General features: G+C 63.7%; 134 protein-coding genes, 2 tRNA genes and 3 pseudogenes (1 of these 139 only partly in view). 102 read left to right on the forward strand and 37 right to left on the reverse strand.

Features of this window, described 5'->3' with window-relative positions:
- Positions 1-38: 38 nt before the first annotated feature.
- A complete protein-coding gene (locus tag B7R22_RS20340) occupies positions 39-383 on the reverse strand; it encodes a helix-turn-helix domain-containing protein (protein ID WP_367379205.1) in 345 nt (114 codons plus the stop codon).
- Between B7R22_RS20340 and B7R22_RS20470 the strand changes: the two are divergent.
- Together B7R22_RS20470 and B7R22_RS20475 are read left to right on the forward strand one after the other, a co-directional pair.
- Positions 367-480, forward strand: a pseudogene (locus B7R22_RS20470) (hypothetical protein); the annotation flags it as partial. The gene B7R22_RS20340 and the pseudogene B7R22_RS20470 sit on opposite strands and share 17 nt — an antisense overlap.
- 13 nt (positions 481-493) lie before the next feature.
- On the forward strand, positions 494-616 hold the full coding sequence (locus B7R22_RS20475) for a hypothetical protein (RefSeq protein ID WP_437184156.1): 123 nt from the start codon (positions 494-496) through the stop codon (positions 614-616).
- Positions 617-755: 139 nt separating this feature from the next.
- On the opposite strand, the gene B7R22_RS16820 is transcribed toward B7R22_RS20475, so the two are convergent.
- The 3 genes and pseudogenes from B7R22_RS16820 to B7R22_RS20480 all read right to left on the reverse strand — a co-directional run bounded on the left by B7R22_RS16820 (position 756) and on the right by B7R22_RS20480 (position 3,117).
- On the reverse strand, positions 756-2,021 hold the full coding sequence (locus B7R22_RS16820; RefSeq protein WP_116412853.1) for a phosphatidylserine decarboxylase family protein: 1,266 nt from the start codon (positions 2,019-2,021) through the stop codon (positions 756-758).
- 99 nt (positions 2,022-2,120) lie between these two features.
- A pseudogene (locus B7R22_RS20345) lies at positions 2,121-2,981 on the reverse strand (bacteriorhodopsin).
- Positions 2,962-3,117, reverse strand: a complete 156-nt coding sequence (locus tag B7R22_RS20480) for a DUF7882 family protein (RefSeq protein WP_437184155.1) — start codon at positions 3,115-3,117, stop codon at positions 2,962-2,964. Before B7R22_RS20480 ends, B7R22_RS20345 begins: the two are co-directional and overlap by 20 nt.
- Before the next feature lie 135 nt (positions 3,118-3,252).
- Between B7R22_RS20480 and B7R22_RS16835 the strand changes: the two genes are divergently transcribed.
- The 4 genes from B7R22_RS16835 (at position 3,253) to B7R22_RS16850 (ending at position 8,744) form a co-directional block, all read left to right on the forward strand.
- Entirely contained in the window at positions 3,253-4,449 is a 1,197-nt protein-coding gene (locus B7R22_RS16835; RefSeq protein ID WP_116412856.1) for an ROK family transcriptional regulator, read from the forward strand.
- A gap of 131 nt (positions 4,450-4,580) precedes the next feature.
- Positions 4,581-6,158 (forward strand): multiple monosaccharide ABC transporter ATP-binding protein, encoded by a 1,578-nt coding sequence (gene mmsA / locus B7R22_RS16840; protein WP_116412857.1) that lies wholly within the window; start codon positions 4,581-4,583, stop codon positions 6,156-6,158.
- Entirely contained in the window at positions 6,158-7,543 is a 1,386-nt protein-coding gene (mmsB, locus tag B7R22_RS16845) for a multiple monosaccharide ABC transporter permease (RefSeq protein ID WP_172582518.1), read from the forward strand. The genes mmsA and mmsB overlap by 1 nt, the downstream gene beginning before the upstream one ends.
- Before the next feature lie 103 nt (positions 7,544-7,646).
- On the forward strand, positions 7,647-8,744 hold the full coding sequence (locus B7R22_RS16850; RefSeq protein WP_116413001.1) for a substrate-binding domain-containing protein: 1,098 nt from the start codon (positions 7,647-7,649) through the stop codon (positions 8,742-8,744).
- A 134-nt stretch (positions 8,745-8,878) separates the two neighbouring features.
- Here B7R22_RS16850 and B7R22_RS20350 read toward each other — a convergent pair whose 3' ends face one another.
- The 5 genes from B7R22_RS20350 to B7R22_RS16875 form a co-directional block, all read right to left on the reverse strand.
- Entirely contained in the window at positions 8,879-9,217 is a 339-nt protein-coding gene (locus B7R22_RS20350) for a TetR family transcriptional regulator (protein WP_116412858.1), read from the reverse strand.
- A 168-nt stretch (positions 9,218-9,385) separates the two neighbouring features.
- Complete coding sequence (locus B7R22_RS16860) at positions 9,386-10,393, reverse strand: LacI family DNA-binding transcriptional regulator (protein ID WP_116412859.1); 1,008 nt, start codon at positions 10,391-10,393, stop codon at positions 9,386-9,388.
- Between the two features lie 154 nt (positions 10,394-10,547).
- Positions 10,548-11,942, reverse strand: coding sequence for an extracellular solute-binding protein (locus B7R22_RS16865; protein ID WP_116412860.1), 1,395 nt, complete (start codon positions 11,940-11,942; stop codon positions 10,548-10,550).
- A 115-nt stretch (positions 11,943-12,057) separates the two neighbouring features.
- A complete protein-coding gene (locus B7R22_RS16870) occupies positions 12,058-12,963 on the reverse strand; it encodes a carbohydrate ABC transporter permease (RefSeq protein WP_116412861.1) in 906 nt (301 codons plus the stop codon).
- On the reverse strand, positions 12,963-13,952 hold the full coding sequence (locus B7R22_RS16875) for a carbohydrate ABC transporter permease (RefSeq protein ID WP_216363505.1): 990 nt from the start codon (positions 13,950-13,952) through the stop codon (positions 12,963-12,965). Before B7R22_RS16875 ends, B7R22_RS16870 begins: the two co-directional genes overlap by 1 nt.
- Before the next feature lie 362 nt (positions 13,953-14,314).
- On the opposite strand from B7R22_RS16875, the gene B7R22_RS16880 reads away from it, so the two are divergent.
- Together B7R22_RS16880 and B7R22_RS16885 are read left to right on the forward strand one after the other, a co-directional pair.
- Entirely contained in the window at positions 14,315-16,207 is a 1,893-nt protein-coding gene (locus B7R22_RS16880; RefSeq protein ID WP_367379206.1) for a glycoside hydrolase family 2 protein, read from the forward strand.
- A 26-nt stretch (positions 16,208-16,233) separates the two neighbouring features.
- A complete protein-coding gene (locus B7R22_RS16885; protein WP_116412863.1) occupies positions 16,234-17,703 on the forward strand; it encodes a mannitol dehydrogenase family protein in 1,470 nt (489 codons plus the stop codon).
- A gap of 352 nt (positions 17,704-18,055) precedes the next feature.
- Here the strand turns inward: B7R22_RS16885 and B7R22_RS16895 are convergent, their stop codons facing one another.
- From B7R22_RS16895 to B7R22_RS16915, 5 genes are all read right to left on the reverse strand, one after another.
- Entirely contained in the window at positions 18,056-18,640 is a 585-nt protein-coding gene (locus B7R22_RS16895) for a TetR/AcrR family transcriptional regulator (protein WP_116412865.1), read from the reverse strand.
- Positions 18,637-19,050, reverse strand: coding sequence for a VOC family protein (locus B7R22_RS16900; RefSeq protein ID WP_116412866.1), 414 nt, complete (start codon positions 19,048-19,050; stop codon positions 18,637-18,639). The genes B7R22_RS16895 and B7R22_RS16900 overlap by 4 nt, the downstream gene beginning before the upstream one ends.
- 139 nt (positions 19,051-19,189) lie before the next feature.
- The gene (locus B7R22_RS16905) at positions 19,190-20,323 is read right to left on the reverse strand and encodes an amidohydrolase family protein (RefSeq protein ID WP_116412867.1); all 1,134 of its coding nucleotides are present in this window, start codon (positions 20,321-20,323) and stop codon (positions 19,190-19,192) included.
- Positions 20,324-20,361: 38 nt separating this feature from the next.
- Complete coding sequence (locus B7R22_RS16910; RefSeq protein WP_216363506.1) at positions 20,362-21,372, reverse strand: amidohydrolase family protein; 1,011 nt, start codon at positions 21,370-21,372, stop codon at positions 20,362-20,364.
- A 34-nt stretch (positions 21,373-21,406) separates the two neighbouring features.
- Entirely contained in the window at positions 21,407-22,249 is an 843-nt protein-coding gene (locus B7R22_RS16915; RefSeq protein ID WP_116412869.1) for a fumarylacetoacetate hydrolase family protein, read from the reverse strand.
- A gap of 174 nt (positions 22,250-22,423) precedes the next feature.
- On the opposite strand from B7R22_RS16915, the gene B7R22_RS16920 reads away from it, so the two are divergent.
- The 9 genes from B7R22_RS16920 to B7R22_RS16960 all read left to right on the forward strand — a co-directional run bounded on the left by B7R22_RS16920 (position 22,424) and on the right by B7R22_RS16960 (position 31,529).
- Positions 22,424-23,053 (forward strand): GntR family transcriptional regulator, encoded by a 630-nt coding sequence (locus B7R22_RS16920; protein ID WP_216363507.1) that lies wholly within the window; start codon positions 22,424-22,426, stop codon positions 23,051-23,053.
- 189 nt (positions 23,054-23,242) lie between these two features.
- Positions 23,243-24,847, forward strand: coding sequence for a bifunctional 3-(3-hydroxy-phenyl)propionate/3-hydroxycinnamic acid hydroxylase MhpA (locus B7R22_RS16925; RefSeq protein WP_116412871.1), 1,605 nt, complete (start codon positions 23,243-23,245; stop codon positions 24,845-24,847).
- Positions 24,848-24,860: 13 nt separating this feature from the next.
- On the forward strand, positions 24,861-26,402 hold the full coding sequence (locus tag B7R22_RS16930; RefSeq protein WP_116412872.1) for an ATP-binding cassette domain-containing protein: 1,542 nt from the start codon (positions 24,861-24,863) through the stop codon (positions 26,400-26,402).
- Positions 26,403-26,444: 42 nt separating this feature from the next.
- On the forward strand, positions 26,445-27,614 hold the full coding sequence (locus B7R22_RS16935; protein ID WP_172582520.1) for an amino acid ABC transporter substrate-binding protein: 1,170 nt from the start codon (positions 26,445-26,447) through the stop codon (positions 27,612-27,614).
- Positions 27,615-27,649: 35 nt separating this feature from the next.
- On the forward strand, positions 27,650-28,582 hold the full coding sequence (locus tag B7R22_RS16940) for a branched-chain amino acid ABC transporter permease (protein ID WP_116412874.1): 933 nt from the start codon (positions 27,650-27,652) through the stop codon (positions 28,580-28,582).
- Between the two features lie 71 nt (positions 28,583-28,653).
- A complete protein-coding gene (locus tag B7R22_RS16945; protein WP_172582521.1) occupies positions 28,654-29,616 on the forward strand; it encodes a branched-chain amino acid ABC transporter permease in 963 nt (320 codons plus the stop codon).
- Positions 29,613-29,912 (forward strand): Dabb family protein, encoded by a 300-nt coding sequence (locus B7R22_RS16950; protein ID WP_116412876.1) that lies wholly within the window; start codon positions 29,613-29,615, stop codon positions 29,910-29,912. The genes B7R22_RS16945 and B7R22_RS16950 overlap by 4 nt, the downstream gene beginning before the upstream one ends.
- Positions 29,913-30,085: 173 nt before the next feature.
- The gene (locus B7R22_RS16955; RefSeq protein WP_116412877.1) at positions 30,086-30,967 is read left to right on the forward strand and encodes a VOC family protein; all 882 of its coding nucleotides are present in this window, start codon (positions 30,086-30,088) and stop codon (positions 30,965-30,967) included.
- Positions 30,968-31,130: 163 nt separating this feature from the next.
- Entirely contained in the window at positions 31,131-31,529 is a 399-nt protein-coding gene (locus B7R22_RS16960) for a YciI family protein (protein ID WP_116412878.1), read from the forward strand.
- A 280-nt stretch (positions 31,530-31,809) separates the two neighbouring features.
- On the opposite strand, the gene B7R22_RS16965 is transcribed toward B7R22_RS16960, so the two are convergent.
- Positions 31,810-32,607 (reverse strand): SDR family NAD(P)-dependent oxidoreductase, encoded by a 798-nt coding sequence (locus B7R22_RS16965; RefSeq protein ID WP_116412879.1) that lies wholly within the window; start codon positions 32,605-32,607, stop codon positions 31,810-31,812.
- A 54-nt stretch (positions 32,608-32,661) separates the two neighbouring features.
- Here B7R22_RS16965 and B7R22_RS16970 point away from each other — a divergent pair, with 54 nt between their 5' ends.
- The 5 genes from B7R22_RS16970 to B7R22_RS16990 all read left to right on the forward strand — a co-directional run bounded on the left by B7R22_RS16970 (position 32,662) and on the right by B7R22_RS16990 (position 37,343).
- A complete protein-coding gene (locus B7R22_RS16970; RefSeq protein ID WP_116413003.1) occupies positions 32,662-33,294 on the forward strand; it encodes a TetR/AcrR family transcriptional regulator in 633 nt (210 codons plus the stop codon).
- Between the two features lie 171 nt (positions 33,295-33,465).
- Positions 33,466-33,789, forward strand: coding sequence for a hypothetical protein (locus tag B7R22_RS16975; protein ID WP_116412880.1), 324 nt, complete (start codon positions 33,466-33,468; stop codon positions 33,787-33,789).
- Positions 33,790-34,226: 437 nt separating this feature from the next.
- A complete protein-coding gene (locus B7R22_RS16980) occupies positions 34,227-34,415 on the forward strand; it encodes a fumarylacetoacetate hydrolase family protein (RefSeq protein WP_301182626.1) in 189 nt (62 codons plus the stop codon).
- Between the two features lie 250 nt (positions 34,416-34,665).
- Positions 34,666-36,567 (forward strand): glycoside hydrolase family 15 protein, encoded by a 1,902-nt coding sequence (locus tag B7R22_RS16985; RefSeq protein WP_216363509.1) that lies wholly within the window; start codon positions 34,666-34,668, stop codon positions 36,565-36,567.
- Positions 36,564-37,343 (forward strand): DUF427 domain-containing protein, encoded by a 780-nt coding sequence (locus B7R22_RS16990; RefSeq protein ID WP_116412882.1) that lies wholly within the window; start codon positions 36,564-36,566, stop codon positions 37,341-37,343. Before B7R22_RS16985 ends, B7R22_RS16990 begins: the two co-directional genes overlap by 4 nt.
- A 22-nt stretch (positions 37,344-37,365) precedes the next feature.
- Here the strand turns inward: B7R22_RS16990 and B7R22_RS16995 are convergent.
- A pseudogene (locus B7R22_RS16995) lies at positions 37,366-38,412 on the reverse strand (transposase).
- Between the two features lie 114 nt (positions 38,413-38,526).
- Here B7R22_RS16995 and B7R22_RS17000 point away from each other — a divergent pair.
- Complete coding sequence (locus tag B7R22_RS17000; RefSeq protein WP_116412883.1) at positions 38,527-38,874, forward strand: hypothetical protein; 348 nt, start codon at positions 38,527-38,529, stop codon at positions 38,872-38,874.
- 439 nt (positions 38,875-39,313) lie between these two features.
- Here the strand turns inward: B7R22_RS17000 and B7R22_RS17005 are convergent, their stop codons facing one another.
- The 3 genes from B7R22_RS17005 to B7R22_RS17015 form a co-directional block, all read right to left on the reverse strand.
- The gene (locus B7R22_RS17005; RefSeq protein ID WP_116412884.1) at positions 39,314-40,573 is read right to left on the reverse strand and encodes an amidohydrolase family protein; all 1,260 of its coding nucleotides are present in this window, start codon (positions 40,571-40,573) and stop codon (positions 39,314-39,316) included.
- An 86-nt stretch (positions 40,574-40,659) separates the two neighbouring features.
- Entirely contained in the window at positions 40,660-42,081 is a 1,422-nt protein-coding gene (locus B7R22_RS17010; protein WP_116412885.1) for an MFS transporter, read from the reverse strand.
- A gap of 2 nt (positions 42,082-42,083) precedes the next feature.
- On the reverse strand, positions 42,084-42,782 hold the full coding sequence (locus B7R22_RS17015; RefSeq protein WP_116412886.1) for a TetR/AcrR family transcriptional regulator: 699 nt from the start codon (positions 42,780-42,782) through the stop codon (positions 42,084-42,086).
- Between the two features lie 45 nt (positions 42,783-42,827).
- On the opposite strand from B7R22_RS17015, the gene B7R22_RS19570 reads away from it, so the two are divergent.
- A complete protein-coding gene (locus B7R22_RS19570) occupies positions 42,828-43,337 on the forward strand; it encodes an FAD-dependent monooxygenase (RefSeq protein ID WP_216363510.1) in 510 nt (169 codons plus the stop codon).
- Positions 43,338-43,409: 72 nt separating this feature from the next.
- A tRNA-Gly gene (locus tag B7R22_RS17025) sits at positions 43,410-43,483 on the forward strand.
- Positions 43,484-43,546: 63 nt separating this feature from the next.
- On the opposite strand, the gene B7R22_RS17030 is transcribed toward B7R22_RS17025, so the two are convergent.
- From B7R22_RS17030 to B7R22_RS17040, 3 genes are read right to left on the reverse strand one after another with little or no spacing between them, the layout of a single operon-like run.
- Positions 43,547-44,695, reverse strand: a complete 1,149-nt coding sequence (locus B7R22_RS17030) for a tyrosine-type recombinase/integrase (protein ID WP_116412887.1) — start codon at positions 44,693-44,695, stop codon at positions 43,547-43,549.
- A gap of 6 nt (positions 44,696-44,701) precedes the next feature.
- Positions 44,702-45,076, reverse strand: a complete 375-nt coding sequence (locus B7R22_RS17035; protein WP_116412888.1) for an ImmA/IrrE family metallo-endopeptidase — start codon at positions 45,074-45,076, stop codon at positions 44,702-44,704.
- Positions 45,073-45,747 (reverse strand): helix-turn-helix domain-containing protein, encoded by a 675-nt coding sequence (locus B7R22_RS17040; protein ID WP_147305439.1) that lies wholly within the window; start codon positions 45,745-45,747, stop codon positions 45,073-45,075. The genes B7R22_RS17035 and B7R22_RS17040 overlap by 4 nt, the downstream gene beginning before the upstream one ends.
- A gap of 144 nt (positions 45,748-45,891) precedes the next feature.
- On the opposite strand from B7R22_RS17040, the gene B7R22_RS17045 reads away from it, so the two are divergent.
- From B7R22_RS17045 to B7R22_RS17125, 16 genes are all read left to right on the forward strand, one after another.
- On the forward strand, positions 45,892-46,149 hold the full coding sequence (locus B7R22_RS17045; protein ID WP_116412890.1) for a helix-turn-helix transcriptional regulator: 258 nt from the start codon (positions 45,892-45,894) through the stop codon (positions 46,147-46,149).
- A 172-nt stretch (positions 46,150-46,321) separates the two neighbouring features.
- Positions 46,322-47,068, forward strand: coding sequence for a helix-turn-helix domain-containing protein (locus tag B7R22_RS17055; RefSeq protein WP_116412892.1), 747 nt, complete (start codon positions 46,322-46,324; stop codon positions 47,066-47,068).
- Entirely contained in the window at positions 47,065-47,304 is a 240-nt protein-coding gene (locus B7R22_RS17060) for a hypothetical protein (protein ID WP_116412893.1), read from the forward strand. The genes B7R22_RS17055 and B7R22_RS17060 overlap by 4 nt, the downstream gene beginning before the upstream one ends.
- A 33-nt stretch (positions 47,305-47,337) precedes the next feature.
- Positions 47,338-47,547, forward strand: coding sequence for a hypothetical protein (locus B7R22_RS17065; protein WP_116412894.1), 210 nt, complete (start codon positions 47,338-47,340; stop codon positions 47,545-47,547).
- Positions 47,547-47,834, forward strand: coding sequence for a hypothetical protein (locus tag B7R22_RS17070; protein WP_116412895.1), 288 nt, complete (start codon positions 47,547-47,549; stop codon positions 47,832-47,834). Before B7R22_RS17065 ends, B7R22_RS17070 begins: the two co-directional genes overlap by 1 nt.
- Positions 47,831-47,974 (forward strand): hypothetical protein, encoded by a 144-nt coding sequence (locus B7R22_RS19340; protein ID WP_172582524.1) that lies wholly within the window; start codon positions 47,831-47,833, stop codon positions 47,972-47,974. The genes B7R22_RS17070 and B7R22_RS19340 overlap by 4 nt, the downstream gene beginning before the upstream one ends.
- Before the next feature lie 2 nt (positions 47,975-47,976).
- Positions 47,977-49,200 (forward strand): hypothetical protein, encoded by a 1,224-nt coding sequence (locus B7R22_RS17075; protein ID WP_116412896.1) that lies wholly within the window; start codon positions 47,977-47,979, stop codon positions 49,198-49,200.
- Positions 49,197-49,901 (forward strand): hypothetical protein, encoded by a 705-nt coding sequence (locus B7R22_RS17080; protein WP_116412897.1) that lies wholly within the window; start codon positions 49,197-49,199, stop codon positions 49,899-49,901. Before B7R22_RS17075 ends, B7R22_RS17080 begins: the two co-directional genes overlap by 4 nt.
- A 331-nt stretch (positions 49,902-50,232) precedes the next feature.
- Entirely contained in the window at positions 50,233-50,832 is a 600-nt protein-coding gene (locus tag B7R22_RS17090; protein ID WP_116412899.1) for a hypothetical protein, read from the forward strand.
- Positions 50,829-51,770 (forward strand): hypothetical protein, encoded by a 942-nt coding sequence (locus tag B7R22_RS17095; protein WP_116412900.1) that lies wholly within the window; start codon positions 50,829-50,831, stop codon positions 51,768-51,770. The genes B7R22_RS17090 and B7R22_RS17095 overlap by 4 nt, the downstream gene beginning before the upstream one ends.
- Before the next feature lie 2 nt (positions 51,771-51,772).
- Positions 51,773-52,243 (forward strand): hypothetical protein, encoded by a 471-nt coding sequence (locus tag B7R22_RS17100; RefSeq protein WP_116412901.1) that lies wholly within the window; start codon positions 51,773-51,775, stop codon positions 52,241-52,243.
- 65 nt (positions 52,244-52,308) lie between these two features.
- The gene (locus B7R22_RS17105) at positions 52,309-52,692 is read left to right on the forward strand and encodes a hypothetical protein (protein ID WP_116412902.1); all 384 of its coding nucleotides are present in this window, start codon (positions 52,309-52,311) and stop codon (positions 52,690-52,692) included.
- Complete coding sequence (locus B7R22_RS17110; RefSeq protein ID WP_116412903.1) at positions 52,692-53,594, forward strand: DUF2303 family protein; 903 nt, start codon at positions 52,692-52,694, stop codon at positions 53,592-53,594. Before B7R22_RS17105 ends, B7R22_RS17110 begins: the two co-directional genes overlap by 1 nt.
- A gap of 80 nt (positions 53,595-53,674) precedes the next feature.
- Complete coding sequence (locus B7R22_RS17115; RefSeq protein WP_116412904.1) at positions 53,675-54,121, forward strand: hypothetical protein; 447 nt, start codon at positions 53,675-53,677, stop codon at positions 54,119-54,121.
- Positions 54,118-56,691, forward strand: coding sequence for a DNA methyltransferase (locus B7R22_RS17120; protein WP_216363511.1), 2,574 nt, complete (start codon positions 54,118-54,120; stop codon positions 56,689-56,691). Before B7R22_RS17115 ends, B7R22_RS17120 begins: the two co-directional genes overlap by 4 nt.
- Positions 56,688-58,547 carry a DNA cytosine methyltransferase gene (locus B7R22_RS17125; protein ID WP_116412905.1) on the forward strand — a complete coding sequence of 620 codons (1,860 nt, stop codon included), beginning with the start codon at positions 56,688-56,690 and terminating at the stop codon, positions 58,545-58,547. The genes B7R22_RS17120 and B7R22_RS17125 overlap by 4 nt, the downstream gene beginning before the upstream one ends.
- A 5-nt stretch (positions 58,548-58,552) precedes the next feature.
- On the opposite strand, the gene B7R22_RS17130 is transcribed toward B7R22_RS17125, so the two are convergent.
- The gene (locus tag B7R22_RS17130; RefSeq protein ID WP_116412906.1) at positions 58,553-58,759 is read right to left on the reverse strand and encodes a hypothetical protein; all 207 of its coding nucleotides are present in this window, start codon (positions 58,757-58,759) and stop codon (positions 58,553-58,555) included.
- A 26-nt stretch (positions 58,760-58,785) separates the two neighbouring features.
- Here B7R22_RS17130 and B7R22_RS17135 point away from each other — a divergent pair, with 26 nt between their 5' ends.
- From B7R22_RS17135 to B7R22_RS17215, 17 genes are all read left to right on the forward strand, one after another.
- Entirely contained in the window at positions 58,786-59,172 is a 387-nt protein-coding gene (locus B7R22_RS17135) for an HNH endonuclease (protein ID WP_116412907.1), read from the forward strand.
- Positions 59,172-60,038, forward strand: a complete 867-nt coding sequence (locus tag B7R22_RS17140; RefSeq protein WP_116412908.1) for a hypothetical protein — start codon at positions 59,172-59,174, stop codon at positions 60,036-60,038. The genes B7R22_RS17135 and B7R22_RS17140 overlap by 1 nt, the downstream gene beginning before the upstream one ends.
- Entirely contained in the window at positions 60,035-60,454 is a 420-nt protein-coding gene (locus tag B7R22_RS17145) for a hypothetical protein (RefSeq protein ID WP_116412909.1), read from the forward strand. The genes B7R22_RS17140 and B7R22_RS17145 overlap by 4 nt, the downstream gene beginning before the upstream one ends.
- The gene (locus tag B7R22_RS17150; RefSeq protein WP_116412910.1) at positions 60,454-60,834 is read left to right on the forward strand and encodes a hypothetical protein; all 381 of its coding nucleotides are present in this window, start codon (positions 60,454-60,456) and stop codon (positions 60,832-60,834) included. The genes B7R22_RS17145 and B7R22_RS17150 overlap by 1 nt, the downstream gene beginning before the upstream one ends.
- 164 nt (positions 60,835-60,998) lie before the next feature.
- The gene (locus B7R22_RS17155; RefSeq protein WP_116412911.1) at positions 60,999-61,511 is read left to right on the forward strand and encodes a single-stranded DNA-binding protein; all 513 of its coding nucleotides are present in this window, start codon (positions 60,999-61,001) and stop codon (positions 61,509-61,511) included.
- A 154-nt stretch (positions 61,512-61,665) separates the two neighbouring features.
- Positions 61,666-62,586 (forward strand): hypothetical protein, encoded by a 921-nt coding sequence (locus tag B7R22_RS17160; protein ID WP_147305440.1) that lies wholly within the window; start codon positions 61,666-61,668, stop codon positions 62,584-62,586.
- 46 nt (positions 62,587-62,632) lie between these two features.
- The gene (locus tag B7R22_RS17165) at positions 62,633-63,799 is read left to right on the forward strand and encodes an RtcB family protein (protein WP_116412913.1); all 1,167 of its coding nucleotides are present in this window, start codon (positions 62,633-62,635) and stop codon (positions 63,797-63,799) included.
- Between the two features lie 2 nt (positions 63,800-63,801).
- Positions 63,802-64,470, forward strand: a complete 669-nt coding sequence (locus B7R22_RS17170; RefSeq protein ID WP_116412914.1) for a molecular chaperone DnaJ — start codon at positions 63,802-63,804, stop codon at positions 64,468-64,470.
- A complete protein-coding gene (locus B7R22_RS17175) occupies positions 64,470-65,306 on the forward strand; it encodes a hypothetical protein (RefSeq protein ID WP_116412915.1) in 837 nt (278 codons plus the stop codon). Before B7R22_RS17170 ends, B7R22_RS17175 begins: the two co-directional genes overlap by 1 nt.
- Positions 65,303-65,812, forward strand: a complete 510-nt coding sequence (locus B7R22_RS17180) for a hypothetical protein (RefSeq protein ID WP_116412916.1) — start codon at positions 65,303-65,305, stop codon at positions 65,810-65,812. Before B7R22_RS17175 ends, B7R22_RS17180 begins: the two co-directional genes overlap by 4 nt.
- Complete coding sequence (locus B7R22_RS17185; RefSeq protein ID WP_116412917.1) at positions 65,812-66,177, forward strand: DUF4031 domain-containing protein; 366 nt, start codon at positions 65,812-65,814, stop codon at positions 66,175-66,177. The genes B7R22_RS17180 and B7R22_RS17185 overlap by 1 nt, the downstream gene beginning before the upstream one ends.
- An 11-nt stretch (positions 66,178-66,188) precedes the next feature.
- Entirely contained in the window at positions 66,189-66,605 is a 417-nt protein-coding gene (locus tag B7R22_RS17190; RefSeq protein WP_116412918.1) for a hypothetical protein, read from the forward strand.
- Positions 66,602-67,117, forward strand: a complete 516-nt coding sequence (locus B7R22_RS19575) for a hypothetical protein (protein WP_216363512.1) — start codon at positions 66,602-66,604, stop codon at positions 67,115-67,117. The genes B7R22_RS17190 and B7R22_RS19575 overlap by 4 nt, the downstream gene beginning before the upstream one ends.
- Complete coding sequence (locus B7R22_RS17200; protein ID WP_147305441.1) at positions 67,117-67,515, forward strand: hypothetical protein; 399 nt, start codon at positions 67,117-67,119, stop codon at positions 67,513-67,515. The genes B7R22_RS19575 and B7R22_RS17200 overlap by 1 nt, the downstream gene beginning before the upstream one ends.
- Before the next feature lie 147 nt (positions 67,516-67,662).
- A complete protein-coding gene (locus B7R22_RS17205) occupies positions 67,663-67,983 on the forward strand; it encodes a hypothetical protein (RefSeq protein WP_116412920.1) in 321 nt (106 codons plus the stop codon).
- A 412-nt stretch (positions 67,984-68,395) separates the two neighbouring features.
- Positions 68,396-69,034 (forward strand): 3'-5' exoribonuclease domain-containing protein, encoded by a 639-nt coding sequence (locus B7R22_RS17210; RefSeq protein WP_116412921.1) that lies wholly within the window; start codon positions 68,396-68,398, stop codon positions 69,032-69,034.
- A gap of 99 nt (positions 69,035-69,133) precedes the next feature.
- The gene (locus B7R22_RS17215) at positions 69,134-69,358 is read left to right on the forward strand and encodes a hypothetical protein (protein ID WP_116412922.1); all 225 of its coding nucleotides are present in this window, start codon (positions 69,134-69,136) and stop codon (positions 69,356-69,358) included.
- 6 nt (positions 69,359-69,364) lie between these two features.
- On the opposite strand, the gene B7R22_RS17220 is transcribed toward B7R22_RS17215, so the two are convergent.
- From B7R22_RS17220 to B7R22_RS17240, 5 genes are all read right to left on the reverse strand, one after another.
- Positions 69,365-70,171: a hypothetical protein gene (locus B7R22_RS17220; RefSeq protein WP_147305442.1), complete on the reverse strand. Its 807-nt coding sequence runs from the start codon at positions 70,169-70,171 to the stop codon at positions 69,365-69,367.
- 305 nt (positions 70,172-70,476) lie between these two features.
- Complete coding sequence (locus B7R22_RS17225; protein WP_147305443.1) at positions 70,477-70,674, reverse strand: hypothetical protein; 198 nt, start codon at positions 70,672-70,674, stop codon at positions 70,477-70,479.
- Between the two features lie 50 nt (positions 70,675-70,724).
- The gene (locus B7R22_RS17230; RefSeq protein WP_116412925.1) at positions 70,725-71,012 is read right to left on the reverse strand and encodes a hypothetical protein; all 288 of its coding nucleotides are present in this window, start codon (positions 71,010-71,012) and stop codon (positions 70,725-70,727) included.
- A complete protein-coding gene (locus tag B7R22_RS17235; RefSeq protein WP_116412926.1) occupies positions 71,009-71,380 on the reverse strand; it encodes an LPD29 domain-containing protein in 372 nt (123 codons plus the stop codon). The genes B7R22_RS17230 and B7R22_RS17235 overlap by 4 nt, the downstream gene beginning before the upstream one ends.
- Positions 71,381-71,382: 2 nt before the next feature.
- Complete coding sequence (locus B7R22_RS17240; protein WP_116412927.1) at positions 71,383-71,637, reverse strand: hypothetical protein; 255 nt, start codon at positions 71,635-71,637, stop codon at positions 71,383-71,385.
- A gap of 142 nt (positions 71,638-71,779) precedes the next feature.
- Between B7R22_RS17240 and B7R22_RS17245 the strand changes: the two genes are divergently transcribed.
- From B7R22_RS17245 to B7R22_RS19580, 6 genes are all read left to right on the forward strand, one after another.
- The gene (locus B7R22_RS17245; protein ID WP_116412928.1) at positions 71,780-72,295 is read left to right on the forward strand and encodes a terminase gpP N-terminus-related DNA-binding protein; all 516 of its coding nucleotides are present in this window, start codon (positions 71,780-71,782) and stop codon (positions 72,293-72,295) included.
- The gene (locus B7R22_RS17250) at positions 72,279-73,598 is read left to right on the forward strand and encodes a PBSX family phage terminase large subunit (RefSeq protein WP_116412929.1); all 1,320 of its coding nucleotides are present in this window, start codon (positions 72,279-72,281) and stop codon (positions 73,596-73,598) included. The genes B7R22_RS17245 and B7R22_RS17250 overlap by 17 nt, the downstream gene beginning before the upstream one ends.
- 20 nt (positions 73,599-73,618) lie before the next feature.
- Positions 73,619-75,217 carry a phage portal protein gene (locus B7R22_RS17255; RefSeq protein WP_116412930.1) on the forward strand — a complete coding sequence of 533 codons (1,599 nt, stop codon included), beginning with the start codon at positions 73,619-73,621 and terminating at the stop codon, positions 75,215-75,217.
- A gap of 240 nt (positions 75,218-75,457) precedes the next feature.
- Positions 75,458-75,530: transfer RNA gene (locus tag B7R22_RS17260), tRNA-Trp, on the forward strand.
- Between the two features lie 387 nt (positions 75,531-75,917).
- The gene (locus B7R22_RS19345) at positions 75,918-76,064 is read left to right on the forward strand and encodes a hypothetical protein (RefSeq protein ID WP_172582526.1); all 147 of its coding nucleotides are present in this window, start codon (positions 75,918-75,920) and stop codon (positions 76,062-76,064) included.
- An 11-nt stretch (positions 76,065-76,075) separates the two neighbouring features.
- A complete protein-coding gene (locus B7R22_RS19580; protein WP_216363513.1) occupies positions 76,076-76,387 on the forward strand; it encodes a hypothetical protein in 312 nt (103 codons plus the stop codon).
- On the opposite strand, the gene B7R22_RS17275 is transcribed toward B7R22_RS19580, so the two are convergent.
- Positions 76,384-77,121: a hypothetical protein gene (locus B7R22_RS17275; protein WP_116412932.1), complete on the reverse strand. Its 738-nt coding sequence runs from the start codon at positions 77,119-77,121 to the stop codon at positions 76,384-76,386. The two genes, B7R22_RS19580 and B7R22_RS17275, sit on opposite strands and share 4 nt — an antisense overlap.
- Before the next feature lie 44 nt (positions 77,122-77,165).
- Here B7R22_RS17275 and B7R22_RS17280 point away from each other — a divergent pair, with 44 nt between their 5' ends.
- From B7R22_RS17280 to B7R22_RS17350, 17 genes are all read left to right on the forward strand, one after another.
- Complete coding sequence (locus tag B7R22_RS17280) at positions 77,166-79,070, forward strand: phage minor capsid protein (RefSeq protein ID WP_172582527.1); 1,905 nt, start codon at positions 77,166-77,168, stop codon at positions 79,068-79,070.
- The gene (locus tag B7R22_RS19350; RefSeq protein ID WP_172582528.1) at positions 79,067-79,210 is read left to right on the forward strand and encodes a hypothetical protein; all 144 of its coding nucleotides are present in this window, start codon (positions 79,067-79,069) and stop codon (positions 79,208-79,210) included. Before B7R22_RS17280 ends, B7R22_RS19350 begins: the two co-directional genes overlap by 4 nt.
- A 175-nt stretch (positions 79,211-79,385) precedes the next feature.
- On the forward strand, positions 79,386-80,126 hold the full coding sequence (locus tag B7R22_RS18905) for a hypothetical protein (protein ID WP_147305444.1): 741 nt from the start codon (positions 79,386-79,388) through the stop codon (positions 80,124-80,126).
- 21 nt (positions 80,127-80,147) lie between these two features.
- Positions 80,148-81,086 (forward strand): P22 phage major capsid protein family protein, encoded by a 939-nt coding sequence (locus tag B7R22_RS17290; RefSeq protein ID WP_116412935.1) that lies wholly within the window; start codon positions 80,148-80,150, stop codon positions 81,084-81,086.
- 41 nt (positions 81,087-81,127) lie between these two features.
- A complete protein-coding gene (locus B7R22_RS17295) occupies positions 81,128-81,721 on the forward strand; it encodes a hypothetical protein (RefSeq protein ID WP_216363514.1) in 594 nt (197 codons plus the stop codon).
- Between the two features lie 89 nt (positions 81,722-81,810).
- The gene (locus B7R22_RS17300) at positions 81,811-82,317 is read left to right on the forward strand and encodes a hypothetical protein (RefSeq protein ID WP_116412937.1); all 507 of its coding nucleotides are present in this window, start codon (positions 81,811-81,813) and stop codon (positions 82,315-82,317) included.
- A gap of 2 nt (positions 82,318-82,319) precedes the next feature.
- Positions 82,320-82,724 (forward strand): hypothetical protein, encoded by a 405-nt coding sequence (locus tag B7R22_RS17305; protein ID WP_116412938.1) that lies wholly within the window; start codon positions 82,320-82,322, stop codon positions 82,722-82,724.
- Positions 82,724-83,068 (forward strand): hypothetical protein, encoded by a 345-nt coding sequence (locus tag B7R22_RS17310; protein ID WP_147305445.1) that lies wholly within the window; start codon positions 82,724-82,726, stop codon positions 83,066-83,068. Before B7R22_RS17305 ends, B7R22_RS17310 begins: the two co-directional genes overlap by 1 nt.
- 20 nt (positions 83,069-83,088) lie before the next feature.
- On the forward strand, positions 83,089-83,469 hold the full coding sequence (locus B7R22_RS17315) for a hypothetical protein (RefSeq protein WP_147305446.1): 381 nt from the start codon (positions 83,089-83,091) through the stop codon (positions 83,467-83,469).
- On the forward strand, positions 83,462-83,902 hold the full coding sequence (locus B7R22_RS17320; RefSeq protein ID WP_116412941.1) for a hypothetical protein: 441 nt from the start codon (positions 83,462-83,464) through the stop codon (positions 83,900-83,902). The genes B7R22_RS17315 and B7R22_RS17320 overlap by 8 nt, the downstream gene beginning before the upstream one ends.
- A 56-nt stretch (positions 83,903-83,958) precedes the next feature.
- Positions 83,959-84,708, forward strand: coding sequence for an IPT/TIG domain-containing protein (locus B7R22_RS17325; protein ID WP_116412942.1), 750 nt, complete (start codon positions 83,959-83,961; stop codon positions 84,706-84,708).
- Between the two features lie 6 nt (positions 84,709-84,714).
- Complete coding sequence (locus tag B7R22_RS17330; protein WP_116412943.1) at positions 84,715-85,287, forward strand: hypothetical protein; 573 nt, start codon at positions 84,715-84,717, stop codon at positions 85,285-85,287.
- Positions 85,284-85,550, forward strand: coding sequence for a hypothetical protein (locus tag B7R22_RS18910; RefSeq protein ID WP_147305447.1), 267 nt, complete (start codon positions 85,284-85,286; stop codon positions 85,548-85,550). Before B7R22_RS17330 ends, B7R22_RS18910 begins: the two co-directional genes overlap by 4 nt.
- Positions 85,474-88,674 carry a phage tail tape measure protein gene (locus B7R22_RS17335; protein ID WP_116412944.1) on the forward strand — a complete coding sequence of 1,067 codons (3,201 nt, stop codon included), beginning with the start codon at positions 85,474-85,476 and terminating at the stop codon, positions 88,672-88,674. Before B7R22_RS18910 ends, B7R22_RS17335 begins: the two co-directional genes overlap by 77 nt.
- Positions 88,671-89,450 carry a hypothetical protein gene (locus B7R22_RS17340; RefSeq protein ID WP_116412945.1) on the forward strand — a complete coding sequence of 260 codons (780 nt, stop codon included), beginning with the start codon at positions 88,671-88,673 and terminating at the stop codon, positions 89,448-89,450. Before B7R22_RS17335 ends, B7R22_RS17340 begins: the two co-directional genes overlap by 4 nt.
- The gene (locus B7R22_RS17345; RefSeq protein WP_116412946.1) at positions 89,450-90,595 is read left to right on the forward strand and encodes a hypothetical protein; all 1,146 of its coding nucleotides are present in this window, start codon (positions 89,450-89,452) and stop codon (positions 90,593-90,595) included. Before B7R22_RS17340 ends, B7R22_RS17345 begins: the two co-directional genes overlap by 1 nt.
- On the forward strand, positions 90,567-91,376 hold the full coding sequence (locus B7R22_RS17350) for a hypothetical protein (RefSeq protein WP_147305448.1): 810 nt from the start codon (positions 90,567-90,569) through the stop codon (positions 91,374-91,376). The genes B7R22_RS17345 and B7R22_RS17350 overlap by 29 nt, the downstream gene beginning before the upstream one ends.
- Here B7R22_RS17350 and B7R22_RS17355 read toward each other — a convergent pair whose 3' ends face one another.
- Positions 91,377-91,745, reverse strand: a complete 369-nt coding sequence (locus B7R22_RS17355) for a DUF732 domain-containing protein (protein WP_172582529.1) — start codon at positions 91,743-91,745, stop codon at positions 91,377-91,379.
- A 145-nt stretch (positions 91,746-91,890) separates the two neighbouring features.
- On the opposite strand from B7R22_RS17355, the gene B7R22_RS17360 reads away from it, so the two are divergent.
- From B7R22_RS17360 to B7R22_RS17395, 8 genes are all read left to right on the forward strand, one after another.
- The gene (locus B7R22_RS17360; RefSeq protein WP_116412949.1) at positions 91,891-92,820 is read left to right on the forward strand and encodes a hypothetical protein; all 930 of its coding nucleotides are present in this window, start codon (positions 91,891-91,893) and stop codon (positions 92,818-92,820) included.
- 32 nt (positions 92,821-92,852) lie between these two features.
- A complete protein-coding gene (locus tag B7R22_RS17365; RefSeq protein WP_116412950.1) occupies positions 92,853-93,272 on the forward strand; it encodes a hypothetical protein in 420 nt (139 codons plus the stop codon).
- On the forward strand, positions 93,272-93,535 hold the full coding sequence (locus B7R22_RS17370; RefSeq protein ID WP_116412951.1) for a hypothetical protein: 264 nt from the start codon (positions 93,272-93,274) through the stop codon (positions 93,533-93,535). Before B7R22_RS17365 ends, B7R22_RS17370 begins: the two co-directional genes overlap by 1 nt.
- A complete protein-coding gene (locus B7R22_RS19585) occupies positions 93,532-93,960 on the forward strand; it encodes a hypothetical protein (RefSeq protein WP_216363515.1) in 429 nt (142 codons plus the stop codon). Before B7R22_RS17370 ends, B7R22_RS19585 begins: the two co-directional genes overlap by 4 nt.
- A 66-nt stretch (positions 93,961-94,026) precedes the next feature.
- Positions 94,027-94,461: a hypothetical protein gene (locus tag B7R22_RS17380; RefSeq protein WP_116412952.1), complete on the forward strand. Its 435-nt coding sequence runs from the start codon at positions 94,027-94,029 to the stop codon at positions 94,459-94,461.
- Positions 94,462-94,464: 3 nt separating this feature from the next.
- On the forward strand, positions 94,465-95,901 hold the full coding sequence (locus B7R22_RS17385) for a hypothetical protein (RefSeq protein ID WP_116412953.1): 1,437 nt from the start codon (positions 94,465-94,467) through the stop codon (positions 95,899-95,901).
- Positions 95,902-95,910: 9 nt separating this feature from the next.
- Positions 95,911-96,618, forward strand: a complete 708-nt coding sequence (locus tag B7R22_RS17390) for a hypothetical protein (RefSeq protein ID WP_116412954.1) — start codon at positions 95,911-95,913, stop codon at positions 96,616-96,618.
- A gap of 10 nt (positions 96,619-96,628) precedes the next feature.
- The gene (locus B7R22_RS17395; RefSeq protein WP_116412955.1) at positions 96,629-96,814 is read left to right on the forward strand and encodes a hypothetical protein; all 186 of its coding nucleotides are present in this window, start codon (positions 96,629-96,631) and stop codon (positions 96,812-96,814) included.
- A 165-nt stretch (positions 96,815-96,979) separates the two neighbouring features.
- On the opposite strand, the gene B7R22_RS17400 is transcribed toward B7R22_RS17395, so the two are convergent.
- On the reverse strand, positions 96,980-97,345 hold the full coding sequence (locus B7R22_RS17400) for a hypothetical protein (RefSeq protein ID WP_116412956.1): 366 nt from the start codon (positions 97,343-97,345) through the stop codon (positions 96,980-96,982).
- Between the two features lie 128 nt (positions 97,346-97,473).
- Here B7R22_RS17400 and B7R22_RS17405 point away from each other — a divergent pair, with 128 nt between their 5' ends.
- The 4 genes from B7R22_RS17405 to B7R22_RS19590 all read left to right on the forward strand — a co-directional run bounded on the left by B7R22_RS17405 (position 97,474) and on the right by B7R22_RS19590 (position 100,657).
- Positions 97,474-98,274, forward strand: coding sequence for a hypothetical protein (locus B7R22_RS17405; protein WP_147305449.1), 801 nt, complete (start codon positions 97,474-97,476; stop codon positions 98,272-98,274).
- Positions 98,271-98,843 (forward strand): hypothetical protein, encoded by a 573-nt coding sequence (locus B7R22_RS17410; RefSeq protein WP_116412958.1) that lies wholly within the window; start codon positions 98,271-98,273, stop codon positions 98,841-98,843. The genes B7R22_RS17405 and B7R22_RS17410 overlap by 4 nt, the downstream gene beginning before the upstream one ends.
- Positions 98,844-100,187: 1,344 nt before the next feature.
- On the forward strand, positions 100,188-100,457 hold the full coding sequence (locus B7R22_RS17425) for a hypothetical protein (protein WP_116412961.1): 270 nt from the start codon (positions 100,188-100,190) through the stop codon (positions 100,455-100,457).
- Positions 100,451-100,657: a hypothetical protein gene (locus B7R22_RS19590; protein ID WP_216363516.1), complete on the forward strand. Its 207-nt coding sequence runs from the start codon at positions 100,451-100,453 to the stop codon at positions 100,655-100,657. Before B7R22_RS17425 ends, B7R22_RS19590 begins: the two co-directional genes overlap by 7 nt.
- 106 nt (positions 100,658-100,763) lie before the next feature.
- On the opposite strand, the gene B7R22_RS17435 is transcribed toward B7R22_RS19590, so the two are convergent.
- Positions 100,764-101,402: a DinB family protein gene (locus tag B7R22_RS17435; RefSeq protein ID WP_116412962.1), complete on the reverse strand. Its 639-nt coding sequence runs from the start codon at positions 101,400-101,402 to the stop codon at positions 100,764-100,766.
- A 103-nt stretch (positions 101,403-101,505) separates the two neighbouring features.
- On the opposite strand from B7R22_RS17435, the gene B7R22_RS17440 reads away from it, so the two are divergent.
- On the forward strand, positions 101,506-102,285 hold the full coding sequence (locus tag B7R22_RS17440; protein WP_253259146.1) for an HAD-IIB family hydrolase: 780 nt from the start codon (positions 101,506-101,508) through the stop codon (positions 102,283-102,285).
- Between the two features lie 16 nt (positions 102,286-102,301).
- Positions 102,302-102,703 carry a TraR/DksA family transcriptional regulator gene (locus B7R22_RS17445; RefSeq protein ID WP_253259147.1) on the forward strand — a complete coding sequence of 134 codons (402 nt, stop codon included), beginning with the start codon at positions 102,302-102,304 and terminating at the stop codon, positions 102,701-102,703.
- Between the two features lie 26 nt (positions 102,704-102,729).
- Here B7R22_RS17445 and B7R22_RS17450 read toward each other — a convergent pair whose 3' ends face one another.
- Both B7R22_RS17450 and B7R22_RS17455 read right to left on the reverse strand, forming a co-directional pair.
- A complete protein-coding gene (locus B7R22_RS17450; protein ID WP_116412964.1) occupies positions 102,730-104,640 on the reverse strand; it encodes a hypothetical protein in 1,911 nt (636 codons plus the stop codon).
- Between the two features lie 9 nt (positions 104,641-104,649).
- Complete coding sequence (locus tag B7R22_RS17455; RefSeq protein ID WP_116412965.1) at positions 104,650-105,144, reverse strand: MarR family winged helix-turn-helix transcriptional regulator; 495 nt, start codon at positions 105,142-105,144, stop codon at positions 104,650-104,652.
- A gap of 31 nt (positions 105,145-105,175) precedes the next feature.
- On the opposite strand from B7R22_RS17455, the gene B7R22_RS17460 reads away from it, so the two are divergent.
- A complete protein-coding gene (locus B7R22_RS17460) occupies positions 105,176-105,421 on the forward strand; it encodes a hypothetical protein (RefSeq protein ID WP_116284577.1) in 246 nt (81 codons plus the stop codon).
- Positions 105,422-105,482: 61 nt separating this feature from the next.
- Here B7R22_RS17460 and B7R22_RS17465 read toward each other — a convergent pair whose 3' ends face one another.
- From B7R22_RS17465 to B7R22_RS17475, 3 genes are read right to left on the reverse strand one after another with little or no spacing between them, the layout of a single operon-like run.
- Complete coding sequence (locus B7R22_RS17465) at positions 105,483-105,818, reverse strand: hypothetical protein (RefSeq protein WP_116412966.1); 336 nt, start codon at positions 105,816-105,818, stop codon at positions 105,483-105,485.
- Positions 105,811-106,449 (reverse strand): Asp23/Gls24 family envelope stress response protein, encoded by a 639-nt coding sequence (locus tag B7R22_RS17470; protein WP_216363517.1) that lies wholly within the window; start codon positions 106,447-106,449, stop codon positions 105,811-105,813. The genes B7R22_RS17465 and B7R22_RS17470 overlap by 8 nt, the downstream gene beginning before the upstream one ends.
- Positions 106,446-107,009, reverse strand: coding sequence for an RNA polymerase sigma factor (locus tag B7R22_RS17475; protein WP_116412967.1), 564 nt, complete (start codon positions 107,007-107,009; stop codon positions 106,446-106,448). Before B7R22_RS17475 ends, B7R22_RS17470 begins: the two co-directional genes overlap by 4 nt.
- Before the next feature lie 167 nt (positions 107,010-107,176).
- On the opposite strand from B7R22_RS17475, the gene B7R22_RS17480 reads away from it, so the two are divergent.
- The 6 genes in view from B7R22_RS17480 to B7R22_RS17505 are tightly spaced (at most 52 nt apart) and all read left to right on the forward strand, a layout consistent with a single transcriptional unit that may run on beyond the window.
- Positions 107,177-107,665, forward strand: a complete 489-nt coding sequence (locus B7R22_RS17480; RefSeq protein ID WP_116412968.1) for an Asp23/Gls24 family envelope stress response protein — start codon at positions 107,177-107,179, stop codon at positions 107,663-107,665.
- Between the two features lie 2 nt (positions 107,666-107,667).
- Positions 107,668-107,865, forward strand: a complete 198-nt coding sequence (locus tag B7R22_RS17485) for a DUF2273 domain-containing protein (protein WP_116412969.1) — start codon at positions 107,668-107,670, stop codon at positions 107,863-107,865.
- On the forward strand, positions 107,862-108,302 hold the full coding sequence (locus tag B7R22_RS17490) for a hypothetical protein (protein ID WP_116412970.1): 441 nt from the start codon (positions 107,862-107,864) through the stop codon (positions 108,300-108,302). The genes B7R22_RS17485 and B7R22_RS17490 overlap by 4 nt, the downstream gene beginning before the upstream one ends.
- On the forward strand, positions 108,299-108,877 hold the full coding sequence (locus B7R22_RS17495; RefSeq protein ID WP_116412971.1) for a DUF6286 domain-containing protein: 579 nt from the start codon (positions 108,299-108,301) through the stop codon (positions 108,875-108,877). The genes B7R22_RS17490 and B7R22_RS17495 overlap by 4 nt, the downstream gene beginning before the upstream one ends.
- The gene (locus B7R22_RS17500) at positions 108,874-109,479 is read left to right on the forward strand and encodes a hypothetical protein (RefSeq protein WP_116412972.1); all 606 of its coding nucleotides are present in this window, start codon (positions 108,874-108,876) and stop codon (positions 109,477-109,479) included. The genes B7R22_RS17495 and B7R22_RS17500 overlap by 4 nt, the downstream gene beginning before the upstream one ends.
- A gap of 52 nt (positions 109,480-109,531) precedes the next feature.
- Positions 109,532-109,665, forward strand: partial view of a CsbD family protein gene (locus B7R22_RS17505; protein ID WP_116412973.1) — the 5' portion only. 40 nt of this gene lie beyond the right edge of the window; the window shows 134 of its 174 coding nt (coding positions 1-134); its start codon is at positions 109,532-109,534; its stop codon lies off the right edge, out of view.

Genomic DNA, 109,665 nt, shown 5'->3' on the forward strand with positions numbered 1-109,665 from the left:
GATCCCCGCCTGATGCGCCCACTTGTAGCACGTGATCCTCACCAACCCGAGCTCTTTCGCGACCTTCGACACGTTGCCAGCTTCAGCTGGCGGAAGAACTCGGCCTTTTCCTCCGCTGTGTACGACCGGCTCTTCGCCCGCGGAGTGGAGATATTCGCCTCGCGCCGCCACCGATAGCACGCGTCCACGCTCACACCGAGTTCGGCAGCAACAGCACGAATCGTACCCCCACGATCCAACCGCCGAAAAAACTCTTCCCGCGCCTTCGCCTTGTACTGCACATTCTCTAAACCCCTCGGTCGACCGACCCTCGCCCAATACACCTCCGCTGACGTCGAGCGGTGGGCAACCCGAAACGGCGCCACGTTGTCGTGTGGTGCCACCGGGGTCTGCTGGGACAACGCAGCCGCTGAATCGTTTTTCGCAACGTTGAAGAACGAGATGTACTGCCGAACAGTGTTCCCGACCAGAGCCGAAGCGCGAACCCGCTGTCGTGGAGCACATCGAGGTGTACTACAACCGGAAACGGCTGCACTCAACCCTCGGCTGCCTCACGCCCCTAGAGGCCCACCGGGCAGCCAAACAGAACTACACCGACGAGACCCACGCGGCGTAACAACCACAAAACCCAGGTCCAAGAAACTTGACACTGCCCAGTATTGAGAAACTCCACCACTCAGCGGGACGTGACCAAAGCGTTGCTGAAAACGGACTGTTTCGGAGGATGCCGGAAAGCATGGTGGAGGGGAGGGCGTTTAGCTTGTTGCCGTGGCCAGGTGCGATCGAACCTGAACGGCGGTGGCCTTCGGGTTCTGGGGTTGCGGAAGTGCCTGCAACGCGAATGAATTGATGGCGCCCGGCCGGAAGATGAGGCACTCTGTGGATCCGCCGAACTGGAAGTAACCCAGCTCGGCGCCCTTCGCCAGATGGGCCCCCGGCGTTACCGCGCCGTCGAGGATGCAGGAGGACACCTCGATCATTCCGACGGCGACAACGGCCACGAGTCCGATGGCGGGGTTGTCCGCCTGGATGAGGATGATCGCGCGCGCTGAGACGTGTGCCAGGTAGCTTTCCGAGTTCTGCGGCTCGACTGCGTCCGCGCCTTCAGAGTCCGCTTCCGAAAAGTACGTTCCGGGTTCGACGAACGCCCGCACAACAGTGCCAGCGACAGGGCTATGCCACCGGTGGTAGTTCAACGCGCTAAGGAACGCCTGGTATACGGTGCCGCCGACGAAGTCATCGACGGCGGGATCGTTTGCGAGAATGTCCGCCAATGAGTACGGCTGGCTTTTTATCCAAAAACGATCTCGCCGTTGCACCCCCGTACTGATCCGGTACGGGGTCGATTCGCACGAGCTGACGATGACAGAGTCGTCGTCAGCTTCGGCGACAGGGCGGGAGACATCGGTGAGGCGACGGGTGAAGAAGTCGTTCCACGACGCGAACCCCCAATACTCGTCGGCCGGGTCGTGCTGGTAGTCGCCGATCCCGACGGCACGGACCGCCGCATCGCTCTTCCAGCCCTGCGGAGAATTGGTGATGACGTACCGGGAGGCCGGACTGCTGAGGAACTCGCCCCAGGCCTGAAGGACCTTCCGGAACATGTCGTTGATCCGGGGGTCACGGTACGCCGCAAATCCTGCCGGGGTGCCCATGGTCCAGTCCAGGATCGCGGTCAGCGGGGTCGTGACCATGCCCCCGTCACTGAACTCCGGAGCCGTCGTCAACACTTCATCGATCAGCAGAAGCAGCTGGTCGACGCTTTTCAGGTGACGTGTCCGGTATTTGCTGTTCCGCGGAACTTGGTCGATCATCTCCGTGAGATACAGGCGCACCACCGGATCGGAGTCGATCAGCGCCTGAAACTCGGTGATGACCGGGTGCAGCGGCGCCCCGTCCCGGCGGGCATCCACTCGCGCCTGATGGCCTTCCAGCCAGGTCTCGAGGTCATCCTGGTTCGAGGGAAGCCACCCGTTCCGGCGCTTGTGATCAGACGGGAACGAAGCAGCAGAAGAGGTCATGGTTCGACACTACTCACGTTACGAACACCCAACCCAGCGGCGGCCCAGTCGTCCCAGCCGGATCCAGACTGCCGCAGCCCAGTTCCTGAAAGGCGTGCCTCATCGGGGCCTCAGCTGGCTCCCGGCGGACGAGATCCAGATCGATTCAGGGTGGTCGTTGTAGCCGGCGCGCACATCTTCAGCGGTCCATGGCTTCGCGACCCGGTGGATCTGGGTCGAGAATCCGAGTTTCACGACGACATCGGCGACCGTGAACGTGAACGTGATCAGGATCATGGCCGTGATCGTTCCGCTAGCACCGATCAACGGTATGAAATAGGCCACCGGGTAGATGAACCACCCGCCAAGGAGTGTGATCGCCGCTCGTTTCAGCAGAGCGTGTGATTCCGGGGTGAGCGTCGACAGTGAAAGCCTGACCGCGCGGACCAGCACGACACTTGCGACAACCCAGGAGACAGCGCTGATTTACGCCCAGATGATGAACTCGGCGGCGTTGGTTCCATCGTCTATAACCATGGAACCAAGGAATCCGCAGAAGACCATCGCGAACGATGCAAAGACGGCGACTGCTTGATCGCGTCGGGCCTGCCGCCCACCGACAGCGCAGACGGCGAGGAGCTCGATGCAGAGCAGCGGAACGCTAACGCTCCACTCCATGTATCGTGCGGCGAAGATGTTGACGGCGTTGTCGTTCGGTGTCCAGACGACGCCGTCATGGTCGTAACTGGTCAGGAACGTGACAAGGATCAGGAGGTGGGAACCGAACGCGACCGCAAGCATCGCGAGCCGCGCGGTGACCGCAGAACGATACCGTGACCCGATTTCGTTGCGGGTGACAGCTGTGCGGATCAGCCCGGCCAGGAACGCGAGAGCTGCGACGACCAGGACGTAGAAGACTAGCTGGCGTTCGGCTTGGGTGAGTGTTGCGCCCCAGGCGACACTAACGCAGTTGTTGCGCAATGCGATCCTTCGTTCCGGGCTCAGCGGTGAAGTACATACCGCCGCCGCTGTTGGCTGATTCCATCAGAACATCGATCCATGCCCGGTTCAGTGCGGGCGCACGGCTACCGAAGAACCGGTAGTAAGCCCGAAGCACGATCGAGCATGGCGGTGTTCGCGTCGGATGTTGTCCGCTGTGAGTAACTCGTCCACTTTTTTGAAAGCGCGTCGATCTTCGACCAAGTAGCTCCGAAGTTTTCAAGGTGCGAATTCAACGTCGTAAACTCCCTTCATGTATTCCGAAGGCGCTGAACCGCAAAAACGCCGGATCAAGCCCGGGTCACAAAGTGCGTTGAAGGCTTTCAATCAGCGGAGCGTCACTCAACGGCTCCTCGGCAGCGCCTCACTTACTCAGGCCGAACTGTCGCGGGCGACCGGCCTGTCTACGGCCAGCATTTCGAACATCGTGCGGGCATTGGTGCAGGATGGCATCGCTGAAACGTCGCCGACAATCAGCTCCGGCCGTCGAGCTCTTCTCGTGCGTCTCTCAAACAACGGAGCGGTTTCCGTCGGCATCGACTTCGGCCGAAGTCACGTTCGGATTGTCATCGTCACTCTCGACTATCGGATCGTGGCCGAACAGACCCTTTCCCTCGAAATCCGTTATAGCGCCCTGCATGCCCTCTCGTTGGCAGCCGAGCGACTCGATGCCATGCTCTGCGAGTTTCACATCCCACGCACGGCGGTGCTCGGCGTGGGTGTCGGGATCCCGGGCCCGATCAACCTGCGGTCGCAGACCGTCATTCACGGTAACGTGCTTCCCGAATGGATCGGTGTGTCGGTCTCCGATATTGAAAACCATATGAGATTTCCCGTGGTCATCGACAACGATGCGAATCTCGGTGCACTGTGCGAAGTAACGTGGGGACCGCACAGTTCGACCGAGAATCTCATTTTTATCAAGGTTGGTACAGGTATTGGCGCCGGCTTGATTATCAATGGCAGGCAGTTCAAGGGTGCTCTGGGCCTCAGCGGTGAGGTCGGTCATATTCCGACAAGCGAACACGGGCTACTCTGTCGTTGCGGTAATCGTGGATGCCTGGAGACTGTCGCGTCGACCAGAATCATGATCGAGCGCCTCAGCCTAAGCGAGCACCCGAGCAGCACGACAGCCGACATTGTGAGGCTTGCTCTGGACGGAGACAGCGAGACCCGCCGAGTCGTCGAAGACGCTGGCTTCGCAATCGGGCGGATGGCCGCGATTCTTTCGGATGTTCTCAATCCACACGCGGTCGTTATCGGTGGACCCCTGAGCGCCATGGGCGAGGTGTTCCTCGAGCCCATTCGCCGCGGTTTGAACCAGTATGCGATGCCGCTCATCTCCGAAACCACCACGGTGACCGCTTCGAGCTTCGGCGATCGAGCGGAGGCGCTGGGTGCGGCCGCTCTTGTACTGAGCCAGCAGGACATCCATCCGTTCGTCGTCTGAACCGGCAATTCGGTGTCCTGAGGTTCGTTACCGATTCGATGCGTTCATAACTTGACCGCAACATCTTCTACGCGTAATTTGATCCTGTCGGCCACCAGGTCAACACACTGTTGTGAGGTCAAGGAGTGCATATGGTGCGGCAAGACGATCCGCGGCCGGCGTTCTCGTCCGATCCCATCATTCTTGAAATGCGCTCGATCACGAAAGAGTTCCCTGGTGTCAAGGCACTCTCGGATGTGTCTCTGACTGTGCGGCCGAACGAGATCCATGCGATCTGCGGAGAGAACGGTGCGGGCAAGTCAACTCTCATGAAGGTTCTTTCCGGCGTGTACCCGTACGGCACGTACACCGGCACGATCACTTTCCAGAACGAGGAGTGTCGGTTCAAGGACATCAAGTCCAGCGAGAATGCCGGCATCGTGATCATTCACCAGGAGCTCGCGCTCATCCCGGAGCTGTCCATCACCGAGAACATCTTCCTCGGCAATGAGCCGACCAGGTTCGGCTCCATCGACTGGCCGCAGGCGAAGCGACGCGCGATCGAACTGCTCGCTCGAGTGGGTCTCGAAGACGATCCCGACACTCAGATCAAGAACATCGGGGTGGGCAAGCAGCAGCTCGTCGAGATAGCGAAGGCACTCAACAAGTCGGTGAAGCTGCTCATCCTCGACGAGCCGACGGCCGCGCTGAACGAAACGGACTCACAGCACCTGCTCGACCTGATCCGTGGACTCAAATCCAAAGGTGTCAGCTCAATCATGATCTCGCACAAACTGAACGAGATCGAACAGGTGGCTGACTCGATCACAATCATCCGTGACGGCAAGACCATCGAGACCCTCAACGTGAAGGCCGACGGAGTCAACGAAGACCGGATCATCCGCGGCATGGTGGGGCGCACACTCGAAAACCGCTTCCCAGACCGCCACCCCACGATCGGCGAGGTCTTCTTCGAGGTCAAGAACTGGGTGGTGCAGCATCCGCAAGTCACCGAGCGACTGGTAGTCAAAGACTCCAGCTTCACCGTCCGACGGGGCGAAGTCGTCGGATTCGCCGGGCTGATGGGTGCCGGGCGAACGGAGCTCGCAATGAGCCTCTTCGGGCGCTCATACGGCACCTTCATCTCTGGCCAGGTCTTCAAAGACGGCAAACAGATCCAATTGCGGAACGTGACCGAGGCCATCGACCACGGTCTCGCTTACGTGAGTGAAGACCGCAAAGCGCTCGGGCTGAACCTGCTCGACGACATCAAGCGCTCCATTGTTTCAGCGAAGCTGTCAAAGATCTCCCGCGCCGATGTCGTCAACGACGTCGATGAATACCAGGTCTCTGAGAGCTACCGTCGGAGCCTGCGCATCAAGACACCGACCGTCAACGAAGGAGTCAGCACGTTGTCGGGCGGCAACCAGCAGAAAGTCGTTCTCGCCAAATGGATGTTCACCGACCCCGACCTCCTTATTCTCGACGAGCCCACCCGGGGTATCGACGTGGGTGCAAAGGCCGAGATCTATGGCATCATCCGCGACCTCGCCGCGCAGGGAAAGGGGATCATCATGATCTCCTCTGAACTGCCGGAACTGCTTGGCGTCTCCGATCGTATCTACACGATCTTCGAAGGCACCATTACGAACGACATCCTGGCCTCGCAGGCGGACCCTGAAACCCTGATGCGGAGCATGACATCGACCAAAAGGAAGGTACTGAGCTGATGACCGTCGGGCCGCAAACCACCGAAACGTCTCGTTTCAAGATCACCGATATCAAGAAGGTCTTCGGATCGGGGCAGTCGAATCTGCGTCAATTCGGAATCCTCTTCAGCCTGATCGCGATCATCGCCCTGTTCCAGGTTCTGACGAACGGTCTCACCCTGTCGCCCGGTAACCTGATCAACCTCGTGAGCCAGTACGCCTACATCCTGATTCTCGCGATCGGCATGGTGATGGTCATCATCGCCGGCCACATCGACCTCTCCGTCGGATCGGTCGCCGCGTTCGTGGGCATCGTGGTGGCATCGGCGATGGCGGACTGGGGCCTGCCTTGGCCACTCGGCATCGTTCTCGGCCTCGTCGTCGGCGCGGCCATCGGCGCCTGGCAGGGACTGTGGGTTGCCTACGTCGGGGTGCCCGCCTTCATTGTCACCTTGGCTGGCATGCTCATCTTCCGCGGCGGCAACCAGCTGATCGGCAACGCCAACACTATTGCCGTTCCGGAGGGCTTCACCTCCATCGGTGCCGGTTACCTGCCAGAGGTCGGCCCGAACACGGGGTACAACAACCTGACCCTTTTGGTCGGCCTAGCGCTCTCCCTCGCCGTAATCATCTCGGAATGGCGTTCGCGTCGCACCCAACGCAGCATGGGATCCGTGCCTGCCCCGGTCTGGGTCAGTCTCGTCAAGGTCATCGTCCTCGTTTTCGTCATCGGTTACGCCGCAGTGCTCTTCGCCAGCGGCCGAGTCGGAACCAGCCTGCCGATCTCGGGCATCATCCTCGGTGTGCTTGTGCTGATCTACGCTTTCATCACCCGAAACACCATCTTCGGTCGCCACATCTACGCGGTCGGTGGCAACAAACACGCCGCCGAGCTCTCCGGCGTGAATTCCCGGCGGGTGAACTTCCTGGTGATGATGAACATGTCGATCCTTGCAGCTCTCGCGGGAATGATCTTCGTCGCCCGCTCGCAGGCCTCCGGCCCGCAAGACGGTCTCGGTTGGGAACTCGATGCCATTGCAGCCGTGTTCATCGGTGGCGCAGCGGTCTCGGGCGGTATCGGCACGGTCGCTGGATCCATCATCGGTGGACTTGTTATGGCAGTGCTGAACAATGGCCTTCAGTTGCTCGGCGTCGGATCCGACCGCGTGCAAATCATCAAGGGCCTCGTTCTTCTTATTGCCGTCGGCCTCGATGTCTGGAACAAGACACAGGGTCGTCCGTCCATTTCGGGCCTCCTGACAAGGCGGTTCGGTAGTACCAAGCCGGCTGCGCCGGTGCAGTTCGAAGCCCCCCAGATCGAGACCATCTCCGAAGCGCCCGAGAAAGTCTTGCCGAATGGCGGGACACCTGATTCCGCCCGTCCGGGGGCCGTCACCCGCAACTGACGGGGCCGTGGCCTCGATGCCGCAGCCCGATCCGGCCAAAGCTGTTCTACCCCGCAATCACGTATTCGCAATTGCACCTCACAGAGAAAGAAAGAGATCAATGATGAAAAAAGTCCTTCTCGTGACCACAGCACTCGCTGCGGCCACCATGCTCGCCCTGTCGGGCTGTGCCTCCAGTGCGCGCACCGACGCCGGCTCGAGTTCCTCGGCCGCGGGTTTCCCTGCTGATGCGACCATCGGAGTCGCTCTGCCTTCGAAGACCAGTGAGAACTGGGTTCTTGCAGGTGGCCTCTTCACCGACGGCCTCAAATCGGCTGGTTTCACCGGAGACGTCCAATATGCTGGTGCCTCCACCACGGTGAAAGATCAGCAGGACCAGATCTCATCTATGATCACCAAGGGTGCCAAGGTCGTCATCATCGGTGCTGCCGATGGTGGACAGTTGGCGACCCAGGCGAAAGCTGCGCACGACGCCGGAGCTGTCGTCATCGCCTACGACCGCCTCATCCTGAACACCCCTGACGTGGACTACTACGTTGCCTATGACAACTTCAAGGTGGGCGTGCTGCAGGGCCAGGCCCTGCTCGACGGCATGAAGGCGAAGAACCCGACTGGGCCCTACCACATCGAGCTCTTCTCGGGATCGTCCGATGACGCGAATGCACCTGTGTTCTTCAACGGCGCCATGAGTGTTCTCCAGCCCGAGATCGACAAGGGAACCGTCATTGTGACCTCGGGTCAGACTGACATCAAGCAGACCGCGACCGCAGGCTGGAAGGCTGAGAACGCACAGAGCCGCATGGACTCGCTGCTGACCAGCACGTACGGAGCAACCCCCCTCGACGGCGTTCTCTCGCCCAACGACACTCTTGCCCGGGCGATTATCACCTCAGTGAAGGCAGCCGGCAAGCCGCTTCCGATCGTCACCGGCCAAGACTCCGAAGTCGAGTCCGTCAAGTCGATCATGGCCGGGGAGCAGTACTCGACCATCAACAAGGACACCCGCGCGCTCGTCGCCCAGGCGATCAAAATGGCCCAAGAACTACAGAAGGGCGGCACACCCGAAACGAACGACACCAAGTCGTACAACAACGGAGTGAAGATCGTTCCCGCCTACCTCTTGGCGCCGATCATCGTGACGAAGGCGACCGCGGCGGAGGCCTACGCCAACGACCCGACACTCGAGCCACTCACCAAGTAACACCGCAAAAGGAGATGGCCTGCCCCAGTGGGCAGGCCATCTCCTTTTCGCGTCCGGGCGCCCCATCAATAGTTGACGAACTACCTCTCGGGGGATCGTGTCCGTGTCCTTAGCGCCGGCGGCAGACCCCTCAATCACGCGATGGACATCCCTGAGCATGTGCTCTCCGTCAGGCTGGTCACCCTCGTTTGAGGGCAGGGTGTCTGTGTCAGCGTTAGTTGGCCCCGGAACGACGGCCGAAGTTGGCCCCACGCGCAACTCGCCGGGGTTCTTGTGAATGTTCCCTTGCCCAGACCCGCATGCGCCGCGATATGGGCGACTGTGGCATCGAGGTTGTTCTCGGCGAACTCCTCTTCCGCAGCCGCCAGTAGGACGTGCTGATTTCGATGAGTCGGCGGAGAACTTTCTCTCTTGCCACGATGGCCGTTGGGAGCGTTCCTCCCAGATGAAACCGAATCGCCGCTGCGGAACAATCCCTAGGAAACCTGTCGTATCGTTTCGAACTGACATAGGCACTCCGGGTATGGCGCTTGGTGTAAGGGATCATCTCCAAGACGACGCGATCAACGGGCATTGACGGGCAGTCCGGGTGAGAGGACCGGCTCACTCTGAACGTCTCGCACCGGCGATGTCTCGTCGAGTTAGTTTGATTGGGTGGTTTGCCTGTGGATGAGCTGGAACTCTGGGATGATTTCATCCTCTTCGGGCCCGTTGCCTGCGATTCGCGCGATGAGGCGTTCGACGGCGGTTCGTGCGATGAATGCTTTGTCCGGACAGATCGTGCTGAGTGTTGGGACGGTGAAGCGGGACTCTTCGATGTCATCCCAACCGATCAGTGCGACGCGGGCGGGGATGGAGATGCCTCGATCGGTGAGCGCTCTGATCGCTCCAATGGCGAGCAGATCGTTGAAGCAAAAGACAGCATCAATTTCCGTGCCACGGTCGAGGGCGTCTCTGATGGCGGCGTAGCCGGCCCGGCGTCCCCATTCCGCTGTGGGCAGCTGGAGTTGAGAGGTGGTGAGCCCTGCGCCCTGCATAGCTTCGGTGTAACCCTGCAGCCGGCGGGAGGCGGGGCCGAGACCGTTCGATTCGGGCAGCACTCCGAGAGCGGCAATATTTGTGCGGCCTGATGAGATAAGAAACTCGACTGCTGTTCGAGCCGCAGCGACGTTGTCGACGGAGAGATGCAGGAAGGGCCCGGGATCGATTCTCTCCCCGAGCAGAAGGGTCGGGATCGTCTGGTCATGGGTTTCGAGATCAGCGGCAGTGAGGGCCACTGGGCTCAGGATGAGGCCGTCGATCACGGCCGAACTGTATCCGTGGAGGACGGCCAGTTCACGCTCGCGGGTGCCCCCGGTCTGATCGATGAGCAGGGTCATCCCGTGCAACTCGGCGTGTTGCTGGATCTGGTCGGCGAGTTCGGCGAAGTACGGGGCCGCGATCTCGGGAACGGCAAGCGCGATCAGTCCGCTGCGGCCGCTTCTGAGGTTCCGGGCTGCGACATTGGGCCGGTACTTCAGCTGTTTGATGGCTTTCTGCACGCGTGCCCGCGTCTCGGGTTTGACGTGCACGTACTCGTTCACCACGTTGGATACAGTTCTTTGGGATACGCCGGCGAGTTGAGCGACATCGTGCATGCTGGCGGGCATCGTATTCCTTGTAACTGGTGCGTGATCCGCGATGGTCAGGCAGGCGTGCGCTGGGCTGACACGTGGTTTAGTCAGCGTAGCTGAAGAGCGGTAGTCGACGTGAGTGATCCCGGCCGTCGTTCCAACGGCCGGGATCACCAGTTCATTCGAGGGATTACTGGTTGAGAGCCGAGGTGATGTTCGCCTGTCCGGATTTCAACGCGTCGGAAGGAGAAGATCCCTGGAACCAGTTCGACTCGATCGCGTTTACGAGCGCTTTCGAGACGGCGGGCCAGTTCGCGATGTGGGGAATCGGTCGCGCAATTGTCAGTCCTGTGTCGGCGTAGTTCGCGCGCTGGGGTGCGGCCTTATAGGTGTCGCTATTGAGTACTGATGTGCGGGCTGAGATGTGTCCGGTGCCGAGCGCCCAGTCTTGGTCGTGAGCGTAGAGGAAGGTGATGAATTCCAGCGCCGCGCGGTACTTCACCGGGTCGGCCTGGGGCTGTACGGGAATAGTCCACGTATGAGAGTCGGCCCAGACCGCGGGGGTTCCGAAGAGGGTCGGGAAGTTGGCCGCCTTGTACGTGAATGGTGCGGTGGTGCGGTACTGGTCGACGACCCATGTGCCGTTGACGAGCATCGCGGTGTCGCCGCCGAGGAACGACTGCTGGGCGGCATCGTACGTCTGGTTACCGTCTGCGTACCCCTCGGCGAAGACCTTGTTCATGAAGTCGAGCGCGGTGGTTCCCTGCGGTGAGTCGATGGCTCCGGCGGTAGCGTCAGCGTTCAGGATGTCGCCGCCGCCCTGCTGGAGGAGACTCTCAAAGACGTGCACGCCGAGCTGGTCGCCTGAGCGCGCCACACCCATGAAGTTCTTGCCCGTCTTCTCCTTCATGGTCTTCGCGTCTGCGAGGAATTCGTCAGCGGTCGTGGGCATGACGGGGTTGCCTGCGGCGTCGATGAGCCCTGCTTGCTTCCACAGGTCGACGTTCAGGTGCGCCAGCGCGGCGTGCACATCGAAGGGCACGGCATAGTCGGTGCCGTCGTAACCGATGGCGGTCTTCGCGGCGGGTACGGCGTCGCTGAGGTCGATGTCGGTGATCTTGGCAAGGCCGTCGGTTGGCAATAGCAGCCCGCGGCTTGCGTAATCTACGAGGCTCGAGCCGTGCATGATTGCGACGTCCGGGGGTGTGCCGCCGGCGAATGCCGAATTCAGGGTGTCGTAGTAGGAGTCCCAGGATGCTCCGCCGAGTCTTGTCACCTTGATGCCCCACTTGTTCTCGGCGTTGAACTTGTTGGTGAGCGCCGTGATCGTGGCGCACTCACCGACGGTCGTGCTTACGTTCGTGCTGTCCCCGACCGTGTCGGAGCAGTCGCCGAAGAACCGGGCGAGGCTGATCGAGGCGCCTTGGAGCTGGGCGTCGGTGACCGCAGAGATCGCGGCATCTGTCGAATCCGCGCCCGCTGCTGATCCGTCGCTGCTTGCTGATGAGCTGCAGCCACTGAACGCGAGAGCTGTAATGACCGGTATGGCCGCGGTGAGAGCGATTCTTCGGTGAATCTTTCGCATGGGATATCTCCTTTGGTGTGGGTGGTGTCTGTGTTACTTGGTGCGGATGAAAAGAGGTGCGGACGGTGGGGAAGCGCGTGGGCTGCAGCGAGGGATAGGCGAGACGGTCCGGCGCCTATTTCTCGCCGCTACCAAGGGTGATTCCGCGGATGAGTTGGCGTTGGAAGAGCAGGAAGACGACAAGGAGGGGGAGGCTGCCGACGAGCCCTCTGGCCATGAGGTCGCCGAGATTGGTGGTGGCAGCGAAGTTCGACTGAAGCGAGGCGAGTCCAGTCGTGACGGTGAACCATTCCGTCTTGGTCGAGATGACGAGAGGCCAGAGGTAATCATTCCAGGTCAGCACGAAGGTGAATATGGCCAGGGACGCCATCGCGGGGCGAGCCAGCGGCAGCATGATCGAAACGAAGATGCGCCACCGGGTGGCTCCGTCGATACGCGCGGCTTCTTCCATCTCGGCCGGTACCTTGCTAAAGAACTGGGTCATGATAAACACGCCGAGCGGTGCAGCCAATCGCGGAAGGATTAGCGCGTCGTAGGTGTTTTGCTGCCCGGTGCCCGAGAAGAGAAGGAAGAGTGGGATGAACATCCCTTCGCGAGGCACCATCAGGCCGGCGATCACGACGACGAACAGAGCGCGCCTGCCGGGGAAGTCGATGCGGGCGAAGGCGTAACCGGCCATGGCGCAGAAGACCACCGTAAGGGCGGTGGTGACAGTGGTCACCACGAAACTGTTCAGGAACCAGCGAAGCAGATCGCCCGCGTTGAAGACGTTGAAGAGGTTATCGAGGGTGAGCGCGGTCGGGAGCAGACTGGTTGATGACGTCTGCAGGACGTCGTTAGGGGTGAGAGCGAGGGAAATCATCCAGAGTAGAGGCAGGAACCAGGTTCCGGCAGCGATGATCAAGAATGCGTGATAACGCACCGATCGCGCTCGCTTCGGCGGCTGGCCGTCTTTAGACGGAATCGGGCGCGAAGGAACGGCAGTGTCCGGGGCGACGGCTGACGGGGCGACGGTGACCATTAGGCGTCCTTTGCGATGAGGCGGAACTGGATTGCCGAAACGGCAGCCATAACGACGAACAAAAAGACTGACAGAGCCGAGGCGTAACCGAGCTGGTAGTTCTTGAAGCCCGCTTCGTAGATGTGCTGGATCAACACTTCCGTCGACGTTCCTGGCCCGCCCTTGGTCATGATGTACACCTGCCCGAAGACTTGGAACGACGCGATGACCTGGGTGATGATGACCAGAACAAAAACGTGTGACAGCCCCGGAATCGTGACGTGCTGGAATTTTTTCCAGTACCCCGCCCCGTCGAGCGAGGCGGCTTCATACAGGCTCGGTTCGACATCCTGTAGACCCGCCAGGAAGAGCACAAGGTTGAACCCGACCGACCACCAGACCGTCGTGACAATGATCGAGGGCATCGCCAAGTTGGGGTCCGAGAGGAACGGGATGCCGCTCAGGCCGAACCAGTTGAGAAATCCCGCGATCAGTCCTCGATCGGGGTTCAACATGTAACTCCAGATCAGCGTCACTGCCGACACCGGCAGCACGTACGGAAGAAAGAAGATCGCGCGGTAGAACCCCCCAGCCTTTCGCTTGTTGTTCAGCAGCAGGGCCAGGCCCAGGCCAAGACCGACGAGTAGGGGTGTGGAGACAAGAGTGAAGACGAGGGTGTTCTGAAGTGATGTCCAGAAGTTGGCGTCATTCCAGGCACCGTCGGGTCCCGGGTGGAAACCGAGAACGAATGCGATGCCGAGACCTACAACCGCGACAGCGACAGCGCCGGCCCGTCGACGTCCGGCACGAAGAAAGAGCGAGCGGGCTATCAGCAAGGTGATGGTGATGATGATCAGTTGCGCGACCCAGGCGTGGCCCGGGCTCCATTGGATGTCGGTGCCCCAGAGCATGTGGGTGTAATTGTCTAGGCCGATGAACTTCGGCTTCGCACCCAAGAGGTCCCATTTGAATCCACTGATGATGACCGACTGCACGACCGGGTAAAGCAAGAAGAGCGCATAGACCAGCAAGAATGGTGCGAGAAAAAGCAAGCCGTCCCGGACATCCGTGCGCCGCGAGAGTGTCTGCTTCCGGCGCGGAGAGGCCGTGACGGGCCTCCGGAGTACAGTGTCACTGCTGGTCATCATTGATTCATTTCTACGTAGCAATTTGGTGAGCTAGTTGTAAGTTATCCATCTGGGCGCATGGTGTCAAGAGCCGTATCTGCTACGACGCAAAGCGTTGTGGCATGGGGTCGCCTGGTTTTGAGATTGACTTTACTACGCAGCAAATCTCGTGCATCATGACACACATGTCAGCACACACGCACTCACCGTTGAGCCACTCCGCCGGGACACATCCTCGGCCACAGTTGACCAGAAATGATTGGTATTCCCTGTCGGGAGAGTGGGAGTTCGCATATGACGCCGAGCGGTCGGAGAGTCTTGCCGCTGCGGTGCAGAGCGTGGTGTTCGACCAGGTCATCACCGTGCCATTCGCACCAGAGACCGAGGCATCGGGCATCAACGAAAAAGGTTTCCATCCGGTCGTCTGGTACCGCAGGGAGCTCACAGCGGCTGACGTGCAGAAGGCCGGCTATCCCGGGCAGGGCGAAAAGGTGCTCATTCACTTCGGCGCCGTCGACTATCGCGCCGACGTCTGGCTGAACGGTGCATACCTCGGCCACCACGAGGGCGGATCCACCCCGTTCACGTTCGACATCACTGATGTCCTCCGTCCCGGCACGCCAACGATCCTCATCGTGCGCGCCGAAGACGACCCCCGCGACGTAGAGCAGCCGCGCGGCAAACAGGACTGGCGCGAGGAGCCGCACGGCATCTGGTACCACCGCACCACCGGTATTTGGCAACCGGTGTGGCTGGAGGCGGTTCCCGCGACGTACATCACCGACGCGACGTGGAGCACCGACCTGTCCGAATCGACCGTTAGCCTCGCTCTCGAGTTGGATGCACGGCCCACAGATCCGGTCATAGTCACTGTCGAACTGTCCCACGACGGGAAGGTTCTTGCTCAAAGTCGCTTCCGTCAGGATGCAGCACGCGGCAGGACGATCCTGGTGTTGCCGGGCCAAGAGAACGGCCAGGAGTACGGCTCGCTGCTATGGACGCCCGAGACGCCGCGGCTGATCGACGCTCGCATCACCGTGGAAACCGCACACTCAATCACAGCTGCATCTACCATCGACGCCGTAGACTCCTACCTCGGCCTTCGGGATGTTGGCTGGCGCGAAGGTCACTTCCTCCTCAACGACCGTCCGTACTATCTGCGATCGGTGCTCGACCAGGGCTACTGGCCCGAAAGTCACCTCACCGCTCCCGACGATGATGCCTTCCGGCGTGAAGTGCAACTCATCAAAGATTTGGGGTTCAATGCCGTTCGCGTGCACCAGAAGATCGAGGATCCACGATTTTTCTTCTGGGCCGACCGACTCGGGCTCCTGGCCTGGGCAGAGAACGGGAGCTCCTACCAGTTCTCGACCACCGCCATTGAACGCATGACCGCCGAGTGGGCGGCGGCTATCCGCAGAGACCGTTCACACCCCAGCATCGTCACCTGGGTGCCACTGAACGAAAGTTGGGGAGTACAGCACATCTCCCGCGACCCGGCCCAGCTCGCCTACGCACGAACCCTTTATTTCCTCACAAAGGCGCTCGACCCGTCAAGGCTCGTCGTGGGCAATGACGGCTGGGAGCTCGCAGACACCGACATCTGGGCAATCCACGACTACAGCACGACCCGGGAGGAACTCACCGCGAACTTCTCCGACCGTGCTGTCGTCGAGAAGATGATCGGCGGAATCGGGCCGTTGGGCCGGACAATCGATCTCCTCCGTCAGGGTGCTCAAGACAAACCCGTCATGGTGACGGAGTTCGGTGGAATCGGATTCGCCCCCGGCCAGAGCACCGAGGCCTGGGGCTACGAGACAGCTACCACTTCCGCCGAATTCTCGGCCCTACTCAAGGAACTCTTCGAGGGAATCCAGTCGAGTCCCGTACTCGCCGGGTACTGCTACACCCAGCTCACCGACACCCTCCAAGAAGCCAACGGACTGCTCGACGCGCACCGCCGCCCGAAACTGCCCCTAGCCGAAATCAGGTCGATCGTGCTGGGAGAACATATCTCCACCGCCTCCCATCGCCGCCCGAAGGGACCGATCGAGAAGCCAATGGCAGTGCCACGGATCGTCCCCGAACCTCACGGTGAAGCGCACACTCCCTCACACTCCGCCCCGCTCACCGCCTGATCACCGCCGACAGACAAGAAGACCCCATGACGACTCTCAATTCCGCGACGATCTCCTCGCTGACCAGCATCCCGCATCCCACCTACGACCGGACAAAGATCCGAACAGGAATCGTTCATTTCGGTCTCGGCAACTTCCACCGGGCGCACCAGGCGATGTACATCGACCGTCTCATGAATGACGGCCTCGCGCTCGACTGGGCGATCTGCGGCGTCGGCGTCATGCCGTCCGACGCAGCCATGCGAGACGCCCTAAACTCCCAGTCTGGGCTGTACTCGCTCACCCTGAAGCACCCAGACGGCACACTCGAACCGCGCATCATCGGGGCGATCAAGGAGTACCTCTTCGCACCCGACGACCCCCGCGCCGTGATCGCAAAGCTCGCAGATCCGGCCGTACGGATCGTGTCCCTCACCATCACCGAGGGCGGTTACAACGTCAACCAGGTGACGGGCGACTTCGACCTCGAGAACCCCGCCATCGCCGCCGACCTGAAGCCGAACACCCTTCCGCGAACGGTGTTCGGACTGATTACGGCCGGGCTACATGAACGCCACATGAACGGTATCCCGCCATTCACCGTCATGTCATGCGACAACATCCAGGGCAACGGCGAGGTCGCGCGCAAGAGCATCCTGAGCTACTCGCGCGCCAAAGACGAAGACCTCGCAGCCTGGATCGAAAGTGAAGTGCGCTTCCCGAATTCGATGGTCGACAGGATCACGCCCGTCACCACTGACGGCGATCGCACACTGATCCGGGACACCTTCGAGATCGATGACCTCTGGCCGGTAGTCAGCGAGCCATTCACCCAATGGGTTCTCGAGGACGACTTCGCACTCGGCAGGCCGCCCTTCGAGGAAGTCGGCGTGCAACTGGTCGACGACGTCGAACCCTACGAACTGATGAAGCTCCGCCTGCTGAACGCAAGCCACCAGGCAATGGCCTACTTCGGCTACCTCAGCGGCCACCGCTACGTACACGAAGCCGCCGCAGACCCGCTCGTGCACGAACTGCTGCGCCGCTACATGGACGACGAAGCGACCCCGACGCTCCAACCTGTTCCGGGAATCAACCTCGACGTCTACAAGCGCACCCTACTCGAACGATTCGCGAACCCCGCAGTTCGAGACACGCTCGCCAGACTCTGCGCTGAGTCATCAGACCGCATCCCTAAATGGTTGCTACCCGTCGTACGCGCCAACCTCACAGCGGGCTCTCCCGTCAGACTGTCGGCCGCGATCGTCGCCAGCTGGGCCCGATACGACGAAGGCATAGACGAACAGGGCGAAACAATCAGCATCGTCGACCGGCTCGCAAATCAGCTCACCGCTGCCGCGAAAGCCCAGTCCGAACAACCCCTGGCCTTCCTACAGAACCCCGATCTCTTCGGCGACCTCGCAGCCAACGAGCAATTCACCGACCCATATCTCTCCTTGCTGACCACACTCAAAACGAAAGGAGCGCAACACGCCCTTGCTGACCTCCTGAGCTGAACCGTCCCGAGGCGCGGTCGGTGAGGTTGGCGACGGCTTCGCTTGATTCGACATCGGCCGCTAGCGATGCCTCATGAACGGCACACTTTCCGCCCTTCGCGCCGTCGATCCATGAGAGCGAGCCTGATGCGGCATCAGCCGTCCCACCCTTCCAGAGAGATCCTGGGCGTCTGGGCCGGTGACGGCGCGGAAGGCGCTCGGTTCTGGTTGCAGGAGGTCAGCGAGCTGACGAACCGAGGACTCGAGGATGGCGGCTGGGGAACGAAAGCTGGGCACTGTCGTCGCTCCTGTTGTTTCGCCGGATTCCCTATTCTCTCCGAGCTTCTGCGGGCTGGAATGAGCCGGAGGCTTATCAAGCGCTTGGTGCCACCATCACGGTGCACACGGCGACGGCGACTTGTTCGATGAATGCTGGGTCGGTAGGTTCGCGGGAGAACCATCGGCGGTAGTAGAGCGGGCCAAGGACCAGTGCTGCGGCGTTCTTTACGTCCGCGCGAGCGTCGATCTCACCCCGGTCGGTTGCTGCTTCAACGATCTGTGCAACTTGTCCTGCCCAGATCTGCTGCAACGCTTTCTGGACTGCCGCCACATCAGGTTCTCGCTCTCCCGCATCCAGGATCGAGGGCAACACTTTCGCCCAGCCCGAAGTCGTCAACCGCTCTGAGACGTTCAGGAGGTGTGATCGGATATCGGTTTCGAACGAGCCTGAACTCGTGAACTCGGCGGCGACACCCAGCTGTGAACAGGCATCGAGCAGGAGTCGGGTTCGGGTTGGCCAATGCCGGTAAATGGTTGTTTTGGCAACTCCTGACCGGCGTGAGACCTCGTCAACGCTCACCCCGCCGAACCCCTCCTTCACGAGGAGATCGTAGGTGTGCGAAAGCACCACCGTTCGTGTGCGCTGAATACGAGGATCGATCTGCGGAGAAATCGTCATGCCATTCTTTTCAACGTCCAACCCTGGAACGACCACGCGCGGTCCTCCCCGGGGACGGGGGTGAAGAAATTCACCAATGTTCCCTCGTCCGTACGAATGATCATGGACCGGTTTCCCCAAGGCTGAACCGTGGGGCGCTGAAGCAGCTGCACAGACCCGTCGAGCTGCCGTTCGAGGTCGTCAAGATCATCGACCTCGAACTCAAGAATTTGTGTGCCTGGTTCGCACTCTGAAAGTTCAGGAGTCGCTGCGGCCAAAGCGGCCGGTGTGCAAAACGCCAACACTGTCCCCGGCGCTCGCACTTCCATGTAATCCGGGTACCCGGTCGCTTCCACGTGGAAGAGGCGGGCGAAAAAACCGGCGGACGCTTCGACATCACCGGCAACGATGCGGACTGAGCAAAATCTCATAGGTACTTCCCATTAGGCTACAGTACGGTACTGTAGCGTTTATCGGGCGGCCGGACAAGGACCCGTCCATAAGCACTGTTCTGTAGATGAACGTCCAGATCCGGAACGGGCACCTTGCGTATATGCACTGACCCTGGATTCATGCAGGTTGGACCAGTGTTCCCCCGATCCACACGCCGCGGATGGATCGGGTCGCCGATATATCCTTCGTTGGGTCGCCGTCGATGAGGAGTAGGTCTGCGCGCAGGCCAGGTCTGATCTGGCCTCGATCGTGAAGACGGAATACGTCAGCAGCGTCACTTGTCGCCGCGGCCAACGCTTGCGCTGGTGTCAGGCCCGCGTCCACGAGGAGGCGAAGTTCGTCGTGCATCGATTCTCCGTAGGGGACTGCTTTCGGAGCGTTCGGTACGGGGGCACCGGGGTTTGAGTCGGTGCCGGCGACTATCCGGATCCCGGCATGGTGGAGATGGGCAACGGTGTCTCTCGCGTGAACGAAGTTTCGTTGAATCCCATCGCCTCGGTCCACGGCCATGCCCTGCATCATGATCAGTGTTGGCGAGACGACGATCCTGCGTTCTGCAGCTGTGGAGATAGTGTTCGCATCTAAAACCTCATCGATGGGAACGTGGGTGACAACGTCGGCGCCGGCTTGGATCGCGACCCGTGCCGCGCCGGCGACAGGGGCGTGAACGATGACAAGCAGCCCGGCTTCGTGGGCTTTGTTGACGATCGCGGCGATGGACTCTTGACTGAGGGCGGAGGGCGAGTGGTCGGGGTCTTCCGCGATGATTTTGATGTAGTCCGCGCCATCGGCTACCCGACCGGCCAAGAACCTGGCCGCGTCATCAGGCCCGGTCACGGTGCTATCCGTGTCGAAGCCCGGCAGCCGACTCAAGAAGGCGCCGGGGCCGCTGGCAGCGTATCCGGAGTTACGAAGATCAGGCAGACCCGCTCTGTTGCGAAGTTCAGCGAATGCGCGCAGCGCTGCCTTGTTCGGGGTTCCCATGTTCAGCATCGTTGTCACCCCCCAACGGGCGGCAGCTTCGAGTTGACCTACGTCGCTGACGTGAACGTGCGTGTCGATCAGTCCTGGTAACACGGTGCACCCTGCCGCGTCGACGACGTTCCTGTATTCTTCATGTGCTTCAGGGCCGAAACCGGTTGGGGTGACCGCCGTAATGAGACCGGCGTTTATGACGACTGTCTGCGGGTCGGTCAGGGTGATGCCATCGAAGACTCGCGCATTGGTGAGGATTGTTGTGGGTTGCATCATGGGCTCCAGAGGTTAGGCTGCTGCGGGTGTGCGTTGAATCAGTGTGCGCGGTACTGTTCGCGTAGGGCGTCGGTGCGAGACAGTAGCCGACCTGCGTTTCTGGTGGTTAAGGCTCGCCAGCTGTCGCCGGGTGGTTGTTTCGCGGCATCGACGGAAGCCACCTGTGCGGCGGCCCCCGCGGCGGGGGTCCAGCAGTAGTCGCTGCCGTAGAGGAGTCTTTCAGAGCCGAAAGCTGCGATCAGTGCAGGGACACTGTGCGGGAACGGTGTGCCGGCCATGTCGAACCAAAGTCGACCGATTTGCTGCAGAGCATTCTGCGAACTGTTCGACTCGGTCATGAAGAGGGTTTGGAATAGCTCGAGCCGGTCGGCGAGAAGAGGAAGCGTCCCCCCGGTGTGAGTGAAGATCCACTCAATGTCGGGATACCGGTTCAGAGTGCCAGCGAAGAGGAGATCGCTAGCGGCGCGGGTGGAATCGAAAATGAATTCGAGCATGGGCCTGGGCCGGCCAAGCGACGTCTTTTCGTAGCCCGGAGGCGAGGTGGGGTGAACGAATACGACACATTTGCGCCGGTTCAGTTCCTGCCATAACGGGTCGAAACGCTCGTCGCCAAGGTAGAGGCCGCGCGAGTTGGTCTCGACCGCGACCCCGTCGGCACCAAGCTCGTCGAGGGCGTAGGCCGCCTCGATGAGTGAGCCGGAGACGTCTGGAAGCGGAAGCGCCGCGAACAGCCCGAAACGTTCTGGGCGAACTTGGGTGACTGCCGAACCGAAGTCATTGACGGTGCGGGCGAGAGTCCGAGCCGCAATATCATTGCCGAAGTGCACGCCCGGTGAGGAAATCGACAGCATCGATGTGCGGATCCCGCAGCTGTCCATCAGTCGAAGATGTTCGTCCACGTTCCATGTCGGCCACGCTGTCATGCCGTCCGGGTGGATGTACCCGGCGGCTTGAGCTGCCGCGCGGTAATCGTCGGTTACGAAGTGTGCGTGGACATCGACGAGTTTCTCCGCCGGTCCACGGGGACATTCGTTATGCATTGGTGGCATTTCCTTCTCGCCTTTCAGCCCGATTGTCGTGAGATCAGTCTGTGGTGAAGGTTTGTCGCATATGGCCGAGGCCTTCGGCCCAACTGGTGAGTTCGTCGCCTGGCGCGATGAAGACCTGTGGCTCCCGGCCGAGTCCAACGCCGGAGGGGGTTCCGGTAAAGATCACGTCGCCGGGGTACAGGGTGAGGGTCGCCGAAAGTCGGGAGATAATTTCAGGCACCGAGAAAATGAGGTCGTTGGTATGGCCGTTTTGCATCGCGATACCGTTCACTTCGCAGCCGAGCTCGACGTTATCGCGATCGGCGAACTCGTCGGGGGTGGCCAGCCAGGGCCCCATCGGCGTGTAGCCGGGTAAAGACTTCCCGAGACTAAATTGTGGTGCAGGGCCGGAGGATTGGAGTATCCGTTCGGAGAGGTCTTGCCCGAGTGTCAGCCCGGCGACATAGTCCCACGCCGTTTCAGGGCGGACCTTCCGAGCGGTCTGACCGATGATGACGACCAGTTCAGTTTCCCAGTCCGTGTGACCGGCGGCCGGAATGCTGACAGTGGTGTTCGGCCCAGTGACGGAACTCTGAAACTTGGTGAAAACGACAAGTGAGTCTGGGAGCGCGAATCCTGACTCCGCAGCGTGTTCGCGATAGTTCAGGCCAATCGCGAATATCTGCTTCGGCGTCGGAGAAGGCGCATCGATCTCCGTATCCGTTATTTCGGACGAGTCGCCCGAAGCGGTTTCAGCCCAGGCCGTAAATTCGGTCCACGCGGCGTACAAGTCGGCGATGTTCGACGAAAACAATCCACCGCTGGCCTTCTCGACGTCAAATCCATGGGAATCGTCGGTAAGAATGGTGGCTCGACTACCGACATTGGCAATACGCATAGTGTTCTCTCATCCTCGAAAGCTGGTCGGCTGAAATATTGGTCATCCGCAGACAACCTACACAATTTCGAAACTTCTCGCATTATCGAAAATGGTCAGCCAGTTGATTCGAGTTGGTGTTAGGGTGCTAGGGTGCCTGGCCCCACGAGAACACGTAACGAGGAAGCCCTCGTCTTGCTCCGCGGCGATATTCTTTCCGGGCGACTCGTTCCCGGCCAAAAGCTCGCGTTCGCAGAGCTGTGCACCCGGTATTCCGTGAGTGTGGGCGTCATCAGAGAAGCGCTTTCTCGCCTGGTGGAACAAGATCTGGTGCGAGCGGCGCCGCAACAAGGTTTCTTCGTCACGGCGATCTCTCGGACGGACCTCCTCCATCTCACCGAGGCGCGCTGCGAAATCGAGCCGATCGCACTACGGCACGCGATCACCGACGGTGACATCCTCTGGGAATCCGAGGTCCTTGCAGCCCATCACCGGCTGGCAAACGCACCTTTGGTCACCTCTGACGCGCCCGATCGGCTGAGCGAGGAATGGGCCGAACGGCATTCCGTCTTCCATGAGACATTGCTGCTGGGCTGCGAGAACCCGCGATTGCGGGCGATCGCGGGCCAACTTCGCGCGTCCGCTGAACTATACCGGCGGTGGTCCTTCCCAATGGATCACGAACAGCATCGGGATATTGCGGGCGAACATGCCTCGATCGTCGACGCGATACTCGCCCGCGACGCCGACCTTGCGGTGAAACGCCTCGTAGAGCACATCTCGACGACCACGGCCCTGCTGCTCGAATCCGGAGCAGTCGAGTAGTCCGATTCCAGTGTCTCCTGGACGGTCAACGTCGTTGACCGTCCGACGTCGGGGCGCCTTTTTCAGGGTCATTTCATCGAAGCGAGCCCAATATTTCGAATATATTGACAATGTCGAAGAACTCTTTCTAGACTGACGGCACACGAACGGTCGCTGAGACGGTTCCGTTATCTCGATGAGGAGACGCACATGCAGCCGCCGAAGCAGCCGACTGACTCGCACAACAACCGGCTAACTGATTTCGACGTTGTTATCGTCGGGTACGGCCCGGTCGGGCGTCTGCTGGCATTGAAGTTGGGCGGTCGCGGTCACCGGGTGCTGGTCGTGGAGCGACAGTCCACGAACTATTACCTGCCGCGTGCGGTGCATTTCGACGACGAGGCCTCACGCATCTTCCAGTCGGTCGGAGTAAGTCCTTCAGCCTTTCCCGAAGCCGTGGAACCATATGACAACTTCTACGAGTGGCGGGCCGCGGATTTGTCCACGTTGACTCGGTTGGATTGGAGCGGTCGGGGACCCTCGGGGTGGAATGTCAGCAACTTCTTCTACCAGCCCGCTTTGGAGCGGGTGTTGAGCAGCAAGGTCGAAGAACAGGCGACGGTCACGGTGCTGAACGGGTTCCGCGCCGTTGATCATCGCGAGCTGGCTGATCGCGTCGAGGTGACGCTACAAGAGTCGACCGGGAGCGAACGTACCGTTACTGCACGGTATGTGGTGGGCGCTGATGGGGCGAACAGCGTGGTGCGGGAGTGGATCGGCACGGACACAGTGGACCTCGGATATTTCCATGACTGGCTCGTCGTTGACCTGAAAATGAAGCGGACTGTCGTTTTCGATCCGCCCGCGTGGCAGCTCTGCGACCCGGCACGCCCGACGACGCTGGTTCCGGGGGGGCCTGGGCATCGCCGGTTTGAATTCATGCGGCTGCCAGCGGAAAGCGCCGACGAGCTGAAGACCGAAGCGATCGCGTGGCAGCTGATCGAGCCGTGGGGCGTGACGCCCGCCGAGGCTGATCTTGTGCGGCACACGGTGTATACCTTCCAGGCCCGGTACGCCGACACGTGGCGGCGCGGCCGGCTGCTCATCGCAGGAGACTCCGCGCATCTTATGCCCCCGTTCGCCGGGCAGGGTATGTGTTCCGGGCTCCGCGATGTCGCGAACCTTGAATGGAAACTCGACCTCGTTCTCTCCGGAAAAGCGTCCGAGGAGCTGCTTGACAGTTACGGCCCAGAGCGAAGCGAACACGTTCAGCACTTCATTCAGGAATCGATCGCCCTGGGCGAAGTCATCTGCATCACCGACCCGCACGAAGCTCGGGAGCGCGATGCGGTGATGCGGCAGCAGCTCGCTGACGGCATCGAAATGCCGCCTCGACCGTTGCCGCAGCTCGGTACCGGGTTCTACCTCAACCAGCCATTCGGTGGCACGTTGTCAATCCAGGACGTCGTGGCATCAGAGCAGGGCGAGGGCCTGTTCGACGACGTCACCGCGGGCGGCGGCACGTTACTCCTCGCCAACGCTGACGTTCGAGCCGCACTTGACGAAAAGACAGAGGAAGCTTTGCTTGCCGTCGGAATTCAAACGGTCACGTTAGCTGAAAAGGTCGCCATCGGTGCCGTCGTTGACGGTACGGGAACCTACGCCACCTGGCTGGATAGCCTCGGCGCGGTCGCAGTGCTCGTCCGACCGGATTTCTACATCTACGGCGGTGCGACAACAACGGCCGAAGTGCCGGCCCTGGCGGAGGCGTTCCTACACGGGCTCACAGCGCCCGTCGCTACGCACATCCACTGAGGCGGGACATTTCATGCAAGAGATTCTTCGCGTCGACGGACTCACCCGACGTTTCGGCGGCGTCACCGCCCTGGACAACCTGAGTTTCACGATGACCGATGGTGAAAAACTGGCGATCATCGGTCCGAACGGAGCTGGTAAAAGCACCCTCCTGAAATTGATCGCCGGTCAAGACCGAGCCTCCGCCGGGTCGATCTGGCTGGACGGTCAAGGTCAGGTAGAGAAAAACTCCGCCCACGAAATGACCCGATCCGGCATCGCCCTTGCCCGACAGGTACCCCGGCCGCTCGGCAGCCTCACGGTTTCAGAGAACATCCGCATCGGCGTCGCAGCCGGGCGGTCCCGCTCAGAGGTCTCTGGCGCCCAACGACTCGAACAGGTCCTCGAGCTCTCGGGGCTCGCTCGGGTACGAAACCGGGTCGCGGGCACCTTGCCACTTCTGGACCTGAAACGCCTCGAGGTAGCAAAAGCACTGTCGTCGAGCCCGAGGATTATCCTGCTCGACGAGGTCAGCGCGGGACTGAACGAAGTCGAACTCGACGCGGCCATCGACCTGATCTCGAGCATCCACGCCGCCGGAACCTCGATCATGCTCGTCGAGCACGTGCAACGGGTCATTCACCGGCTCGCAGACCGGGTGCTCGTCCTGAACTGGGGAGCCCTCTTGGCCGAGGGAACCCCAGCCGAGGTCACCGCCAACGACGAGGTTCGACGCGTGTACCTCGGCGCGGGACGCCCAGCTGAATCTGATCGGGTCGCCACTGTCACTACGTCGCCCCAGGTTGACCGTCGTGCGACCGATGGTGGTCTGGCCATCAGCGGCCTCAAAGTACGCCGCGGCCGGCTCGTGGTCCTCGAAGACGTGAGCTTCACCGTCACTCCGGGCGAAGTCGTCGCCGTACTCGGCTCAAACGGTGCCGGGAAAACGACCCTCGCGCAGAGCATCAGCGGGATCCTGAGATCCGACACCGGCCTCATCCTGTGGGATGGCACCGATATCGCGGCGCTCTCCTCAGCGCAACGTGCCCGGCTCGGTATCGCGCACTGTCAAGAGGGCCGCAAACTCTTCCCCGGGATGACTGTCCGCCAGAATCTCGAGCTCGGCGGGTTCGGGCAGTCCGCGCGCGAGCTGAGAACGAGGGCGGCAGACGTCTTCGACCTGTTCCCAATGCTGGCTGAGCGGTCCAACCAAATAGCAACCACGATGTCCGGCGGCCAGCAACAACTCCTCGCCATCGGGCGGGCGCTGATGGGGAGACCGAAGCTCATTCTCTGCGATGAGGTCACCCTCGGCCTGTCCCCCAAAGTCGCCGACGAGATCTACATCGCACTCCGTTCCGCGGCGGCCCAAGGCACCAGCTTGGTGCTCGTTGAGCAAGACGCGGCACGCTGCCTCTCCGTCGCGACACACGCATACGTGCTCGCGCGCGGTCGAGTCGTATACGACGGTCCCTCCCGCGACCTGACCGACGACATTCTCGTGAAGGCATATCTCAGCGACGACGACGAATCGTCGGCGCCAACCGGCGGACCGTCCGTCACGAAAGTTAGGTGAAACATGAAACGAACGTCCATAGCCGTACTAGTAGTTACTGCCATGTGTCTGACCGGATGCGCGGCAGGGGGATCAAGCGATGGAAGCACCAGCGGAGACGTCGTCAAGCTCGGCGCGAGCCTGCCCCTGACAGGCAGCCTCGCGAGCTTCGGACCCGTCTTCCAGGACGGCTATCAAGCCGCCGTCGATGAGGTGAACAAGGCAGGCGGTGTGACCGTCGACGGCAAGAAAGAACAAGTCCAGCTGGTCGTGCTCGACAGCACCAGCGACGCCAACACCGTCGCCGATCAAACTCGCACCCTTGTCCTACAAGACGGTGTCGCGGGTCTGCTCGGCTCCGTGAGCCCTGCGCTCACCATCCCCGCTTCGAACACCGCGGATCTCGAAAAAGTTCCCTTGGTGTCCACCCTCACCCCCGTGGGGGCGTGGAAAGCCGGCAACGCGAACGGCTGGCAGTACGCGTGGGACCTCTTCTTCGACGAGGCCGCGCAGATCCAAGATCTCTTCCCCACGGCCGACCTAACACCAACCAATAAGAAGGTCGCACTATTCACTGACACAGAAGAAGACGGAATCGCTCAGGGTGCCCTCATGGAGAAGGAAGCTCCCGCCGCCGGCTATGACGTCGTCTATCGCGCCCAGTTCCCGGTTGGCACGACTGATTTCTCTGAGTACGTCAACGCCGCGAAAGCAGCAGGCGCCGACGTGGTGATCGCTCAGATGATCCCGCCGGACTCGTTCGCGCTGTGGAAGCAGATGAAAGCGCTGGCCTTCGCACCGAAGGTCGCTTTCTGTGAGAAATGCGCCAGCCAGGCCGCCTTCCAAAAGCAGCTCGGCCCGTTGGCTGAAGGCACCAGCACCAGCCTCATCGCTAGTGACCCGTCTTCTCCAGAGCAACAGGCCCTCACGACCCGGTTCTCCCCGAAATACGGCCAGACCACGGACCTCAACTCGGTGATGGCGGCGTACAGTGCTGCGAAGATTCTGCTCGACGCCATCAACACAGCCGGCAGTACCGACGGCGCGAAGATCAACGACGCTATTTCCAAAACCGATAGTCAGTACCCGATCGGGACCGTGAAGTTCGACAGCACACACGCCTATGCCGTGCCACCGGCCACATTTCAGTGGCAAGGGGACAAACAGATCCAGATCTCACCGAAAAGCCCCACATCGGGAACTCTGCAAGCACCTGTCTCCGGTCTGCAGTAGCACAGCATGAACGTTGCAGAGAGGAAGGTGTTCGGATGAGCGTCATCATCAGCGGTCTACTCAGCGGTGGACTCTATGCCACCATCGGGTTAGGGCTCGCCCTGGTCTTCGGGGTAATGCGTCTGGTCAACCTGGCACACGGGGAGTTCATCGTGCTGGGCGCATACGCGGCCTCGTTGTTCATCACCTGGTTAGGCGTCGACCCGTTTGTTTCATTGATCATCGTCGTCCCGTTGATGGCGCTCGTGACCTACCCTCTGCAACGTTTCCTCCTCACCGGGCTGCTGCGCAAAGGCCTCGAATCGCCCCTGGTGGCTACCTTTGGACTGTCCCTGGTCATCACCGCCGTCCTCACCGCCCTCTTCGGTGGGGACGCCCGGTCCCTGAACGCTCCCTACGCCTCAGCGGGAATTGACCTGCTCGGTACAAGGGTTCGCGTCATCGACGTGGTGGGACTACTCATCGGCGTCGTGCTCGTTGTCGGCACCCACCTACTGATGTCCCGATCTCGTTGGGGGGCGGCGCTTCGGGCCGCATCCGCGGACCCGATTACCGCTGGCACCATGGGAATAAACGTGAACGTTGTCTACGCTCTGACCTTCGCCGCGTCGGCCGCTATCGCCGCCGTAGGAGGGGTCCTCGTCGGCGTCGCCTACTCCTTCAGTCCCACCGCCGGATCCAACTACATGCTGATCGGGTTCACTGTCGTCGTGCTCGGCGGCACCGGCAGCGTCCTTGGCGTGCTCTGGGGCGGTCTCGCCCTCGGCGTCGTGCAAAGCGTCGGCAGCGCAGTCTTCGGCGGCCAATACCGCGACTTCGTCATCTACGCCGCGTTCATCATCATTCTCGCCCTGAAGCCCGCGATCGACACCGCACGCGACCGCGGTCTCTTCGCCCGCAAAAGATACACCCCAGGCGCATCAGCGGCAACACCGCAAACGACCTCGACGGCGGTACCCACATCATGAAAACCGCGCTCCTCAGCAGCGGCCGACGCGCCTCCGCCGTTCGCTCGCTGATCCTCCTCGCCGTTCTCCTCGTGTTCCTCGCCGCCTTCGGTCCCGCGATCGGCCGATACCAGATGAGTCTGGTGACAACGCTGCTGGCTTACGTCGCTGCGGCCACCGCGTGGAATATCATCGGCGGTATCGGCGGCCAGTTCTCGCTCGCCAGCTCAGCATTCATCGGTGTGGGCTCATACGTCACCATCATGATGCTCCGCGGCACCGGCCTACCGCTCTGGTCGTGCCTGGCGACAGCTGCTGTTGGTGGCGCTCTGTTCGCCGCGCTGACCGGCGTGGTTCTGTTCCGGCTACGCGGCTTCTACTTCACCATCGGTACCCTCGCTGTGGCGCTTGCCGCACTGACGTGGATGACAACCTTTGCATTCACTGGGGCAACCACCGGTATCAGCGCCCCTCTGGCGCTTATCCCCAGCGGCGCCGCTCTCTACCAGATGGCTCTTGTCGTCGCCGGCGTCGCCACAGCCGTTGGGATCGTCGTGTTCTACAGCCCATTCGGCCTACGGCTGATGGCTGTCCGCGACGATGAAGACGTCGCCGACAGCCTAGGCATCTCCCCGTTCCGATCCAAAATGGTCGCGATGACCCTTTCTGGCGCGTTCATCGGCCTCGCAGGAGGCGTATTTGCATTGCAGAAAGCGAGCATCGAACCGTTCTCCGCGTTCAGCCTCGACTGGTCAATCACCATCGTCGTGATGGTTGTCGTCGGCGGTATCGGCACCGTCTGGGGGCCAACCATCGGAGCCATCGTCATCTACTACGGAATCACCGTGCAACTCCAATCCGTTCCCGCGGTCAGCTCCGTCATCTCCGGCATCCTCATGATCCTCGTCATCAAGTTCCTGCCCCACGGTATCGTCGGCGGCGCGCACAACGCCTTCGCCAGCCTCACCCGGCGCCGCAACACCCCACCAAAACCCCCGCTAACACCTCGCGAGAACGAACTCGTCCACCCACAAACGTCTGGGCTGGAAGCATGATCGCGCACCTGGTGACCTTCCGCTTTAGAGACGGCGTCACCGACCAGTCCGTCAGCGGGCTCACCAAAGACCTGGAAGCAATGGCCGCGAACATGCCGTTTCTCAACGAGTACTCCTGCGGGCCCAACCTACGGCTCCGCGCCAATGGCGTCGACTTTGGTGTCCTCGCCATCGTTCAAGACGCCGCCGCGCTTGACCGGTACCTAGACTCCCCAGACCATCACTCCGTTCTGGACCGATGGGCCGACGAACTCTTCGAGACACGACAATCAGTGCAACTCTTCGTCGGTGCTTAGCCGAACGAGAACGTTCTCTACCAGAAACCGCCACGATGCCAGCTCACCGCCCTCCACTTACGCACCACAGGAAGTGCCGACGGTCAGCGGACTAACAGCAACAACATCCGTCTCACTCCCCCGCCGATCGACCTCAACAGCGAAAATCACCAGCACGTCACGAAAGGACAATCATGACCGGCACCGGTTCAATCTCGGAAATCGGCTACGTCTCCCTACAAGCACGCGACCTCGGCGCCGTCGCCCGCAACGCGACCGAACTCCTCGGCCTCACCGAGGTCGAAATCGGTGGAGGCAAAGCGACCTTCGCCGCCCAGCCCGGGCGGCGGGAGATCGTCTACACGCAAAGCAACGAAGACGCCCTCGACCATGTCGGCCTTGTGGCGTCAAACCGCGACGAGCTCGCCGCCATCAGAGACAAAGTGCAACGGGCCGGCTACGCCATCATCTCGGAACACCCGCTCGAAAGTCATATCGAAGAAGGTTTCGCCTTCGTTGGACCGGAGGGATTCAGCTGGCAGGTGTACACCGAACCCGCCTCGTACAGCATGGTAAAAAATGGCGGCTATGGACCCGACCGTTTCGGCCACGTCAACATCCAAGCCATCGACACCCTCGCTCAACGCGACTTCCTTGCCGACGTGTTCGGCTTCCGGGTTTCCGATCGCATCGGTCACGACGCCGCCTTCTTCATGCGCTGCAACAACGACCATCACGGCGTCGCCGTGTTCAAATCCACCAGACCCGCCCTGCATCATCACGCCTGGCAAACCCAGAGCATCGTTGACCTCGGCCGTCTCGGCGACCGACTTGCCCGTCGAGGGGCACGCCTGGCATGGGGCCCCGTACGCCACGGGGCCGGAGACAACATTGCCGCCTACTATGTCGAACCCACGGGAGCAGTCATCGAGCTTTACACCGACCTTGAGATGATTTTCGATCCTGAGCGGCAGATCCGACAGTGGTCAGAAGACGACTCCTACTGGATCAACCAATGGGACGGCCAGGTGCCCGCAGGAATCCTTGACCACGGTGTGCCCCCTATTGGCCGCTGAACTACGGGGTGCTGCTTGAGGGCGCCCAGATCGTGGGTACTAGGCGGGCTGGTCATGGTACTGGGCGGGCCGCTAAAGCTGGGGCGGTGCGGCCACCTGCTCGAACTGCTCGACATTCCAGCCTATCCAACGCCCCACGATCACCTAACGAAAGGCAACAAGAATGACTGATCAACGCATGACCTGGAAAGAGATGGTGGACTTCTCGGAGTCACACGATCTGCTGGCGAAAAAGCTGTACGTGGTGTCGTCGAAGCCGACCAACGGACTCGGCCCGATTTCTGCAGTCCTCGACGAACACGTGAAATTCCAGACCAAGCTTGAGGTTGACGGCATCATGTTCGCCGCCGGACCCCTCGCGAGCGAAGACCTTCAGGAATGGCTCGGCGAGGGGCTCTTCATGTATCGCGCCGGCTCGATGGATGAGGCGGTGAAAATCGCCGAATCAGACCCGATGCACTCAAGCGGAGCGCGCACCTTCACCGTACGCGAATGGCTGCTCAACGAAGGCACGTACACCGTGCAAGTGTTCTACTCGGCTGGTCGGCCCAAGATCACCTGAAAGACTGCAACTTCACCTTCTAATCCCCGCTTACGACGCTTGGTCACTTGGGTCGCGACTGCAGAGTAACCCAGACCGCGTACTTCTTTCCGGATTGGAGTACGCCAGTGGGCCGCTCGGCAGAGGGCTGTCGCCGGGGGCCGGATAGGCAGAAGCCTTGTTGACCTGGAGTTTCATCTTTTCGACTTCGTCACATGAGCGACCGCGAGCTGGCAACGTCGCAGTGCGGGGCTGTCATAGATGAACTCTTCGAGTGCGGTTCCTAAGCGCCATCGTGGGTTTAGCTGACGCGGGTGTTGGCGATGCCCCCGTCGATGTCAAGTACGGTACCGTGCGCGTAGCGGGCCTCGTCCGAGACGAGGAACCGCACGGCGAAGGCGATGTCGACGGGCCGCACCGGTGTACCGGCGACGGTTCCCGCGGCCATAACGGCCAGTTGCTCGGCGTCCGCGGCGTTGCCGGGAGTGGCGGTCGCGCCGGGTGCCACGGTGTTGACGTTCACCCCACGCGGCCCGAACTCTGCGGCCCAGGTGCGGGTCATCTGCTCGATGGCAGCCTTCGACGCGGTGTAGGCGGCGCCGGCGGGGATTCCGACCCGCGACATCCACGACCCGATGTTCACGATCGCTCCGGAGCCGCGTTCGGCCATAGCCGGTGCGAGCTCGGCCACGAGAACGTGAGGTGCGCGGATGTTCGTCGCAAGAACGGCATCGAGGTCTGCGTCGCCGAGCATCGACGTCGGAAGCACGGGATAGATCCCAGCGTTGTTGATCAAGATGTCGACTCTGCCCCCGAGTGCCTCGGTCGCGGTGCGGGCGAACTCGCGGAGATCGTCGTACGAGCCGGATAGGTCGGCGGGTACCGCGTGGGCGGTTCCGCCGGCGGCGGTGATCGTGTCGACGACGCTCTGGGCTCGTGCGGTATTGCGGCCGCTGACCACGACTGCGGCGCCGGAGGCGGCGAGCACGCGGGCGATCGCTTCGCCGATGCCGCTGGACGATCCGGTGACGATCGCGGTGCGACCGGCCAGGCGGCGGTCTGAGATGAGGGACTGGAGGACTTGTTCGTTGGACTTCATGGTCCAGTTGTAGCAGGGGTGGACTCAATAGTCCAGTGACGTATGATCAGTGCCATGGACGAGTCGAAGATCACCGAGCGGGGTCGACGCACCCGCCAGCGGATCGTCGAGGCCACCGGCGAGCAGATCCTCGCCTCCGGCATCGGCGGGACGACGCTTGACCAGGTACGCGCGGCGACCCTGACCAGCAAGAGCCAGTTGTTCCACTACTTCCCAGGAGGCAAGGCAGAACTCGTTCGCGAGGTCGCCCAATGGGAGGGCCGACAGCTCTTCGAGGCGCAGGAGCCGTACATCCGCGACCTCCGCTCATGGGAATCGTGGGAGCAGTGGCGTGCCGCGCTCATCAATTACTACATCAGCCGGGGCCGCTGGGCGTGCCCCATCGGCTCCCTCGCCACGCAGGCCGCAATGTCCGACCCCGAACTGGAGCAGATCATCGCTGATGGCCTGCGCACCTGGCGCGAAACGCTCGCTGACGGCGTGCGCAGAATGCGCGACGCTGGCCTGATAGCCCCGGCTGCCGATCCACTCAAGGTTGCGACGGTCATCCTCGCCGCGATTCAGGGCGGCCTGGTGCTCAGCCAGCCGGAGAGATCCGCCTGGCCGCTCGAAGCGGCACTAGACAGCGCTCTCGGCCCCCTGCACGGGGCATCTCTGACGAACGCGGTTGTAAACAGCATGCCGTAAAGCACCCACCGGCCTGTCTATATATACAAACGCGGTGGTGAGTAATTTTCGTGGAGTTGATCGTTGCATCGCGACGATCATTGATCGATTATGGCGACCCGATTATTTCCCCTCCGACAGCCTCGAGGCGCGGTCGGTGTGGGGCACTTCTTTCGCGACTGACATCTCCATGTGGAGCCCGGCGGAGTCAAGACGGAGATGTCCGGGCACGGCATCGAACGCGCCAAGGAATCCGCAGACCAAATGGCCCCGGCTCAGCGCGACGTCTACGGCGATCTGATGCAGGCCATCATCAACGAGGCCACTTCTTTCACGAAATCCGGCGTCATCGCTGGAGCGCACGCCGCCGCCCTCGTCTCGGTTATTCAGAGCGTCACCGACGCCACGGGTCGGGCCATCCTCGACGGCAGCCCCCGCAAGGAAGCAGCCGCGCTAATGAGGGACGACTCGACCGTTTCCCTCGACCACCTGGCACAGATTTTCTGTAGCACCTGACATCTTGGATCTCTCTGCCCGGCACACCCCACCTCACTCGATGGAGAACAATCATGATCGATCCCACCCAGCCCGGCTGGGTACTCCGCTTCTCCGCGAAACCGGGCGAGGGCGGAGAACTCTTTGCCCTCTAGTTCGGAGGTTGCCGTCGAACATGACTAGCGACTCGGTAGGGCTAGCCGTTTGGCGTTTCTTACGACCCGGGCGCACACGTAATTTATGCCCAGTACGAGAGAGAGCACGCCGGACTCCGTGATTAGCGAATAGCGATTAGCTGCGTTCGTGTTCTGTGCGCCGGGCCAGGGCAGCAATGATCGGAGGCTGGCCCGTGATGAATGACGCGGCATCGCTGGTGAGGAAAGCGACGGGCGCTGCGACCTCGCCCGGGCGACTGAGCCGGCTGTACAGTCACACACGACGATGGAACACGGGAAACCCTGCAGGACGGGCAATCCTGCGACATGATCTTCACCGTGCCTGCGTTGGACGCTCGACTGTCAAGCGTCGTCGAGCTCCTTCCAGGAGATGTGATCTTCACCGGGACTCCCGAGGGAGTCAGTCATGGCCGCACCCACGCGTGTACGTGCGGCCTGGAGATACCCTCGTCATCGAAATCGAGGCTCTAGGAACCATGACCCAACGATTCGTCTCGCGGTGAGGGCGATGCGAGACGTCTTCGGGCCTGCCTTAGTCTCTCGCGGGTGCGGGTCGCTTCGGAGTTCGGCATCGTCAGGACTATTTTTTCGACAACGCAGCTTTCGCCTGGCCGCGTAAGGCACCTGATACGTTGTCAGAACTCGTTCCTCGTGAGAACTGTTCACACGGCAGCCGTTCATCGAGTCCGACGGGAGCATCAGTGCAATCGGAGGCTCACAAGTGCCCGTCAGGATTTCTGCATCGCGCGTCGCGTCCTCAAAGACGGCTATTGCTGACCATGCCCTGTTATCGGATCGGCATTCCGCTGCTCTTGTCGACGGGCATGGACGAGTTGTATGGATGTGTCTACCTCGCTTCGACAGCGATTCCGTCTTTGGCGCTCTCCTCGACGACGACGCCGGCCACTGGTCGATCAACCCGGCGGAACCGTGGACGTCGTCGCGGCGCTATCTTGAAGGCACGATGGTACTGGAGACCACCTTCACTACCACCCGGGGAGCCGTCACCCTGACCGATGCCTTGGACCTCGGAGAACGCACAGGCCCCCACGACTTGGGGCATCACGCCCCCCACACGCTCTTGCGATCCGTTACCTGTGTTCGCGGCACGGTCACCGTCATCTCAACCTGCAAACCTCGACCGGAATACGGCCTCGTGGTGCCTGTGTTCCTGGCCGACCGGCACGGCGCCAACGCATCGGGTGGGGCTGGCGGACTCTCTGTGTCCACCCCCGCAGCAGGTTCGCACCACAACGGAATCATGCAGGTCACAGTCACGCTCAATGAGGGCCAGAGCTGCCAGTTCGCCGCTCAACTGTCCCGCTTCGGCGACAGGCTCAGCCCCACCCTCCGCCAACAAGACATCATCGCGCAGCTGCGCCGGACGATGGAAGGCTGGCTGGAATGGTCGGCTGTGCACGGGACCTATACCGGCCCATGGAAAGAGCTAGTACACCATTCAGGTCGCGTGCTGCATGCCCTCACTTATCAACCCACCGGGGCGGTCATCGCCGCGCCAACGACGTCACTTCCCGAGGAGGTGGGTGGCCAACGCAACTGGGACTACCGCTATTCGTGGGTCCGAGACGCAAGCTTCACTATGCAGGCTCTGTGGATCGCTGCATGCCCGGACGAAGCGCAAGATTTCTTTACCTTCATGGAAACGGCAGCCGCGTACTCCCGCACCGATACCCCAATGCAAATTATGTTCGGTATTGGCGGTGAACACGACCTCTCAGAACGCACCCTCCCTCATCTTTCCGGATGGCGCGATAGCAGCCCCGTCCGAGTTGGCAATGACGCCTGGGGGCAACCACAGCTGGACGTCTATGGGGAGCTCTTGGATGCCGCATTTCTGCTCCGAGAGCAGATAACGCCCCTCAGACCGGCTACCCGTAACTTCTTGGTCGCCTTAGCAAACGCGGCTTCGGAGCAGTGGCGCAAACCCGACAACGGCATCTGGGAGATTCGTGGGCAACCGCGACACTTCCTTTATTCAAAACTGATGTGCTGGGTTGCCCTTGACCGTGCACTGCGTATGAGCGACGAGCTTCTCGCAGAGGACAGAAAACCTGTTTGGGCCCAGAACGCGAAGGACATCCGCGACGCGATTCTGCGTGACGGCTGGAATGCAGAGGTCGGCGCTTTCACCCAATCTTTTGGCTCCGCACAGCTCGACGCGGCCGCGTTGATGATTCCTCTGGTCGGATTCCTACCCTCTACCGACTCGCGAGTCCTCTCAACCCTTGAGGTCATCAGCCGCGACCTCACCGATGCCAGTGGCTTAGTCCTCCGCTATAGGACCAACGCGGAGATCGAGGGTGTTCCCGGAGACGAAGGAACATTCTTGTTGTGCAGTTTCTGGCTCGTACAAGCTTTCGCCGAGACCGATCAACTCGACCGCGCGCGCGACCTGTTCGTCACCGCCACCTCTTATGCCAACGATGTTGGTCTACTCGCCGAAGAGGTTGATTCGCGCACTGGCGAACAGATCGGCAACTTTCCTCAAGCGTTCAGTCATATCGGCCTCGTCAATGCCGCCTGGGCGATAGACCAGGCCGAGAAGCGTAGAACGGGTACCCACCCGTCGGCCACTCGCGGCACCACAGGAGGAGCCTCATGATGACCTCGTCTCCACACGAGCCTTACCCGAGCTTCAAATGGGTGCGTGGCACCGTTGACAACACCACGGTCGTCAACAGCCACGCCCAGCTCCTCGTGTGGGAGCAAGAAATTCCCATTCCCCGCTATCTCTTCAACCGCTCCGATGTCGCCCATCACCTCCTCCGGCAAACCCGGCCTCCAAAAACGCTCGGCTACCATCACCCCAACGGTCCAGTAGACGCGTGGTTCGACGTCGTGCTGAACGGGCGCACCATTCGGCACGGGGCCTGGCGACGTACCGAATTTCCAGATCACCTTGGGGTCACGTGGGAGGAAGGCGCGTTTGATCTTTGGCAAGAAGAAGACGAAGTAGTTGTCGAACATCCACACGATCCGTTTGTGCACATCGATGCTTTGCCCTCTTCCCGGGTGGTTACCGTAAGCCACCGCGGCATCACGGTTGCCTCATCAGACGCGCCCATCCTGCTCTGGGAGACAGGGCTCCCAGTCCGCTATTACATCCCCCGCGAAGACGTCGATTTCACCCACCTCTATTCCAGCGCCACACGCAGTACATGCCCCTACAAGGGGTTCGCCACCGAGTACTGGTGCGATTCTTCCGGCACAGACATCGCCTGGTCCTATCCGCAGCCGTTCTTCCCTTATCGAAACATTGCAAATCGCGTCGCGTTCCTGAACGAGTCAGTCGACATCACAGCCGACGGCCTTCGACAGCCGCGCCCCGAAACCAAGACTTGGCCCGGACGCGCTCGGCTTCTCAACACGAAGCAGTAGATCGTAGCCGGGTGTGATGCTCCTATGGCTTATCAAGCGGCGAGTTGAGTGCGGCTTTCCAGCGTTGGGTCCAGCGGGCTCTGCCTTGGCCGGTAGGGTCCAAACTCGTGACCGCGAGGTACACGCATTTCAGGGCGGCTTGCTCGTTGGGGAAGTGACCGCGCGCCCGGACGGCTTTCCGGATCCTCGCGTTCACGGACTCGATCGGGTTCGTCGTGCAGACGACCCGGCGGATTTCCTCATCGAACTGAAGGAACGGCACGAATTCTGCCCAGCTGGATTCCCAGAGTCTGATGATTGCGGGGTATTTCTTGCCCCACGTTTCACCGAACTCTGAGAACCTCTCTTCGGCCTGGCTTACGGTCGACGCCGTGTACACCGGTTTCAGGGCTTTCGCGATCCTGTCCCAGTCCTGCCGGGCGGCGTACCGGAAACTAGCGCGAAGCAGATGCACCACACAGCCATGCAGACATCGTTCACACCACGGTTCTTCAGCTCGGTGAGCACGTGCGCCCAGTACTTCGCGCCCTCCCCGCCGTCACCAGCCTAGAGGCCGAGGATGTCGCGGTTCCCATCGACTGTCACGGCCAGGGCGACGTAGATGGGCCGGTTCGCGACCTGCCCGTCACGGATCTTCACGTGGATGCAGTCGATGAAGATCACCGGGTACACCGGATCCAGGGGCCTGTTTTGCCATTCCTGCATACCATCAATCACCCGATCGGTGACCGCCCCGATCGTGGTCTTCGATACGTCAGCGCCGTACACCTCGGCCAGGTGCGCACTGATATCACCGTGCGTCAAACCGCGCGCTGACACCGACAACACCATCTCATCCACCCCGGACAGGCTCCGCTGATGCTTCCGCACGATCTGCGGACTTCGTCCGAGACCCATTCCGCGCGTTCGTGACCTCGCCGGCGCGTTCGTGCTTGTCGTAACCGAGATGATCCGTGAGCTCGCCCTCCAACGCCGACTCGAGTACCAGCTTCGTCGGCTGACCCAACAGACCGCCCTCACCGGCCAGCGCGACACCCTGCTCGCGGGCCTTACCGATCAGCTGCTCCACGAGCCGCGGTCATCATGTACCTCCCTGTCAGGAGTTACACCGAAAATCGTACAGACCCGGGCCAGGAGACCGCGCTCTGAGCCATCTCGAAAAAGTAGAGGCGGTTTTAATGCCATGTCGAAGGCCGCTCTCAACATGCTCGCGATCCAGTATGCCCGTGCGCATCCCCTGTGGCGAGTGAATTCTGCGACACCTGGGCTGACCGCCACCGAATTCACCGGCCCACGGCTCCGGGACGCTCCGACCATCGATGAGCTCCGGGCCACCGGAACGCAGATCGACTCTGTCGAGCAGGGCGCCGAAATCATCGTGCAACTGGCCAAGGCGGGCCGCAACGGGCCGACCGGCACCTTTGTCGGCAACGATGGCCCGCTCCTCGGGTGGCTGGTCGTCTCGGACATCGGATACCCGCGTCGCCCCAGGCGTGTAAACAGTTCACGTGAGCTGCTCCGGCCACGGTGAAGCGGTTGAAGCGAGCTGTCCCGTCTATGGTGTCTACCTGATACGGGAGAGCCAATCCGAACGCCACATCAAAGTCCTTCGGGTCCGCATGCTCGCATGCCCGGTCTTGCCGATTCGATTATCACCACCCCAGAGGAAGCTCGCCGGGCGGTCGGCCAGCGTGCCCGGCGAGGGTGTCGATTTCATCAAGCTGGTGCTGGAGGCCGACGGGCGCGGGGGCTCCGGCAACTGTCCCTCATGGCGTTGGATTGCATGACGAGCTCGGGCTTCTGGTAGGCGGTTACGAGCAACCTGGGTCGGAGGCCGGTCGGCCGAGCGCTGAGGGACGGGTTCCCGGCGCTTTTCTGACCGACGAAGGCACCCGACCGGTTGAGTGAAACAACTGATCGGGTGCCCGGTCAACCTGATTCACGATCTCGTACGTGGAGCGTGTGCGTGGTCAGGCCGCGGTGTGGGCGCCGCGGCGCCAGATGTGGCGGAGGTCAAGGGTTGTGGTGATATCGGTGGTGGGATCACCTGCGACGAGGATCAGGTCCGCGCGGGCGCCGACGCGGATCCGGCCACGGTCACCCAGTCCGAAACGGCGGGCCGTTGCGGACGTTGCCGCGTGAAGCGCCTGGATGGGGGTGAGGCCTGCCTCGACGACTAGCTGCAGTTCGTGGTGGAGGCTGACCCCGTGGGCAAGGCCCCCGAGGGATGGGACGGGCATAGACACGTCCGTGCCGGCGAGGATGTCGACTCCCGCTGCGTGCAGTGCCGCGACGGTGCCCAGGACGTCCTCGAGGCGTCCCTCGGGGAATGTGTTGAAGCTGCTGCGGAGGGTCTCATCCCATTGCGGGGACAATTTTGACGCGATACGGGGGTCATCGGCGAACCTCTGGCCGGTACCGCCCATGATCGACGCGTTCAGAGACAGGCACGGAGTGACGAATGCACCCGATTCCGCGATCGCGTTGATGATGTCGGCGGTATGAGGCTGGTCGATGAACAGGTGAGCCAACCCGTCAACACCGGCATCGATGGCCTGACGGGTGGCTTTGAGGGTCAGGGCATGGGCGACGACCGTTTTGCCGTGCTTGTGACCGGCCTGAACGGCCGCGACCACCGTGTCGTTGGTCATCATCGGCAAACCCGGGCTGGCAAGAACGCTACCCTCTTCGATCATTACCTTGATGTAGTCGGACCCCGTGGCGACGAGCTGCTCCACGAACTCGACGGCTTCCTCCGGTGTCGTCGCCGACGGCATCACAAACCCATGTGGACCGTGTTGCGGTCCAGCGGCCGGATCCTCGCCGAGCCGCTCCTGATCGACGGAATGTTGGTCGGCTTGGGGTCCGCCCAGGAGTTCGCTGGGGTGCCCGTCGGGAGCGGATATCCCGAATCCGGCGGACCGGACGTCGGCGACACTGTCGTCATCGGCGATTCCCGCCCGGTCTTCGGCGGACCAGTGGCCCATCATTTCCAGTTCTGTGGTGACCCCGAATCGAAGCGCATCACGAAGAGAATCGACTGAGGTGTGCGTGTGGGCGTCTATCAGCCCTGGCAGAAGCGTCCCCCCGTTCCCGTCGATGATGGTGGCGCCCTCCGGTGCTGGTCCGCCGATGCTGTGAATGGTGGGCCCCTCCAGGGTGATGGTCCGGGCCGGGAGGACGGTGTCGCCATCGAAGATGCGCACGTTGGTGATGCTGGTGAGAGTCATGAGATTCCTTAGCGATGTAGTAGGAGTCCGGCGAGACAAATGGTCCCGCAGGGGATGCAATGGCTGATCCGGGTGCTGGTTGTGGTCTAGTGGTGGTCGTCCGGGGCAGTTTTGGGCAGCAGCCAGACGAGGCCGAGACAGAGACAGATGATCCCGCCGACGACGGCGACGCTGATGGTCAGGGCGTGGATGCCGCCGTGGCTGGCCGCTTGGCTGAAGTACACGGTGGTGACGATCGCGGATCCGATGGCTGCGGCGAGTTGCTGGACGGCGCTGAGGGAGCCGCTTGCACTGCCGGCCTCGGCGGGGGCGACGTCACCGATGGCGACGTCGTAGATGCTGCTGAAGCATGCGCCCATGCCTGCGCCGAGGATCAGGATCGACGGGGCCGTCCAGAGCGCGTTGACGTGGTCGCCCGTCAGGATAACCGTCACGAACAGGGCCGCTGCGCCGAGCAGACTGACGGCGAGGCCGCCGATGACTAGTCGTCGCCCCAGGGTGGGTATCAAGGGCCGGGCGATGAGTGAGGATCCGATGATGCCGACCATGAGAGGGGCAAGACCGAGAGCGGCGCCGGTGGAACTGAGCCCGAGCTGGAGTTGGAAGAACAGAGACACGACGTACGCGAACCCGTTGACCGCTGCGAAGTAAGCGAGCCCGAGGATCAGCCCGGAGGTGAAGCCGCGGTTGCGGAGAAGGGAAGGCAGGATGAGCGGGTTGGCAGCGGTTTTCTGGCGGAGGCAGAAGAACACGAATCCGACGACGCCAACGACGAGGCTGAGGATCGGAACGAGGTCCCATCCGTCGGTCGAGCCTTGGATCAACCCGTAGATGAGGCCGAGCATGGTGAGTCCGAGCAGGCCCGCGCCGAGGCCGTCGATTGACTGCTTCGCGTCCGGGGCCTCGTGAGGAAGGACGCGGTAGGCGACGATGAACCCGATGGTGCCGAGCACGATGTTGATCAAGAACATGGGGCGCCAGGTCAGCCCGCCAATGTCAGCACCGATGATGAGTCCAGCAGCGATGGGTCCGAGGACAGCGGATGCACCCATAACGGGCCCGAAGAGGCTGAACACAAAAGGCAGCTGCTCGCGGCGGAGTGCCCCGATCAGGATGCTGATGCCCTGCGGGATGAGCAGGGCGCCGAATCCGCCCTGCAGCAGGCGCGCGCCGATGAGCATTGTCGGGTCGATGGATGATCCGCAGATGAGCGATGCAATGGTGAACCCGGCGATTCCGATAAGGAAAATACGGCGCTTGCCGTACCGGTCGCCGAGTCGGCCTCCGACCACGAGTAAGACTCCGATTGCCAGGGCGTAGCTGGCGCCCAACCATTTCACGAGTGTTTCGCCGCCGCCGATTTCTCGGACGATGGTGGGGGCGGCGACGTTGGTGATGGTGGAGTCCATCAGGTCGAGGACGTCGGCGAGGAGCACGACGACCAGGATCGCGGCTTGGCGCCTGGATAATCCGATCCCGCTGGGGGACGTCGTGGTTGTGGTGGTCATGGTCAGATCCCGTCTGAAGGAGTGCGGTTGGTGTGAAGGATTCCGGTGATGAGGACGTCAAGTCCCCACCGGAAGCGGGTATCCCCGGTGCCGGAGAGGAGTTCTCCTCCGACGCGGGCGATATGGGGGAACACGGAAGCATCGACGACGGCGATCTGCTCCGCGAGGGCTGAGAAATCATCGCCGTCCTTCCCCGGGTCTTCGTGTCCGTGCTCGACGGCGGTGCCGGTCGCGAACGACAAGAGAAGATCGACACCCCAGGCCGCATCGGCGTCGGGGATTCCACCTTCGCGAAGCAGCGCCAGCAGCCTGTCGAGCAGGCCGAGATAGTTCGGCCCGCTCGGGTGTGTGGACATGCTCATCCGGGCCAGGTCTGGGTGCGTGAACAGCACCTCTGTGTAGCTCGCAAGGACTGCGGCAAGACGCTCACGCCAAGACCCAGACCCGCCCGTGACGTTCACCGCTCCCAGGAGGGAGTCAAGCACCTGTGCATGCAGGTCTTCGGTGTTGCGAACGTAGACGTAAAGCGACGCTGCTCCCGTGTCCAACGCTGCCGCGATGCGGCGCATAGTCACCTTCCCCAGCCCCTCTTGGGCGAGGATCGCTAAGGCAGCATCCACGATTCCGGAACGAGTCAAAGCCGGCTTCGCCGGACGCTCACGACGACTGATCGGTTCTGCGCGGTGAGGTTCGAATGTCATGATGGAAGCGTATGACGAACATGTTCGTTCCGTATGCGTTCGTGAATGACGTTGATGTTGTTCCCGCCCCCTGATCTGAAGAAGTGGCGCCTGCTCACCAGCGGCGAGGGAGACGCTCAGGACCCCGAACAAATCGCCCGGCAGTTCGGTGCCAAGTTGTCGCAGGCACTGGGGCGCGACACCATCGTCGAGAGCCCCAGCTGGACGTCGAAGTTCGCCATCCAACAGCGAGCGGTACCCGCGATGCATGTCGGGCGGTGCTTCGTTTCCGGCGATGCCGCCCAGGTGCACTCACCGGCGTCCGGGCAGGGACTGCACCCAGATCAGCACCGCCGACGCCCAATCACCTGGCTGGACGATACTGCGCGAGGTGCTCCGAATCCCCGGCTGGCATCTGCTCCCGTCCGCCCCGACGGTTACCTCCCTCCAAGGGACGCGCTCGGCCACTCGTCTGTTTCGGTGACGAACGCGCACTACATCAAGCCGTCACACGCGGCTCCTGACCTCACTGCTATTCTTGAGTCGTTCAACGTCTCCAGCCAAAATCTTGACTAAACAGTGACTTTCGGCAAAGACTTTGAATGGCTAGACACCTCGATCCCCAGAATCATGCGGATCGAGGCGCATGCGGATGTAGTTCAGTGGCAGAACTTCAGCTTCCCAAGCTGATAGCGCGGGTTCGATTCCCGTCATCCGCTCCAGTACTGGGATTCAGCCCCTCTTGACCTTCGAGTCGGGAGGGGCTTTTTCTGCTTTGTCGCTGTTTACTCGCTACTTTGAGCGAAGGCGTCGAGCACTGCGGCACGGTTTGGGCGCTCAAGTACTTGCTCAACGTAGTGGCGAGAGGTGACCCCCACGTCAGAATGTCCAAGCTGCTCCTTGGCGGCATCGAGGCCGTCGGTCGCTTTCAGCAGAGTGGCCACCGCCTTTCGGCATGACTTCGTCGTGATCCAAGCCACCGTCGATCCCTTGAGAGCAGATGCCCACTGAGTCCGGACATTCTCTGGCCACCTCAACGTTCCGTTTGCGGACGGAAATACCCATTCGGAGTAGGCGGCGACGCGCCTCCGAACCAACACGTCCCGAGCAAAAGAAGGCAATGCCAGAGTCCGATTCGAAGACTCGGTCTTGGGGTGCTCTTGCCGCTCAAGACCCCGGCCTGGAATGCGGGTGACTGTTGCGGATATCGTGACCCTTCCGTCGTCTATGGAGACGTCATCCCATCGAAGCGCCAATGCCTCTCCGATCCGGCATCCCGTGGCGACGAGTACGTCGGCGAGATCGGCCAGGTCGTGAACGGAATCTCCTCGAATTCCCGGAATTCGGTCGTAAGCCTGTAACGCGGTGCGCAGGGTCCGAATGTCGTCAATGCTGGGCGCGCGAACTTCGCTTCGCTCGACCGCGGGAGGTCGCAACTCGGCAGCAGCGTTCGACTCTGCTGCGCCGTGACGAACCGCAAGCTGCAACATCCCCGCGAGCACCACGGCGAGCATGCGCGCTTGCGCGGGTCCGGACGTGGTGGCGACGCGCGTCACGAGCCGGTCTAGCCGCGGAACGGTAGCTTCCCGAATCCTTAGCGATCCGACACTTTGGTTCACATGTTTGCTGATCGTGCTCTGGTAACGAGCTACAGTAGCCGGCGCTTTTCCCGCGTCCACCACTTGCTGCATCCACTGACGCGCAAGCTCCGAAAGTGTCGATTCTCGCGTGAGATATTCAGCGCTCGGCGTCAGCCGATCCCGCAGCGCAACTCGCAATTTCTGCTCGGCGAGAGCTTCCGTCTTGGCTGAGCGCTGCGCCTTCCGAGTTACCCCATCCGAATCGCGATAGTAAGCAATTGCGGTCGGTACACCATTGAGTCGGACCCGCCTGATCTTCCCCCATGTCTCCAGAGGGAGCGGTGGCCTAGCCATCGTGCTTCACGCAATTCGTCGGTCGTGGAACCACAATGCGAGCATGTCGTCGGTCACCCCGAGCTCGAGCGCCCACACACCAGGGTCCGGTGACATCTTGACCACCTCGGCGAGGTTGCCCGGAGTGATGAGCTTTCGCGCTGCCCAGCGATTCGCCTGCCTCTCGAATCGATGCTCGGTCGTCGTGTGACCCAGCACCACGTGTCCCAGTTCGTGAGTCAGGACCTGCCGCTCGTGCCACGTCTTCAGCCCTCTCTTGAGAATGATGGTGCGCTCTGCGGCAACCCAGAGTCCGTTCGCCGTTCGGATCCGCCCGAACAATACGTTGACGCCCAACCGGTCCGCATGCTCGAACGGATCGTAGGTTGGGCCATTGCTCACGGTGTTCTGTCCCCCAGATCATCACGGTTGTCGACGCTTGTGTCGCTTGCGAGGTCGTAGCGGCTTTGCAATTCCCCCTCCGACATACTTTCGAGGTCACCACCGACATTCCTGTCAATCCGTTCATTCAATAGCTGTTCTGAGTAGGACTGATCGTCCAGCGTGCCGGCCTTCGCATCAATAAATTCTTCGAGGACCCATCCACTTTCCGCCACTTCTGGCGGTACGGCGACCCAAGCACCGGGTTGCTGCAAATAGGTTTTCGCTGCGTCAGGGGAGATACCGGGATTGAACAACGCAGCGAACCGGTGTCCGTCGGGCTTGTCGCTCCCTGGCCAGCTGACTAGACCGGAGTACGACATCGCCTCCAGCAGTCGCGTCTGGACCTCGCTCAATAACTCGTAGGTGCTATAGGAGTCGAGTCGTGGGGATGTCACTGGGATGTCCAGATCCGTCTCGCTGACGTAGTCCGCAGCGATGAGAGCGCCGATCGGACTCACGTTGTATGCGCGTGCGAATGCAACGACCTGTCTGGGCTTGGGATCGACGGCGCCCGTTCTCCACCGGCCGATTGTCGAGCTGTTTACGCCTACCTTGTCAGCAACTTTTGAGTCCGAGTCGCCGGCCACCACAAATTGGACATAGTGCATCCACGAGTTCGATTGGTTCACCTACGAAGGTTAACAGGTGTATTGCATGCATGCAATGACTTTGCGACGCTGCCCCGCATAAGTTCTGCATACCTGCGCGACACGCCCTATGCAAGCATGCAGAAATGTTGCAGGCCGTAGAAATAGTGACCTAGTGTTGCTGCCATGCACAGATCAAGCACCCCAGCAAGACCGCGACGCGAGCTGGTCCTCAACCGCCCGAAGCTCGACGAGCTGCGGCGAGCGCACGGGATTCAGAGCGAGGCGGATCTGGCCCGGCGAATCGGGGTGGATCCGACGACGCTCTACAGGCTCACCACTGGCCGCACGAAGCCGTCCAACGAATTCATGGCTGGCCTTAAAGATGCATTCCCGTTGGCCGCACTCGATGACCTGCTCATCATCCAGGACGTGGCAGCGTGATCGCCCTCACCCCTGCGGGCGTCGAGAAGAAGACCGGCGTGAAAGTCAAGACTCTCGCGAACTGGCGGTGCCTCGGGGTCGGCCCTGTGCACTTCAAAATCGGTCGGCTTGTCCGGTACTCGGACGCGGAAGTGGACAAGTGGCTGTCAGAACAAACCGGACGGAGCGCCGCATGAACGCATCGCTCAAGGGGAGTCTCGACACGCTGAGCTTCCGACCTGTCGCGGGATGCATCTACGTCGCGCTCGGGCGAAGCGAGAAGAAAGTCGCTGACCTCGCCGAGGCCGTTGGTGTCTCTCGGACCACGATGTACGACCGTCTCGCTTCTCCCGGAACGCTCACTCTCAGCGAGGTCGTTTCGATCTGCGACGCGCTCGAGCTACGCCCCAGAGATTTGGTCGGTTCTCTTACCGATCCACAGACCGGCCGCCGGTTTACACGAAATCCCCTATTCGGCAGTGCCGAGATTGATGGTTTTCACGTGTCTGGTCACCCGGCGGCCACCTTCCCCGCCCACAAAAAATGCCCCCCGACTGCCATCGGAGGGCGAAGCAGAAAGGCACCGAAAATGCCATCAGCAACATCAACGATACCCGACGAGGCGGTCGACGCCCGAGGTCGCGTTCGAACCCGCGACTACGACACCTCATGGCTTGCCGCGGTGATGATCACGAGCGCGGACCTGTCGGACCTGAAGCAGGCGATTCTCCTGATCCTCAAGTTCCGCGGCCCGTCAACTGACGACGAGATCTACGCCGCCTACCTAGAGACGGACGCGCCGCGCCGCACGCCGCAGCGGGTTCGAACGGCCCGACACGAGATGACGGTGCAGCACAAGCCCGCGCTCGTGAAGGAGCATGCCGAGCTTGGCAGCTCCGCGCTCGGTAACCAGGCGGAAAAGTGGGAGGTCGCACTGTGATCCGGATCCTGAAGCAGGAACGCCGCCCGGCGTGCGACATCTTCACCATCGGCGAGGACGGCGCGCAGTACGTCGTGCAGGTCGTCGACCGCCAGTCCGACATCCTTCAGAAGCACATCACAGAGACGAAGGTCTGGCCCTTCGTCGCTGTTGGGCCGAAGGCCGGAACCGGCGCGAGTCCGGCATTCTGGGCGGTCGCGACCGCTGTTGCGACTGCCGGTGGCGTCTGTCGCTGACGCGATCAAGGCGGTGGCAGCGTGAGGCGGCGGGTGACATTCGTGCAGCCGGCACGGGTGGAGCAGAGGCGGATCGTCGCCGAGCTTCGAGAGTTCAACCGTCTTGCGAAGTCGACGGGTATCGACCGGGTGCAGAACTCACCCGTTGCCGGGCTGTTGTTTGGCACCGTTCTCGCGGCTCCGTTCTGGGGGTTCCTGATCGGCATCGTCGTCGCGGTCGTTGTCGTGGGGGCTGGTCGCTGATGGGCATCTTCGCAGCCGACCTGAACGAGAACGCTATCGGCGTCGACGTCACACTGCACCTCGGAAAGACGCCTGTCGGCGGGACACTGAACGCGCTGGCCTGGCCGATGGGCATGGTCGGTCTCGTGATCGACGGCATGAACCTCGGCCTGCCGCGCGAGAAGCCCATCGAGCTGACAGCAGAGGGGCTACGGGACTGGATCCTCGTCGAGTCCGATCCCGAGCTTCGTGGTCGCCTCCTCGACGAGCTCGGTCGGCTCGAAGCGGAGAGGGTGGGCGCCGAGTGAAGGCCGCCGGAATAGCCCTACTCCTCGCCGGGATCGCTGCCACCGTCATCCCGCATTCCGGCCTCAACGTGTCGCTGATCATCGTCGGTGCACTCCTCCTCCTCATCCACAGCATCCCCTCACCTCTCCGGAAGAAGTAGTCATGGCCAAGCAGACAGTCACCAGCATCAGCGTGAGGAACTACAAGGGGGTGAAAGAGATCACCGTCTCGCCGGAGGGTTCGTACCTCGTCGTCATTGCCGGCGGGAACGGGCAGGGCAAGACATCGTTCATGGACGCTGTCGGCGAGCTGATCGATCCGAAGGGTGTGAAGCTCACCACGAAGCCGATCCGGGAGGGAGAGTCGGAGGCATTCGTTGAGCTGACGACCAACGTAGCGAAGGTCCGTCGTGTGTGGAAGAAGGATGACGCCGGAACGATGAGCGCGTTCGCTCTCGACGGCGCCAAGTACCCGTCGGGTAAGGACTTCGTTGTGAAGGCGACAGGAGGCGTGCTGTTCGACCCGTACGAGTTCGTCGGGCTGAAAGAGACTGAGCAGCGCGCGAAGCTGCTGCGCCTGGTCGAGTTGCCGTTCGACCTCGATGAACTGAACCGCACCTACGCTGGCGCATTCACCCGGCGCACCGACAAGAAGAAGGATCTTGCCCGGGTGACGACCGCGCTCGGTCTGCTCGCCAAGCCCGACGATGACACACCGCCCGACGAGCTGTCTGCCGCTGACATCATGGCCGAACTCGAAACCGCTCGTCGAGCAAACGACGAGTTCGACAAGCTCGTGGCGTCGAAGACCGAGATGTCGGATCGGGTGGCCAAGCTCGAGGCTCTTCTCGTCGAGGCCCGGGCTGCGCTCGCATTCACCGAGAAGGCCATCGCGAAGCACCCGGGGAAGGTCGACACCAGCGCGATCGTGGCCCGCCTCGAATCTCTGCAGCAGATCAACGCATCCGTGCGTGGCGCTCAGCAGTATCGTGCAGCGCTGGCGGCCGTGGACGCCGAGACTGCGGCCGTCGCCACTCTCGACGCCGAGATCGATGCTGTCGAGGCGAAGAAGCGCGCTGGCCTCGCCGCGGCGAAGTTCCCCGTCGACGGGCTCGGCATCGACGACGACGGAGTGACGTTCACGGATCGGCCGTTCAAGAATCTGAATGAGGCGGAAGCCACCGTCGTCGCGTTCGATCTCGCCACGCTCCCGCAGCCGGACCTCCGTCTCGTGGTCATCAAGAACGGGAACGACCTGGCACCTGACACCGTCGAGCGGATCCGCGAGAAGTGCGAGGAGCGCGGGTACCTCGCGCTGATGGAGCGCATCGTCTTGCCGACGGATCAGGCCGGCATCGTCATCGTCGAAGGCGAGGTCGCAGCGTGACGACCTATGGCACGGCTCCTCAGCTGCTCGGGCACTTCGACCTGACCGCCACGTTCACCGAGTACATGCACTGGATGTACCTCCCCGTCGCGATCAAGGAACCGGGTGAACCGGTTCAGTTTTCCCTTCCAAGCCAACTGAAGTTTGCTACTCCGCTGCTGTCGGCGGCGCTGGATAACGAGATGGAAAGAGGAGACCGCCATAAGTACCGGTACATCTATTTGACCACTCGCCGCGGCTACGCGACCCCGGGCAACCCGTTGAACCGCCCCGGCTGGCACAGCGACGGCTTCGGCACGGACGACGTGAACTACGTGTGGACTGACCGATTCCCAACCCTCTTCGCGGAGGGTGAATTCCTCGACATCAGCAACGACCACCTGTTCAGTGCTCAGCAGTTCGAGCGACAGATCGAGTTCCGCCGCGCTGGCGTCTTGGACCTGAAGACCTACGGTGACGGCGAGTTCATGCGGCTTGACCCCTGTGTGATCCATGCGGCCCCTGAGATTCCCGCGCCCGGTGGTGAGCGGAGCTTCGTGAAGGTCAGCTTCAGCAATGACCGGTACGACCTGCTCGGCAACGCGCACAACCATGGGCTGGACTACGACTGGCCCATGCACGAGCGGGCGGTCACCCGGAACGATCCAGCGTCGGCGGGCAGAGACTTCGGGCACACGCCGTTGGGGAGCGCTCAGGCATGAGTACTGCGACTCTCACGGCGAGCTGCGTTTGTGGCGAATCAACTGAAGTGGTCGGCACCGATGAGTCCGCGCGCAACTCGATCACCTGGTGGAAGCGCGGGCACGCGCAACACGTCGTCGCGACGAAGACTGTCATGCCGCCGAAGACCATGGGCGAACACCACGTCGACGGGATCACCTTCGAGATCGGCGGACTCGGCACCGTTCGCTGGCGCTCCGATTGCGCTCAGTGCGTTCGGCAGGGGCAGGGCGCATTCGCTCCCTCCCACGCCGCAATGCCAAGATGCCGATCCGGCGGACGTAACCACTGCACCTGCGATGGGTGCTTCTGATGAGCTATCTCGACAGGATCCTCGACAACGGGGCGGACCGTGACGAGTGGCTGACGAGCCGCCGCACAGTGATCGGCGCGAGCGACGCCGCGAAACTCGTCAAGCCGGAGTCGCTCGAGAAGTACGTCGCCGCGAAGCTCAAGGAGACGAGCTTCAGCGGAAACAAGTTCACCGAGTCCGGCGACGTCTGGGAGCCGCGGCTCCTGTCATGGGGCGCCATCCCGCAGAACCGCCACCTCATCCATTCCCCCGACGAGCCCGGCTTCGCCGCCACACCCGACGGACTCAAGGTGACACCGGAGGGCATCGTCCTCGCCGAGGTCAAGGCGAAGCACAACCGGATCGTGTTCGGCCCGACCCCGGCCGAGATCCGCCAGGTCGCGTGGCAGCAGTTCTGCGTCGGCCCCGAGGTGCTCTACACCGACTTCATCTGGGGCGAGATCGTCAACGACCAGCTGCGCGACCTCGAACCGAAGCGCCTCCGCATCTACCCCGGCGAGATGACCGAGATCCTCGCCGGGATCCTCACCATCGCTGTCCCCATGCTCGTTCGGCTCCGCCGGGCGCGCGCATTCGAAATGGAGCTACTCGCATCATGACCACAGACATCGTCCCCTACGCGGCCAGCCCGCTTCCCGAGCGCATCGAGTACGCCCGCACACTCGCATTCGCCAGTCTGATCCCCAAGTCGCTCTGGGCACCTGTCCGCAACAAAGAGACGGGCGCAATGATGCCACCCGAGCCGAGCGTCGGGAACGTCCTGCTCGTAATGGAGCACGGGGCCATGCTCGATCTTCACCCAATGGCTGCCATCAACGGCATCTTCATCATCGAGGGGAAGGCATCGATGAGCGCGAACCTCATGAGCGCGGTGGTGCGCGGGAAGGGCTACAAGCTCCGCGTGTTTACAGAGGGCTCGTGGGGTGTCGACTTCAAGGCAGTCGCGACACTCGTGCGTCCAGACGACTTGGACTTCACCTACCGGGTCGAGTGGAACGAAGAGAAGGCAGCGCGCGCGGACCTGCTCGGGAAAGACAACTGGAAGAAGTACCCCGAGAGCATGGCGAAAGCCCGGGCGATCTCCGAGGTGATTCGTGAAGGGGCGACCGACGCTCTGAACGGCATCGGCTACACGCCGGAGGAGCTCGGGGCATCCGTCACCGAGGGCGGGGAACTCGTGCAGGTCGTGGACCATCCCGACACTTCCGAGCCGTGGTCGGCGCCCACCCCCACAGCGGCCGAGCCGCCCAAGTGGGAAGTGCGAATCTCCGAGACCACCTCGAAGGCGGAGTTGCTTGAGCTTCGCGACGAGATGGGCCCGGCGAACGCGGTTCGTCTCGTCGACGCAATCCTTCTGCAGGCCTCGAAGCTACCGGACGGCGCGCCCGAGCCGACGGCGGAAGCGACGGACCCGAACGAGGAAGAAGCAGTTGAGGTTGACCCTGAATCCCACGCGCTCGCCGACGAGCCCCGCGAGATGACGCAGGAGGAATTCGAGGCCTACTCCTCGGCTGCCGCCTACTCGGATGAGGTCTGACCGTGGACGGTGAGGTCGTCCGCCAGGACGTCGTGGACCCGGCTTCCGGCGAGCTGGTCGAGTCCGCAGCTGAGGACCGTGTTGTCGCCCTGCTCACCCCGGTTGAGCTCATCGAGTACGAGCCCGTCGGCCCGGGCGACCTCGAGCTGCTCATCCGGATCCTCGCCGATCGGATCGAGCGTGCGCCGTCGGTCATGGTCCGGCTGTACGAGCAGAAGCACCGCGCGGAGGAGGCCTACCAGAAGGAGTTTTCGAAGATGGTGATCAAGTCGCCGAACCAGCAGATCACGATGGCGCGCGAGTACGCGAAGTTCCACTCGATCGATGAGCTGACGGCGATGAACCTGGCGAAGGAGCAGCTGCGCTACGCCGAGTGGTTACAGGACGCCCTGAAGTCGAAACTCTACGGCTACCTCAACCTCAACAAGGCCCTCGCCGCGTCCTACATCGCTGGCCCCATCGGTCAGCGATGACCCCCACATTCTCCGCGGCCACCCCCGGCCGTGGTGCCCAGAAAGATCCGACCGAAAGGCATCACATGGCATCCGATAGGGCTGCTCAGAAAGAGCTGGAGCCCGGCAGCTTCGCCGCTTTCCTCGCTCAGCAGCGGCCGAAGACCGACGTCGAACTGCACGAAGAGCTCCGCAAGCTCGTCGCCGCAGTCCGCGACACAGGCAAGGCGGGAACGATCTCCCTGAAGATCACCGTCAAGCCACTCGACGACAGCGGTTCGGCCCTGTCGATCAACGACGAGATCACGGTGAAGCGTCCAGAGCGCAACCGCGACAACTCGATCGCGTACGTCGACTCGTTCAACAACCTCCACCGCCGGGACCCGTCTTCGATGCCTCTCTTCGAGGACGAGTCCGACATCCGAACCGCAGCCGACCCCGCCACTGGCGAGATTAGGGACATCAACTGATGAAGGACATCGAAGTGATCATCGCGAGCGCGAAGACAGAGGCCGGGACCGTCGCGGCCCTCGCTGCTCAGGCTTCAGTACCCGTGCCGCTAGAGCCTGGAACCGTCTACGCGAAAGCCGACGGAGCCGGAGACGTACGCGTCGTTGATACCGACGAGTACGCCAACACCCCCCGGCGGGCGATCGCGTCCCGCGTTGTCACCGACGCCGCATCGTTCGTCAAGTACATCGAGAAGCACGGAACGGAGGCGACCGAGGTCTGGGCGGATACGTCGAACTCCGCGGTTGTCGCCGTCATCGATGCTCACGAGGGGGCCGGGAAGCCTGCGGGATGGCAGGGCCACGAGCTGGAACTGAAGCTGGAGAAGACGCAGTCGTGGCTCGCCTGGAACGCGCTCAACGGGAAGCTCGTCTCCCAGCTCGACTTCGCTGAGTTCATCGAGAACCGCACTCTCGATGTGAAGGAGCCCGACGCGGCGACCCTTCTCGAAGTGGCGCATAAGTTCGTGGTGAAGAAGGGTGTCGACTTCGAGTCGGGCGAGCGATCGCAGGACGGCCAGACCCGCCTCGAGTACAAGGAGACGATCACCGGGAAGGTCGGGCAGAAGGGCACGATCGCGGTGCCCAACGAGCTGCTGCTCGTGCTGAAGCCGTACGTCGGCGGCCCGAGCTACCACGTGTACGCGAAGTTCCGGTACCGCCTGAATGGCGCTGACCTGGTCGTCGGCATCGTGCTCGTGCGCCCGAGGGACATCCTCGACGCCGCATTCGCTGACGTCGTCACCGCGATCCGCGACGGCGCCCCCGAGGAGTCGGTCGCCGGCGACAAGGGCACGGTCATCGTCACGAAGCCGGCACACGCTGGCATCACGCAGCCGATCTTCAACGGCACCCCCGCGTAACCCTTCACCCCAAGCCGGGGAGCGAGCTGTTTGCACCAGCTCGCTCCCCTTCATCATCCGGAAACCCTCAAAGGAAACCAGTGACCCTCAACTCTGGCACGCCCCCGCGCGCCGAATCCACCCCCGCAACGCCTCAGTCGTGGACATTCGACCTGGGCTATGCCAAGCCCCCGCCCGGTCTCTCGATGAACGACCGCACCCACTTTCGTAAGCGTGCCGCGTCGACCTCGATGATCCGCGACTTCGTCGTGTGGCGCTGCCGCGAGGTGAAGGTCCCGAAGCTGCAGCGGATCCGCGTCGACGTTCAGTGGGTTGTTCGGACGAACGGACGCCGAGACACCGACAACCTCGCACCGCTTCTCAAGGCCATCTACGACGGTGTCGGCGCTGACAAGGGAACGTCGGCGCACATCGTGCCCGACGACGCCCCGGCATTCATGGAGAAGCCCGAGGCCAGCATCCGCCTTGCCCGCCTCGAACAGTCCCGGTTCGTCGTCACAATCACAGATCTGGGGGCCGCCCAGTGAGCCTCCTCACCCTCAACACTGGCGCCGACCCGTCGATGACCTACGACGAGTTCCTACGCGACAAGGTCGCCTTCGACCGCAAGTTCGGTTTCGACATCACCGACGACGAGATCAACCCGATCCTCCTCCCGCACCAGCGCGCGATCGTGAAATGGGCGGTCCGCGGCGGCCGTCGTGCGATCTTCGCGAAGTTCGGTCTGGGCAAGTCGATCATGCAGCTCGAGACGCTGCGGATCATCCTCGACAAGGTCGGCGGCCGTGCACTCATCGTCGCCCCTCTCGGCGTCCGCGGAGAGTTCATCCGTGACGGCCGCAACCTGCTCGACGTCGATGTGACCTTCGTACGCCGAACCGACCAGGTCGACGGGCCCGGGATCTACATCACGAACTACGAGAGCGTCCGTGACGGGAAGCTCGACGTCGGGCTGTTCGGCGCGGTCTCGCTCGACGAGGCATCTGTGCTGCGGTCGTTCGGGTCGGAGACCTACCAGCGGTTCCTGCAGCTGTTCGAGAACACCCCGTTCCGGTTCGTCGCGACCGCCACGCCCTCACCGAACCGGCACAAGGAGCTGATCCACTACGCCGGATACCTCGGCATCATGGATACCGGCGCTGCCCTCACCCGGTTCTTCAAGCGGGACCCGTCGAAGGCCGGGAACCTGCAGCTGCACCCGCACAAGAAGGATGAGTTCTGGCTGTGGCTGAACACGTGGGCGTGCTTCGTCGCGCGGCCGTCGGATCTCGGCTTCTCTGACGAGGGCTACGACCTCCCCGACCTCGACGTTCAGTGGCATCGCCTCGACGCGGACATCGCGTCTGATGCCGTCGACCGGGACGGTCAGGGCCTGATGTTCCGCGGCGGAGCGATGTCGGCCGTGGAGGCGGCGCGCGAGAAGCGCCGCACCATGGACCTGCGCCTGGTCGACATGATGCGCATCGTCCGCGAGCACCGCGAAGCGACCGCCGGCACCCCCGACCAGATCATCATCTGGTGCCACCTGAATGACGAGCAAGACGCGATCGAGCGAGCGCTCAAGGCGGAGGGTCTGTCGTTCTCCTCAGTGCACGGTTCGCTCTCCGACGATGAGGCTGAGCGTCGACTCGACCAGTGGCGGGACCGTGAGACCTACGCGCTGATCGGAAAGCCCGTGATGCTGGGGCAGGGCATGAACCTGCAGCAGTCGAACACTGCCGTCTTCGTGGGAGTCAACCACAAATTCAACGAGACGATTCAGGCAGTGCACCGCATCCAGCGCTTCGGGCAGAAGCGTGCGTGCACCGTGCACCTGATCTACGCCGAGACCGAGTCCGACGTGCGCGAGACACTCGAAGCGAAGTGGACCGAGCACAACGTGCTCGCCGACACGATGTCGACCGTCATCCGCTGCTTCGGCCTGAACCCCGATGCGATCAGCGCCGAGCTGACCCGCGCCATGGGAGTCGAGCGTGTAGTGCACACCGGCAACGGGTGGACCATCGCTCTGAACGACTCTGTCGTCGAGGCCCGCGATCACCTCGCCGAAGGCTCCGTCGGCCTGATCGTCACCTCGATCCCGTTCGGCAACCACTACGAGTACTCGCCGAACTACGCCGACATGGGCCACACCGACGACAATGCGCACTTCTGGTGGGGCAACGACTACATCACCCCGTCGCTGCTGCGCGCCCTGAAGCCCGGCCGGATCCTCGCCGTGCACGTGAAGGACCGCCAGCTGTTCGGCTCAGTCACCGGGAAGGGCGTCTACACCGTCTCACCGTTCCACGCCGAAGCCATCGCCCACTACACCGGGCACGGGTTCGACTACTTCGGGATGATCACCGTCACCACCGACGTCGTGCGCGAGAACAACCAGACGTACCGGCTCGGGTTCTCGAAGATGCTGAAGGACCACTCGAGCATGGGTGTCGGTTCGCCCGAGTATGTCCTGCTGTTCCACAAGCCGCAGACGGACCGGTCCGTGGGCTGGGCGGACGAACGCATCGTGAAGCAGATGGCCGACTACTCGCTCGGCCGCTGGCAGATCGACGCGGAGGGGGCATGGCGCACCGGCGGGAACCGGCTCCTCTCTGGCGACGAGCTCGCTGCGCTCTCTCCCGAGGCCAGGTCGCGACTCTTCACCGTGCAGTCGACCGCGAACCGGTACGACTACGACGAGCACGTGCGCCTCGCTGAAGCTCTGCTGGAGACACACTCGCTGCCGTCGACCTTCGCATCGCTGGTGCCCGGGTCGTGGCGGCCGGACGTGTGGCACGACATCAACCGCCTCGACACCCTCAACTCCGAGCAACGCCGTCGCGACGTCGAGAACCACATCTGCCCGTTCCCGCTCGATATCCCTCGCCGCCTGATCGAGGAGTGGTCGAACCCGGGCGAGCTCGTCTACGACCCGTTCGGCGGGATCGGCTCGACGGTCCTCTGCGCGGTCGAGGCCGGCCGCCAGGCGTACTCGTCTGAGCTGAACCCGGCGTCCGTCGCTGACTCGCTCGTGTATCTGCGGCGCCACGACAACCGGCAGTCCATCCCATCCCTGTTCGACCTGATCGACGAAGTAGAGGCCATCGCATCATGACCACCGCAACCACCCTCGAGCGGCCCCAAGTCACACCGACCCGTGCTGGCTACACCCAACCGACCGTGCCGTGGAACGGTCTCACGGCGACCGACCTCTTCTGTGGGGCAGGCGGATCCTCTTCAGGGCTCGTCGCCGCCGGGTACAAGGTCGTCATCGCGGCGAACCACTGGAAGCTCGCGATCGACTCCCACCAGATCAACCACCCCGACACCGACCACTCGTCGGCCGACATCTCGCAGGTCGACCCCCGGTTCTTCCCTCGGACTGATCTGCTGTGGGGCTCGCCCGAATGCACGAACCACTCCGGCGCGAAGGGCATCAAGCGGCAGCGGACCGAGAACGAGGCACTGTTCAACCTCGACGGAACAGCACCGCTCCCAGACGCCGCCGCCGAGCGATCGCGCGCCACGATGTGGGACATCCCTCGCTTCGCCGAGTTCCACCAGTACCGGGCGATCATCATCGAGAACGTCGTCGAGGCGTATCGCTGGGTGCAGTTCCCCGCCTGGCTGATGGCCATGGAGTCGCTCGGTTACGAGCACGAGATCGCTTGGGTGAACTCGATGCACGCGCAGATGCTCGGAGATCCTGCACCGCAGTCTCGCGACCGCATCTACATCGTGTTCTGGCGGAAGGGTGAGCGCAAGCCGAACATCCAGAAGTGGACGAGCCCTCGCGCGCTGTGCGCGACGCACGGTGTCATCCGCGCGGTGCAGACGTTCAAGAAGGCGGAGAGGTGGGGCCGCTACCGCGCGCAGTACGTCTTCAGGTGCCCGCAGTGCGCCGCCATCGTGGAGCCAGCCTGGCTGCCGGCGTCTTCCGCAATCGACTTCAGCATCCGTGGAACTCGCATCGGTGACCGGAAGACCCCGCTCTCCCCGAAGACCATGACACGAATCGGGAAGGGCATCGACAAGTACTGGCGACCCATCGTCGTGGAGGCAGCCGGGAACACCTACGACTCTGCAGATCCGAAGCACCAGCAGTTCGGAAGCCCGACCGGGTATCTCCGAGCCTGGCCCACCGAAGAAGCGTTTCGCACGCTGCACACGACCTCATCGAAAGGGTTCGCTCTCCCACCGCTGATCACGGACGGCATTCGCGGCGAAGGCACCGTGCAGTCGGCGAGCGCCGCCATGAACACGCAGACCACTGCGCAGACGAAGGGGGTTTTCTACGACCCGCTGATGATCCCCGTCGAGGGTCGGGACGGGAAGACTGCGCAGAGCTCGTCCGAGCCGATGCGCACCCAGTCGACCCGGAACGAGACCGGCATCGTCATCCCGCTCCGGAACCACGGTGTCGCGAAGTCAGTGAGTGAGCCGATCGACACGGTGTCCGCCGGCGGGAACCACCACGCCCTCCTGATGAGGAACAACACGGGCGGCGCGGAAATGACGACTCCCGCCAGCGAGGTGATGCGCACTCTCACGACGGGCGGGCATCAGTCGCTCCTGGTCAACAACGTCAGCGGCGCGGATGCCAGCCGGTCAAAGCCGGTGAGTGATCCTCTGCCGTCGATGGTCGCGGGCGGGCTTCACGCTTCGCTGCTCGTGCCCTACTACGGCAACAGCACGCCCTCGCCCGTCACCGAGCCCGTCGGCACCCTCACGACGCACGACCGGTACTCGCTTCTCAGCGGATCCGTCGACGTCGAGGACTGCGAGTTCCGGATGCTCGAACCTGACGAGGTGAAGGTCGGCATGGGCTTCGCCCGCGACTACCTGCTCATGGGCACGAAGCGCGAGCAAGTGAAGCAGTCCGGCAATGCCGTTACGCCTCCGAACGCGCGCGACATCGGCGCGTGCGTAGCAGAAGCGCTCACCGGCGAGATTGTCGAGATGGCGGCGTGAACCAGCTACTGAATGGGCGCGACCCTCAGGATCAGCGGGATGCCTGCGCCGATCGTGATTTGCACGTGCTCGCCCTCTCCAGCAGGTACGAAGCGCCAGAAAAAGACCTTGTTCTCAGCCCTGCTGATTGCCGTTTTGAGGGTCTCACCGTCGCTACTCGTCAGCAGGAAATCGTGGCCGGCGTAGGTCAGAACATAGTTCGAATTGGGCATGAGCGAACTCTATCGGGGGCTTTCGCATGAAGCCGCATCCGAAGGTGCCGTACCAGCATCGCAAGAAGGAACCGAAAGAGATCCCCGAGCACACGAAGGCAAACGTCCGCGCGCGCTCGGGAGGCACGTGCGAAGGCTGCGGCCTGCGACTTGCGACCCAGATGCATCACCGTCTGTACCGTGGCCGCCAGGGCAGTTCCCACCGAATCGAGAACATCCTGCACCTCTGCGGGTCAGGCAACCACTCCGGCTGCCACGGCATCGCGCACTCCGGTGACGAGGGCGAGCTGCTTGGCTGGGCTATCCGGTCCGGGGGCGAGCCCGCGGCTGTCGAGGTCACGTACCGCGGCAAGCAGGTCACGCTCACGAACGACGGTGACGTGAAGTCGATCTATCCATCGGCGGTGCGCTGATGGCCTGGTTCAAGGTCGACGACGGATTCAGCACCAGCCCAAAGGTGCTGAGCATTCCGAGGTCGTCGCGAATGGCTGCCGTGGGCCTGTGGACGATTGCTGGCACATGGTGCGCGAAGCACCTCACAGATGGTCACGTGCCCAACTTCATGATTGACGAGTGGGGCGCGGACGAGTCGCTCGCGGTGGCGCTCGTGAAGGCTGGCCTCTGGGTCGAGGATGCAGAGGGCTACGTGTTCCATGACTGGTCCGACTACCAGCCTTCTCGTTTGGAGGTGAACGCGAATCGCGAGAAGGAGCGACAGCGTAAGGAGTCGTACCGGGCTAAGAAGGGCGCAAATCAGAGCGACAGTCCCAGCGGGACGACCGTGGGACAGGAGGAATCGTCCCATGGGGTGTCCGGCCCTCCCGACCCGACCCATCCCGACCCATCCCGACCTTCTACTTCTGACGAAGTAGAAGGATCTTCGTCCGAACCTGACGGTTCCGACGCGAAGAGGTTTTCGGCTGACGTGATCCGACTTTGCGACACGCTCGCTGAGCTCGTTCGACTGAACGGCAACAAGGTCGGCGTCGTGGGGACTACCTGGTGGCTCTCGTGCGACCGCCTCATTCGGCTCGACGGCTACACCGCCAAGCAGATCGAGTGGGTCATGCAGTGGTCGCAGCAGAACGAGTTCTGGCAGTCGAATGTCATGTCGATGCCGAAGCTGCGCGAGAAATTCGACCAGCTGAAGACCAAGGCGATGCAGGAAGCCGCCGCCCGGAAGCAACCGCAGGATGCCCGGAAGCAAACGCCGACAGAACGGGCGTTGTCCACGCTCTCTCTCCCAACTGACTTCGGCCCGAAAGGAATCACATCATGAGCCCAGATGAACTCAAGAAGGTCGTCACCAAGATCCAGCTCGGCGACAGCAGGCAGGTTGACGCAAACTCCCTGAAGGAGTGGTGGGACAACATCGGCGGTCTCGACTTCGCGGACGCGATCGCCGCGGTGACGATGCACCGGCAGGAGTCAACGGTCTACCTGCTCGCCGCTCACGTCGTCGGCAACGTGCGCAGGATCCGGCAGGACCGCGCGGAACGAGCCTCGGCACCGTCGGTCACAGACGACTCGAAGCGTTCGTGGCGCGGCGGCCAGACCGCGCCGAAGCCAGACAACTTCGAGGCGATGGTGGCGGCGGCGAATGACCCGGCCAAGTTCGAGGAGCAGTGCGCGATCTACAATCGGCAGCTCGCCGACGCCGGCTTCGAGATCGACCGCAGCTACGGGGTGGCCTGATGAAGCGGGCGGAGGCTGCACAGTGGTGCGCTGATCTTGATCAGATCCGCCAGCTCCTCGCAGAGCGCGAAGAGTGGAACGCGATCAAGTTCGAGGCCTACATGGCGCGCTGCAGGGCCGACATGTTCTCGACGGTGGCCGAGGGCCTCGACTGGTTGCGAGCCCTCCCGACGGACGTTCCGTCTCGCGGCAATCAGGCGGCCTGGGCTATCAAAGAAGCCCGCCGGACTGGCGTGGTGCTTGAGCGGTCACCGGTCCGGGAGAAGCCCGCGAGGGCGCGGAAGCCAGCCATGTTCTTCACTGCCCGTCAACTGGAGATCGCGATACACGCGCTCAGCGTGACCAAGGCTCGGAGCGAAAGCTTCGAAGCTGCCTCATGAACATCTGTCCGGGATTCCGGACTGACCATCGACTGACGCTTGCCGCGCGAATCCTCCACCGCTTGTACTCAAAGAGTCGGTTTGTTGAGGGCCGGGAGACGCCAGAATCTCCCGGCCCTTCGGGCAATTGTTCAGCCGCACCGCAGCATCTGAGAGGCGTCATCATGGCAGGCGAGACCCACATCACGGTCGTCGGGAACATCACCGGAGACCCGGAACTGCGGTACACGCAGAACGGTCTCGCGGTCGTGAACTTCACCGTCGCATCCACCCCGAAGGTGTTCGACAGGGCCTCGGGCGCGTTCAAGGACGGTGAGGGCCTCTTCCTCCGATGCTCGGCCTGGCGGGAGTTCGCGGAGCACATCGCGGGGTCTCTCACGAAGGGCACCCGCGTCATCGCTGTCGGCAATCTGAAGCAGCGCACCTTCGAGACGAAGGAGGGCGAGAAGCGAACGAGCATCGAACTGGAGATCGAGTCCATCGGACCTGACCTGCGGTGGGCGACCGCGCAGGTCACACGTGCGGTCAACGGTGGCACGGCGCGCGGTGCCGGTTCGGCCCCCTCATCGAACGGTGCCGAACCGTGGGCCGCGAGCGCTCCGGGGAACACGCCTGCGGGCGGTTCTTCCGATGTGTGGAACACCCCGGGCAGCTTCTCCGACGAGACCCCCTTCTAACTATGGGTCGCTCAGTCCTCATGGCGCCGGCGAAGCCCGAGCACCGCGAGCCCCCTCAGGGCCGATGCTCGCCGGCGTGCTGCAAGACCCCGCTCGGTCACTCGGCCGCGGCCCCCGCAACCTGCACCTGCCACCCCGCGCGAAGGGACTGACCATGATCGTCTGCATCACAAACGACATTCCTGAGCTTCGGTCGTGCACGATCCGTGGTGAGCACCTCGACAACTGCAGCGGCTTCGTCGTCCGGTTCGACTACCGCACCAATCAGGTCACTCACACGAACGTCGAGTGCCGCGGCTGCTTGCCCTATCCGGCCGAGCATGGCTTCCTCTGCGGATCCTGCGCGGAGAAGCTCGATGCCGCTCTCGCGGGATCCGTCGATCTGATCTCGCACCTGCGTTCGATCGAGTCTGGGCCCCGGGACCAGACACCCACGCGCGCCGCGCCGGGCTCCCGCGTCATCGTGCCCGCGTCGTGGATGGAAGCCGACGAGCTCTACATCGCATTGTCCGCGGCGGCCGTCGCCTACTCCGTTGACTGGCAGGTCGAGGAACCAGAGCGCGACGTGACCGCTTCGTCCCTGAACGGATTCAACCCGGAGGCGAACATCGAAGCGGTCTGGTTCGTGACGGAGATGCTGACGAAGTACGTCCAGGCGTCGCTCCCGAACCTCATCGCGAAGGTCGAGGGCGCGATCCGCTCCGTCGAGTACATCGCGAAGGTGCAGACCGCAATGGCGCGGTTCCCGTTCGATGAGGCACCGCAGAGAGTGCACTACGTGCGCTGCCGGACGTGCCAGCACATGACCCTGAACCGTCGACCCCCGCTCGAGTACAACGGCCCCGTCGTCGTCGAGTGCTCGAACGAGGACTGCAAGGCGCTGTGGGATCCGCGTCTCATCGACTTCGACCTGCAGCTGCTTCGAGTCGAGGTTCAGGAGGCCGCGCTGGCCAACGCCCGCCGGCAGCGCATCGCCGACCGGGACGCAGCCCGTGAGGCGAACAAGCTGCGCCGCCAAGCGGTCAGGGACGCGGAAAAGGCCGCTGAGCTCGAAGCCGCCTCAGTTCCCATCTGACCTGAACGATCTACCTCATTCATCCTCAAGTATCGGAGACACACGCATGGAAATGATCACGAAGCGACTGTTCAACTGGGCGTCGATCCTCGACCAGAAGACACTCGAGCAGGCCGAGCGCACCTCGCAGATGCCCTTCATCCACCCGCACCTGGCGCTCATGCCCGACGCGCACTTCGGAATGGGTGCGACAGTCGGGTCCGTCATTCCGACGCGCGGCGCCATCATGCCGGCCGCCGTCGGAGTAGACATCGGGTGCGGGATGATCGCGGTCCGCACGCAGCTGACCCTCGACGATCTGCCGCACGATCGGGCAGCGCTCCGCGAGGCGATCGAGCGGGCCATCCCCCTCTCGGCCGGGAGGTACAACGCCCGCGTCTTCGAAACGGCCGCCCCGAAGATAGACGAACTCTCCAGCATGGCCGATGCGATGGGGTTCGACCCAGCCAGCTACGCCGCCAACTGGAAGCTGCAGCTCGGCACCCTCGGATCCGGCAACCACTTCATCGAGGTATCACTCGACGAGGGAGACAACGTCTGGTTGTTCCTGCACTCGGGGTCGCGCGGGATCGGCAACAAGATCGCGCAGAGCCACATCAAGGTCGCTCAGGAGTACTGCGCCCGAAACTGGATCAGCCTCCCCGACCGTGACCTCGCGTATCTCGTGGAAGGTACACCCGAGTTCGAGGCGTACATGCTGCAGCTGAACTGGGCGCAGCGGTTCGCTTTTCTGAACCGTGAGGAGATGATGGACCGCGTCATCCGCCAGTTCTCGGAATGGGTCGGTGTCGACATGCGTGAGCAGGAGCGCATCAACTGCCACCACAACTACACCGTGCCTGAGGTCTGGGGCGACGACCAGGTGTGGCTGTCGCGGAAGGGCGCGATCGACGCATCGGCCGGTGTGCCCGGGTTGATCCCCGGCTCGATGGGAACCGCCTCTTACATCGTCACGGGCAAGGGAAACAGGCTCGCCCTGAACTCATCCCCGCACGGTGCCGGCCGGGAGTACTCGCGCACGGCCGCCCGGAAGACCTTCACCCGCGAGCAGCTCGACGTCGCGATGGAGGGCATCGAGTGGCGCCACACTGACGCGTTCCTCGACGAGATCCCGCAGGCGTACAAGCCCATCGACGTCGTCATGGCAGATGCAGCTGACCTGGTTGAGATCCGGCACACGCTGCGCCAGATTATCAATGTGAAGGGCGACTGATCATGTGGCCCGACAACATGGCGGTCGGCCCGATCCGGGAGTGGCCGGGGCAGCTGACCGATTCCGTCAACCGGCGGCCGTCGCCGTTCACCCGCAACGTGCGCGAGGAGGGAGAGTCGTGGACGCAGAAGCGCGCCGTTCCGTTCTCCGACACGCTCGCCCTACTGGACCGCGAGCTTGAGTTCCTGGGCGCGGCCGACACCGAGCTGTTGCTTGCGATCCCGCCGCAGAAGTTCCGCCTCGACGGCAAGCCGTACGCCGACGCGAAAGCAGAGCACCCAGGCGTCATCCTCTCCTTCCGGACGAAGCTGGGCGCGCTGTCCTACCCCTGCGACACGTTCACGACATGGCAGGACAACCTCCGGGCCATCGCGCTGGCGCTCGAAGCACTGCGGAAGGTCGACCGGTACGGCGTGACGAAGCACGGCGAGCAGTACCGCGGATTCATGGCGATCGAGAGCGGCAGAGCCATGCCTGCGGGGTTCTCAGGCAAGAGCGATGCTTGGGCGTTCATCAAGAGGTCAGGTGGGTACGACCCAGACGAGACGCCGACGAAGCGTCTCATTCGCGACGCACTTCGTAAGACCCACCCTGACCATGGCGGCGAATCGGCCGACTTCCAACGGGTGACGGCCGCCGAACAGTACCTCAAGCAGAACGGATACCTCTGATGCGCATCCACCGATTCTCCATCGACGAGAACGAACGCCGTACGAAGGCCGGTGTCCTGCACCACATGCGCCGGTTCATCACGGTGTGGCGCGGCACCGAGGCGGACGAGAACAAGCCCGACTTCAACGAGCGGAAGGCGAAGCTGTTCGCAGGCCACCTTGAGACGATTCTCCGGAAGCCGCAGCTTGAGGCGAGTATGCGGTTCCACGTCGGGACTGCCGCCAGCGAGACGCCTTTCGACGGGCACTTGACGATCCTCGGATCCGGGTTCTTCTGGGGCATCGAGAACGGCCGGAAGCTCGCCGACTGGATCACTCGCGAGAAGGCCCACAAGTGGGGGGGCCGCGATCTGTCCCTGCGAATCTTCGGCGAGAGCGGGTCGTGCCTGTACTGGTCGCTCTGGACGCATCCGGATCGGCAGGAGAGAGACGAGTTCGCGAAGTGGCGCGAGGGATCTGCCCGCCTCAACGCGCTCGACCGGATCTACGGGAGCCGGACCTACACGTACGAGCGCGGCGCGTGGGCGCTCATCGCGATCGACCTTCCGGAAGGCGTCTACTCCGCGCGGGTGACGATAACTGAGCAGTCGTACGGCCGCCCGAAGTCGAAGCGGCCCGTGAAGTCGACTGTGCTTGAGGTCGACTCTCCGCAGGGCATCCCGGACCACTACGACCCTTCGGGCGGGTGGAAAGGAGACCGCGTGCACGGGTTCTCGGTCCCGTTCCGGAAGGTCCGTGACGACTGGGAATTCGACGCGGTCAACGCGGTGAAGGCCTACATCTACCGGGAGCGCGCCCGCACCGGATTCCGCGAGGCGCAGGCGGTCGACGCATGAGCGGCATCGCCCACATTCTTCGCCCGCTGCAGGGCAGTTCACTGTCTCCTGCTGAAGCCGACGAGATCATTGCACTCGTCAAGTCGCGCGTCCGCCTCCTCCCGGCGGAAACGTTCCAGGTGACCGTCACAGTCAGCTCGGATGATCTGCTCGACGTGCTTGCCTGGCACGAAGGCGACGCCGGCGGATGGGTCGCTCACGAGTTCACCGGCAACAACAAGCAGTGGCTGGCAAGGTACGACGCGTTTGTCGGGGCCAATCGGGACGACTGCTGGCACCTCATGCCGCCGTCGCTGCAGTGGGCGGTTCACGAGTTCGAGAACCGCGGGGCCGGTCCTCTGCGTGGCGCCCTCGACACGATGAGCGTTCGCTGCAGGCCCCTCACGGACGCACCGGTCGTTGTCCGGTGCGGGGCCATCGACCCTGACGAAGGTGCGTGCATCGTCGAGTCGGACCCGAGAGGCATCCATCCGGGAGAGCACTTCTACTCGATGGCAAAGATCTGATGGCCGTCTACGTCGACAACATGAACGCGAAGGCCGACGTGCCGAACGGCGCCAAGGTCGTCCGAGGTGTCTGGTGCCACATGACCGCGGACACCTCCGAGGAGCTGCTCGTGATGGCCGACAAGATCGGCATGCGGCGTAGCTGGGTCCAGTACCCGGGGACGTGGAAGGAACACTTCGACGTCACCCTCAGCAAGCGAAAGCTCGCGGTCTCCGCCGGCGCGCTCGAGGTTTCCATGCGCGACGGCGTCATAGCCAGCCGTCAGCGATGGGAAGCTGCCCACCCCGAAGCATCCCGCGGTCTCATCGCACGCCTGACCATTCACGACGAGGCGCAGATCCTCGACCCATCCACCCCAACCTAAAGCAGCACATCATGAAGCTCCGAACCAAGATCGCCGCCCTTGTTCTCGCCGCGGGGCTCGCCGCCGCCGGCCTGACAGCGTGCGCATCCGACGCCGCAACGGTGAGCAAGAACCTCTCGACCGAGGCTGAGCAGTTCCGCATCGAGCGGACCATCGTCTTCTACAACGGCATCACGAACACCTACATCGCGACCGTCAAGGGCCGTTGCTCGGTGGACCAGGCCGAGAACCTCGAAAGCGGCACGCTCGCGGTGACGTGCAAGATCGGCGACGACCAGTACATCAAGGACTTCCTCGGCCCGTCCGACAACGTGACCTGGTTCTCGCTGCAGGAGAAGCCCGTCGACGTGTCGGTGTACCACTACGAGGTCTTGTTCAAGCCGGAGGCGGTCATCCCCGACCTCCGCGTCGAAACCGGGCAGCAGTGAGCGTCGCGCCGGACGCCGTGTACGCCGAGGTCGACCGAATCCTCGTCATCCTCGAACACCCCATCGAGGTCGAGCGGGCCCGGCAGATCAGCGAAGAGGGATACACCGCAGAGAGCGACATCGGAATGGCGGACGAGCTGCGCTTCGCGAGCCGCTGCTACCGGTACCAAGCGGCCACGCTTCTCCTCGCCGGGCCCGTGCTCACTCTCGCTCCCCCGTCGTGGCCATGGGATCCTGCCTACTGGAAACCCACGGCCGACGTCGACGGGAACCTGGTGAAGGCGGGCGCTCTCGTTCTCGCTGCCCAAGATGAGGAGAAAGCTCTCCTCGAGAGGTTGCGCGCCCGCCAATCCCCAGCCGTCGCAAAGATCCCCATCTCCACGGAGCATTGGCACCACATCGTCGAGCGTCCTGCCGAACCTGACGAACCCGACGCGCCGGAGAAGAAGCCCGCTGTCGTCTGTCAGACGTGCTGGCTTGAGAAGCCGTGCGCGTGCCAGGACGGCCAGTGATGAGCGACTTGCGCAGAAGCTACAGTGGCACCTTCATCACGGACGGTAGCCGCGGGATTATGGTGCATCGGATCAACGGCGTAGACACGATTTCACCCGGCGTCACCGTCGAGATGCTGGCCGCGTTCTTCCTCGACCACCTCGAAGCTGACCGCGCGGCGTCTCGCGCCGCTCAGGAGGCGGAGGACGCGAAGGACCTGTACACGATCGAAGAACTGGATGCGCTGCCGCCGGACACGGTGATTCGTACGGCAGAGAGGCAGGTCTACGAGAAGTCGGAAACCACCTCTTCATGGCTGGGCACCTATGACGGCTACACGACAACACCCGAGCTCACAGACGCTCTCCCGGCCCATGTCCTGTTCACCCCACCTCAGGGCGGGGAAGATCGTGGCTGATGAATACGGCGAGTCGATCCTCGATGACCTGAAGCGCACCGAAGCTATCAGCCCAGGCAGCCCTGTTGGCGGGTTCTGTCACCGGCTGATTGCGCGGATCCTCAGGGCTCGCCACCCCCTCACCCCACCCAAGGACGGAGAGCAGCGATGACCGACCCGCAGATGACCGACGAATCGAAAGCACGAGACCTCACCGAACTCCTCGCGGGCAAAGAGCTACAGCGCATGGCTCTGGCCGTGCCGCAGGATCTCTTTGACGCGGAGTACGCAGACGCCGGACCGCTCGAGCGCGCAGTCGCTGACGACGGGTTGAAGCGCGGAATGATCCTCCTCACTCCATCGAAGGACGGAGCATGCGAGTCGTGCGGGAACACGGGTGTCGTCGGCTCGCCGCCTGATGCCTACATGGATTGCCCCGCGTGTTCGGGCACCGACAACTCCGACGACCGAACCGACGACCGGCCATGAGGGACGGAGAGCAGCGATGAACAAGATCACGGATGAGCCGGTGCTTCTGTTCGAGGAGTCTGACCTGATCACCCCCTGCCAGGGTGACCGCCAACCGGACAAGGCAGCGTGCTCGACCGGCAAGCCACACCTTTGGTGCGCTCCTTGCTCGCGGGCTCGGTTGCCGTACTGGCCTCCGTTCGCCCCCACCTCTACCCAAGGAGAAGAACGATGAGCGAGGGTCCGATCAGCGGTGGCGGGACGGCGCCAAGGTCGAAGCTCCCGCGACGGTCACGGCCACCACCCTGCACCTGTTCCTCGGGAGCGCCGCATACTGCGGTCTCCGCCGGGTCTCGGGGGTCAACTTCATCTCGTTCGTGACATGCGCAGACTGCCTCGCCGCCTGGCGGGCCGACAACCCTGAGGAGAAGAAATGAAGTACTTCTACGACACCGAATTCCTCGAAGATGGTCGCACCGTCGACCTCATCAGCATCGGGATCGTTCGCGAAGACGGAGCGACCTACTATGCGGTGAGCACCGACGCGAACTGGAAGGCAATCACTGCCGACCCGTGGCTACAAGCCAACGTCATCCCGCATCTCGGCTACAGAAGCCCAGACCAGCGCATCGGGGAGCAGGCTGCGCACTGGAAGTCGCGGCAGCAGATCGCACTCGAGGTCCACGCGTTTCTCACGGAGCACGGCGAGCCGGAGCTTTGGGCGTGGTACGCGGCCTACGACCACGTCGTGCTGTCTCAGCTGTGGGGGCGAATGATCGATCTCCCCGCCGGCTTGCCGATGTTCACCAACGACCTCAAGCAAGTCGTAGGGACGAAGGGACTCCCGGGACTCCCTGAGCAGACGGCGGATGAGCACAACGCTCTCGCCGACGCACAGCACCTGAAGCGAATGCATGACTACGTATTCAGTGCGGCAGTGCGGACCGACATCGTGAGCGAGGACGCCGGCAGCTCGATCTGGCAGGTAATCGCGACAGCTCGCGAGTCAGACGTTTCGACCAACGAAATCGTCGCTCGAATCATCCGAGAAGGGTGGCGCCCACGTGCCTGACGCCTGGCACTGCCGATACTGCGACAAGCCGTTCGTCGTCCCGTCGCTCGTGCGCGACCACGAGAAGACCGATCACCCCTACCCCCTGAAGGAGTCCGCGTGACCGACCAGCCCGCCTTCCCCAACGACCCCGTGACCGCGACCGTCGCCGCCGCCGCCCTGCTCACCGGCTACTCAAAGTCGCGGATCTACAAGATGATCACCGAACACATCCTCGATGCGGACCTTTCGACCGAGGGGCGCGTCGTGCGCATGAAGCAGCTGCGGCGCGTACAGGCCGGAATGATCCGAGGCCGACCCGTTGGCTCATCGAAACATTCCTGACCTTCGCTATCGCGCCACTAGGAATCCTTCGAGCGGGGGGAAAATCTGGTCCCGTAGGTAGCCCTCGATCAATGCGAGCGTCTCTATCACGTCCCAGCCCTCGTATTGACCCGTCTCCTGGTTGAATGCAATCCGGAAGCGAAGCTGCTGAATCATCGCCATCTCATTGACCACCCCATCAACGTTCGTGACCTCCCAACCCTCCTCCGGTGATGAAACGTGCGCCTCGGTCCTGAAATTGCTGCCCCAGAACGCAGCCGGCGCAACGTTGCCCCGAAGCTTTAGCACCTCGAACCGTACGTCGATGTCGTCTCCGACAGCAAGAGTAAGGAGCGGTGAGCGGTGCTTGTCCACGGCCGCCAGGACGTTGAGTACACAAAGAGGGTCTCGATATGGCTCGTCGGGCGACATGATGAACGGCTGGCGTGAGTAGATGAACTCCGCCACAGCGTCGCTGACCCCGTTCATCCAGCGAGACTGATCCTTCCACTCCTTTGCCGATGTGGCCACCGGAAATTGGGTCCGCGACCTGTTGGCGGTCGGGGTGTTCTTCAGGACCAACTCTTGAGTAATGTACTCAAGCGAGGCTCGCAGATCTTGAACTATGTGGCTCAAGTTTGTGGCCCATTCGCGCGGAAGAGGGTCGGCATCCACCTCATAGCGCTTCGTCTGCTCCGCGGTTGACCGAACGTGTGGTGGTTCCTCGCTGAAGTACGCGCCAGCATCCGCGATGAAAGACAAGATGCCAGCCTTGGCCGAATCAAGCTTCAACCACCCCTCAGACCGATGCTCAGCCGATCCGCCATTTGTCATGTCCCGAAGCATAGTCAGCGAATCTCACGCCTGACACGCCGCAAGGGCCGTTCGGCGTGCAATAAATGTGGAAAGTGTGGAAGATGAAACATGTTGGATGGCTTTCGCCGTCCCGAATGAGGCCCAGCAGAGATGCGGGCCTTTTTCATTGGCAGCTCACCACCCTTCGGGAAATGAGCCGCCCGGGCGCCTGAACACCGCCCGGGCCTTCCCTCTTCCGGTGGGGCGTCAACGAGACCATGCTCTCGAAGGACACTCACGACGGTGTCCATACTTCACCGAGGTGCACCTGCGCCCCCCGGCAGCTACTTCTCCGAGTTCGTCGCCTTGATCAGCCCGTGCTGAGTCATCCCCACGGCTTCGGCCAGCGCACGCCAGGTGATGCCCGCCTCACGAGCCTTGAGGGTCAGCTCCCGCCGGCGAGCAAGGATCTCGTCACGTCGTGCGTCGACGTCCCGCAGCTCGGCACCGAGCGCACGCATTTCTTCGATCTCATCGGCCATGTCACGAGGGTACACAACCGCGTTGCCTTCGGGCAGGAAGTGGTGCATCGTCACGACGTTGACTCGGCTTCTGGGAACGAGACACGATTGAACAGCTGCGTGATCCGTAGCTTCCGGTACGACTTCGCCTGATCGGACTCCGCGGCCGGCGTGACCTTCTCGTACCCGTTGAGATAGGGCGTTACGTTCTCGTTCCTGAAGATGCCGCCCTGCGTCCACGTGGTCGTCGCCTGCTCGGGGGAATCCCACCCGGACTCGGTGAGGCTCGATGACACGACGCGGCGGTCACCGGCCGGGCTGATGTAGCCGGACTCGATGAGGATCATGCACTCGCTCACAGCGCCACCTCCGTGAGGTCCGCCACAGCGAGGCAGGCCTGCACCGCGTAGTAGTCGCCACCGAAGTCGTGTGGCTGATCCCAACGCCCAGGATGCGCGGCGATCTGGTCACGCGCCCACCGCTCGGCGGCCGGGCTGACCTTCCGGGACGCGTTGATGTGGGCGTGACCCCCGAGCTTCACGTCGAACGGTTGGGTGACCTCGCGCATCTGCTTGTCGGTCGGTCCGTCAGTCCAGCTGAGTCGCAGCCAGCCGTAGCCGGTGCCCCTCGTCCCGGTGAGACTGAACTTGAGTCCCGGGAACGCGGCACGGATCGCCTTGCGCGCCTCCGCAGCGATCGTGACTGGTGTGTCGTACGTGGTGTCCATGGTTAGGCCTCCGTGTTGTGTGAGCGGGTGACGGTGAGTGGTGCCCTGCCGGCGTATTCCATCGGCCGGGCGCATCCTTCCGCGGTGATGGTCATGATCAGGCGGTAGCCGACGAGAGTGACGATGCCTTCGACCTTGGTGACGAGGTGGTCGGTGGTCTTCCAGCGCCCTGCAGGGGTGAAGGTCTGGAAGTGGATGGTGTCGCCGACCTTGATGTGTCGTGCCTCGATGGTCTCGGTCGGTTCGTTCGTCGTCATGTGACTGGGTTACACAACTTAGTTACACATCACAACCCAGTTGCACAACACGGTCACACGACCAACACAGCCCAGCCGGCCAGGAGCCGGAGAGCCCGCCCCCATTCCGTGAACGAGGTGATCGACCGTGGCCCGTTCACCGATGAACATCCAAACGCGCACAGCGGCACGCGAGCTGTTCGACGCTGGTGTCAGCCGCAACGAGATCGCCCGTCGGCTGGACCTCGATCCGGCCACGGTCACTCGGTGGGCGCGCTCCGAAGGTCTGGAGTTCGACCGCTCGTCTACCGAGCAGGCGACGAAGGCGCACGTGGTCGACCTGGTTGCTGCGCGGATCCGGCTGGCGGAGAAGATGTCCGCTGTGGCTGAGGAGATGCTCGACGAGGTCAACGAGGAGTATCTGGTCTTCAGCTTCGGAGGGAAGGACAACACCTACGCTGAGCACACTCTCCCGGCTGCCCCTGTCGAGGTGAAGCGGTCCATCGTCGTGACTGCTGGGATCGCGTTCGACAAGCTGACCCGGATCGTGGAGAAGGACAACGGCGGTCTCGGTGAGACGGTCGGTGTCATCGAGCTGTTCGCCTCGAACCTGACCGCGGCCGCTGAGATGCTGCGCGCGCAGGGCGAGACTCCGCTCGGCGATGACGATGCAGCTTGACTCGAAGTTCCTCGCGTACCTGCTCACGAAGCTGTCGCGCGCGCAGATCCTGTCCATCGTCGACAGTGAGGCTCGCCGCATCGCGTTGTGGTCGGGTGCTGTGTCGGCAGGGAAGACGTTCGCGTCTCTGATCGCGTTCCTCATCGCGGTGTCGAAGGCGCCCACGAACGGTCTGATCGTCATCGTCGGTGTGAGCATCGACACGATCTACACGAACGTGTTCACGCAGCTGATGAACGTGGAGCTGTTCGGGTCCCGCATCGTCGACCAGATCAGCTACACGCCCGGCGCGACGAAGGCGATGATCCTCGGCCGTGAAGTACTCCTCGTCGGCGCGCTCAACGCCGCCTCGGTGAAACGCATTCAGGGTAAGACGATCGGTCTCGTGTACGTCGACGAGGCGACGCTGCTGCTGGAGCCGTTCTGGGACATGCTCATCACCCGCCTCCGCGTCGAGGGTGCGCGTCTCCTCGGGACGATGAACCCGGCGTCGCTGAATCACTTCATCCGCACGAAGTGGATCAAGCAGGCCGACAAGCAGGACGTCGTCCACTTCCACATGACGATGTACGACAACCCGTCGCTGCCCGCCTGGTACGTCGCGCAGATGGAACGCTCCTTCGCGGGCGTGTTCTACGACCGGATGATCAAGGGTCTCTGGACGAACGCGGCCGGCGCGGTCTACCCGATGTGGGACACGAACCGTCACGTCATCCAGTTCGACCAGATGCCGCGCATCTCCCGGATCCTCGGCAACGGCATTGACTTCGGTACCTCGAACGCCTCCGCCGGGCTCATGGTCGGTCTGTCCGCTGAGACTCGGCCCCGCCTGATCCTGATGGACGAGTGGCGCTACGACCCCCGCGACAACAACGGGCTCACCATGGCGCCATCCGACCAGGCGAAACGGTACGTCAACTGGGTGAACCTGAAGACGCACCACCCGACGCAGCAGTACCTCGGTGAGCCGGAGTACCACATCGTCGACCCGGCCGCCGCCGCGTTCAAGGCGGAGCTCCGCAAGGAACCGTTCAACCTCACCCCCATCTCCGCTCACAACGATGTGCTCGCTGGCATCGGCTCCGTCGCGTCTCTGCTCGCCAACGACCGCCTCGCTGTCGTCGCCGGGAAGTGCGCGGGCTGGGAGTCGGAAGTCACCGAGTACGTGTGGGACGAGAAGGCCACCGCCGAGGGCAAGGACGAGGTCGTCAAGAAGGATGACCACTCCCTCGACGCTGGCCGGTACGGCATCCACACCACCCGCTCCGAGTGGACCTACGAACTGCTCGACCAAGCCGCCTGACCTACACGAATGGGAGTCTCATGGCTGACGCCTTCCCTCCCGCCCCGTTCGATGTCGCGCTGAAGCAGATGGCGATCTACGACGCGTACTACTCGAACCAGCTCGAGCTCCTCACCGGCAACGCTGGGTCGCCTGTCACGCACGTGCGGAACGGTGTCGGGTACTCCGGTGGGCTGCAGGGTGTCATCGCGAAGGCGACCATCGGTGTGCCCGCCGGCGAGAACCGTTCCTCGCTCGGCATCCCCGTCGCCGGCGATCTCGCGCAGCTGTCAGCTGACCTGCTGTTCGGTGAGCCCGCGAAGATCACCCTCCCCGACTCGACGGACACCACCGACGAGAAGGCGACCCCGGAGCGGAAGGCCGCGCAGGAACGCCTCGAGCTGATCATGTCGTCCGATGAGGCGCACGCTGAGATGCTGCGCTCCGGTGAGTACGCTGCAGCGCACGGCGGCGCGTACCTCGGTGTCGTGTGGGACGCCTCCGTCCTCGACCACGTTTGGTTTCGCACCTACCGCGCTGACTGCGCCCTCCCGGAGTACAAGTACGGCCGCCTGACGGCCGTGACGCTGTGGACGGACTACGAGAAGGAAGACGACACCTACCGTCTCCTCGAACGCCACACACCTGGGTTCATCACGTACTCGCTGTGGAAGGGCGAGACCGGCGTGAAGGGCCGTCAGGTTCCCCTCGACACGATCGAGGAGACAGCGCACTACCTCGCCATCCGCGACGTGTCCGGCAAGGAGATCCTGCCCGAAGCGGAAACCCTCGACCAGGTCGTCCGCACCGGTGTGCAGTGGCTCGCGGTCGAGTTTTACCCGAACATGCTCCCCAACCCAATGTGGGACAAGAAGGGTGTGCTCGCGAACCTCGGCCGGTCCGACTTCTACGGCCTCGAATCGCTCTTCGACCGCATCAACGGGATCTGGTCATCGCTGATGCGCGACTTCGACAACGGTGCCGGCCGTCTGACCGTCCCCGAGTCGTACCTCCGCCTCAACGGGCCCGGGAAGGGCGCCTCATTCGACATGGGCCGGCAGATCTACTCCCCCGTCGGCGGTCTCGTCGACGACGGCAAGGGTGGAACGATCACACTCTCCCAGTTCGAGATCCGCGTCGACGAGCATCTCGGCACCATCGAGGCGCTGAAGCGTCAGATCGCGCAGACCGCCGGATACTCGGTGTCACATTTCGGTATCCACGACACGGGAACGAAGACCGCGACCGAGGTGAACGACGACCGCACCGACAGTGAGCGGACCCGCGATAAGAAGGCCATGTACGTCCGGCCGGCGCTCGCGCGTCTCGCCCGGACCGCGCTCGCAATCGACGGGTTCGTGTTCCCCGGCAAGGGTGGCGCTGTCATCGAGGATCTGCCCGACATCGAGTTCGCTGAGGTCTCGCAGGTCGACCCCGAGTCTCGTGCACGCACGATCCAGATGCTCGACGCTGCACGTTCCGTGTCGATCCGGACGAAGGTGCGGATGGCTCAGCCTGGTCTCGATGAGCAGGAAGCCGACGAAGAGGCCGACGCGATCCGAGTCGAGAACGGTCTCGCCCCGTCGACGGACCCCACGACGTTCACCGGCGATGGGCCCCCACCCGATGAGGTGCCCTGATGGGCCTCATCTTCGCGGGCATCGGTGTCGCCGCGATCATCGCTGCAGGGCTGATCGTGTGGGCACTGTTCGTCGGCGACCCAGGTGAGTGATCGTGTCGTGCGCTCGCTGCGGTGAGACTGGCGCCCACCTGGTGCCCGCCCGTCGCGGCCGTCTCACGGGGTACTACTGCCTCGACGAGTCGGCCGACGTCGACTGCTTCACCCTGTCGAAATGGGCCGGTTTCCCGGAACTCGACATGTGCCTCTAGCTCAATTGGCAGAGCACCCGGCTCCAACCCGGGAGGTTGCAGGTTCGATCCCTGCGGGGCCCGCGGACACGAGAGAGCCGCGCAGCCGGCCTAACCCCTGAACTGCGGGGGCGGGCATACGGATCGACGTCTCTCACCCTACGGTCTCGCCCCTGACCGTCCCCGCTTGGTCGTCCGGATCGAATGTATAAGCGATCGGATCCTCGTAGGTCCACTGACCGTCGAACGTCCCGTAGCCAGTGCGCGAGTAGGTCCCTCCCTCCACGCCGATCGTTTGAGGTAGCTGCCCGGCGTCATCCATGCACTGGACGGGCTGGCGGCCAGGCCGCGGGCCGCCGACAAAGGTCGCTTCTACTGAATTCACCATGACCTGAACCTATCGGAGGGCCACCATGCACACACCCTCGGAGCCTTCGCCGTCTCGCCGTAGTCCGCAAGCAGGTTGCCCGAATGAACGAGTCTGCCCGGGTCGTCCGCGCCGAGCTTGAGCGTGGCGGCCAGCACGGCGGAACCGTGTTCGAAAACTCTGGCTTCCGCGAGCGCATGTGGGAACCGGACTACTCGCGGCCCAAGATCGGCTTCGGAGGCGACCAGTGACCAACCCGGTGATGACGAAGCACATCGACGACGCCGACGAAACGCCCCGCTACCACTGGTGGTGTCCGGGATGCGATGCCCTCCATGTCTTCGATAAGCGCTGGATGATGACGGGGACGCTCGAAGCCCCCACGTTCGACGGATCCTACCTGTCGCGCCACAACCGTTGGAACCCAGAGACCGGCGAGCACGACATCCCGCTAGGGAACATCTGCCACAGCTACGTCCGCGTCGGCCGGATCGAGTACCTCGGCGACTGCACACACGAGCTCGTCGGTCAGACCGTCGACATGGTGCCGCTGCCTGCTGGATGGGCAGACTAGGCCGGAGGGCCCGCCGTCAGGGATTGCACGCTGGAAGCACCGCCGACGAGAATCCCTGCCAACTGGATACCCACCCACGCAACGGGTGCGATCTTCGCCAAGGCGAGGCGGATTTTGTCGCGGGCCTGCCCTGACTCCTCGGTGTCGTCTAACCCGGCCATGATGCGACTGAGTACGCCGTAGAGCTCGTTGATCCTCTTTACCAAGTCGACCGAGCCGAACAGGTGGTTCTCTTCGAGCAGCTTGCGGATCTCGGAGACAAGTTCGAACACGTACTCCCTTTGCAGGGTGCTCAAACCGAGCGATTCGTCGGAAAGCAGAGCGAAGACGTCCGTCAGACCTTCTGATACCGTCGCCCGCTGTTCTTGGCTCGGCCCCACCGACGGTGAGAGGCCGTCGATCACCTCTGCCAGGGAGATCAGCAGTCCGATCGCCCACTGAGGGATGAGTCCAGCCTCCCCCTGAGGCGTCGACCACGCGAAGTCGGCCGAGAAAATGCCTCGGTAGCAAGCAATCACGGCAGGTTCATAATGATCAATCGGTCGACCTGCAGCAGCCATGACTGCGAGCATCCGGTCGGTGTCTTCGAGCAGGTCAATCGCGTGGCCCTGTGTTCGCCAGAATTCGAGGCTGCCGGGGGCGGCACCCTCTCGGGTGCCATAGATCGACTGCCCTTCCAGCTTGTCCCGCCATCCGACGAGTAGTTGCGCCAGTTCTCTTGCTGAGTTCCCCATGAGCCGATAATACCGACGCTGGAGGCCGCTCCATGGCGCTCTACGTGCCTGACACCGAGCTCGACCTCTCCGCTGAAGACCTCATTGATGACCTTGGCCGCGCTCTCGCCGAGCGGTACGCGAACGCTGAAGACGAACTGATCCGCGAGATCGCGCAGCGCGCGTACCGCGACATCGATCTCCGCCTGGCCATCCAGACCGCGGATGAGGCGAAGGCGTCCGGGCTCCGGTACGCGCTCGAGCGGAACCGCCAGCTGGCGGAACTCGCCGGCGAGCGCGCGAAGTCGCTCCGTGAGCTTCAGTACCTCTCCGTGCAGACAGTGGGGCGCCTGAACGATGAGGGCCTCGCGCAGCAGATCATCGACGTCGCCGCACAGCAGGGTGAGGCTGAGGCTGCACGCCAGCTCGGCCAGGCACGCCGCCTCCCGGGGACCACGACGCTGAACGGCACGTCGACGCAGGCCGTCGCCGCGCTCACCGAGTCGTTGCAGTCCCGTCTCGAAGAGATGAACCAGCGCATCACTCGCTTCCCCCGGGACGCGTACCAGCGCATCATCTCGATGAGCACCCCGAACGTTCTCCTCGGCGTCTCCACACAGACGCGCGCGCAGCAGCAGGCCGTGCAGCGGTTCCTCGCCGAAGGTGTGACCGGGTTCGTCGACAAGGCCGACCGGCACTGGAAGATCGGCACGTACGCCGAGATGGCCGGCCGCACCTCCGTGGCACGCGCGTTCAACGACGCCGGCGTGAACCGGATGCAGCAGTCGGGCCTCAACCTGGTCACCCCGGTCGGGTCTCCCGCGTCCTGCCCTCGCTGCGCACCGTGGGTCGGCAAGACTCTATCCACTGACGGCAGCACCGGCGACGTCACGCTCCCTCACGCCACAGACGAGGGCGACGTCGTCGTGCACATCGACGGCACCACCGAGCAGGCGCGCGCCGCTGGCCTGATGCACCCGAACTGCTCCCACAAGTTCGTGGCCGTGTTCCCCGGTCTCCCCAACCCGCAGGCCGGATTCGTCTACGACGGGGCCGCGGACAAGGCGCGCGAGCGTCAGCGCGAGATCGAGGTCGAGATCCGCGCGGCGAAGCGGAAGGAAGCGCTCGCCGCGGATCCCTTGCAGGCGAAGCGGGCGCAGGCCGAGGTGAAGGAAGCGCAGCTGAAGCTCCGCGACCACCTCGACGCGACCGGCCGGAAGCGGAACAGCAAGCGCGAGCAGCTGCACTTCGCCGACGGCAAGGGCGTTCCCCGGCCGCCGAGCACGCCATCAACGCCGAACGCGCCAAAGAACCCGCGCCCACCAGCACCAGTTGCGCCGGTCACCCCGATCCGACGCGACATCGACATCCAGATCGCGAAGACCTCCACGCTCGGCGGTGAGGTCCGCGCCGCCCGCTCGAGCATCTCTGACGTGCACAGCATCCCGAAGGGTCTGACACCGGTCCAGGTCAACACTGCGCCGACAACGGCCGGGTGGATGGGTGCCTACAACCACCAGACGTCGATCATTCAGATTCGGGCGACCGGCCCCACGGTAGAGCTCACGACTGCCCACGAGATCGGTCACTATCTCGACCGGTCCATGCTCGGCACGGCAACGGACGCTTTCGAATCTCGCGCACCGACGAAGCAGACCACCCGGGACTGGCTCGATGCGGTGCACGACACCGACGCGGTCAAGAAGCTTCGGGAACGCCAGCTCATCGCCCCCACCCGGGCGGAGAAGGAACACCTGAAGTACCTGCTCGACGACGCTGAGGTCTGGGGTCGCTCCTACGCCCAGTGGGTCGCGGTCCGCTCTGGGAACAAGAACATGCTCGCCGGCGTGGATCACTGGCTCACGGACAAGAACGTGGCCGTATCAGCGAGACAGTGGGAAGCCGACGACTTCGAGCCTGTAGCGGTTACGATGGACGCCATATTCAAAGAGATGGGCGTGCTGAAATGATGATCCCTGACATCGACGTGGAAGCGTCGACCGAAGAGGAACTCATCGCCGCCTACATCCGCGACGGATTCACCGAAGACCAGGCACGCAACTATGCGTGGCTCCTGAAGAACCCGGACCCCGCCTTCCCTCTCGACTGATCTAGTCGCGTCCCACTCAGCCCCGTAGCTCACCCGCTGCGGGGCTCTTTTGCGTCCTCGAACGCGCACTGACTTCCACACCGTGGGCGGGCCCTGCAACCCCTGCGGTGTGGAACTGAACTCCCACCGCAGGGGTGGGTGACCCAACAGCGGCCAGGTGCCGCGAAGGAGCATCATGTCCGACTCATTCCCGATCGTCCCGCCCGCCCTGAGCTGGGTGCCGCAGCGCGAGCAGCAGCAGAAGCAGCCCGACGAGCCGCCGACACCCCCGGCCGACCCGACGCCGCCCGCCGACCCGCCGAAGCCGTCACCTCCGCCCGTCCCGGCCGCGCCGCCCGCCGACGACGAGAGTGGGTGGCCCGACACGGCCAAGGATGCGATCCGGAAGGTTCGCGAGGAAGCCGCCGCGGCGCGCGTCGAGAACCGCGAGAAGATCCAGCAGCAGATCGACGAGGCGCTCCAGAACGGGCAGAAGGCGTGGGCCACGGAGCTCGCGAAGAAGCTCGGTGTCGTCGACGGCGACAAGGAGAAGACGCCCGACGAGATCATCGCTGAGCTGCAGGCCGAACGTGACACGCTCCGCGGTCAGGTCACCACGCTCTCCGCGAAGGACATCGCCCGCAACGAACGCGACGCGATCAACGACGCATCCACTGCACACGGCGGCGACAAGTCGCTCGTGCGCGCGGTCATCAAGTCCGATGACCTCCTCAAAGACATCGATCCCGAAGCGGACGACTACGCAGCCCAGGTGGCAGCGATCGTCAAGACCGCGATCGAGAAGAACCCGAAACTGCGCGAAGTCCAGGTGGCCGGGCGCAGCGGCGGGGACGTACCACCCGGAGGGACCCCGAACCCGGGACCCAAATCAATCGACGACCTGATCAAGGATCGCCGAAAGCGTCGAGGCTTCTAGCCCGACAGAGAGGCCACCACCATGGCAAACGCATTCCTCACGGCGTCCGCTATCGCTGACCAGGCGATGGCAACGCTGTACGAGTCCACCTTCCTCGGGGAGCTCGTCCACACCGACTACGGTGCGGAGCTCGCGACGAAGAAGCTCGGCAACACCATCAACATCCGGAAGCCCGCCACGTTCACCGCTCAGGCGTTCAACCGCGCGAACGGCATCCAGCTGCAGGACGCTGTGGAAGACAGCATCCCCGTCGTGCTCGACACGATCCCCGACGTGTCGTTCGCGGTCACCGACGAGGACATGACCCTCAAGATGGACGCTTTCGACGAGCGCCTCCTCACCCCGGCGTGCGAGGCCATCGTGCAGTACGTCGACCTCGCGATCCTCGCGCTGCGCTCCGGCGTGACGCAGGTCGCCGGCACCCACCCGAACGCCGACACCCTCAAGCAGACGTGGGACACCCCCGAGGTCCTCATCGAGGCGAAGCGGCAGCTGGACGTGAACAAGGTGCCGCTGCGCGACCGTTACGCGGTCGTCGGCCCGACCATGGCCAGCCGTTGGCTGAACACGGACCTGCTCAAGCACGCTGACAAGTCCGGCACCACCGAAGCGCTGCGTGAGGGCTCGATCGGCAAGAGCCTGTTCGGGTTCGACACCTTCCAGACAGGCAACGTGGGCCAGCCCGCGGGCGCGCCGGCGATCGGCGCACCGACGACCGAGATCGGGCTCGCGTTCCACAAGTCCGCTCTCGCCCTCGCGTCGGCCCCGCTCGAGCTCCCCCCGGCGGGCAGCGGCGTCGACGCGGCCGTGCGGAACTTCAAGGGTCTGTCGCTGCGCGTCACGCACGGCTACGACCAGAAGTACAAGCAGCAGGTCGTGAGCGTGGACTTCCTCTTCGGTGTCAAGCTCCTCGACGCCAAGCGGGCAGTCCTCCTCAAGGGCGCGAACCGGGTCGCGTAACGATGGCCCGTTTCAAGTACACGTCCCTTGAGGACGGCCAGGTGATCGAGGCTGACGAGCGTCTCGATCACCTCGAAGGTCTCGCCCGCTGGAGCGTCGAGGACAGCGAACCGGAAGCGGCACCCGCCTCTCCCGTGTTCGTGTCGGACTCGATGTCTCCGGCGGCGGATCCGATCCCTGTCGCTGGCCCCGTGAACCTCGAACCCGTCACGGGTGGCAACCCGCCGCTCGTGTCCGCGGGCGCGGGGTTCTCCAACCCTGCGGAGATCATCTCGCAGGAGGAAGCCGCACGCCGGCAGGCCGAGGCGCTCGCCGCCAACGCGCCAACCCCGGAAGGCGACGGCGGCACCACTCCCGACGACGGTCCTGCCGACATCCCGGAAGGCGAACCCACCGACAAGTGGTCCGTCGCCGCGATCAAGGCGTTCGCTACCCGCGAGCGGATCGACCTTGCCGAGGCCAAGAACAAGGGCGAGTACCTGACGGCCATCGAGGCTGCAGGTGTTGCGCCCGCCGGCGACCCGACCGAAGAGTGGACGATCCTCCAGCTGAAGGCCTACGCCCGACGCGAAGAGATCGACCTCGACGGCGCCACCCTTCACGACGAGATCCTCGCGAAGGTCGCCAAGCAGTAGACCTGCATCGTGCACGACCCGGTGCCGCCCGCATATATCGGCGGGCGGCACCGGCCCCTTCACACTTCTCACCGAACGGAACCCCGACCGTGGCACGCATCAAGCACCCGAACCCGCCCAGCAAGGGCACGTTCATCGACCGTCTCGGCGGCCTCAAGTTCTACGACGGCTACGCGTACGTCGACCTGGCCGACAAGCCAAACCTCCACGCCGCGCTCATCCAGCACAAGTACGACATCGAGTACGACGTCGACGACCTGTTCACAGACCAGCCCGAAGAGATCACAGCGACGATGCTGGAGGACCTCACGATCGCTGAGCTCCGCGACATCGCAAATGTTGAGGGCATCGACATCCCGAAGCAGGCCCGCAAGAAAGCCGAGATCATCTCCGCCATCGAGGCATGCCAGACCATCCGGATCCTCGAAGACGGTCAGGCGCCTGCCGAACCGCTGAACGCCGACTCGACCGTTTCTGGCGAGACCGTGACGCTTCCGAGCGACAGCTTCGGACTTCTCCCGCCCGCACCCGCCGGCGCCACCGCAAACGCGGTGGCCGACCCTGCAGACGGAACGAATCACCGCACCGAGGAGTAGCCATGGCCACGCCGAGCTTCGCAACGCCCGCCGACTACACCCGCTTCGCCGAGGATGACTCCGACCTCTCGGACGAAGTACTCACAAAGCGGCTCCGCTCGGCAACCATCGAGGTGCAGAAGCTCATCCGCCTGGCGCACTACGACGTCGACGACAACGGCCAGCCCACCGGCACCGCACTCCTCGAGGCGCTCGCTGAGGCGACATGCGCGATCGTCGAGTACTGGCAAGAGACCGGCGACCACTCCGGCGCTGACGCCCACGCTGGCGCCGTGAAGATCGGCTCGGTGTCCCTCGGGACCACCAGCTCCCGGGAGACCGCCACAGACGGCCAGAGCGACCGTCTCGGCGGGAAGGCGCTCGCGATCCTCGGCAATGCCGGGCTGTACCTCGCGGTGGGGTACTGATGCCCCGGCTTCAGAAGAGGCACCTGCCGCAGCGAGTGGTGATCGAGCACCTCGAAGGCGAAGGCAACGCGGGCACGAAGTACTCCGATCCTGTGCCCGACGTGCCCGCGTACGTGGAGCAGAAGTCGAAGCTGGTCATCGACCGCCGATCCACGTCACCGACGGCCGGCCAAGAGGTCACCGCGGACACGTTCGTCGTGCTCCTGATGGCCAACGACGTTCTGCCCGGGTCCTACGTGACCGTGTGGGCGGGCACCTCGCGCGAGCGCCGCGCTCAGGTCATCACGTCATCGCTGTTCGAGTACCGACGCACACCCTCCCACGTGGAGGCCTACACGGACTGAGGTGGGCGATGGGTCAGCGCATGAAGGTGCAGCAGACGCTCTCCATCGGCGACGTCGCCAACGGGGTGCTCGTCGGTCTCGTGCGAGGCCAGAACAAGGCCGCCGAGTATCTTCTCGCGCTGTCGTCGGTAAAGGTGCCGATGGACGACGAAGGCACGCTCCTCGCGTCAGGGACCGTGAATCCGGCGACGAAGGAAGATGAGGCCGCCGAGGTCATCTACGACACCCCGTACGCCGCCAGGTGGCACGAGGATCAGCCTCTCGTCGACTCCCTCGGCCGCCGGTACGCGGGCAACTCGAACTTCCAGAACGGCCGCTCCTCCCACTACCTGTCTGAGCCCGCCGAGCAGAACGCGAAGGCGATCGTCGACATCATCCGCAAGGAGGCGAAGGGTGGCTGACTCGTACCCGGTGACGCTGAAGAAGAGCCTCGCGGTCTACCTCGCCAGCGGGGGCCTCGGCATCTACAAACCGGTCGAGCCGTACACCCCCGCCGAGACGGCGGTGCTGCCCGGGATCTTCACGAACGGCCCGGACCTGCCCCTCACGATCCGGCGCTGCCTCATCCTCACGACCCTCACACCGGTCCTCGACGGCCGCGCCAACCGGATCACCCCGGTTCAGATCCGCACCCGGCTCCCGGGCTCCCGTAACGACGCCGAGAACGTCTCCGAGCATCTGCTCGACGCGCTCCACAACCGCGACCAGCTCGCCCTCCCCCCGCTGACATTCCGCACGGTGGAGCAGGTCTCGTCGCTGTTCATCAGCGCGGACGCGAACGGGCTCGTCGGCTTCTTCCAGACCTTCCACTTCCACGGCCGCCAGGTCGCCTGAACCTCCCACCCGGGACCGTCGCATTCTGCGGCACCAACCATCACACAAGGAGTCAAATGTCTGACACGTCGATCTTCGACGCCACGGTGCCCACCGACGGCACACTGGCCAACGCCCACGAACGCATCCTCCGCATGAAGCGCGCTGGTGTGTTCGAGAACATCACCGGCGACATCAACAACCTCAAGCCCGTCCCCTCCGGCATCACGCAGGCCCGGGAGAACTACGGCCAGAAAGGTCGCACCGCGTCGCGGAAGCAGGGCGACAACTGGGTCGTCACCTTCGACGTCGAGGTCGTCCGCGACTCCACCGGCGAGATCGCGCAGGACTGGCTCATCGCCCTCCTCGGGATCGCGAACGCCAACGGAGTCGCGAACCTCAACGACTTCCAGTGGTTCGACGCTCTCTCCCCGTCCGTGCCCGCCCACCAGGGCAGCTTCAGCGTCCACGCCGAAGACACCTCCGTCGGGTTCGCCGACAAGGCGTCGTACTCGTTCACGCTTACCTCCGACGGGGTGGTCGACGACATCACGTCGCCGATCGCCGGCACGGGCGCGCCGATCATCGAGTCGGTCGTCGGCTCGCCGAACCCCGCCGCGACGGGCAAGAACGTCGTCGTCCGCGGCTACAACCTCGGCGCCATCACCGCGGCCACCATCGGCGGCACCGCGGCGACGAGCATCACCCCCATCGATGGCCGCACGGTCGTGCTCGAGGTCCCTGTTGGGGCCGCCGGTACCGCGCAGGTCCTCCTCACGAACGCGCTCGGTGTCTCCGCGGGCTTCCCGTATGTGCGAGGTGCGTAACCACTCATGATCGAAGCAGCGCAGCAGGGGCGCGACCTTCATCTGACCGTGGAGGGCGTCGAGTCACCTTTCGTGATTCGCCCCCTCCCCGGCCGGATGGGCAAGCACGTCACCGAGCAGTACCTGAAGATCAGCGCCCGCAAGCTTCCCGCTCAGGGCATGGAGGATCTCCTCCGCATCGCCGTCGACGGCGGCCACTGGGTCGGCGACTACCTCGCCCCCATGCCCACGGACGGGCAGCACATCTACAACCGGTGCGAAGACGAGCTCTCCACCGCCGAAGCGCAAGACATCCTCCTGCCCGCTCTGTTCTGGCAGACGGTGCTCGGCATGGACGGCGTCGAGACGTACGTGAAGGCGGGTGGAGGTTTCGCCGGCGGGGTAAAAGCTCTGGGTTTCCTGCTGTCGACTTTGGGAATCTCACCCTTGCTGACATCGCACAGTACGGAGTTGGAGACCCTGATCCGCGCACAGGCAAATATGCCTTCTACCGATACCCCGACGGATGGGCCGACGCTCGCGAAGCTGCCCGCCGAAAAGCGGTCGATCCATCAGGGCAAGAAGCCCCGCAAACGGTGACCGCGACGCAGCTGTGGGGGCTCGCTCTCCCGCAGCTGTTTGGCGAGGTCGAACTGGATCTCGCCCAGCATCACCTGATCGCGGATCTCGACCGCGCGCTCGACACCCGCACCTGGCATTTCGTCCGCTCCGCAATCGAACGTCTCCTCGCGATCGAGGGCACCTGGCTCGGGAAGGCGGCGCGCGATGGACTCAGGAAAGATCGTCTATCAGATCTTGATGCAGGGCGCAGCGGTCTTCAAGAAGGACGCCGCCGAAGCTGACGCGGCGACGAAGAAACTCGGCAATACCGCGGAGCAGTCCGCCGCGAAGGTCACGAAGTCGGGCGGCGCGCTCGACAAGACTGGCGCGGCGGCGTCGAAGGCCAAGGCGCCCCTCGAGGCGGCGGCAGCCGCTGAGAAGCGGGTCGGCTCAGAAGCTGATGGGGCGAGCAACTCCGCGCAGGAACTCGGCACCAGCATTGATGAGGCCGGGCAGAAGTCTGCAGGTGCGGCCAACGGTCTCGATGCCGCGGCGGACTCGACGAAGAAGCTCAGTGAAGGCAGCGACGAAGCGGCTGAGAGCACGAAGAAGGCGGCGGAGGGCGCGAAGGATCTCGCATCCGACACTGCCGAGGCGAAGGAGACGATCGGCGAGGCCGCCGCCGCTATCGGCGCTGGCTTCGCTGCAGCCTCGATTCTCGCGATCTCGAAGTTCGCCGAGTTCCAGTCGGGACTCTCGAACGTCGACAGCTCCACCCACGCGACCGCCGCCGAGATGGCACAGCTCTCAGATGCGGCGCTCGACGCTGGCGCCAAGACGTCGTTTTCGGCGCGCGGCGCGGCCGACGCTGAGGACGAACTGGCAAAGGCGGGACTCTCTGTCTCCGACATCGTCGGGGGGTCGCTGACGGGCTCCTTGTCGCTTGCAGCGGCGGGCCAGCTCGACGTCGCCCGGGCTGCCGAGATCGCGGCTACCACCCTCAAACAGTTCAACCTCACCGGCGCGGACACCGAGCACGTTGCCGACCTCCTCGCCGCCGGCGCGGGCAAGGCTCAGGGTTCCGTCGACGACCTCGCGCAGGGTCTCAAGTACGTCGGCCCGGTGACTGCTGCCCTAGGCGTCTCACTCGACGAGACCGTCGGCACACTGTCGCTCTTCGCCTCACAGGGCCTCCTCGCCGACCAGGCGGGCACCGGACTCCGCGGCGTCATCCAGTCGCTCGTGTCGCCGTCGATCCAGGCGTCGAAGACCCTCGCTGCCTACAACGTGAACCTGTTCGACTCGAACGGTAAGTTCATCGGCCTTGCCGGCACCGCACAGGCCCTCGATGACGCGTTCGGCGGGCTCGATGACGCCACGCGTTCCGCGGCTCTCGGCCAAATCTTCGGCAACGAACAGATCACCGCGGCGCAAATCTTCTATAAGGACGGCGCCAAGGCTGTTGACGATTGGACCTCCAAGGTCAACGAGTCCGGCTACGCCGCGGATACCGCCGCTCGCAAGCAGGACAACCTCAACTCCGACATCGAGAAGCTCGGCGGCTCCCTCGATACCGCGCTCATCAAAACGGGCGCGGCGGCGAACGGGCCCCTTCGCGACATGGTCCAGCTCGTCAGCTCACTCATAGACGTGTACTCGGGTCTCCCCGATGTCGTGCAGGGCGGCGTGCTCATGTTCGGCGTCGCTACGGCGGCCGTGCTCCTCTTCGGCGGCACACTCCTTCTCGCCATCCCGAAGATCGCAGAGTTCCGGGGGGCAGTCGCGCTTCTCGGATCACAGATGCCTCGCACGGTCGCGGCGATGCGCGGTCTCAGTTCGTTCCTGATGGGGCCGTGGGGCATCGCGATCGCCGCGGCAATCGTCGGCGTGACATTGCTGGCGAGCTACCTCGACTCACTGCAGGCGTCGTCGACGGAGATCACGAACTCGCTGAAGACCGCCACATCAGCTGCTGAGATCTTCGCCACGGTCGGTAAGGGCAAGGACGTCAAGTGGATTCAGGGGGTCTCCAAGGACCTCGGCGATCTGAACCCCATCCTCGACGCCGCTCAGGAGCAATCCGGCAACCTGTTCGCACGCTTCGACTCATCCCACTTCGGGGCGTTCGACGCGCTCAGGGACACCGGCAAGCAGCTCGGTGAGCTCGCGGCCACCGACCTCCCGTCAGCAGCCCGCGCATTCAACCTGCTCGCGGATGCCACCGACAAGAGCCCTGAGCACCTGCAGACCCTGCTCGACCAGATGCCCGACTACAAGGCCGCCCTGGTGGAGCAGGCGACCCAGTTGGGGATCAACGTCACGTCGACGGACGAGGCAGCCAACAAGCAGGAGCTTCTGAACCTGGCCATGGGCCGCACAGTCGCGCCGACGGAGAAGGCCGCCGAGGTCTCGAAGTCGTCCGCTGAGAAGTACAACGACTCAGCGAACGCGGTCAACGACCTCACCAACGAGCTCGACGAGCTCGTGAAGGCCATTGACAAGGCCAACGGTGTGGGTCAGGACGCTGTCACCTCGAACGCAACCTACCAGGACAGCCTCAACGACGTAAAAGCGGCGATCGCGAACATCGACCCCGTCACGGGGAAGGCGAAGGACGCGGCCGACGCTCTCAGCACGTCAATCGACGAGTCAACGCTCGCCGGATCTGCGAACGCTGCGATGTTCTCCGACCTCGCCAAGAAGGGTCAAGACGCCATCACGGCGCAGTACAACCTTGACCAGCAGACGATGTCCTCGAAGGATGCTGCCGACAAGTATGTGGCGAGCCTGAATGGCAACAAGCAGGCCCTGTACGACCAGATCTACGCGCTCACCGGAAACGCGGATGCGGCGCAGGCGCTGACCGACAAGATCTACGCCATCCCGGATCCGAAGCCACTCTCGGCCCGGATCGACACCGCGACCGCCACGGCGGCAATCGATGCGTTCATCGCGAAACTGAACAGCATTCCGGGGCAGCGCGACGTCACCATCAACGAGGTCGTCAAGCAGACCGGGCGTCCTCAGGGCGAGGTCGGCGCGGCGTACAACGCGAACGGGAACATCTTCGGCTTCGCGGCCGGCGGTCTCACCGAGCGTCACGTCGCGCAGATGGCGCGCGCCGGCGACATGCGGGTCTGGGCGGAGCCGGAGACCGGTGGCGAGGCGTACATCCCCATGGCGATGTCGAAGCGTGCCCGGTCGACGGCGCTCCTCTCGCACGTCGCGAACGAGTTCGGTCTCGACCTGACTCCGCGCGGAGCGCAGCGGTTCGCTGACGGCGGCTTCACGGGCACCCCCGCCAAGTCCGGCGGGCTCACATGGACCGGCGACATCGTGCTCCAACTGCCGTCCGGCATCGACGGCCCGTCCATTTCAAAGCTCGTCCGCGCCGAAGTGAACCAGATCGTGAGGGAGACCAGGTGACTGAGCCCCTCATCATCCGCTTCGGCGGTGTCCGGTTCGGATACGAGGATCCAGACGCGATCGGGTTCCACGTCAACCCGGACGGGTTCACCGGATGGAATGACGGCGTCGACGTGCGCCGGGACGAGATCGCTATCCCGAACGGTCACGGAGCGCTCGAGGTGCCTTCGTACCTCACTCAGCGGATCGTAAGCGTCGAGGGCTACTGCCTTGCAGAGAACCCTCGACGCCTCGGCTGGTGGCGCGGCCGACTCGTTGGGCTCATGGCGCGCGCGGCGCAGCAGTTCTCAGCTGAGGAGTTCGGCCACCTCCAGTACGCGCAGGGCAGCGTCGCCGTGAAGCCGCGCTTCTCGCCCGATGGCGGCACGGCGCAGGCCGACTACCAGATCTCGTTCTGGTTCGCGAAGCCGCAGATCTATGGCGAGCTCAACAAGTTCGAGCACCCCACCGCAGCATCACCGCTCGAACTCGTGACCACGCACTACGGCAACCACGACGCGCACGCCGAGTTCATCCTCGCCGGGAACGCGCCGTCGTACCGGGTCGCGGGCCCGGGCGGCCGGAACTACCTCGTCTCGCGGGCCATGGTCCCCGGCCACGACCACCACGTCGACATGCGCACCGGCCGCCTCACCATCGACGGCGTCGTGCAGCAGCTCGCCGTGGACATCGGACAGACATGGCCGAACCCGCCCGGCGTCCAAGTCACCCAGACCCTCCATCTGTCAAGCGGTACGGCCTCGTTCAAATCGAGAGTGAGGAACACGTCAGTCTGATGCTGCTCTGGACCTACTGGATCGTTGACACGCGCACCGGCCAGCGGGTGCTGCAGGTCACTCCCTCGGGGTGCTCGTGGTCTCGGCAGCTGAACATCAAGGCTTCCGGCTCGGCGGTGTTCGACCTCGCGGACGCGGACAACGCGGCCCTCGGATTCCGATCGTTGACCCGGAAGTGGGCGCGCACTCTCGTGGTGTGTTGGAACGAGCAGATCGTCTACACCGGAATCATCACGAAGAGCACATACACCTGGTCGAGTCGTCGGCTCGTGGTCGAGTATTCCGACTTCCGCGCAATCATCGCCCGCCGCACCACTCTCGGTGAGAACGGGTACACGAACACAGAGGAAGGCTCGCACGCGCCGATCGGCAGCGAAGACCCCGCGAACCGGTACAGCCTCTCGACGATCATCGCCTACGAGCTCCGCCTGCTGCTCGAAGGACCGACGTCGAACTACGGGCTGCCGTTCAACCGACCCTCCTACAACCTCGCCGTGCACGACGGTGACGCCTGGCGCGACTACTTCGACTACAACCTCCCCTGGCTGAACATCGTCGTCGACGAACTTACGAACGCCGAGAATGGCCCCGACGTCGACTACCCCGGCTCATGGGACGCGAACGAGCGTCTTCAATGGGACGCCCGGATCGGAACACCCGGGCAGCCGAACCTCGCCGGGACGACCTGGTGGTGGGACCTTGACGCCGAAGAGCCCGGCCTGTTCGACCTCGTCATCGTCGAAGACGCCATCAACCAGACCAACGCGGTCACCGTCGCAGGCGCAGGAGCTGAACTCAAACGTCGGTACGCGGTCGCCCGAGAAGATTCGGACCTGCCCGCGCTCGAGCGGATGATCTCGTACGGCACCGAGGATCAAGTCGAAGCGCTGCAGTCGCATGCGAACGCGCACCTCGCGGCGTACCGCCTCCCGACGGAGGAGTGGTCGTTCTGGATCTCGGCAGACGGCACACCCTCCGTCGGCCAGCTGACGCTCGGCGACACGTTGGCCATCTGGTCGAGCGGCGACCCGTACATCCCGGATGGGCTTCATCAGCTGCGGCTTGTTCGCTTTTCCGGCGACATGAGTACGCAGATCGAAATCACTGTGCAACGAATTGGAGGGCTCGAAGATGGGTCTGATTGACCACCTGAATCAGTCGGAAATGCAGGAGCTGCGCCAGCTCGTCGAATCGATTGTGCGCTCGGCGCCCGCCGGGTACACGTCGATCTCCCGCGGCGGCCTGGAGATCCGTTCCCCCGAGGGCTTCTATGTCGGCGGTGCAGCTTCCGCGGTCATCGATGGGTTGCTCCAGGTGCTCGGCCGTCTTGAGCTGACGGGCGTTTTCATCCTCACCGGGGACACCACCGCCTCCGGGAACTGGGTGCAGTCGGGTTCATTCAGGCTGACCGGCCCGTTCACCGTCGAGGGTGCGACCTCGATGACGGGCAACTTCACGTCGACGGGGGAGTTCACCCTGACCGGGGCATTCCATATCAACGGGGCGACCGACCTCAACGGCACCATGACGGTCTTTCCTTCCGGCAAGATCATCATCGATGGCCCCACGCCCATGGTGATCGAGAACGGGCAGATCTCCCTTGGGTCCGCGCAGCTCAGCGCCGGCGTTCTCGGCGGCATGACGATCAGCATCGCTGGTGGTCCCGCGATAGGCGTGAGCCTGCTCGGGTTCGCGGCAATGACAGCCGGCGGCGAGTCAGCCGGCATCGGCGCGACCGGCCTGTTCCAAGTCACAGGGAAGTCAGCATTCAACAACGATGTCGAGACCGCCAAAGATCTTGAGGTGGGCGGTCTGATTCGAGGTAACCACGGTTTGCAGGTGACGTTCATGGGGCAGAAGTCAGGGGTCACGCCGAATATCTGGCGAGATCCGATCGACGGCACGTTCTGGGAAGTCGTGCCGTAGTCACTTCACGGGGCAAAGAAACTGCTGAGCAGCGCCCACCACGGTGCTGTTGTTCGAGATGAAGTCCGAATCCGTCTTCGGTAGGACGACGATGTCGGTCGTCTTGCTGCCGCTGGTCAGCTGTGCGCAGGCGATCACGCCGTAGGCGACGAGCTCGGAGTCGCTGTAGGTGATCTCGGGGTTCAGCACCCGGATCTTCTGAACGTACGCAGCGTCGTTCGCGGCTGTCGTCGACTCAGGCGCGCTGGTCGGCGTCGCGGCGGCGGACACGGGCACGTCAGCGACTGTGGCTGCGGTGTTGCTGCTGCATCCGGCGAGGGCCAGAACGAGGGCTATTCCGCCGAGTACCGCGCGGGTATTCTTTGACACATCGACTCCTAATCCGAGTTGGTCACCGCCCCGGACTGTTGACGCAGTTGCGGGGCTTCTTCGTGTCTCGAAGTCTACCGACCCGCAACTTTCGCACAAGCCCTCATCATCCGATGGGGGCTTTCGTCTTGTAGAGGAGAGACTCATGCCCGCTTGGGGTGGATTCAGAAACGGCTACGTGCCGATCGACGCGCTCGTGTTCGTCGACGGGGTGTGGCTCGAACCGGAGTTCGGAGCTCGCGTCTCGCTCTCGAATGAAGACCTTCGCGCAGACGGCTATTGGGTCATCGAAAACGAAGGCGATCGCCCGCTCGGTATCCCTTCCGACATGCTCGTCCGCGACGCGTCGAAGACATCGACCGGTGGATCGAACCAGTGGTACCAGTGGGGCCGCAAGGAGCGGGACGAGACGCCTGAAGCGGCTGACCCGACCCAAGGCGAAGGCACCAGTGAGCACGGCTGGGCCATGGCCGACGACTCCAATTCGAATAACCCGCCCCGCCGGAAGGCGATCAGCGCCACGTACGGGTGCGTCTACCCGATCGCCTCGGAGACCTGGCACCGCCAGCCTCGCTACCCGCTCAGCGGCGCGATCGCCGCTCGAGTCGAAGCCCGGAAGCAGAAGCTCCTCGGCAACAACACCCCAACACCCCCCCAGGAGGAAGACATCATGGCATCACTCGCCGAAGTACTTGAAGGCATCCGCACCGAGAATGACCCGATCCTGAAGATCCTGCAGAACCTCGTGAGCACCCCTGAGCAGGACCGCGACTTCATCGAGCTGCTGAACAAGATCTACAAGGGCGCGCTCGACCGCGACGCTGACGGTTCTGCCATCGGCACCTACCTCCCGCTGCTTCGCACCGGCGCCATCAACGAGGCCGGCATCAACGCCGCGATCGTCGCATCGCTTGAGTACAAGCGCCGCTTCATCCAGGTGCTCTACGCCGACCCGAACGTGCTCAACCGGACCGCAGGCCCGGCCGAGGTCGAGGGGTGGGCGAACTCGGGACTCACGCTCGATGGCATTCGCGCCGCTGTGCTCGGCTCCGCCGAGTACAAGTCCAAGCACTGACAACCTCTCCGACCTCGGAAGGAGGGACAGACATGCTCAAATCAGTCTCGCGGATCCGCATCAACGGTCTCCGCGGTGCAGCACTTCTCGTCGCGGCCGTCTACTGCGCCACTCGTGGCATCGCGTACCTGCCCCCGCTCATCCCGAACGCCAGCTACGTGCCCGGCTCGCTGTCGCTCATCGCGAACTTCGTGCCTCTCCCCGTCTGGGGTGGGGTGTGGATTCTCGTCGCGCTCTTCTGTCTTGTCTGCGCGTTCCGACATGACGACTGGCCCGCCTGGGCAGGGCTCGTCGGGATGATGGTGCTCTGGGGATCCAGCTACCTCATCGGATCGTTCATCACATGGGCCGCCGGCGACTTCGGTCGCGAATGGATCGGGGCCGGCTCCTATCTAGGCCCCGCCGTCATCATCGCGATCCTCTCGCCCAAGATCCCGGATCGGATGAAGTAGTGGAACAGGTCATCGGCGGGCTCATCACAGCCCTACTCGGCGGAGGCGCGATCGTGCTCGTCGCCGTCATCAACAAGAAGCGCTCCCCCGGAGACCAGGTCGGACAACTCTGGGATCGCCTCGACCAGCTCGAGGTCCGCGAGCTGGTGCGAGACGACTACATCATGTCTCTCCGTCAGCACATCGTCGACGGCAAACCCCCGCCGCCGCCGCCCTACCCCGAAGAACTCAAACACAAAGACAGGAACCGCGACGCATCATGACCACCACACCACCCACACAGGTCCAAGAGATCTGGTTCAAGACGCAGCGCGTACTCCGCACCCTCGTGCAGGTCGGCATTCCCGCGTTCCTCGCGTTCGCGCTCGTGCTGCCACAGATCCTCGCCGTCTCGGGCATCCCTGTCACCAGCGAGCTGTACCTCTGGCTCCTGTCGGTCGCGGGCGGCATCACCGCTGTCGCGACCGGGCTGTCGCGCGTCATGGCCATCCCGGCCGTGAACCTCTGGCTGGTCAAGGTCGGACTCGGCTCGGTTCCGAAGGACGCGATCACAAACAAGGCACTTTCTGTGACCGCGACGGACGTGTCGATCGAGACCTTCCCGAAGGCGGGCACCCCTCCCGCGGAGACTGACCCGACACCCGTTCCTGACGGGTACCAGTCGAAGCACAGCACCATCGACGACTGACCCTCCCCGCCCGTCCCGCCGCCTCTAACCGGGCGGCTTTTTTTGTGCTCGAAAGCAGGAGACCACATGCCCGTCGTCACCGGGACCCTGAAGGACTTCGGCGCTGCGACGCTCGCCGCCTTCGCCCCGAAGCTCTACTTCATCCCCTCGGGAGCGGCCGTCGGCGGCGCGACTCTCTACGCGAACAAACCCGTCGTGTGCGTGCCGGCCGCGAATGGTGACTTCTCGGTCGAGCTCGCAGCGAACGAGACCCTGTCGCCACAGACCTGGTACACGCTCTCGATCATCTGGCTCGACCCGGACACCGGGTTCACCGGCCAGATCGATACCGACTGGCGCCTGTTCGTTCCGCAGGGCGGTGGCGAGTTCGTGCGCATCATCGAGGCCCCCTCGAACCCGGCGCAGATCTGGTTCGGACCCGAACCCCCCACCATCCCGACCGACTACACGGGCTGGGTCGATACCGACTCAGTCCCGCCGATCTACTACGAATGGGTGTGAGAAATGGTCTGGGTTCCCAAGGCTAATCTGGCCATCGCGAACGACACCGTCACCGCGGATCTCCTCGAAGCCGAAGGCAGCCAGACCCGCGCTGCCGCGCAGGGCATCGTCAACCCGCTCGTCAAAGAGGCGATGACTGACCCGAATGTCACGACGATCGTGACTGGTGCAGCCGGAACCGCGGCCACCGCAGCGGTCGCAGTCGAGCTGACGAAGTCCGGTGTGTTCCATGGCATCCGGAAGCTCACTGGCCGGTTCGGGAAGGGCATTGCCTTCACGCTCGGCGGGAAGTTCACCTGGCTGCAGACGGACATGAAGGGCAACCCGCCCCGAGAGTCTGCGGTAGCGATCGCGAAGGCGGCCGACTCTGCTGCATTTACTCAGGGCGCTGTGGTCCGGGTGCAGCGGTCAAAGCGCCGCCCCTACGCGGTCACCTGGGAGATCGGCCGGAAGATCGCGATGTACCTCGACTGGACGGGCAGCCTCTGGTCCGGTGACGGCACACTCCTCGCTGGCAAGGGTCTCCCGAAGGTGTGGACGTTCCTCGGCGACTCGACGACTTTCGGCGCGGACCTTTTGGACTACCTGGCGCAGCGCTTCACCACGCTGCTGACCACGATCCTCGGGATCACGATCAATAACGCCGGCCAGCCTTCTGCGCGCTCCGATGAGATCGCCGCGCGCGGCGCTGCTCTTCGCATTACCGCCACCGTGACGGGCGGAACCATTCCGGCCGTCGGAGGTTCAGTGGTGCTCACCGGCCTCTCGGTCGACCCGCTGCGTGGCACGAACATCGGATCCTTCGAAGTTGATCTGGCTACCCCGTTCGGGCAGCGTATCCGTGGCATCCTCTACCGCACCGACACCACCGTGCGGACCTTCGTTCGCACCGGCGCGGGTGCGGCTGTGGCAGCGACGAGCGTCTCGGTCGACTCGGCCACCGGACGCCCATGGCGCAACGGCCCAATCGTCTTCGCGATGGGCATCAACGACGAACCCCTCCTCGTCGGTAACGGCGGCACGCGGACCATCTATGACGTTCAGAACTGGTACCGAGCGCTGATCTCAACATTCCTCGACGAGTGGTTCCACTGGGGACTCCTCGACCGCGGTGCGTCCGAGGGCGCTGGCACCGTGAACGGCGATTACATCCGCGCGTTGGAGAAATGGTTCGCAGCCGAGCATGGCGACCACTTCATCCCCATCCGGCTCTACCTCGCCTCAGCCCAGGCCGTCGCAGACGCGGCGATCTACCAGCCCGGGTTCACACCCACCGCCCAGGACAACGCGGATCTCGCCGCCGGGTGCGTGCCTCAGTCGTTCCGTTTCTCCGGTTCCGTGCACCTGAACCCGCTCGGCCACCAGCTGCAGGCGGCGTTCCTCGCGTCGTGGTTCCGCCAGTACTCCCGCTACGCCTCCACCTTCACGCTCGCTGCTTAGGAGACCACCATGCCAATTCTCAACGGATCGATCTTCGCGGTCGGGGCGCCCTACGACGCGACGTCGCCGTGGAAGGACTCCCCGGACCTCTTCGAGACGATCACTTCCGACTTGTTCAGCGGCGGGAACGCGACCGACATCAACGGCCGCACTCTCGACGCCGGCTTCGGCGACGACAACGTCCCACGGATGTGGACGGCGAACGTCGCCGCAGCATTCGCGATCGTCGCCGGGGCGCTCACCCGCGGCACCAACTCCGCATCAGGCCAGGCAACCTTCCCGTGCACCGTCGCCGACGTCGAATTCGGCTACACCGTCACGCAGCTACCGGCCGCGAACGGCAATGCCTTCTACGCCGACATCCGCCTCAATCTCGCCGCCGGCGCAGCAGGCGCTCGCAGCTCGTACCGGATGACGCTCATCAACCGCGCGGGCGTCGTGTACGTCGAGATGTATCGTCGCACCAATGCGTCGACTCTCATCGGCGCAGGCTCGACTTACATCGTCGCTGTCGGCGACACGATCTCGATCCGCGCCTCCGGCAACAAGATCCAGCTCCTCCGCAACGACATCCTCCTCGAAACGACCCTCGACGTCACCGCGGACTTCCACCCCACCGGATCCTTCTGCGGATTCGAGTCGGGCACAGCCGCCGGCTTCGCGATCGACAACGTCTACGCCGAGAAGTATCTCGGCCCCGCCCCCGCAGCCGCCTAAGGAGACACCCATGGCCAGCAAGAAGATCACCGAAGGCACCCGCATCACCGCCACCAAGGACGGAGAGAAGATCTCCGGGTCGGTCGTGCAGTCGCCGATCGGGAACGGCGACTGGTACCTTGATGGACCCGGCCGTCACCTGCACGACCTCGAAGCCAACGGCTACACGATCGCCGTCGCCTCTACCTCGAGCTGAAAGTTCCAGATGGTGGCCCGGAGAGGCTGTATCGGGAAGCCCCCAGACGATATCGCGCTGGGATCGGGCGGGCGCTCGCGTAGCGCCTCGTGAGGTTCGAATCCTACCCATCTGAACGAAAGCCCCCCACCCTCTCTTCGGAGATGGTGGGGGGCTTTTCGTCGTTCAGCTCGCCCGCTGGTGCTGTGCCGCGCGATAGGCGAGTAGTAGATCGTGTGCCGGCGGCCTGCATGGCGCCCCGCCCAGACGCTCGTGCGCCCTGCTACCGGCCTGCGCGTGCTGCCACGATGACGCGGCCCGGTTGAAGTCCCATGCCGCCTCACACGCGGCAGCGAGAGTCCGGCACCAGCAGATCAGCTCGCGGCCACGTGAGGTCTCCTGCCAGGTCACGACCCGATACCAGTCCTCAACCTCGTTCTTCGGACCGCGGAACCGCAGTAGCCGGATGACCGCCCAGGGGTTCGGTGACGCGGGATGCTTCAGCACCCACTGGTCGGGCACGGCGAGCATGGCAGGGTGCCAGTCGGCCATACGGGTTCCTCTCTCGAGCGTCCCGGCCGACGAGCTTTCACCATAGATCAGTGCACCGACGTCGGCCAGGTCGGCGATCCTCTATCAACCTGTGCAAAAATCCCAGGTTGCCCCGCTATGTTTGACGCATGGGCTCTGAAGACATCACTGGAACGCTCATCCTCAATAAGCCTCCCGTGCAACGTGTGCGAATGACGTTCTTCTTCAAAGAGCTGGCTGCGCTCCAGGTCACGTCCTTGTCGGCATTCATCGACAACTTGCGCAGTGCTATGCCGGACGTCAGTGAGGAGTTTCCTCTACCGATGCGGGATGACGCGACGGGGGTCGGTGTCTTCGTCAGTTCTCGGACCGCTCTACCTTTCCCTTTGATTTCATTCAGAGATCCCTCGACCGGTCGCGGAATCCATTTCCAAGCTGACAGGTTCTCTTTGACATGGGAGTTCTATGGCGAGGGTGAGGAGAAGCGGTACCCCGGATTTGTTGATCTTCGCGAGCAGTTCGTCATCGCATATGGGAAATTTTGCACTGCCATCGGAGAGCAGATGGGTGCCATTCCTGACGTCACTGGCGCTCAGTGCCTGTACCACAACGCCATTTCGGAAATACCGGGAGCCGGTCTTGCTCTTTACCTCTTGACCGGCCGTGACGATTTAACTGCCCGAGAGGTAATCCGCAACCGAACTTACGCCGGTGCCCGGGTTAGGTTTCCCCTTCTTGGTCCAATTGAGTCGAAGGTTTCTGCAGGAGTAGACACTCCGAGCGATGATGAGTCAGACCTGTGGATCAAGGTGTCTTCTGCAACGCCCGAATCGGATTCTTCCCTGCGCGATCCGTACGATCTGCTCGACGAGGCGCACGACGTGCTGATCCGGCACTTCATTCAATTCACCCCCGAATGGCTAAGAGAACAGTGGAAGGCTCAACGATGAGTGCGCTCATGGACTATGCGAACACAGAGCCTGCCATGTCAGAGAACGGACGGGATCGGCTTGCCGCGTCCACTGGAGTGCAGAGCCATCTGATTGCAATCAACGCGGGATTCATAGGTCGAGCTGACGATTTCAGACATGACCTCAGAACAGTGCCTGTCGCGGAAGCCCGACGTCACCCCCAGACGGATGCGTGGTTGGCGCATGTCAGACCGCTCTTGTTCGCCATGGCAGCTGACCAAGATTCATTACTGTCGTACAAGCGGGTCGGTCTAGCTATCGAGATGCTGTCGCGCTTGATGGTCGCGGACTCGATTTACCCCTCAGTAAGTCCTGACGGCGAAGGGGGTCTTTCCTTTCAGTGGAGCTCCGGTCAATGGCTACTGGAGTTAGATCTCGAGAATTCGGGAGAGTACTTTTTGTTGCAGACGGACGAACAGGGTGTGAAGCGACAGCAACTCCGAGGCGAGGTCCATTCCCTGCCTATTCCGCTAGTCAAATCGTTGGTGGCGGAATTCACTGATTACGTCGAGTCCCTCAACCCTGCTTGGCGCGAGTACTTCGACTGATGCCTGGCGAGTGGCAGCAGAATGACCGCTATGTCACGGATGATGAAATTGCTTATCGTCGCGTGAGAATGATTCCGGAGCATTACCAGCCGGTCGATCCTGTCTCCGGCCTTCCTCAAATTCTCAACGCCGCGTTGCGGTACGAGGATGATGGAATGTCGGTCTACCTCGATCAGTTCATGGAGTACGAGAGCGTTTCTGTCGACCAACTGTTCTCTGACGAGACTCACGCAATCTCACGGTTTGAAGTCCACCATGCTCGCCAGCACGGGGCGGGCATATTGCCGAGCACGGATCACGCAGACCCAAACGAAGCTCGAGGCAGATCTCACGGTCTTGTCCGCACTGCGGCTCCACCCCCGGACAAGGACCGGTGGAAAGTCTTGCGAAACGAGCTCCGGAAGCGGATGTCGATTCGCTCCTCGGCCGATACCTGGTCTCCCGTAGTGTGAGCATGATGGATTGCTTGGTAGGGGGCTGCGAGGCCGATGGCTGCGAGCATCTCGCGGTCGACTCAACGGGGATGATCCTCGTGTACACGATTTGTGCGGAGCACCTCAGTGCAGTGCTCAACGGCCAGATGCTCCCGCAAGCCGTCGAGATTAACCGAGGTCTGATCGGGCCCGCCCGGCCGGCGCAAGGAGATCTCTGAGGGGTGCGTCGAGCCGTTCCGCGATAGTCAAGAACTCGCTGATCGAATAGGAACGCTGGCGCTCCCACAGCCTCTCGAATCTGCGCCTGTGGCAGCCCAGGAGCTCAGCTAGTTCGTTGCGTCCGTCGCGCCTCTCCTCAATCGTACGACGGATGATCTAGGAGATTACAAGAGTCACTTTCCGCTATTTACTCGCTATTTTCGGCAGGACCCGAGCGGATGCTGCGGGACGTTCTACCGGTATATTGACTGGTGACAGGACACATCGGGACGATCCGGGATTCATCAACTTAGAACTTCAGCTTCCCAAGCTGATAGCGCGGGTTCGATTCCCGTCATCCGCTCCATCTGTACCATGCACCATCAGAGTCCTCTCGAGGAGGCAGTGTGGCGAGGGGCGACGGGGCACCGTTCGGCTGGCAGTGCCTGCGCTGCGGCACCGTCGCGAGCAGCCCCGAAAAACCCTGCACCACGTGCAGAGCCACGACCTTCGAGTGCGTTGCACTGCCCGAGCCGGCGGCTCCCGCGAAGTCGTCTCTCAGCGAGCGCATAGCCCAGATGCTGCGAACGAACCGGCGGTGACCGCCCGGGTCCGAGCCGGATGTCGGTGGCAGTCGACAGACTGTCACCATGCCCTTCGCCGTTGAACTCCTCCGGCCGAGATCCCGGGGAGCTGTGGCGAGATCGACGAGGTGTTCCGCGACGCGATGCGTGACGAGCGCTTCACGGGCTGGATGATCTGGCCCGTCACCGAGGCCGCCGCCGCCCGGGCGACAGAGCAGGGCGATGAGGAAAGTTTCGACGCCGCGCTGGCACTGCTGGCCGACCTGACCGTGAGGCTCACGAGCGAGTTCGCCGTGCGCGGGTTGCTGCAGGAGAACCTGGCGCAGGCGCTGCCGATCATCACCGCGCTCGACGGCGACGAGAGCGGGTGCTGCGGGGCGGGCGGTCGCGGGTGGTGACGGTGCGGGTGCGGGCGACGGTGCGGGTGGCGCTCAAGCTGGCGACGGTGACGCTGGGCGCCGGCCAGCGCGTGACGTACGACCGATGGCACTCCTTCAAGCTCATCACGACCCGCCGCTACCACCCCGGCACGCACGCGATCGAGGTTCAGGTGAACGGAGCCGCCTCAGGCCGGGCAGAGTTCGAACTTCTCTCCTGACCGGTCGCCTGTCGGGCACCGGGCAGCACAACGGACACGTTTTCAGCAGACCTTCTCGCTCCTGGGCGAGGATGCCCGGATTCGTGTCCGTTCCACGGTCTGTCGGTCAGAGGAGGGCGGCGCGCGCGGCCCGCTCGATGCGAGACCGGTAGGCGGCCCACGAGGCGGCGCTCCGGGCGGGGATGTTCGGATCGGCGGGCCCGTTGCCGAGCCGCCCGTCGATCAGCTCCCGCACGATGTCGGCGTGGCCGGCGTGACGGGCCGTCTCGGCGATCATGTGCACGAGGATCTGGTGGAGGGTCACGGTTCGGCGCTCCGGCTGCCACCACGGGACCGACCCCGTGGAGGCGAGGTCGAGCGCCTCGATGGTGGCGTCGGCGTGGGCGGCCGAGAAGTGGTGGAAGTCGAGGATGTCGGCGCTCGACTGGGTGGCGGGAACCCAGAGGTCGGCGTCTTCGAAGGCGTCCGCAGGGACTTCAGCATCTGCAGGCGCGGTGGCCGCGGCCGCGCCAGCGGCATCCAGAGCCGTGATCTGCTCCGCCACGGAATGCGTCGCGGGGCGCCCGAAGACCTCGCCGAAGTAGCCGAGCTGCACGCTCGCCACATGCTTGACCAGGCCGAGCAGGTTGGTTCCGGTGGGCGTCAGCGGGCGCCGCATGTCGTACTCGCTCAGCCCGTCGAGCTTGCCGAGCAGGTCGGAGCGGCGGATGCGGAGATAGCCGTGCAGGGTCTCTTTCTCGTCCATGACCCCACTCTGCACCCTGTCGCCGACGTCGCGGGCGGGAACCCGTACCATTAAGCGGCGCGCCGATCCTGTTGCGCGCGCACCGACGCAGAAGGAAACACACGTGACGACACTCCCCCGGCTGGTGGCATTCGACCTCGACGACACTCTCGCCCCCTCGAAATCGCCGCTCGACCCGGCGATGGCGGCACTGCTGATCGAGCTGCTCGACGTCACCGAGGTGTGCATCATCTCGGGCGGCCAGATCGCCCAGTTCCGGATGCAGGTCATCGACAACCTCACCACCGCCAGCGACGCGCAGCTCGAGCACCTGCACCTGATGCCGACCTGCGGCACGCAGTACTACCTGCACCAGAACGGCGCATGGAACCAGATCTACGCCCAGAACCTCACCGACGACGAGAAGGCGCGCGCCCTTGACGTCGTCGAACGCGTCGCCAAGAAGCTCGGCTACTGGGAGACCGAGACCTGGGGCCCGATCCTCGAGGACAGAGGTTCGCAGATCACGTTCTCGGCGCTCGGCCAGGCCGCGCCCGTTGCGGCGAAGACGGCCTGGGACCCGACGGGTGAGAAGAAGAACACCCTCCGCGAGGCGGCGCAGGCCGAGCTCCCCGACCTCGAGGTGCGGGCCGGCGGATCGACGAGCGTCGACATCACCCGTCGGGGCATCGACAAGGCCTACGGAATGACGAAGCTCGCAGATCTCACGGGCATCCCCCTCGACGACATGCTGTTCGTGGGGGACCGGCTCGACGAGAACGGCAACGACTACCCGGTGAAGGTGCTGGGCGTCGAGTGTGTGGCCGTCGAGGGCTGGCACGACACGGCCGCCTACCTCGAGAAGCTGATCCCCGAGCTGCGGGCCGCGAAGTCGGCCGAGTAAGGGCTCCGGTGGCGAGGTGAACGAGCCGGTCGGCGGGGTGGCGGGTGCAGATGCGATGCCGCTCACGGATGCCCAGCTCGACCACCTCCGACGCGAACTGCAGCGGCAGCAGGGCGCGCTCCACACGGAGCTCCGGCGTATGACGGGGTCGCTCGCCGACGTGCGCGAGGCCCGGAGCGACGCCTCAGCTGACGACGAACACGATCCTGAGGGCCCGACGCTGTCATCGGAGTGGTCGCGCATCGCCGGCGTGACGGACGAACTCGAACGGTCGGTGGCCGCGACCGGCGCCGCGCTCGAACGTCTCGCAACGGGCACCTTCGGAACGTGCATCCGGTGCGGCCAGCAGATCGGCTTCGGACGTCTGGATGCCCGGCCCTCGGCCGCGCTCTGCATCGCCTGCGCGCGCATGGCCTGATCCCGCCCCGCGGCCGACTCCCCCCGCTACCCGTCGGCGTTCAACGCGTAGGTCGCGCCCCGCACCGTGAGCTGGCCGGTTCCGTTCCAGATCGTGCGGAGCTGCAGTGTGGCCGGCACGATGTTCGCCAGCTCGACGACCCGGCTCACCGTCACCTCGGCCCCGGCGGTACCCGTCAGCGCCTCCTCCGGCGGAGCCGTGGCGTGCGCCGGGACGGGCTGCCAGCTTCCGACGACGACCGAGGTCGGAGCCGTGCTCGTGTAGGTGAGGGTGAGTGTGTAGCTGCCGGCCCGCATCAGGGTGATCGGCCCCTCCGTGAAAGGGCCGGCCGTCTGGCCGGTGGCCGCGGAGGCCGAGACCCCGCCGGGCTCAGGATCACCCTGCAGCACGACGAGCTCGGAGGCCTGATAGTGGCGCGTCGGAGTCGGGCTGTCAGCGGTGAGGCCCGCGATGAGCACTGCGGCCGAGAGGCCGGCAGCGACGGGCATCCAGACCGCAGGGCGCGGGAGGCGCCCCGTGCCTGCCGCGAATCCGGTGACGAGCAGCACGAGCACGACGGCCGCCCAGGCGTAGTTCGGCAGGAAGGTGAAGGCCCACGACTCGTCGTAGAGGGCCGGCAGGGCGTTCTGCAGGGGGAAGAAGAACACGCTGTAGTTCAGCAGCCACGGCAGGGGATCCTGCCGGTAGAGGAGGCGGCCCCCGAACTCGAGGAACGTCGGTGAGAAGGTCAGCACGGCCCAGAAAGCCGCAGAGAGGGTGACGCCGATGGCGCACACGATCATCCACACCACCCGGCGGCGTTCGGCGAGCCGGCCGAGAGCGAAGAGGGTTGCGATGCCGAACACCAGCGCACCCGCGTACTGGAACCGCCCGTTCAGCGAATACCCGCCGTATTCATTCGCCAGGAGGGCGTTGGGCACGATCAGGGCGAGGAGCACCAGCGCCCAGACGAGCGCGAAGCGCCACCGCGATGCGAACAGCAGCCCCACTCCGACGAGGCCGGCGAAGGCGATCGGGTTCTGGAAGACGATGCCCTGGTTCTGGTCGATCGCCAGCCCGACGAAGGCCATCAGCGCGGCGGGCCCCGCGTCGAAGGCTCCCGGCTCGTAGGGCCCGGTGAGGTTCGAGAACGCATACAGGTTGACGGCGAACAGGAGGGCGAGCAGCAGGGCGACCGGCATCACGATGACGGCGGCGCGGCTCCAGCGGCGAGAGCGCCCCGACCCGCCGGTCACAGGTTCACGCCGAACGATCGCCACGGCGAGCGCGGCGGCGAGAATCACCGCCGGCAGCGCGAACTTGATCTGCAGCAGCGGCAGGTAGCCCACCGCGACACCCATCAGCGCCTCGCGCCAGACCGGCCGTCTCTTCTGCACCGTCAGCAGCCAGTGGAGCCCGACGAGACACAACACGCCCGCGGTGATGTCGGGGAAGATCTGGTTCGCCCCCGGCAGCAGGGGCATCCCGAGGCCGACGGCCGCGACCGAGACCGCGCGAACCGTCGTCGACGACAGGAAGACGCCACTGATCTTCCAGAACAGCAGGAGCGCGACGCCGCCCACCAGGACCAGGAACACCTTGACGCCGAGCACTCCCAGAAGGGCGTAGGGCACCGCCATCAGGAGGGGGAGCCCGAAGCTGTGGATGTTGAAGAGACCGTGCGGGCCGAGGTAGGCGTGGGTGTTGGCGGGAGTCGGCGCCTCGGCGATGGTTCCCCCGAAGAACAGCCCCTGCTCGAAGGCCTCGCGGTAGGGAACGGTCTGTTCGAGGGTGTGGTCGACCAGGATGCCCCGGGCGATCACCAGGTAGTGCGGTTCGTCCCCGGTGAGAGTGAAGCCGGCGTTCTGCCACGTGAGCAGGGTGCTGAGCGCGGCGGCGAGGTAGAGGAGGAGGCCCGCGGGAATTATCGCGGTGCGGAACCGAGGCAGCCAGATCACCTCCCGAAGCTACCGCACCGGCGGCTCCGAAACCGAGGCCGGGCGGCCTGAGATCGCGCGGCCCGAGGCCGCGATCACACGGTGGAGCACTTCCCGGAGCTCCTCCAGTTCGGCGACCGACAGGTCGAGCGCGGCAGCGACCCGCGGTGGGATGGTCTCGGCTGTGTCCCGGAGGGCCCGGCCACTCTCGGTGAGGGTGATGTCGAGCATCCGTTCGTCTGCGGCGTTCCGCCCCCGGCGGAGGTGCCCGGCCGCCTCGAGTCTCCGGAGCAGCGGCGAGAGGGTCGCGGGTTCGAGGCTGAGCGCCGAGGCGAGGCCCCGGAGGGAGCGCGGGCTCTGCTCCCAGAGCGCGAGCATCACGAGGTACTGCGGGTGGGTGAGCCCCAGGGGGTCGAGGATCGGCCGGTAGAGCCCGATCACATTCCGAGCCGCGACGGCCAGGGCGTAACAGACCTGGTTCTCGAGGGCGAGTGGATCTTCGGTCGATGTCGCCGGCTGTGGCATTCCCCGTCCAATCAGTTAGTACACTAATGATATGGGAACGAACGATCCGCACAAGCCGACGCTAAAGGAGGCCGGCGGGCTGGGCAACTGGTTGAACGCACGCCTCTTCCCCTACCTCGGGCCGCCGCCCCTCGGCCCGATCGACACCGAATCCGCGGAGTCGAAGGCCGCCCGGGCGCAGGCGGGGTCGTGCCCGCTCTGCGGCAACCTGATGTCCGACCACGAGATCGACCGCTCCGGCGAGCGCACGCAGCTGTACTGCCCCCCGGCAGCCTGAGACGCTCCGCCACACGGGATCGCCTGTTCGGGGAGGGGGGTGGGGCCGGACCGGCCCGGCCTCAGCCGATGCGCGCGACCTTCACCGCGATGCTGAGCGGCTGCGGAGGATCGGTGAGGGCCGGGGCGAACTGTTCCGCGATGGCGTCGTAGACGTCGCGGCACACCTGCGTGGCCGGCACTCCTTCGCTCACACCGATCGTCACGGCGACGACGAGCTCGCCGTCGACCTCCGACACCGCCACCAGGTCGGGCGCCACGACCCCGCGGGTGACGAGCTGCGTCACCTTGGACACGGTCGCCACGACGACCGGGGCCGATGAGTAGACCTCGGTGACTCCGGGGACGTTCCGCACGGTTTCGGTCAGCGCGAGGGTCACCGCGGTTCGATCATCCATCTCGGGCCTCTCCCTCGATCTCTTCGACAGACGTCTCACCGAGGCTCCGCGACAGATGCACATCGTGCACGGTCACGTCGATCGTCACGATGTTCAGCTCCGTGTGCTTCAGCAGTTCCGCGTAGATCGCCTCGCGGATGCGCGCCGCAGCCAGCGGGATCGACTCGCCCCAGAAGACGCTCGCGTCGACCAGCACCGAGATCGGCTCGCCCGGCACACCCACCTCGCCCTGCAGGGTGCAACGGCCGATCAGCACACCCGACACCGTGTCCCCGGCCGCCCGGATGAGCCCGCGAACGGCGCCCTCCGTGAGAGTGAGCGAGGCCTGGGCCGACGGATGCTGCACGGGGATGCTCCGCCCGGCCTGCGCCTCGAAGCCGATGCTGTTCAGGATGCCCGCGATGAAGCTCTCGTCTGTTGCCGGTTGCTCCGCGACATCCGATTCCAGCAGCGCCAGCGAGAGGGTGCGGAGCCGCAGCATGGCAGCCAGCGCGATCTGGCAGCCGGGCGACGACTCGATGCTGGGGTCGACAGGCTGGCGACCTGCCGCGAGGTAGTCGCTCAGCTCGTCGATGGTGTGGCCGTCGAGGTCGGCCGGTTCGAAGCCTTCGAGTTCGATGTCGTCAGTCATCGCCACGCCTCCATCTCTCGGATCAGGTTCTTGCGGGCCCGCGCCAGCACGCCGCGAACGGTCGAGACGGGCAGGTCGAGCTCCCGGGCGATGTCGTCGTAACTGTACCCGGCGATCTCTTTCAGGATCCAGCACTGGCGCTGCTCGGCCGGCATGTCATTCAGGGCCCGGCTGAGGGCCGCCCCCCGGGAGTGGGCCTCGGCGATCTGCGGCGGCGTACTCGAGGGCGGTGCCTCCTGCTCATGGTCGTCGATGTCGACGTGGAGCTTCCGGGCACGGATGCGGTCGATGCTCTTGCGACTCACGATCCGCATCAGCCAGCTCTTCACCACGCTGGGGTCGGCGAGCGTCGACAGCTGCTGCCAGGCCGTGATGAACGACTCCTGCACCACGTCGTCGGTCTCGTCGTTCGAACCGAGCACCCGGGTGGCGTAGGCGCGCATCAGCGGGCTGTACCGGCGCACCAGCACCTCGAACGACCGCACATCGCCGTCCGCCGCGCGGCCCGCGAGGGTGCGGTCGTCGGCGTCGGTGAGCGAGGGCACGGGTCGTGCATCCATCCGACTGCACCTCCACTCGCGAGCATCCAACGCCCGACCACCTGCACACGTCGGAAAAAAAGTTCAAGTGGTGGTGTGACGATTTCGCCACTGTCACCGTCCTAGTAGTGACTATCTCACATCACCTCCGGAACCCCGGGGGGTTGCAAACACCACAGGAGCATTCCATGGCAAACACCACCACCCCCGTCAGCCCCGTCACGCCGGCCACCCCCGTCACGCCGGCCACCATCGGCACGGCCGCAACGTCGACCACCACGCCCATCGCGGAGACCGCCATCGGCAAGACCACCATCAACGACAGCGTCGTTGCCAAGGTCGCCGGTATCGCCGCTCGCGAGGTCAGCGGAGTGCACGCCCTCGGCGGTGGAGCTGCCCGCGTCATCGGTTCGATCCGCAACGCGGTCAACAACACCGACCTGTCGCAGGGCATCAGCGTGGAGGTTGGCGAGACCCAGGTCGCCGTCGATGTGATCATCGTCGCCGACTACCCCGTCGCGCTGCAGGATGTCGCGAACGACGTCCGTTCGTCGATCATCGACGCCATCGAGAACCTCGTGGGCCTCCAGGTCACCGAGGTCAACGTGACGGTCGACGACGTCTTCATCGCGTCGGCTGACGACAACGCCCCCGAAGCCGAAGCCCGGGTCCAGTAATCATGTCCTCCACAGCAACTCGCGCAGGCATCGTCATCGGTACCGTTCTCGCGCTCACGTGGATCGCGTTCGGTTTCTGGGCCTTCGTCTTCGTGGCTGTCGCCATGGCGATCGGTGCGATCGTCGGTCGGGTCATCGAAGGCAAGCTCGACCTCTCCGCTGTGGTCGGCGCGTTCCGAGGGAAGCGTTCGTCGTCATGAGTACGGTGACGGCGTCGCGGCCCTCCGCCCCGAAGCCGGACTCCGGTGTTCGCCCGACCACCGCCGGGCACGCGTCGTCGTCCGCTTCAGGCGCGTTGGGGCACACCCGCATCACCGCGCGAGCTCTCAACCACCTCATCGCGGCGGTCGCAGCCGAAGCGCTCGGAGTCGCAGCCCGCTCGGTCTCCATCGATCTGGCGGATGAAGCGGGGAAGCTCACCGTGACCGTCCGCTCGCCGCTCCGCGTGGTCTCGCTGCCCCACGTCACCCGGGAGCCGGGGATCGTCGCCCGCACGGGCGGCACTCTCCTCGACCGAGCGACAGCAGCCCAGCAGCAGATCCGGTCGCGAGCGGCAGCGCTCAGCGGTTCGGACATCTCCGCCGTCACCGTGCGGCTCACGGGTATCGACATCCAGCCGGAGAGGCGCGCCTCATGAGCACCACCTCGCTCTATCGTCGGCTGAACCGGCGGGAGACGCACTCCCCGCTGTCCGGCCTCGCCATCGTGCTCGCGGTCATCGCGATCCTCGTGCTGGCGTATCTCGGAGTCGAATCCGTTCTGCGCCTGCTCGGAGCCGCACCGCTTCTCGCGGCTCCGGCCACGCTCGCACAGGGCGTCACGGATGCGCCCAGCCATCCTGCCTGGACCCTCATCGCCGGCGGTATCGTCGTCGCCCTGGTCGGGCTGATCCTCGTGATCACGGCCTTCTCGGGTGCACGCCGGGCTCGGCACACCCTCACGTCGGAGCGGTCGGCGACCGTCATCGACAACGAGGTGATCGCGTCGGCGCTCGCCCGCCACGCCGCCCGTGCCGCCAACATCAGCCCCGACAACACCAGCGTCACCGTCACCCATCGCACGGCGGTCGTGCACGTCACGCCCGCTTCCGGGAGCACTGTCGACAGGGCAGCGGTGACCGGTGCGGTGGATGAACAGCTTGCGGCGTATGCGCTTCAGCCGGCCATCCGGTCGCGCGTCGTGATCGACTCCAACGGAAAGGTCGGCGCATGAACAGCACCAATCGCGGGGCGAACCGCGCGGTCATCCTGCTCGCCGGCCTTCTCCTGCTCGTCGTCGGGCTCGCCGGTCTCGCGGTGGGCGCACTCCCCACCGTGCGCTCGGGCTTCACCGACCAGGCTCCCGGCGTTCTCGGAACGGTCACCGACGCTCTGAAGGCGACGCCGCTCGCCGGCACCGGCCACAGCTGGCTCTGGATCGCGGCCGCGGCCGTCGCCGCCGTCTTCATCGTGCTCTTCGTGGTCTTCATCGCCCGGCAGGGCCGCGGACACACCCGCGAACTGCTGGCCCAGACGCCCACCGAGCACGGCCGGACGGTGGTCGACGGCTCCGTTGCAGAACAGCTCCTGCAGGACGCCCTCAGCTCCCGGCCCGAACTCGTGGGCTCGCACGTCTCGACGTACGCCGTGAAAGGCACGTCGGTGCTGAAGGTCTCGGTCTCCTGCCGACGCGGGGTCTCCCCCGCCGATGCGAAAGACCTCGTCGAGGAGCAGCTTCTCGCTCTCGATGCCCTGCTCGGAACCTCCGTTCCCGCGCTGATCCAGGTCAGTGGCGGGTTCCGGGTCCGAACGGCGGGGGCGACGCGGCTCGCCTGAGCCTCGCTGACCCTCGCTCCAAAAGAAACACCAACAAGAAAGGATGACTCCCATGAGTGCATCAGACAAGATCCAGAACGCCGCCCAGGACCTCGCCGGCAAGGCGAAGGAAGCGGTCGGCAACGTCACGAACGACGACTCCAAGGTCGCCGAAGGCAAGGCCGACCAGGCCTCTGCCAGCGCGAA

This window comes from Subtercola boreus, assembly GCF_003399635.1.
In the GTDB taxonomy this organism is placed as follows: domain Bacteria; phylum Actinomycetota; class Actinomycetes; order Actinomycetales; family Microbacteriaceae; genus Subtercola; species Subtercola boreus_B.

Coding starts and splice junctions, on each gene's coding strand:
- B7R22_RS19585 (WP_216363515.1), top strand. CDS start 93,532: ATGACCACCACACCACCCACACAGGTCCAAGAGATCTGGTTCAAGACG.
- B7R22_RS17110 (WP_116412903.1), top strand. CDS start 52,692: ATGAAGGACATCGAAGTGATCATCGCGAGCGCGAAGACAGAGGCCGGG.
- B7R22_RS17005 (WP_116412884.1), bottom strand. CDS start 40,573: ATGACTCTCACCAGCATCACCAACGTGCGCATCTTCGATGGCGACACC.
- B7R22_RS16850 (WP_116413001.1), top strand. CDS start 7,647: ATGAAAAAAGTCCTTCTCGTGACCACAGCACTCGCTGCGGCCACCATG.
- B7R22_RS17240 (WP_116412927.1), bottom strand. CDS start 71,637: ATGACGACGAACGAACCGACCGAGACCATCGAGGCACGACACATCAAG.
- B7R22_RS16930 (WP_116412872.1), top strand. CDS start 24,861: ATGCAAGAGATTCTTCGCGTCGACGGACTCACCCGACGTTTCGGCGGC.
- B7R22_RS17045 (WP_116412890.1), top strand. CDS start 45,892: ATGCACAGATCAAGCACCCCAGCAAGACCGCGACGCGAGCTGGTCCTC.
- B7R22_RS16950 (WP_116412876.1), top strand. CDS start 29,613: ATGATCGCGCACCTGGTGACCTTCCGCTTTAGAGACGGCGTCACCGAC.
- B7R22_RS17160 (WP_147305440.1), top strand. CDS start 61,666: ATGATCGTCTGCATCACAAACGACATTCCTGAGCTTCGGTCGTGCACG.
- B7R22_RS17255 (WP_116412930.1), top strand. CDS start 73,619: ATGGCTGACGCCTTCCCTCCCGCCCCGTTCGATGTCGCGCTGAAGCAG.
- B7R22_RS17290 (WP_116412935.1), top strand. CDS start 80,148: ATGGCAAACGCATTCCTCACGGCGTCCGCTATCGCTGACCAGGCGATG.
- B7R22_RS16955 (WP_116412877.1), top strand. CDS start 30,086: ATGACCGGCACCGGTTCAATCTCGGAAATCGGCTACGTCTCCCTACAA.
- B7R22_RS17075 (WP_116412896.1), top strand. CDS start 47,977: ATGGCCAAGCAGACAGTCACCAGCATCAGCGTGAGGAACTACAAGGGG.
- B7R22_RS17185 (WP_116412917.1), top strand. CDS start 65,812: ATGGCCGTCTACGTCGACAACATGAACGCGAAGGCCGACGTGCCGAAC.
- B7R22_RS17155 (WP_116412911.1), top strand. CDS start 60,999: ATGGCAGGCGAGACCCACATCACGGTCGTCGGGAACATCACCGGAGAC.
- B7R22_RS16895 (WP_116412865.1), bottom strand. CDS start 18,640: ATGACGATTTCTCCGCAGATCGATCCTCGTATTCAGCGCACACGAACG.
- B7R22_RS17480 (WP_116412968.1), top strand. CDS start 107,177: ATGGCAAACACCACCACCCCCGTCAGCCCCGTCACGCCGGCCACCCCC.
- B7R22_RS17275 (WP_116412932.1), bottom strand. CDS start 77,121: ATGGGGAACTCAGCAAGAGAACTGGCGCAACTACTCGTCGGATGGCGG.
- B7R22_RS18905 (WP_147305444.1), top strand. CDS start 79,386: ATGTCCGACTCATTCCCGATCGTCCCGCCCGCCCTGAGCTGGGTGCCG.
- B7R22_RS17250 (WP_116412929.1), top strand. CDS start 72,279: ATGACGATGCAGCTTGACTCGAAGTTCCTCGCGTACCTGCTCACGAAG.
- B7R22_RS17030 (WP_116412887.1), bottom strand. CDS start 44,695: ATGGCTAGGCCACCGCTCCCTCTGGAGACATGGGGGAAGATCAGGCGG.
- B7R22_RS16910 (WP_216363506.1), bottom strand. CDS start 21,372: ATGCCACCAATGCATAACGAATGTCCCCGTGGACCGGCGGAGAAACTC.
- B7R22_RS17455 (WP_116412965.1), bottom strand. CDS start 105,144: ATGCCACAGCCGGCGACATCGACCGAAGATCCACTCGCCCTCGAGAAC.
- B7R22_RS17335 (WP_116412944.1), top strand. CDS start 85,474: ATGGACTCAGGAAAGATCGTCTATCAGATCTTGATGCAGGGCGCAGCG.
- B7R22_RS17315 (WP_147305446.1), top strand. CDS start 83,089: ATGAAGGTGCAGCAGACGCTCTCCATCGGCGACGTCGCCAACGGGGTG.
- B7R22_RS17305 (WP_116412938.1), top strand. CDS start 82,320: ATGGCCACGCCGAGCTTCGCAACGCCCGCCGACTACACCCGCTTCGCC.
- B7R22_RS16865 (WP_116412860.1), bottom strand. CDS start 11,942: ATGCGAAAGATTCACCGAAGAATCGCTCTCACCGCGGCCATACCGGTC.
- B7R22_RS19345 (WP_172582526.1), top strand. CDS start 75,918: ATGAACGAGTCTGCCCGGGTCGTCCGCGCCGAGCTTGAGCGTGGCGGC.
- B7R22_RS16915 (WP_116412869.1), bottom strand. CDS start 22,249: ATGCGTATTGCCAATGTCGGTAGTCGAGCCACCATTCTTACCGACGAT.
- B7R22_RS17460 (WP_116284577.1), top strand. CDS start 105,176: ATGGGAACGAACGATCCGCACAAGCCGACGCTAAAGGAGGCCGGCGGG.
- B7R22_RS17190 (WP_116412918.1), top strand. CDS start 66,189: ATGAAGCTCCGAACCAAGATCGCCGCCCTTGTTCTCGCCGCGGGGCTC.
- B7R22_RS17165 (WP_116412913.1), top strand. CDS start 62,633: ATGGAAATGATCACGAAGCGACTGTTCAACTGGGCGTCGATCCTCGAC.
- B7R22_RS17405 (WP_147305449.1), top strand. CDS start 97,474: ATGGGCTCTGAAGACATCACTGGAACGCTCATCCTCAATAAGCCTCCC.
- B7R22_RS16900 (WP_116412866.1), bottom strand. CDS start 19,050: ATGAGATTTTGCTCAGTCCGCATCGTTGCCGGTGATGTCGAAGCGTCC.
- B7R22_RS17225 (WP_147305443.1), bottom strand. CDS start 70,674: ATGGCCGATGAGATCGAAGAAATGCGTGCGCTCGGTGCCGAGCTGCGG.
- B7R22_RS19570 (WP_216363510.1), top strand. CDS start 42,828: ATGACGTTGATGTTGTTCCCGCCCCCTGATCTGAAGAAGTGGCGCCTG.
- B7R22_RS16940 (WP_116412874.1), top strand. CDS start 27,650: ATGAGCGTCATCATCAGCGGTCTACTCAGCGGTGGACTCTATGCCACC.
- B7R22_RS17180 (WP_116412916.1), top strand. CDS start 65,303: ATGAGCGGCATCGCCCACATTCTTCGCCCGCTGCAGGGCAGTTCACTG.
- B7R22_RS19350 (WP_172582528.1), top strand. CDS start 79,067: ATGATGATCCCTGACATCGACGTGGAAGCGTCGACCGAAGAGGAACTC.
- B7R22_RS16870 (WP_116412861.1), bottom strand. CDS start 12,963: ATGGTCACCGTCGCCCCGTCAGCCGTCGCCCCGGACACTGCCGTTCCT.
- B7R22_RS17360 (WP_116412949.1), top strand. CDS start 91,891: ATGCCCGCTTGGGGTGGATTCAGAAACGGCTACGTGCCGATCGACGCG.
- B7R22_RS17140 (WP_116412908.1), top strand. CDS start 59,172: ATGGCCTGGTTCAAGGTCGACGACGGATTCAGCACCAGCCCAAAGGTG.
- B7R22_RS16905 (WP_116412867.1), bottom strand. CDS start 20,323: ATGATGCAACCCACAACAATCCTCACCAATGCGCGAGTCTTCGATGGC.
- B7R22_RS17395 (WP_116412955.1), top strand. CDS start 96,629: ATGGCCAGCAAGAAGATCACCGAAGGCACCCGCATCACCGCCACCAAG.
- B7R22_RS17245 (WP_116412928.1), top strand. CDS start 71,780: ATGAACATCCAAACGCGCACAGCGGCACGCGAGCTGTTCGACGCTGGT.
- B7R22_RS17055 (WP_116412892.1), top strand. CDS start 46,322: ATGAACGCATCGCTCAAGGGGAGTCTCGACACGCTGAGCTTCCGACCT.
- B7R22_RS17150 (WP_116412910.1), top strand. CDS start 60,454: ATGAAGCGGGCGGAGGCTGCACAGTGGTGCGCTGATCTTGATCAGATC.
- B7R22_RS17105 (WP_116412902.1), top strand. CDS start 52,309: ATGGCATCCGATAGGGCTGCTCAGAAAGAGCTGGAGCCCGGCAGCTTC.
- B7R22_RS17170 (WP_116412914.1), top strand. CDS start 63,802: ATGTGGCCCGACAACATGGCGGTCGGCCCGATCCGGGAGTGGCCGGGG.
- B7R22_RS17220 (WP_147305442.1), bottom strand. CDS start 70,171: ATGACAAATGGCGGATCGGCTGAGCATCGGTCTGAGGGGTGGTTGAAG.
- B7R22_RS16885 (WP_116412863.1), top strand. CDS start 16,234: ATGACGACTCTCAATTCCGCGACGATCTCCTCGCTGACCAGCATCCCG.
- mmsA (WP_116412857.1), top strand. CDS start 4,581: ATGGTGCGGCAAGACGATCCGCGGCCGGCGTTCTCGTCCGATCCCATC.
- B7R22_RS17470 (WP_216363517.1), bottom strand. CDS start 106,449: ATGACTGACGACATCGAACTCGAAGGCTTCGAACCGGCCGACCTCGAC.
- B7R22_RS17125 (WP_116412905.1), top strand. CDS start 56,688: ATGACCACCGCAACCACCCTCGAGCGGCCCCAAGTCACACCGACCCGT.
- B7R22_RS16835 (WP_116412856.1), top strand. CDS start 3,253: ATGTATTCCGAAGGCGCTGAACCGCAAAAACGCCGGATCAAGCCCGGG.
- B7R22_RS17175 (WP_116412915.1), top strand. CDS start 64,470: ATGCGCATCCACCGATTCTCCATCGACGAGAACGAACGCCGTACGAAG.
- B7R22_RS17485 (WP_116412969.1), top strand. CDS start 107,668: ATGTCCTCCACAGCAACTCGCGCAGGCATCGTCATCGGTACCGTTCTC.
- B7R22_RS17210 (WP_116412921.1), top strand. CDS start 68,396: ATGAAGTACTTCTACGACACCGAATTCCTCGAAGATGGTCGCACCGTC.
- B7R22_RS17400 (WP_116412956.1), bottom strand. CDS start 97,345: ATGGCCGACTGGCACCCTGCCATGCTCGCCGTGCCCGACCAGTGGGTG.
- B7R22_RS16965 (WP_116412879.1), bottom strand. CDS start 32,607: ATGAAGTCCAACGAACAAGTCCTCCAGTCCCTCATCTCAGACCGCCGC.
- B7R22_RS17310 (WP_147305445.1), top strand. CDS start 82,724: ATGCCCCGGCTTCAGAAGAGGCACCTGCCGCAGCGAGTGGTGATCGAG.
- B7R22_RS17090 (WP_116412899.1), top strand. CDS start 50,233: ATGAGCTATCTCGACAGGATCCTCGACAACGGGGCGGACCGTGACGAG.
- B7R22_RS16935 (WP_172582520.1), top strand. CDS start 26,445: ATGTGTCTGACCGGATGCGCGGCAGGGGGATCAAGCGATGGAAGCACC.
- B7R22_RS17330 (WP_116412943.1), top strand. CDS start 84,715: ATGATCGAAGCAGCGCAGCAGGGGCGCGACCTTCATCTGACCGTGGAG.
- B7R22_RS17205 (WP_116412920.1), top strand. CDS start 67,663: ATGACCGACCCGCAGATGACCGACGAATCGAAAGCACGAGACCTCACC.
- B7R22_RS17495 (WP_116412971.1), top strand. CDS start 108,299: ATGAGCACCACCTCGCTCTATCGTCGGCTGAACCGGCGGGAGACGCAC.
- B7R22_RS17500 (WP_116412972.1), top strand. CDS start 108,874: ATGAACAGCACCAATCGCGGGGCGAACCGCGCGGTCATCCTGCTCGCC.
- B7R22_RS17200 (WP_147305441.1), top strand. CDS start 67,117: ATGAGCGACTTGCGCAGAAGCTACAGTGGCACCTTCATCACGGACGGT.
- B7R22_RS17435 (WP_116412962.1), bottom strand. CDS start 101,402: ATGGACGAGAAAGAGACCCTGCACGGCTATCTCCGCATCCGCCGCTCC.
- B7R22_RS17390 (WP_116412954.1), top strand. CDS start 95,911: ATGCCAATTCTCAACGGATCGATCTTCGCGGTCGGGGCGCCCTACGAC.
- B7R22_RS17365 (WP_116412950.1), top strand. CDS start 92,853: ATGCTCAAATCAGTCTCGCGGATCCGCATCAACGGTCTCCGCGGTGCA.
- B7R22_RS17235 (WP_116412926.1), bottom strand. CDS start 71,380: ATGGACACCACGTACGACACACCAGTCACGATCGCTGCGGAGGCGCGC.
- B7R22_RS17130 (WP_116412906.1), bottom strand. CDS start 58,759: ATGCCCAATTCGAACTATGTTCTGACCTACGCCGGCCACGATTTCCTG.
- B7R22_RS16860 (WP_116412859.1), bottom strand. CDS start 10,393: ATGCCCGCCAGCATGCACGATGTCGCTCAACTCGCCGGCGTATCCCAA.
- B7R22_RS19580 (WP_216363513.1), top strand. CDS start 76,076: ATGACGAAGCACATCGACGACGCCGACGAAACGCCCCGCTACCACTGG.
- B7R22_RS16960 (WP_116412878.1), top strand. CDS start 31,131: ATGACTGATCAACGCATGACCTGGAAAGAGATGGTGGACTTCTCGGAG.
- B7R22_RS17145 (WP_116412909.1), top strand. CDS start 60,035: ATGAGCCCAGATGAACTCAAGAAGGTCGTCACCAAGATCCAGCTCGGC.
- mmsB (WP_172582518.1), top strand. CDS start 6,158: ATGACCGTCGGGCCGCAAACCACCGAAACGTCTCGTTTCAAGATCACC.
- B7R22_RS17135 (WP_116412907.1), top strand. CDS start 58,786: ATGAAGCCGCATCCGAAGGTGCCGTACCAGCATCGCAAGAAGGAACCG.
- B7R22_RS16970 (WP_116413003.1), top strand. CDS start 32,662: ATGGACGAGTCGAAGATCACCGAGCGGGGTCGACGCACCCGCCAGCGG.
- B7R22_RS17380 (WP_116412952.1), top strand. CDS start 94,027: ATGCCCGTCGTCACCGGGACCCTGAAGGACTTCGGCGCTGCGACGCTC.
- B7R22_RS16990 (WP_116412882.1), top strand. CDS start 36,564: ATGATGACCTCGTCTCCACACGAGCCTTACCCGAGCTTCAAATGGGTG.
- B7R22_RS17410 (WP_116412958.1), top strand. CDS start 98,271: ATGAGTGCGCTCATGGACTATGCGAACACAGAGCCTGCCATGTCAGAG.
- B7R22_RS17070 (WP_116412895.1), top strand. CDS start 47,547: ATGGGCATCTTCGCAGCCGACCTGAACGAGAACGCTATCGGCGTCGAC.
- B7R22_RS17475 (WP_116412967.1), bottom strand. CDS start 107,009: ATGGATGCACGACCCGTGCCCTCGCTCACCGACGCCGACGACCGCACC.
- B7R22_RS17385 (WP_116412953.1), top strand. CDS start 94,465: ATGGTCTGGGTTCCCAAGGCTAATCTGGCCATCGCGAACGACACCGTC.
- B7R22_RS17490 (WP_116412970.1), top strand. CDS start 107,862: ATGAGTACGGTGACGGCGTCGCGGCCCTCCGCCCCGAAGCCGGACTCC.
- B7R22_RS17010 (WP_116412885.1), bottom strand. CDS start 42,081: ATGACCACCACAACCACGACGTCCCCCAGCGGGATCGGATTATCCAGG.
- B7R22_RS17000 (WP_116412883.1), top strand. CDS start 38,527: ATGTCGAAGGCCGCTCTCAACATGCTCGCGATCCAGTATGCCCGTGCG.
- B7R22_RS17095 (WP_116412900.1), top strand. CDS start 50,829: ATGACCACAGACATCGTCCCCTACGCGGCCAGCCCGCTTCCCGAGCGC.
- B7R22_RS17015 (WP_116412886.1), bottom strand. CDS start 42,782: ATGACATTCGAACCTCACCGCGCAGAACCGATCAGTCGTCGTGAGCGT.
- B7R22_RS16925 (WP_116412871.1), top strand. CDS start 23,243: ATGCAGCCGCCGAAGCAGCCGACTGACTCGCACAACAACCGGCTAACT.
- B7R22_RS17465 (WP_116412966.1), bottom strand. CDS start 105,818: ATGGATGATCGAACCGCGGTGACCCTCGCGCTGACCGAAACCGTGCGG.
- B7R22_RS16820 (WP_116412853.1), bottom strand. CDS start 2,021: ATGACCTCTTCTGCTGCTTCGTTCCCGTCTGATCACAAGCGCCGGAAC.
- B7R22_RS17325 (WP_116412942.1), top strand. CDS start 83,959: ATGTCTGACACGTCGATCTTCGACGCCACGGTGCCCACCGACGGCACA.
- B7R22_RS17345 (WP_116412946.1), top strand. CDS start 89,450: ATGCTGCTCTGGACCTACTGGATCGTTGACACGCGCACCGGCCAGCGG.